The organism is Alistipes shahii WAL 8301 (assembly GCF_025145845.1).
GTDB lineage: Bacteria > Bacteroidota > Bacteroidia > Bacteroidales > Rikenellaceae > Alistipes > Alistipes shahii.
This window is the reverse complement of sequence record NZ_CP102253.1, coordinates 1,323,960-1,439,302: the sequence shown is the minus strand read 5'-3', so window position 1 is coordinate 1,439,302 and position 115,343 is coordinate 1,323,960. Positions and strand designations below refer to the sequence as shown.

Here is a 115,343-nt window from a genome sequence, read left to right as displayed (position 1 = left end):
CGATGACGAGTCCGGTATCCGCGGGGCTCGGATTGGGATCGGGGGTTGAGTCGTCGTTGCTGCAGGCGGCAAGGGCAACGGCGGCAGCGAGTGTCAGCAGGTAAAATGATTTCATAGGTATACTTAATTCTATATTGAGTTTGTATGTGCGGTTTTTGTCTTCGGTATGGGCGGCTCATTGCCATTGCCGGGCTCCAGACAGACCGGTTGGAAAGGGTTTCTGCTCCTGTGTGGTATATGGGGTGTTGGAAATTTTTGTCCGAGGCAGTGCGTCCGAAGGTGCATGGACAGACTAAAGGTAGGTGAAAAAATCGAGAAATCCGAGGCTCCGAACACCCCGATGTGCTGAATTTGTCAGAATCGCACATTTTTGTCGAATGGGCATTTTCTGCAATTGTCGAATGAGCATATTTTTGTCGTTTGGGCATATTTCAAAATGCGCCGCCGACCGCCTCCGGCGCGGGAAAACCCCTTGATCCCGACGCAAGGGAGCGGGCCCCGATCCTCGGTGCGGGCATCCCCGCCGCCGGGTGCCCGGCCAAACAAAACGGACGCCGCCTCCGCAACGGGAGACAGCGTCCGCTGGTATGCATAGAGACTCCTCGGGAGGGGCGCCGGCTCCGGATTCCGGACCCTCCGTCGTGGCGCCACCGGTCAGCAGACCGGCTCCTCGCCGGCGATTGCCACGAGCCGGATCTCGGGCCCGGCGGGTCGGAGCAGCCAGCGGCGGAAGGCCTCGCTTTCGAGGCTCCGCAGCCGGAAGGCCAGCGCCGCGATCATCTCCAGACTATACAACTCCACGCCGTGAACGATCCGCAGCGTGCGGCCCCTGCGCAGTGCCTCCGAGCGGTAGATCGCCCGGATATTGGCCCGCACGGCCGCCTCGAAGATCCCGAACAGCCGGGCTATTTCCAACTGCGTGAGCCACACCTCGCCCCCGGCCGTGCGGCGGACCGTGACCTGCTCCCCGTCGATCGTAATCGACCCCGTGAAAACGCTCTCCATCGCCGTCGGCATTACAGGTCGGCGGGCAGGGCGTTCATCTCGCGCAGAATGGTCTGGTCGAGCACCTTGGCGTAGTGACGCGTCATCTTCGTGTCGGAGTGGCCGAGCATCTTGGCGACGCTCTCGATCGAGACGCCGTTGGCCAGCGTGTAGGTGGCGAAGAAGTGCCTTGCGCAATGGGTCGTCAGCTGTTTGCGGATGCCGCAGATGTCGGCCAGCTCCTTCAGGTAGGCGTTCATCTTCTGGTTGCTCGACACGGGCAGCAGCACGTTGTGCGCCACGCACTCGGGATCCGTGCGGTAGCGCTGCAGAATCCGCGCGGGGATCTCCAGCAGCGGGATGTTGCACATGTTGCCGGTCTTCTGGCGCGGCTTGCGGATCCAGCGGTGGCCCTGCATGTCGGTGACGATGTGCTCGGGTGCGAGCTGCTTGATGTCCGAGAAGGCGAGCCCCGTGAAGCAGCAGAAGATGAAGAGGTCGCGCGTCTGGGCCAGCCGCGGGATGTCGATCTCCTTGTGCATCAGCCGCTCGATCTCCGCCTTTTCGGGCATCTCGCGCTTGACGGGCTGCAGCGAGAAGCGGATCTCGGCGAAGGGGTCGCGCTGCATCCACTCGCGGGCCAGCGCAATGCGGGTGATCTTCTTGAAGTTCTTGAGGTACTTCGTCGCCGTGTTGTGGCAGCAGCCGCGGTGGGTCTTCAGGTAGAACTCGAACTCCTCGACGAAACGGCGGTCGACCTCGTCCAGATAGAGGTCGTCGCGGTGGTAGGTGTGGCGCATGAACTCCTGCGTGAGCTTCATGCAGGTCTCGTAGCGCTCGGCGGTGGCAGCGGCCAGATCGATGCCCACCAGCTGGTGGCATTTGTCGTTGTGCTCGCGGAAGAGCTCGAAGAGCGTGTGGCGGTTCGAGGTCTTGCGGCCGAGGTAGAGGTCCAGCACCTGCTGGGCCGTGAAGGGCTGCTCGTCCATCTCCAGGTCGCGGTGGATGCGGATGATGCGGGCCCGTACGGTGTCGATGTAGAGGTTGATGGCCTTGCCGAGCGTGGTGCGGGGCGAGGCCTGGCCGCGGATGGCGTCCCACTGATCGGGGAGGATGCTCTTGCGGATGGTGGTGTCGGCGCGCTGGCCGTTGACCGTGATGCGGACGCACACGGGGACCTCCCCGTGCTTGTTGGGTCTCGTCCGACGCACGTAGAACGAGATCCGAAAAGTACTTTTTTGTCGATTCATATACTCCATGTGTTAACGGGTTGTAAATTTACGCCACCGTGTGCAATTTTGGAGTATGCAAAACGCAGCGAATCAGCGAATAAGAACCTTTCTGCGGTGGCAGAATCCGGGGCGGATGGTCATGCCACCGAATTGCCTGCCGAAGAGCTTCCGCAAGGGGGTGTATTTGTCCGACCCTGAAAAACAAAAATCCCTGTAAGTGAGCTACTTACAGGGATTATGGGTTTTTTGTCAAACCCCCTTTGCGGAGAGAGAGGGATTCGAACCCCCGGTACAGTTGCCCGTACACCGCATTTCGAGTGCGGCCCGATCGACCACTCCGGCACCTCTCCTTTTCGGTCGCGGGAGGAGGGCTTGCCCCGTTCTCCCGATCCAAAACCGTTGTTTTGGGACTGCAAATATAGGCATATTTTTTATTTTCGCACATTTTCGTGCGGAAAAAATCACATTTGGTTGAAAAAACGCCTCCGGAGGCCCTGTTTCTGCCGCTTTTCCGGAATTATTCGTATCTTTGACTTCGTCAGAAGATACGCCCGCGCGGCAAAATGCAGGCAAGTTTGCTTTTGCTTTCGCCGGTTCGTATCTTTGCAAACGGACGGACCCGCTTCGCGCATGCAGTATTTTCCGTGCGCGGCCGTTTATAAAGAAGAACGATACTAAAATCGGTACGGTTTTCGTTTGGTACCTGAAGAACTAACGCAAACATTACGTGCGCTATGAAAAAGTTGAAAATTTTATTCGGAACCGTCATCCTGTCCGCAGGCCTCGCAAGCTGCTCGTCGGCTTACTACGCCTCGGCGGGGTATGCTTCCGACGATCTCTACGCCGTGCATGACCGCGCGGAGATCTCCCGCAGGAAGCAGGCCGAGGCCGAGGCGCAGCGCGCTGCCGCCGAAGCCCGCAGGGCCGAATGGGAGGCGCGGATCGCCGAGGCGAAGGCCGCTGCCGCGGAGAATAGCTATTACGAATACCGCTCTGCGGACGCAAATCCTTACGAGAGCGTGTTGGCCGACGACTATGAAAGCGCTTACGCGCGTCGCCTGCGCGGATTCGAGTCGCCGACCTACAAGATGCCGTCGAGCTACATCAATGCCCGCTACGGTTCGGCCTTCAACTACGTGTCGGCCTACGACCCGGCGTTTTACAACATCGTGGTCATGGGCGACCAGGTGTGGGTGGAACCCAAGTACATCACCTCGATGTTCGGATCGTGGGGCACGGTGATCTACTCCGATCCGTGGTACTACGGGTGGAACAGGCCCTGGGGCCCGAGCTTCTCGTTCGGCAGCTGGGGCTGGAGCTTCGGGTGGAACTCGTGGCACAATCCCTGGTACGGACCCGGTTGGGGACCGTGGTACAGTTCGTGGTACGACCCCTGGTACGGACCGGGCTGGGGCTGGGGGCCCGGATGGCACGGGCATCATCATGTTCCCGGATGGGGGCCGGGCTGGCACGGACGGCCTTATCAGTCGAACATCGTGCGCCGGCCCAATCCCTACACGTCGCCTTCGGGAACCCGCTACGGCGTGGGATCGTATTCCGGTTCGAAATCGACCGGGTCGATGCGCGGCGGCAGCAGCGGCGGCCGGAACACCTTCGGCGTGCGCGACAACAGCGGCGGGCGGAACTCGTCCGGAGGACGCTATAATTCGGGCAGCTCGTCGCGCGGAGGCAGCCGGTACAACGATAACGGCTACCGCAACTCCGGCGGCAACACCTACGACCGGGGCAACAGCTATAACCGCGGCAGTTCGTCGTCCTACAACCGCGGCAGTTCGCCTTCGTCGGGCGGCAGTTACGGCGGAGGTTCGCGCGGCGGGTCGGGTACGACCTCTTCGGGAGGCAGCTACCGGAACTCCGGCGGACGTTAACGGTTGACTTTCTTAATGTGCAAACGACTATGAAACGACTGATAATCACGCTTGCGGCAGCCGCGACGGCGGCCGGGGCTTCGGCTCAGCAATGGGGCGGACTTCTGATGGACAAGGACCTGCTGATGCCGACCGATATGATCGAACTCTCGCAGACGCAGTTCAACTTCGGCACGGCGCGCGCCATGGCCATGGCGGGGGCTTTCACCTCGCTGGGCGCCGACCTCTCGTCGATGTCGATCAACCCGGCGGGTCTGGGCATGTACCGCCACGGCGACATTTCGATCACGCCGATGATGTCCTTCGCGCGCAGCAAGGGCAACGCCCCGGAGTACGGGTGCAATTCGCGCGACCGCTTTTCGATGGCCAACATCGGTGTCGTGATCAACGCTTACGAGGGTTCGCGCTCGCTCATCAGCCTCAATGTCGGCTTCGGCTACAACCGCATCGCCGATTTCAACTACGACTATGGGTTCGTGCGGCAGAACCAGGGCGGCACGATCGGCGACGCCTATGCGCGTCAGCTGAACTGGGATGGAGTCTCGAAAAACAAATTTTATACGAACGGCGGTTCGGGCGACTGGGTTTGGCCGAACGATCCCCAGTATTGGAATGCGATGCTGGCTTACCGCGGGTTTCTGATCGACCAGACCGATCCCGACGATCCCGGGACGTGGAAACCGACATGGGTCGGGAACAATGCGGGCGTCGACCACTACACGATGCTGCGGAGCAAAGGCTCGATCGGCGAGTATGTGCTGTCGGTGGGCGCCAATATCAACAATAAAATCTACATCGGTGCGTCGCTGGGCATCCAGAGCGTCTACCAGCGCAAGTACATCGACTATGTCGAGGAGTATTTCTACGATGCGCCGAGCCAGAACACGCCCGATTTCGGAAATTCCGGGCTGGACTATCAGCTGCTGCGCTGGAAACTCAACCAGAGCGTGATCGTGGACGGCACGGGCGTCAACTTCAAGGCGGGCATCGTCTATCGTCCGACGGCGAACTTGCGTCTCGGCGCGGCGATCCACACTCCGACCTACTATTCGCTCGACCGGAAATTCCAGAGCGCGGCGGCCGGACTGGCCTATGCCAACAACGATACCGATCCGAACGTGACGCCCGACAAGAATGGATACATTTCCACGGCGAACGATCCCAACATGACCTCGCCGCTGCTGGTCGACGACGGCCCCAACGGCTGGTCGTTCGTCTCGCCGACGCGGCTGATGTTCGGCGCGTCGTACACGTTCGGCGAGCGGGGCGTGATTTCGGTCGACTACGAGCGCGACTGGTACAACGGAATCCGCATCAAGGACAACCCCTCGGGGCTGGATTCGCAGTCGTGGTACAACGATTCGTTCCGCCAGAATTTCAAGGCTTCGAACATCGTGCGTGTGGGCGCCGAGTTCAAACCCCTGCCGGTGCTGTCGCTGCGTGCGGGCTTCGGTTACAGCGGTTCGATGGTCCGGGACGATGAGTTTCCGCCGGCATCGCCCGTCATCAAGCAGACGACCTATTACGGCGCAGGCGTGGGATTCGTCCTGTCCCGGGGCGTGCTGCTCGACCTGGCCTATCAGTACGTGTCGTCGAAACTGTCGGACTACTACCTGTTCTATGCCGAGGACAAGGTCGGGTACACCGAGAGCGCCCTCTATTCGACCGACATCAACCGTCACAACGTGGCGCTGACGCTCGGATTCCGCTTCTGATCTGTCGGCGATTTTCAGAAAAGCTCTCTGCAAAGGGAGCTTTTTTCAGATGGTATCCATAATTCTTGATTTTAATTCTTAATTTTTAATTAAAATCTTTAATTTTGCCGGATAAAACGCAAAATTAAAGATTTAGAGATATGGCAAAGGAACTGAAAGATCTCACGAAGTCCGACGAGAACTACTCGCAGTGGTATAACGACCTGGTCGTGAAGGCGGGACTTGCGGAGAACTCCGCCGTCCGCGGATGTATGGTCATCAAACCCTACGGCTACGCCATCTGGGAGAAGATGCAGGCTGCGCTGGACAAGATGTTCAAGGATACGGGACACCAGAACGCCTATTTCCCGCTCTTCATCCCCAAATCCTTCTTCTCGAAGGAGGCCCACCATGTCGAGGGATTTGCCAAGGAGTGCGCCGTGGTGACGCACTACCGTCTGAAGAACGATCCCGAGGGCAAGGGCGTCGTGGTCGATCCCGACGCCAAGCTCGAAGAGGAGCTGATCGTGCGCCCGACGTCGGAGACGATCATCTGGAACACCTATAAGAACTGGATTCAGTCCTACCGCGACCTGCCGATCCTCTGCAACCAGTGGGCCAACGTCGTGCGCTGGGAGATGCGCACGCGCCTGTTCCTGCGTACGGCCGAGTTCCTGTGGCAGGAGGGCCACACGGCGCACGCCACGCGCGAGGAGGCTGTCGAGGAGGCCGAAAAGATGATCCGCGTTTACCGGAAATTCGCCGAGGAGTGGATGTCGCTGCCCGTGGTCGTGGGCCACAAGTCGCCCAACGAGCGTTTCGCGGGCGCCGAGGACACGCTCACCATCGAGGCGCTGATGCAGGACGGCAAGGCGCTGCAAAGCGGTACGTCGCACTTCCTGGGCCAGAACTTCGCCAAGGCGTTCGACGTGCAGTACGTCAACAAGGAGGGCAAGCTCGAATACGTGTGGGCGACCTCGTGGGGCGTCTCGACCCGTCTGATGGGTGCGCTGATCATGGCCCATTCGGACAACAACGGTCTGGTCCTGCCTCCGAAACTCGCCCCGATCCAGGTGGTGATGGTGCCGATCTACAAGACCCCCGAGCAGCTCGCCGAGATCTGCGCACGCTTCGGGGCGATTGCCGCAGAGCTGCGCGACAAAGGCATCAGCGTGAAGATCGACGACCGGGACAACGTGCGTCCGGGATTCAAGTTCGCCGAGTACGAACTCAAGGGCGTGCCCGTGCGGCTGGCCATGGGCGGACGCGATCTGGAGAACGGCACGATCGAGCTGGTGCGCCGCGACACGCTTGAGAAGCAGACCATTTCGCAGGAGGGGCTTGTGGAACGTATCGAGGGGCTGATGGCCGAGATTCAGGAAAACATCTATAAAAAGGCGCTCGCCTACCGCGAGTCGATGATTACGAAGGTCGACACGTGGGAGGAGTTCAAGCGGGTGCTCGACGAGAAGGGGGGCTTCCTTTCGGCGCACTGGGACGGCACGGTGGAGACCGAGGTGGCGATCAAGGAGGCCACGAAGGCCACGATCCGCTGCATTCCGGTCGATGCAGTCGACGAAGAGGGTGTCTGCGTCTTCTCCGGCAGGCCGTCGCATCGTCGGGTGCTGTTCGCCCGCAGCTATTGATTTTCGATTTTATAGGGCATTTTTGCACTTGCTCTCGTGTGGCGCAAATGGGACGTACCGAAGTACTACCCATCTGCGCCGCACTTCGGTTAAGCGCAAACCTGCTCCTCTGAAATCAAAAATAGCTTGGAGCCGCATTTCGGTTAAATTCAGTTTCGTGATAATCGAAAAAAAAGCGTATTTTTGAATTTCAATCTTTTGAGCCTATGTCCAGCGAAGCGGAAATCCGGAAACGTAAAATCTACCGCGTGACCTTTGTGGGGTTCGTGGTCAACCTGGTGCTGTCTGTGCTGAAACTTGCCGCCGGAATCGTCGGGCGGAGCGGAGCGATGGTGGCCGATGCCGTCCATTCGTTCTCCGACCTGGCGACGGATGTGGTGGTGATCGCCTTCGCGCGGATTTCCGCCAAGCCCCGGGACGACGGCCACGATTACGGCCACGGGAAGTACGAAACCCTCGCCACGATCATCATAAGCCTCGCGCTGGGGATCGTGGGGGCCGGGATTCTCGCCGGCAGCATCCGCGACATCCGCATCGTGGTCGACGGCGGACTGCTGCCCCGGCCGGGGCTGGTGGCCCTCGTGGCGGCTGGGGTGTCGATCGTCGTCAAGGAGATTCTCTACCGCTACACCGTCCGTGAAGGCCGTGCGGTCGACAGCCCGAGCGTCGTGGCCAATGCCTGGCACCACCGCAGCGACGCCCTGTCGTCGCTGGGGACGCTCGTCGGCATCGCCTGCGCCTATTTTCTGGGCCAGAAGTGGCGTATCGCCGACCCCATCGCGGCGCTCGTCGTGGCGGTGTTCATCTTCAAGGTGGCCTTCGATCTGGTCCGCACGGGGCTGAACGAGCTGCTGGAGCGTTCGCTTCCGGCCGATGTGGAGGAGGAGATTCTGCGCATCGTGACGGCCGATCCCGAGGTGTGTCAGCCGCACAACCTGCGGACCCGCCGCATCGGGGCCGCGATTGCCGTCGAAGTGCACGTCCGCATGGACGGGGCGATGACCGTGGCGCGCTCCCACGCCCTGACGGTCGACATCGAACGCCGCCTGCGCGCCCGCTTCGGCGAGGGCACGATGATCGCCATTCATGTGGAGCCGCTGAAATAGCGGGGCGCGGCCGGGCGGAATCTCATCGGCCGCTTTTGCCGGTTCGCCGGAGGCGCGGGCCTTCATTTTGTCCGCATACGGGATGTTTCTGGCACGGATTTTGTTTGTTTTGGGCGGAAAAAATGTGCCGGAATATTGCCGGCGGAGTAGAAAAATTTGGTATTTTCGGAAAAAGTGCTTATCTTGTCAACGTAAAGCCTCCGAAAATTCCGATGTTTTCAAGGCCCGAACAAGGAATTGTAACGACATCAGACAACTAAAAAAGGATCGCCTATCGGGAAAGAAATCTACTCTTAGTAACTAATTAGGAGACAAGAGTATGAACGTGCAAGTATTAAGTGACCAGGTATTGCTTAATCACTACCTTTCAGGTGACCGTAGTGCCATATCCAAACTCATCGAACGCCATAGCCGCAGGGTGAAGGACTACATCCACATGATGGTCAAGGACTGTGATGTGGCCGATGACATTTTCCAGGAGACGTTTATCAAAGCCGTCCGTGTGATCGACGAAGGCCGTTATACCGATAACGGAAAGTTCCTTTCGTGGATTCTGCGCATCGCGCACAACCAGGTGATCGACCACTTCCGCGCACAGCGGCAGAACAAATCCGTGAGCGAGGCCGAAGCCGGCTACGACGTGCTCGGGACGCTGAAGTTGTCCGAGCGTACGGTTGAGGATTCGATGGTCTGCGAGCAGATCGAACGCGACGTGCGCGCGCTGGTCGAACTGCTGCCCTCCGAGCAGCGCGAGGTGGTGATCATGCGTTACTTCTCGGGCTTGAGCTTCAAGGAGATCGCCGAACAGACCGACGTGAGCATCAACACGGCGCTGGGGCGCATGCGCTATGCGCTGATCAACCTGCGGCGGATGATCAAAGAAAAAAATCTGATCTTGAGCTGACCCCGCACAATATTCCCGAATGGGTTGCGTTATATAAATGCAAGCAAGTTAAAACCAAAGCCTATGGAGGATATTGACAAAAACGAGGTTTCAGACAACGGCATCTCCGAGGACGAAGACTTGATGATGCGGGAAGTGATACAAGGTGACGCTGATTTATGTTATCTGCACCACTATCTCTCGGAAGTCTTCCGAAAAGGGGATAATTTTTAAGGGTTAATTTTTGATGGGGAAGGGCGCCGGGAGGCGCCCTTCATTTTAGGGCTTTCAGGCCCGCTTTTTGTTCCTCGTCTCTAAAATTGACCGACTATGAAATTGAGTAACGCAAGCTTGCGGGTCTGGGACTACGGCAAGTGTTTCCGTTTTTATGCCTGTGAAGCCCTTGCCGCAAAGGGTGTCGGGTTTGTCGATCGCCCGTCCGACATACCCGGTTGGGGAGTGCGGGCCGTTCGTTTGAGAGCCCCGGAAGAGAGTCAGATCGAACTTTTCACCTTTTTTGGAATAATCCCATGACACGGATACGGATCAAACGGGTTTACGAAGCGCCGGCGCCGGACGACGGCTGCCGCGTGCTGGTCGACAGGCTCTGGCCGCGGGGCGTACGCAGAGACGCCCTGCATTGCGACGTCTGGGCCAGGGACCTTGCGCCTTCGGCCGGACTGCGCAGCTGGTATCACGCCGACCCCGGGGACCGCTGGGAGGAGTTCCGCCGCCGGTACACCGACGAGCTGCGTGCGTCGCAGGCCGTGCGGGAGTTCGTCCGCGGAATCGAAGGTGTGGACACGGTGACGCTACTCTACGCCTCGAAAAATGCGGCGGAGAACCATGCGCTCATCCTGCAGGAGTATTTGCAGAGAGCTGCCGGAGGGGCTACAACCGCGTGATCTTCGCGATTTTCGCCTCGCCCTGCCCCGGCAGCGGCTGGAAGACGATGATTTCGGCCTCGTAGGTTTCGAGGCCGGGCGTCGTGGTTTTCGCCGTGCAGATGAAGCGGTAGTTGGTTCCCGCCACGACCTGCGTGGCGACGCTCTCCGGGGTGTAGCTTACGCCGGTCATGCCGGTCGTCGCCCGGCGGAACAGTTCGCGATCGGACGCTTCGAGAGGCCGCTGCCCGGTATAGCCGCCGCACAAAATCGTTTTTTCCTGTTGCTTTTCGGTCCGTTTTTCCGGACTTCCGCATGCGGTCAGCAGCATGGCCGCAAGTGCTGCAATCGTTAATTTCAACATCGTCAGGGCGTTTTAGGTGCGAAAATTACTGATTTTCCGCCGAAAAGCCAAATAAACCGCGTGCAGGTGCCCGGACGCCGCGGTTCCGGGCCTGGACGTTTCGGTGTTTTAAGGTTCGGCGTGCTATATATGATACGTGTGTTTTTGTGTTTTATGTCCAATTTTGCACCGTTAATTGTCTGAAATGGCGACGGGAACAGACTTTTGGGCCGGTTCGGACATGTGCAAACACGAATCAATTTGTGTGTCTATGAATATGAATAAGAAGATCCTTCCGGCGCTTCTTTTGGCCGTGTGCTGCTGGGCCGGAGCGTCGGCGCAGCAGGTGGCTGTGAAGACCAATCTGCTTTACTGGGCTGCCGCGACTCCGAATGTCGGGGCCGAGGTGGCCGTCGGGAAGCATTCCACGCTGGGATTCTCGGCCAACTACAACCCCTGGACCATCGGTTCGGACAATAAGATCCAGCATTGGTTCATCCGCCCCGAGTACCGTTACTGGGTGACCGAGAAGTATACGCGCCTCTTTTTCGGGGTGCACGCCATCGGCGGCAAGTTCGAGGTCGGCGGCTTCAAGCTTCCGTTCATCGGCGACAAGGTATTCAAGGGGTTGCAGACCAACTATTACAAAGGTTCGTTCGTCGGCGCAGGCATCAGCATCGGTTACCAGTTTTACGTCAGCCCCCACTGGAACCTCGAACTTTCGGCCGGCGCCGGACTGGCCCGCCTGAGCTACCATGCCGAGCCGGTCAGCGGCCCGAAGCGCAGTTCCTACGTCGACTCCAAGCGTTTCCTGCCGATCCCCACCGAGATCGGCGTAACGTTCGTCTACCTGTTCAACTCCAAGAAATAAACGATGCGTCCCATGAAAAAATACTGCTTCCTTTTCGTATTTCTCGTTGCGGCGCTTTCGCTCCGCGCCCAGATCGTGGGCGATGTCGCCGTGACGCGCAAGGTGCTGGCCGAACGCGGCGGCGAGCTGCACATGGTGCTGGAAATATCGGTGTCGCGCAAGGCCGTGACCCGCTCGCAGAGCTGGACGATCCTGCCCGAGCTGAGCACCCCCGACCGCAAGTCGGTGAAACTCTTTCCCCACATCCTCATCAACGGCCGCTATCAGCAGCACATGCAGGAGCGTCGCCGCCGTCTTTCCGGCGCCTACTGGGCCGAGCGGCAGCCCTATATGACGATCAATGCCGATAAAAAGACCGATCAGGTGTTCCGTTACGAGATGAAGGTGCCCTACGAGAGCTGGATGGCCGGCGCCACGCTGGTGCTGCGCCAGGTTCAGACCTCGCCCGGCGGCGTCAGGCGGGTCTTTACGGTCGATGTGAACGGTGCGGTGGACGTTTCCCGCAAGTAAATGCCTGCCCGGATGATGAAACAGCGCGAATGGATGGGGTATGCGGCGGCCGTTCTTGCCGCGGGCGCATTCCTGACCGGGTGCGGAAATATCCGCAAACTGGCCAAGAGCGATCCCGAAGTGGGGGTGCACCTCCCGGCCCGGTCGGCACAGAACCCCGTGGCGCAGGCCGCCGATACGGCCCGCACCCAGAAGATCATTACCTACCGCAAGCAGGACGGCACGGAGCTTTTCATTACGCCCGTGGACGTCGATTCGCTGTCGGGCGAGAAGATGATGTCGGTGGCCATCGACGAGGTGGTCATTTCGGCCTCGAACCGCCGCAACCTGGTGGAGCGCAACGGTAAGATCAACGTCGAGTTCGTCGTGTCGGTCCCGCAGGAATTGCAGGCCCGGAACTGGCAGCTGGTCGTCGATCCGCAGCTGCTCAAGGGGGCGGACACGCTGGCGTTCGATCCGCTGGTTTACAGCGGCGACCGCTTCAGGACGATGCAGCGGCGCGAATATGCGCGTTACGACGACTACCTCGGGCGGATCGTCGACAGCGCGGATTACTTCGAGCGGTTCGGCGATAAGAGAGCCTATTCCCGCTATATGGACCGCGTGGCGGAGCAGCGGACGAAGTATGCCGACGCCGAAGCCCGTCTGGAACGGATGACGCCCGAGGAGGCGATGTTCGACAGGCAGGTGGGATGGACGACGCGCGGGGAGCGCCGCCGGCAGTACGCCCGGCTGCGCCGCTACGTCACGGCGACCGACCGCAAGGTGCGGGAACGGACCTCCTACACGCCGGACGCCAGCGACAAGTTCGACCATCTGAACGACTATTTTGCGCCGCGTTACCGGCATGCCTATACGGGCGACGACGTGCTGCCCGGCGGCGGGATCTACACCCGCGTGCAGGGCGAATACCCGGTCGACGGGGGCCGTGAACGCGAGGCTTACATCCGTTCGCTGACGGAGAATCCGGGGCGTGTTTACGGCGAGGTCTATACGGCCGACGATGCCGGGATACGCGCGCTGGCGGGCCGGCGGCTCGCCTACACGGGGCTGCGCCGTCCGGAGGTCGAAGGGCTGCTGCGCGAAACCGGAGACAGCGCCGCCCGTGAGAATTACCGCATCCGCAAGGAGTATGCCGCCGACCGTCTGGCGGCGCTGAACGCCCTCGATACGGCGGAGGTGCGGCGCGGCATGCTGCGCGAAGGAGAGCTGCGGCGCAATTACGAGCGGGCCGTGAACAGTCCTGCGGCTTTCGCGCGCCTGGTGCGCCATCCCTATTATGCCGACGCACGGCTCGACACGGTGATCTGCCGGCCCGACGGGCGGATCGACTATTATTACACCGAGCAGGTGCAGGCCGACGAAAACACGTCGAAACTCTATCTCTGTCTGGCCGGGGAGGTCGAGGACCGGAGCGGCCGCACGTATAGGATCACCCGGTCGGACACGCTGACCTACAACGTGGCCTCGATGACCACGTTCCTCGACGAAACGACGCGCTACATGCAGCGCATCGTGCTGCGCGACGCCGAGGCCAACGCGCGCTTCTTCTTCACCTTCCCGTCGGGCAAATCGACCCTTGTGGACACGCTGACCGCAAATCGCCGTCAGATCGCCGCCGTGCGTTCGCTGACGCGCGGCCTGATGACCGATCCGGTCTACATCATCGACAGCATCACGCTCCGCGCCACGGCTTCGCCCGAGGGAACCTGGCAGGTCAACGAGCGGCTGGCCCGCGAACGCGCCGAGGCGCTGCGCCGGGTGCTCGTGTCGGAGTTCCGCACGCTGTACGACTCGCTTCGGGTGTCGGGCAGCTATACGCTCGACGAGAACGGACGGCAGGTGCTCGACAGGTCTGCCGGGGAGCAGCTTCCCGATCTGCCGAACCTGCTGCGCACGAAGTGGCTGGCCGAGGACTGGGACGAACTCTGCCGGCTGGTAGCTGCCGACACGCTGATCGCCGACAAGCAGGAGGTGTTGGCCATGATGAAGTGGGAGGGCAATCCCGACACCCGCGAATGGCGTATCCGGATGAAATATCCCAAGGCTTACGAGCGTATGCGCCGGGTGATCTACCCGCAGATGCGCGCCGTGGATTTCCGGTTCAACCTCCACCGCCGCGGCATGAAGCAGGATACGGTCTACACGACCGAGGTCGATGCCGAGTACATGCACGCCGTGGAGCTGCTCAAAAAGCGGCGGTATGAGGAGGCGCTCACGATCCTGCGTCCCTACGAGGACCGCAATACGGCGCTGGCCTACATGTCGCTGGGGTACGATGCCGCGGCGTACCGCATTCTGCGCGCCGAGCCGGACGCCGCTTCGACGCCCGACATCCAGTACATGCTGGCCATCCTTGCGTCGCGTCTGGGCGACGAGGAGCAGGCCGTGACCTATTTCCTGCGCTCGGTGGAACTGCGCGAGAGCCTGAAGTTCCGCGGCAATCTCGATCCCGAAATCTCCCGTCTGATCCGCAAATACGGGTTGTTCCGGGAGGATTTCGAATAGATGCCGCCGGAGAGATGAAAACCGGGACGCTCCCTCGTGGGAACGTCCCGGTTTTTTCGTCGCCGGACGTGTCAGCGGTCGCTGTGGAGGCAGTGGTGGGCGTTGCGGAGCTGGAGGGCCAGCGAGAAGGCTGTGATGCCGGCCAGGAGCAGCGTGATGCCGACCCAGACGATGACGGCCGTCGTGCCGATGACCAGCGGCTGGAACAGAATCCACAGCGAGCAGAGCAGCAGCAGCACGCCCGTGAAGATGGTCCAGCCCGAACCGGCGATCTCCAGGGCGCTCATGTCGCCGCCCAGTCCGATGGCGCTGAAACCGCGCATCATCAGCCAGAACCCGAGGAAGATGGGCAGCGTGGCGGCCGAAAGCCCGACGTTGAAGATCAGGATGATGCCGAGGATGATCTCGATGATCCCTCCGGCCATCATCCAGCCGCGGCCCGTGATGAAGTGTTTGTTGGCCGAGGAGAGCACGACCTCCAGGATGCCCGAAATCAGCATCAGCCATCCGAAGACGAGCGACATGCCCAGGTAGCTCTGGGCAGGGTAGACGAAAATCAGCACGCCGACCGCGAAGAGCGCGATGCCGATGATCAACAGCAGCCACCAGTAGCGGACGGCCTGTTTCGAATTTTCGATCAGTGAGGAAAAGTTGTTCATGGTATGAGGAATTTCTTCCTCTCGGAGCAATTTGCGTACCAGAGCCGTCGGGCCGCATACGCGGAAAAGGCCGGACAATCAGCCGGATGCCGGGCAGGGAAGCCGCGGGGCGCAGGGACGGGTTTCGGATTGACGCGGCGGGACCCTGATTAGCGGGGCAGGGTTCGGGTTGGCGGTCCGGGGCGGACTGGGTCGCCGGGATACGGTGGGGCGGGGAGAACCGTTTCGCCGATTTCGGGACGGAGATACCTGCTGTTTCGAAGCGCATCCGTCATCTTTTTCAAAGCGGAGAACTGGAGCGCGAGGCGACTGTTTCCGAAATGGTTCGTCCGCTCATCTGGAAAGAGATCATATTTATATTATATAGTATATTTTATTCCATCCTTGTTTTTGGTTTGGCGGAGCAGTTTCGAAGCGGTTGCCCTGTCCGATTTCGCCGTCGGTCTGAAGTGCGAATCTGTTCTTAAAATGCGCATTTTGCAAGACTTTTTTATGCATTTGGAGCGTAATTGCCGATGATTTTTTTACAAAAAATTAATTAGGATAAAATCTTTTTATTATTTTTGCGACAAAGAGATCCTCTTTCCTCGTCAAATCGCGAGGGGGGGGGGATTTTTCCTTGGCGCCGTTCTCGTGTCAAGTCGATAAAATCCCGAAAACTCGATAAGTAATTTTTCTGGAATCCGTCCAGGGTTTCATTTTGTAGATTGTATCGACTGTTTTAAGTATGGCATTTCATTATGCTTATCACATCCGAAAGCCAAACCGGGAAGCCGGTTCATTAAATCTCATCCTATGAAAAAGTTATACCTATCCTTTCTGGCCATGCTTTGCATGGCAGGAGCGTCCGTACTGAATTCATGTTCGGACGACGATTCCACTTCATCCGGCAACCCCGACATGCCAGAAAGCGGGAATGCCCTGATCTGCAACGGTGTCGTACGGGAAATCAAATCCGCCGTCTACTCGGTCGAGACACCCGGAAACGGCGAAAAGGCAGATGCTTCGGAAGCTGCCTCCGTCTATACGATCTATCTCTCGCCGACGGCAGGGCTTGTGGATGTGGACGGCATGCTGATCGCCGACGATGCCGTCAAAATTACCGTCAAACAACCTTCCGGAGCCGTCGATTTTGCGGTTGCCGGCAACGGAATCGCCTATGGGGAGATCGACGTAAACTCCTCGAACGTCGGAGAAGCTTCGAAAGCAGTTCTCTCGGTCGAATTCCTCTCGGCCCGCGTCGCTCGTATTTCCGCCGAAATCGAAACCGGCGGAAAAACGCTGACGGTCGCCTATTACGGACTGTGCAAGAATTCCGACGCTTCGGAGGAGGGAGATGACGCAGACAAGGTGTTGCTGGATAAAGTTCCGCTGTCGTGGTACCTCGGCCCGGTCAAGGGCGTGGAGTCGCACAACTATTATATGGCCTTCACGGATGCCGAGCATACCGTATCCAAAGGGCGGGTGACGCTCAAAGAGGCGGGTTACCTTTTCGTGGCCGACCTCTATGCGGTTCCGGGCGAAGATGCCTACACGCTTCCCGAGGGTGAATATATGGCCAGCCAGCTCAACGAGGATCACACGTTCACGTCCCAATATACCGGTGTTCAGTATATCGACGCCGAAGGCAATAAGACCCAGTTGTCGCTGGTTTCGGGAGAGCCGTTGAAAGTCTCCCGCGAGGGTGACGTCTGGAGCGTTTCGCTTCGTTTCGTCGATACGGACGGTTCCGAAAAGAGCATCGTCTACGAGGGACAGCTCCAGATCGTCGATCAGCCGGAGGACGGCGGCTTCTACCTGCCGCAGATCGGACGCGACGTGGAAGTGGTCGGATTCAGCGCCACCGCGACCTATTACGGCAACATGCTCGAAGCAGGTACCGGCATGATGCAGATCAACATTTACGACGAAACCTACGACACGGAGGAGGGGCAGGGCGGTCTCGCCGCTGCGCTCGTCGTATTCAACGACCTGTTCGGCAATCCGAAGGAAGCCGTGATCAAGCCCCACGAATATCTGGTCAACACCTCGTTCCAATGGGGGTCGTGGATGCCCGCCGTGGAAATTCCGATGGAGGGGCTGGTATTCCCGCTCGGCACTTATGTCCAGTTGGACGACGGAACCTCTTTCGGACAATTTTCCTACGGAAAGGAGGGCATCATCAAGATCGAGGCCGCCGGTACGGCCCAAGGCGAAGACGGCAAAATAGAACCGGTATACAAGATCGAGTTCAACCTCACCTCGAAGGACGGCTTTACCCTCAAGGGCTCGTACACCGGAGTCATTCCGATCACCGACGCATCCGACGACAAGTCCGATGACGACGGCACCTCGACGCTCGAGCGTGACTACGACATGGATCTGTCGAAGATCAAAAAGGCGCATTACTATACTTCGGATCAGGTCTATATCCAAGGCATCGGCTACAAACCGATCAGTTCCTACGGATGCGGTCTGCAATTCATCAATATCGGTATCGAATGGGTAGGAGACCATCTCGAAGACTTCGTGGATCGCGAGCCGGGCGGTGACATCGTCCGTGTGGAACTTACCACCGAGCCGGGCAAGGAGAACGAAATCACTCCGGGAACCTACGAGGTGACCGAACAGCGCTGGCCGGCATACATCAAACCCGGCGTCATGATGCGCGGCATTATGCTGGACGGCGGTCTGCATGGCAGCCGGTGGATGCACCAGACTTATTCGATGTGGGGAGATGACAACAAGATCTTCGAATACATGGACGGACACGCCCTGCTCTACGACGGTCAGGTTACGATCACCAAGGTCGAGGACGAAGGCAAGGAGAACTGGTACCGGTTCGAGGTCGACGGCATCTGCGTGCGCAAGCATCATGTGCGCGGAACGTGGGAAGGCCCTGTCGTAAGCCAAACGGGGCGTGCTGCGGCCGAAAAGGATCATCTCGAACCGCCCAGACTGCTTCGCCGCCTGCCGGCTCCGTCGGTTCCGATGAGCCGTCTGGCCGAAGAACTGCCGGGCATCATGTTCCGCAAGGCCGGAATGACCGAATGACAACAGAAAAACCGGATAGCGCGGGGTTTTCCCGAACCCCGCGCTATTAAAAACAATCGTTATGAAAAACTCGACCCATTACAGACTGCGCGCGCTGGCGTGCGCGTTGCTCGCATCGGCAGCCATGCTGGGTGCATGCGATGACGACGATCCCAACGACGACCCCGACCCCGGGAAGAAGCCTCCTGTAACTCTGACCGATCAAATCCAGTACGACGGAGGCGATCTCGTCGGCATCAAGTCGGCAATCTATGTCGCTGAAGAAGACGGCAGCCACACCTTTTATCTCTCGCCGACCGAGGGGCTGATCAATGCCGAGCAGATGAAACAGGCCGACGATTATCTGCGCGTGATGGTGGAGAGCCCCAAGGGCACCGTGAACACGGCCTCCGATCCGTTCGAAATCGAATACAAGGATATTTCGGTGAAAAAGACGACGATGAACGACGTCGCGAGCGTAGAACTCTCCGCCGATCTGGTGACGGAAACCCGGCTCAATCTCTATACCTACGTCGAATTGAAGAGCGGCAAGACGCTGATCGCCCGTTACCAGAATACCTGTACGGAAGAGCGTGACGTCGAACTGACGAACCAATACGAGATCGACAATCGGATCGCCGCCGTCGGAAGCGTCGTCGAGTGGCGCAATGTCCGCGAAGGCAACCGCCGCTTCTGCCTCTACGAGCAAGAGGGCCTGACCGCTCCCGAGGAGGGGGCTGCGGGCGTGGAGATTCTGCTCGCCAAGGAGCTGTTCGGAACGGCGGAAATAGACCTCGCGACGGCCGATCCCGCGAAGGTGCAGATTCGCTGCGGTGAATTCGCAACGGGCGCCGGGACGACCGGAACGCTGACGGCGAAGTACCTGAAGGATAAATTCGGCTCGATCGAGGGGCTCGTCGTCGCGCTCGACGCTTCGAAAGACGGGAAGCGCCTGCGTGCCGCCTACGAAGGCACGTTCGCCGGAGGCTATGCGGCCACCAATACGATCAAGGTGACGGAGCCGGCAGCCGGAGGCGAGGCTGCGGCCGCAGCCGAGGCCCCGATCGCCGCGCTCTTCTCGCAGGAGCCGCAGGTCGGCAGCTACGTATTCGCTTTGGGCGATGCCGAAACGGCTGCAGCCCCGGCCGATCTCGCCAAAGGTCATTGGGCTGCGTATGTGCGGGTGCTGAAGGCCAAGTTCGACGACGTGATCGACGTTGCGGCGCAGACCTCCGATTACTGGTTCCGGCTCTACGACCACAAGACCTATCAGACCTACTACGGCGAGGATGCCGGATTGACCGGTACGATCGAGACCCATCCCAATCCCGCCGGCGGCAAGGAGATCTATCTGCGGGTAAGCCTGACGCTGAAAAACGGCATCGGGGTCGAAGCCGAATACTACGGCGTGCCGACGGCTGCGACGGCCGACGCAATGGATGAAGAAACATTGAAGCCCGTCAAACCGTTCGAGCCCTATATCAAATTCCTGGACAAGGATAACAAGGACATGCTGTATTGGCCCGTTACGGCGATGGAGGTGCGGCACGACCCGGCTTATCGGGATAGTTATACCGGCGATCTGCTATCGGGATATTGCTTCTATTTCCGGAATGCTTTCACCGAGAGTATCGATGCGGATAATACTACTCCGATGTTTTTCCTGCCGGACAGCTACCTCGACCATGAAGGAGAGATCGACCTGCCTGCGGAAGGCACGAATTGCAAATGGAACCTCAGGTTCCAGTATATGTATCTGTCCTCATATAACGGGTACGGATATTCCGACAAGGATAAGTACTGCATGCGGTGTCCCGAGAAGGCGGCAGTAACCGTCAAGCAGGAGAATAAGGAGAGGATCTTCAAATTCTCGATGGTCGATTGGGGAGTATTCAGTACATGGAACCCTGATCCGACCGGAACCGGAAACACCTTGATCATCGAATTCCGGGGCAAGGCTACCAAGTATTCGGGCTCGAAGCCGAACGACCTTGCAGACGATTTCTACGAATAGGCTGCGATCCGGCCGGTTCGGTGACCGGACAGGCGGATGACAGCCTCCCCCCCCCTCCCTCCGGGCTTCCGGAAGGGGAGGGGATATGTTTCGGCTCCGGGCCGGAACACGAAGACGGCAAATTTTCTACAATCATTTTTTTACCAGCGTTAAAATGGCGCATTTATGACCAAAAAAATCTTTCTATCATTGATGGCTGTTCTCGGCCTGCTCCTGTCCGCCCATGCGCAGGAACGGGAAATTACGGGTTCGGTCAAAGATCATGCGGGGGCCGGCATCGTCGGCGCCACCATTCTGGTCGAAGGCACTACGAAGGGTACGACCTCCGGTGCGGACGGCAGTTTTTCGATCAAAGCCGCACCGGACAATGTGCTGGTCGTGTCGTTCATGGGTTATCAGTCCCACACGATCAAGGTGGGAACGCAAACCCGGATCGACGTCGTGCTGAAAGAGAACACACAGGCTATCGACGACGTGATCGTCGTGGCGTTCGGTACGGCAAAAAAGGAGGCTTTCACCGGTTCGGCGACCGTCATCAAATCGGACGACATCGCCAAGTCGCAGCAGTCGAACGTAGCGCAGGCTCTGGCCGGAAAGGTCGCGGGCGTGCAGCTGACCAACACCTCAGGACAGCCGGGAGAGAGTCCGACGATCCGCATCCGCGGTTTCAGTTCGCTCAACGCCGGCAACGATCCGCTCTGGATCGTGGACGGCATGCCTTACTCGGGAGACCTGAACAACCTCAACCCGAGTGACATCGAGTCGATGACCGTGCTGAAGGACGCCGCCTCGAACTCGCTGTACGGCGCCCGCGGCGCCAACGGCGTGGTGATGATCACCACCAAAAAGGCCAAGTCGCAGGAGGCTCACGTGACAATCGACGCCAAGTGGGGCGTCAATTCGCGCGCCGTCCAGGATTATGCGTACATCACCAACCCGGCACAATTCTACGAACTGCATTACAGTGCGCTGAAAAACTACTATGTCAATTCGGGAATGAGTATCGGCGAGGCCCATTTGCGCGCCAATACGAATTTGACGGCCAATGCGAATGACGGAGGTCTGGGCTATATGGTCTATACGGTTCCTTCCGGGCAGGAGTTCATCGGCATCAACGGTAAGGTCAATCCCGCTGCGACTCTCGGCCGCCGTCTCGTCTATGAGGGCAAGGAGTACTACATCCGTCCCGACGACTGGACCGATGCGGCTTTCCGCTCGTCCCTGCGTCAGGAGTACAACGCTTCGATCTCCGGGCAGACCGGAAACGCCTCGATCTACGGATCGTTCGGCTATCTGAACAACGAAGGTATCGCCTACAACTCGGACATGGATCGTTATACGGCCCGTCTGCGCGTGGACTATCAGGCCAAGAAGTGGCTCAAGTTCGGCGCCAATGCCAACTACACGCATTTCCGCTACAACCAGATCGACGACAGCGGCGCCGGTAACTCGTCGGGCAACGTTTTCGCTTATACGACGGCCGTCGGTCCGATCTATCCGCTCTACATCCGCGACGGCGAGGGTAATGTCATGTACAACGAGGACGGCATCAAGCTCTACGACTACGGCAACGGCGACAATGCCGGTATGGAGCGTTCGCTCTTCCCCAACAGCAACGCCCTCTCGGATTCGCGTCTCAACAAACAGGAAGCCGAAGGCAATGCTTTCAACGGTACGGGATATATCGACGTCACCTTCCTCAAGGATTTCAAGTTCACGTTCAACGCCGGCGTTTCGCTCGACGAAACCCGCTCCACCTCGGTTACGAATCCCTGGTTCGGACAGTTCGCCAGCGAAAAAGGCATGGTCTCGAAAGGGCATCAGCGGAATTTCGACCTCAACCTGCAGCAGATTCTCAACTACACCAAGCAGATCGGCCACCATAACCTCAATGTGATGCTGGGTCACGAGTCCTACCAGAACCGCATTTACTTGTTGTCGGCTTCCAAAAGCAACATGCTGACGCAGGACAACGACGAACTGGCCGGGGCGATCATCGACAAACAGGGAGCCGGCTCCTACCGGAGGGAGTACAACAACGAGGGCTATTTCGCCCGCGTCATGTACGATTACGCAGGCAAATATTTCGCCTCGGCCTCCTATCGCCGCGACGCTTCTTCGCGTTTCCACCCCGACCATCGCTGGGGTAACTTCTGGTCGCTGGGCGGCGCATGGATCATTTCGAAGGAAAATTTCATGGAGAGCACCTATGAATGGCTCGACAATCTCAAGCTGAAGGCCTCGATCGGCTCGCAGGGTAACGACAACATCGGTAACTTCCGCTACACGAACACCTACACGATCGAAAACGCCAACGGAAAGGTCTCGACCGTCTTCAACGCCAAAGGATCCGAGAACATCACCTGGGAGACCAACTCCAACTTCAACGCCGGTGTGGAGTTCAGCTTCCTGCGCGGTACGGTTTCCGGAGGCGTCGAATATTTCCTCCGCAAGACGACCGACATGCTGCTGTCGTTCCCGGTAGCTCCGTCGCTGGGCTATTCGTCCTACTACGCCAACGTGGGCGACATGCGCAACAGCGGCGTCGAAATCGAGCTGAACTTTACGCCGATCCGGCGGGAGCATATCCAGTGGGACATCAATCTCAACATGACGCACCTGCGCAATAAGATCACCATGCTGCCTTCTGAACGGCGGACCAAGCAGGTCGATGGCTACTCCGGTTACGTGAGCGGCTCCACTTTCTTCGGAGAAGGGCTGCCGATGTACACTTTCTACATGAGAAAATATGCCGGGGTTTCGGACGAGGGCCTTTCGATGTGGTACATGGACGAAACCGACGACAAGGGTAACCCGACGGGCAAGCGCGTTACAACGACTGAATATGCCAAGGCATCGGACTATCTCTGCGGCGACCCGATTCCCGATCTCTACGGCGGTTTCGGCACGAGCGTCAATTTCCGGGGCTTCGACCTGAGCGTGGCCTTCACCTACCAGATCGGCGGTCTGGCCTACGACTCGGGCTATGCGGCGGCCATGTACTCGCCGGCCAACAAGACGACGGGTATGAACTGGCACAAAGACATGCTCGACGCATGGTCGGCGGACAATACGTCGTCGAACATCCCGCGTTTGCAGTATGAAGATAAGGATCAAAACGGTATGTCTGATCGCTTCCTTATGGACGCCAGCTACCTGAACCTGCAGAACATCAACTTCGGCTACACGCTGCCGTCGAATTTCACCAAGAAGGTCGGAATCGAGAAGGTGCGCGTCTACCTTGCCTGCGAGAATGTCTGGTACTGGTCCAAACGTCAGGGATTCGATCCCCGCTACTCTTATTCGGGAGCGACGAGCCAGGCCACCTATTCGCCTGTAAGAACGATTTCGGGCGGCATCAACATCCAATTCTAATCGGCCTCAAACACTTTACGACAAACGACATGCATATGAAAAAAGCGACAAACATAACGCTCGCGACGCTGGCGGCAGCTTTGCTGGCAAGCAGCTGCATCAAAGAAGCCGACCCCTATGAAATAGCCACCGAGGATCAGGTGACCCTCGAAACGCTGATCGAAGGTATTCCGGCCTCGCTCGTACAGGCCGGTTCCGCAGGCTATGCAAAGGATGGCCAAGCTTGGGATTTTGCCCTGCCGGCCATCCATATCGCCACGGAATCCATGACGGGCGACGTCGCCATCGGCGGCAATATCGGTTACGACTGGTTCGCACAGTGGGGAACCAACGAAGCGCTCGGCGCCGACTATGCCGTGGGTGCACTCACGTGGGACAACTACTATGCGTGGATCATGGCGGCCAACAACGTCATCAAACAGATCGACGCCTCGGATTTCGCGACGCTCGACGCCACGCAGAAGTCCTATCTGGGCTTCGCCTACGCCTATCGGGCCATGTTCTACCTCGATCTGGTGCGTCTGTACGAGTTCAAGGAGAACAATTACACCGAAGCGCCCGGGGTTCTCGGGCTGGGCGTGCCCATCGTACTGCCCGAGACTACCGAGGCCGAGGCCAAGAACAACCCCCGTGCCAAGGTCGACGACATCTACGATCAAGTGATCTTCCCCGACCTGGACAAGGCCGAAGAACTGTTGAGCGGCTTTACGGCTCCCGACAAGTATACGATCAGTCCGGCGCTGGTCTACGGACTGAAAGCCCGGGCCTGGCTTGAGCGCGGTACGGCCAAGAACGACGCCGAAGCCTATGTTTCCGCTGCCGAGTACGCCCGCTTGGCCATTAACGCCAGCGGCTGTACACCCCTGACGCAGGAGCAGTGGGAAGACCCCTCGAACGGCTTCAACAGCGCCATGTCGAACAATGCCTGGATCTGGGGCCTTGCGCTTCCGAGCGAGAGCGTTGCCAACCTGTTCTGCTTCACGGCGCACATGAGCACGGAGAACGCGTGGAGCGCCTACGGAAACGACGCCTGCCGCTGCATCAACAGCAACCTCTACAACAGTATCGACCTGCGCGACTTCCGCCGCCATTCGTGGCTCGATCCCGACCGCAAAGACCCGGAGAAGGAGTCCTACGACTACAAAAGCTGCCGTAAAGAGGGCAAGGAATACTTCAATGAACTGCCCGATTACGCGAACATCAAGTTCCGTCCGGCGCAGGGCGCTTATGAGGATTTCAAGGTCGGCGGAGCCGCAGACCATCCCTACATGCGCGTCGAGGAGATGTACTTCATCGAGGCCGAGGCCAAGGCGCATGAAAATCTTGGCGAAGGAATTCGGCTGCTCAATGAGTTCATGAACAATTACCGCATTGTGGGCGGAGGTTACGACTGTACGAACATGTCGTCGTCGGTTGAAAATTTCACCAACGAGCTGATGCTTCAGAAGCGCATCGAGTTCTGGGGCGAAGGCATCGTCATGTTCGACATGAAGCGGCTCGACATGTCCACCCGACGGGGCTATGTGGGAACCAACTCTCCTGCCTCGTACCGGCTGAATACGGAAGGCCGTGCACCCTACTGGAACTTCGTGATCTCGCGCGGTGAGACGCAGAACAACCCCGTCATCGCCACGCAGAACAATCCCGATCCTTCGCAAACGGTCAAGCCGTGGAACGGGTGATGACCATCTGCGATCAAGCTGTCAAATCTAAAAGCAAATTACCGTGAAGACATTCAAGCATATATTACCGTTCCTGCTGGCACTTCTTGTCCTTGCCGGCTGCGAGGACGACGTGAACTATACGCAGGGAACCGCGGAGAATCCCGATTGCTACGGTGTCTACTTCCCGAAGAAGCAGGCTACCCGGACCGATCTGGAGTTCGAACCGGGAACCCAGACCGAAGCGACCTATACGGTCAAACGGCGCAACACCGTGGATCCGATCGTCGTTCCGGTCGTCGTGAAGTCCAACGTCGAGAATATTTTCGTCGTCGAGCCGATCGCATTCGATGCCGGAGAGGACGAGACGACCTTTACGATCAGTTTCCCCGGAGCCCAAATGGGCACGACCTACACCTGCGATATCAACATCGAAGATCCGCGCTACGCTTCGATCTACGGTGCCGATAAGGTGAACCTTTCGATATCGCTCGTGCTGGCCAAATGGGAATTGGTCACCGACGAAAAGACCGGTGAGACCAAAGGCCGCTACCGCGACGACATTCTGGGCAACTTCGCGTCGATAGACAACCCCAATGCTAATCCGAATCCCGAAATTGAACTTGAAATCTACGAGCGTTCGGACAAGAAGGGCTATTACCGCATGAAAGCCTACACTCCGGAGCTGATGAACATCTTCGCCGGAGGACAGGTAAACCACGAGAACCGCAACGTCTGGACCTATGTCGATGCCTCGGATCCGAACAAGGTCTATTATCCCTACCAATCGACCGGTCTGACCCTCTTTGCCGATATGGGCGAGTGGTACATCGCATCGCAAACACCGGAAAATTTCGCCATGGACGAATCGGCCGGACAATATGGCACGCTCAAGAACGGCGTGATTACCTTCCCGGCGCAGGGTATCGTGCTCGAACCGAGCGAAGGTGAATATGCCGGAAAATTCTTCTATGCCAACGCAAACGGCCTGCAGCGGATCATGCTTCCCGGAGCCAGGGTCTACGACTACTCGGTGGCCCTCACTAAAAGCGAACCCGCAGACGGTGTCGTCGAAATCGGCGCCACCCTCTCCGAGGACATCCGGGAGTTCCGCTATGCGATCTTCACGGGCAATTTGAGCGACGGCGAGGCGAGTCTCAAGGCACAGGAGATGGCCGATGGCAAGATCGCCGCGGAACTCATCAAGACGATCACCGCTTCGGGGACGATTTCCGTTCAGGATCTGGAAGGCGGCACCGGCAAGTACACGCTTGTAGGCTGCATCTACGGTTCGGACGAAGAGGCGAATCCGGAGGGCGGCGAAACGGCGTCGCAGAATCTGAAAATGCAGGGCTACGCCTCCATTTCGTTCGGATATATCGCCAAGGGAGACGAGGACAAGGTTTCCGTCATTCTCAACATCGGGCTCGAAGCCACGAACGAATTCGCGGGACAGGGCATTACGACGGATAACTCGGCGAAATTCTGGGCCTATGGCGAGGGGATTGAATCTATCAAACACGGAGTCTTCAAGACAAAAGACATCCAAGGATTGGACATGACGGCTTTCCTCAAAGAGGAGGGCAAGGATTTCACCAAAGAGCAGCTCGACGCCATCAACGGCGGACATTACAGCGTCATGCTCACGGGGCTGAACGGCGACACGGAGTACACGTTCGCCGGACTGGCTTACAACGGATATGCCAGCAAACTCTTCACGGCATCCATCAAGACCACCGGCAAATACAACCCGGGATTGGAGAGCGAGTTCCTCTACTCGGACTTCCTGCCGCAGAAAGAGCAGCCCTCGAAGGAGTACCTGATTTCGACCGAATGGAACTATTATGCCGTCAACGTCATGGATGAGAAGCCGATGCGCCGGAAGATCGGCACGGTGACCATCGAAGACGATCCGGCGGACGACAGTTCGGCCGATCTGCTGACCATCACGGGACTCCCCGGGGTCGAGTTCGACGAAGGCGGTCGGATTCCGGCGGTCTACGTTCCCTCCACTGCTCCGCTCGCAGGCATAACCGGCGCTATCTCCCCGCTTCTTTCGCAAACGCCGATCGGTGTCATCAACGGAGAGGACATCCTCGCCGGCTGCGTCTCGGAGGAGAACCCCGAAGCCCTCTATGCGGTCAATTATCCGTTCATCGGAGGCGCCGTGGCCGACGGTTACATCTATTTCGTGCCCACCCCGAACTATGTCGAGCAGGGGGCCACGTTCCGTTATCTGTATACGTTGAGTACGACGACCCCCTATTCGATCCTTACGGATATGTTGCTCGTCGATCCCGCCAAGGATATGGGCGGCATTCCCGAACTGGCCGCAGAGCGGATTGCAGAATTGCGCCGAATGGCCGCAGGACTCCGGCAGCCGCGGAATTACGTCGAACGGCTCGAATTCTCCGTTTCCGCAGAACGCGGTTCCGTCAAAACCGTACCGACCGACTATGCGAAAGGATTCCTGCCCGCATCGGCTCCTGAAGCGAAAGTCGTAAGGGCTACGGTCGGATTCAGCGACGCTGTGCAGCGTGCGAACGGTTCGGGATCGGAACTCCGCTTCCGGAAAACGGCCGCTGCCGAAATCACGCTCAAGTAATATCGGATCGGGAGAGGCCGGTCGTCCGGCAAGTGTCGGCCTCTCCCTTTTTTCCAAGCCAAAAACAACCTGCCGGACTCAAAAATCAGCATGATATATGCATAACAAAACGAAACTCCTGATTTTCGCCTCCCTGCTGCTGGCCGCCTGCTCGACGGATCCCATGCAGGAAATACCGAACCGCGGGGATTCCGCTCCCGAAATCGAGACTTCGGACAAAATCTGCAATACGTCGGACGACGCCGTGGCCGGTTCGCTCATCGTAAAATTTGGCGAAGAAGCCATTCCCAGTCTCGAACAGAATGCGTTGAATGCGGCCAAGACCCGTTCGGCGCTGACCCGTTCGGGCATCGAATCCGTCGATGACATCCTGAACGACCTGCACGTCACCTCGCTGGAGCGCGTCTTCCCCGAAGCCGGCGAACACGAGGCCCGCACCCGTGCGGCAGGGCTTCACAGATGGTATGTGCTCGGGTTCGCATCGGAAGAGGATCTCGACAAGGCGGCCGAGAGACTCGCAGATGTCGCCGAAATCTCGAAAGTACAGTTCCGCACCCGTCTCTACCGGGCTTCCGACTGCAAAACCTATCCGTTTCAAGCAACGGCGAACGGCCAGACCCGCGCTTTGGTTACAGCGGATTTCAACGACCCGAATCTTTTCTGGCAGTGGCATTACATCAACAATGCCGACCAGGCCGTTGCCACTACATCGGTGGCCGGAGCCGACATCAATGTGGCCGACGCATGGAAGCTCACGGCAGGTAATCCCGAAGTCATCGTCGCCATCGTGGACGAAGGGGTGAAATACACTCATCCGGATCTGGCGGCCAACATGTGGATCAATCCGAACCCTTCGCCCGAATACAAGAACCAGGACATTCACGGATGGAACTTCGCTGCCGACGGTCCCATTTCATGGGGTCAGAAGGGCGATTCGGGACACGGAACGCACGTTGCGGGCACGGTAGCCGCCGTCAATAACAACGGCATCGGCGTCTGCGGCGTGGCCGGAGGTACGGGCAAGGGAGACGGTGTGCGTCTCATGTCGTGTCAGATCTTCTCGGGAGACCTGACGGGTGACGCCCTCGTGTCGAGCCGTGCCGTAAAATACGCCGCGGATCACGGTGCCTCCATCCTCCAGTGCTCGTGGGGCATCAAGGCGGGAATATACACGTCGGACAACATGTTCATCAAACAATCGCCGATGGATTACGAGGCGCTTCAGTACTTCGCCGCCCAGAAGAACTGCGAGGCCCTCGACGGCGGACTGATCATTTTTTCCGCCGGCAACGAATCGACAGCCATGTCCGGCTATCCGGCAGGCTATCGTGATTATATCTCCGTCACCTCGTTCTCGCCCGACTACCTGCCGGCCAATTATACCAACTACGGTTCCGGCTGTAATATCGCGGCTCCCGGCGGCGAAACGAGCGGTTTGAGCGGTGGGGAGAAAGCCGGCGTCCTTTCGACGCTTTGCTCCGAAACGAGCAACGGAGCGGATTACGGCTACATGCAGGGAACCTCGATGGCCTGCCCGCACGTCTCGGGCGTAGCCGCACTCGGCCTCTCCTATGCCCTGGAGAAAGGGAAGAGATACTCGCTCGACGAATTCAAGACCATGCTGCTCACCTCGGTCAATGAAATCGACTCCCGGCTGGGCGAAGGCTCGAAGGCCACGATCGCCGACGTGTCGATTTACCGCGGCAAAATGGGCACCGGCATTACGGACGCTTATCAGTTGCTCATGCAGATCGAAGGGACGCCCTGTCTGCGGGTCGCATTGGGCGAGGTGCAGCTCATTCCGCTGACGCAGCATTTCGGACAGGGTGCCGAAGACCTTACCTACACCGATATCCAGATGTCGGCCAAGGACATGGAAAAGCTTGGTATTAAGGCGGCTCCCAAAATGTATAATGGAAAACTGATGATCAAATGCACGAAACCCGGATCGGCCAAAATCAAGGTTTCGGCGATAGCCGGCGGTACGAAACCCGGAACGGGCGTCGTGATGGGCGGCATGGTCATCACCAAGGAATTCGCCGTCATCGCCCGTTCGGCCGGCGCAGCAAACGGAGGTTGGTTATAAAAACAGTGCTTGCAATGAAAAAACATCTTTATCATCTGCTCGTTTTCTCCCTGCTCGGCATTTTCGCCGCAAGCTGTTCGGATGACGACGATGCCCCCAACATTCAGTCGGAAATCGTAGGCGAATGGCGCCTCACTTCCTGGTCGGAGAGTGCTCCCGAAGGATTCGAGGTATACGTCGAATTCACTTCGGCAGCGACGTTCGGACTTTATCAGAAGGTCGAAACGTCGAACTACACCAAATACACCGGGCGTTATTCGATCGACGGATCCCGGCTGACCGGAGTGTACGACGACGGCGAGAGCTGGGGCAACGGCTACGATTTCGAGTTGACGAATGGCGGGAACACCCTGACGATGACCACCCGAACCGAGCCGGCCGAAACCAGCGTATATTCCCGGACGATCATTCCGGATGACGTGCGCAATGCCCGAACGTCCCGTGCCGAATCTTCTCTGGAAATGAGGCGAATGCTATAATCTGTAATATTCGCGCCGCTCCGCCATTAAGTGTAAGGTAAGGACAAGAAGATGCGGTTGAAACGCTAATAACGGTCAGACCAGTAACGCTTCAATGTGTGGAAGGCATTTGTCAACCGACAAATAATTTCGAGTGAAAATCTCTTACTATAATGTGTTAAAACATTAAAATAGAAAGTTCAAAATTACGAGATTGCTCACTGGGATAGGATGGCTAAAGCCATCCTATCTTTTTTTAGAATATTTCTACGAGAACTGGTATTGACGACAAAATAATTCCAATCAGCAGTTGAACTGCTGTGATTTATAAGTTTAACTGAGGTCATTTAAGCCTCGGAATTAGTTGTAAATATTTGAAAATCAAGGGATGAAAATACTTGCAAAATCCTTGGAAATCAGTAACTTAAAGTAAAAAAATACCCCTATTTTTTGCTTGTTATGATTCCCAAGGACAAAGAGTATAGACTAATAAAAATCTATATGTATATCTGCGATATGTACGAACAAAGCCTCAAATACCATTGCCAAAGATACAGCAATAATTCGAAACCGTTGTTCTCCGACGAGGAAATCCTCACGATTTATTTCTTTGTCGGTCATGAGCAGAAGTACACCCTCATCAAGGATATTCACAACTTCGCTAAAGAGTACTTGCGCGACTGGTTCCCGAACCTGGTGTCCTATCAGACATTCAATTACCGTCTCAACAGGATGGCCGGTGCTGTTAGGGAACTGTCCTCGCAGTTATTAAGGATGTTCAGGCCTTCTGACTGTCAGGATGATACCGTGATTGTTGACTCGATGCCGATAATCACATGCTGCGGAAGAAACCGTACAGGCAAGGTCGCCAGAGATATCGCAGACAAAGGATACTGTTCCACCAAGAACCTGTACTATCATGGACTAAAGCTTCACATGGTAGGATATCGCAGGAAAGGGCATCTTCCTCATCCGTGCCAGATAGCGCTCTCTCCTGCCTCCGAGAATGACCTGAAGGTCTTCCAGAGCGAATGCATGCCGGATCTTTTCAACAAGAAGATCTTCGCTGACAAGATATACCGAAGCAATGACTACTGGGAGCAGGAAAGACGCGATAAGGCCAATGAGTTCTACGCTCCCGTCAAGTCAATCAAAGGGGCTCCTGAAGAAGAGAAGCAGAGAAACAAGGCCGCTGATGACATTTATTCTCAAGCCGTTTCATCTGTCAGGGAACCCATTGAAGCGCTATTCAGTTGGCTGAACGAAAAAACAAATATTCAAAGAGCTTCAAAGTGCCGCTCTACTTGCGGACTGCTAATTCATACGATGGGAAAGGTAGCCATCGCATTTTTATATCTTATTTTCAACTACTGATTCAAATAAATAATAAATATGGCGATTTCCGGCGAGAAATCCAAATGTGGAAAAATTTTGAAAGGCGAATAATTACAAGTTGTATGATTTGAATCGGATGATGCGATCCGGATAATATTTTTCGACCGATGCCCGATTTTCAGCGATGTGAAGGTGAATTTCAGATATTTGTTTATGTGGTTCGGGTTTCATATCTTTGTCTTACCTAACTTCAAATTATTTTTGTTATGAAACTGAAAATGTATTTTCTGATGCTCGCTTTAGGAGTATGCGGAGCGGCTATGCAAAGTTGTGATGACGATGATGACAACTTGAAAGTTCCCGAAAAATTGCAGTCTGCGTTTTCTCAAAAATATCCTGAAGCCAGTCCGAAATGGAAAACCCGGGGTAATTATTACATTGCGGATTTCCAGGACCAGAATTATGAATCCGAGGCCTGGTTTACTTTCGATGCCGTTTGGCTGATGACCGAAACGGACCTGCCTTATGCGGCTTTGCCCGAAGCCGTCAAAAACGCCTTCCAGAACAGCGAATATAGATCGTGGAGGCCGGATGATGTGGATATGATAGAACGTGAAAGCATGGAACCGGTCTATGTTTTGGAGGTGGAGCAGGGCTCGCGGGAAATGGATCTTTATTACAACGCGGAGGGAATTCTGATCAAGGCGGTGGAAGATTCGGAGGATGATTCCAGGATTACCTGCCGGTTGAACTTCCCGAAGGGGTGAAAAATTTTCTGCAGGAGAAATATGCGGCATCCGAAATCGTAGAAACGGACCGGGAACACGGACAGTTTGAGGTGGATATCATCCACGACGGAGTTGCCAAGAAGGTGCTTTTTGACAACAACGGAAATTGGCTTTCCACATCCTGGGAGATCAGTCCGGATACTCTTCCGGAAGCCGTTAAAACTGCGATCCAGCAGGCAATTAACGATAATTATGTCGGTTATGAAGCCGACGATGAGCCGGGAATGGTAGAAACACCAGATGGGAATTATTATCGAATCGAGCTGGAAGCGGAAGATGGCAGGGAGGTGATTCTCAAAATCCGGGAAGACGGCACTTTGCTGAAATAGATTCGTTTGCATAGGCATGCCGACAGGCAAATGAAAAATTCGCTTGGCAGCTGTTCGTATTATATCATCTGTTTTAATAGAACGATTTACCTATGAAAAAAATCGGTTTGCTGCTATTTTTTGCGGTATTCGCTTGCTCTTTGTCCGCACAAAACAGGCTTTCCGTCTTTATCGGAAATGCCAATCGGTATGCTTCGGTCGATTTGTCGGATTTCTGTCGGCGCCTCTGCGTGGAATACGATATTTCGGCAGAATCGCTCAATAATTATTACCGGCGTTGCGGCAGAGATTGGGGGCATGTGGGCCTTGCGCTGGAGATCGCCCGAACCTCGGGACGAAGCATGCGCGATATCTGTGATTATTACAGACGTTATAAGAGTGAGGGCTGGGGGCGGATTCTGATCGAACTGGGAATCGGTCCCGAGTCGTCGTATTGTGCTCCGTTCTATGATCGGGTGCATTGTCATAGCGATTACTGGCACGAGCATTACGACTCCTATTGCAAACGACATGGGAAGTATCATCCGCACAAGCACGGGTATAAGAAACACCCGAAATATGGGAAGCGGAAATACGGGAGATATCATGACGATGATTACGACGATGACGAGGATGATGACGATTGAGTGGCCGGTGATAATTCCATGTAAATCGTTATACGTATAATTGTTTTATGAAAAAGATTTTATTGGTTTTTGTTTGCAGTTTGTTCGCTTTCGAGACGGTTTTGGCTCAAGAGAAAAACGCCGTGGGATTACGGTTGGGAGATGGCGTGGAATTTCTTTATCAACGCGATCTTTCGTCTCGGAATTTTTTGCAATTCACGTTGGCGACTCCTCATTTTGAAGGACTGTCCGTTACGGGAATCTATAATTGGCGCTGCTGCCGGTGGAATTGGACACCCCGGACTTGCGATTGGTATCTGAATGCCGGTGTGGGTGGAGCCTTGGGGCTTTATGACTTTGACGATTCGGGTTTTTTACTCGGTCTGGCCGGCTCCTGCGCTTTCGGCTGTCATTTCAAAAATGCCCCGATCTCTTTGGAGGTGGATTACCGTCCTGTGATCGGAGCCGTGATCGGCGGTGGACATGACGGCTTCTTTGATCCCGGATTCTGGAATTTCGGATTGTCCGTCAAATTCCATTTTTGAAACTATGAATGATCGTTATATATTCTTAATAGCCGTTTAAGCAGGAACGGCTATCCGACGAATCTCTGAAAACAAATTCGCCACCGCCGGAACAATCTGGCGGTAGCGAATTTGTGAAAATGAATTTATTGAATGCGACTTTTGTCCGGTCATACATGGAATTTTACAACAGGTGTCCGGTAGCCGCCTGAGACTCCGGTTTCTGTTCCCGACAACATCGGCCGGTATCCTTTCGATAACTGCGTTGTCATAATGGATTCAAATGAATAGGTTCACGTTCGCTTTCCCGGCACGCTCCATGTAGGTGGCAACACCGCCTACGGTCACGTTGTCCAGCAATTCTTCGCGCTGGACGCCCATCACCTCCATCGACATCTGGCAGGCGATGAATTCCACGCCGTTGTCGATAGCCTGCCGGCGCAGCGTTTCGAGCGAGTCGATTCCTTTCCGCTTCATGATGCGGCGCATCATCCGGTTGCCGATCCCGAACATATTCATTTTCGAAAGGTGTAATTTGAGCGATGACGACGGCAGCATCATGTCGAACATGCGTCCGAAGATGTCCTTTTTCGTCTTCGGTTTGGCGATTTTCTTGATGTGTCCCGTCCTGAAAAAGGTTTACAGAAAAGAGTAAATCTTATGCAGCAAACAACGAATTCAGACTTATCACGTCATTATTTACCGCGTCAGTTGCGTCATCTGATTTTACAGGAGTATTTGAGCGGAGTCAAGACGGCTCGCCAACTCTCCGAAGAACATGGTATTCCCATGTCTACGATTCATAAGATGGGTCAGCGCTGGAAAGCGAAAAATAGTTGTAGCTTTGTGAGTACCCCTAATCCTTATCCGATCATGTCCCGCGTTACGAGTGAAGAAGCCAGTGAATTATTATCCGAGAACAAAGCCCTTCGGCGGCGCTTGGAAGAGGCTTTATTACGTCTGGAAGGCTATGAGATCATGGGAGATATCCTCCAAGAAGAATACGGTATCGACCTGCTAAAAAAATCCGCAGCCGGACAGTCCAGCGTCTCAAAGAAAGACACACAGCAATGAGCCTGTCGTTTCTGTGCGGGTTGTTCGGCTATACCCGTCAGGCCTATTATAAACATTTACGGCGTAATAGGGAAGGATCCTTGTCCGACACCCTTCTTTTGGAGCGGGTGGGTTACTACCGGAAACTGATGCCCAGGCTCGGCGGTCGTAAACTGTGGCATTTGCTGCAACAAGACGGATTTCCGGTCAGCCGGGATCGGTTATTTACGCTGCTTTCGGAAAACAATCTTCTGGTCAAACGTCGGAAGAAATACAGCGTTACGACCTGCTCGCGGCACTGGATGCGTAAATATCCGAATCTGATCCGGGGTTTCGACCTCGAGCGGCCGCATCGTTTATGGGTCGGAGATATTACGTACATTTCTTTGAAAGAAGGATTTGCATATCTGGCTTTGATAACGGATGCCTATTCCAAACGGATCGTAGGCTATGATCTGAATACGACATTGGAACGGGACGGAGCGCTCCGTGCACTGAGGATGGCCATAGACCAGACTCCGCAGCAAAAACGGCAAGGGTTAATCCATCATTCGGACAGAGGATGCCAATATTGTTCGAAAGAATATGTGAAATTGCTGACCGATAATGGGATTCGCATCAGCATGACTGAAAAGGGCGATCCGTATGAGAATGCCGTTGCCGAACGGGTGAACGGTATTCTGAAGAGCGAATGGATCGACGAGGAATGTTTTGAAAGTTTTCAGGCAGCAAAAGAACGCATCGACCAGATCGTTATCCTTTACAATTCACTCAGACCTCATGCCAGCTGCGATTGGCTTACGCCCTTGGAAGCGGAACTTAGAACCGGGAAACTCAAACATCATTGGGGCCGAAAGACGGTTGTTCGGAAGGCATATGTAAACTTATATCAGGACAATATTTTTTGAACCAAAATGTTTATCTTTAATTATCAATCACTGTAAACCTTTTTCAGGACGGGACAATCCCCAGAAGGTGAAGAATATCGTCACCGGCTGTCCGGTGGCTGCCGCGCCGTTGGCCAGTACGAAGGTCACCAGCGCTTTGTCCAAATCATCGCTGAACATAATCAGCGTCTTGCCCTTAGCGTCGTGCTCGAGTGGCATCGTGGATGCTCCGGATGAACCTTTTTCGATGATGACCGTATATTTCCCCTTCTCTTCCGAGTTGCTGATGAGCCGATTGCCTGTGGTGTCGCACCATGCTTGCGCATCTCGCGAGAATCCGGCATCGGTAGCGACTATTTCGATCCTTTCGCCTTCGGTGATTGAGTCGATCGCTTGCTTGATTTTCATAACCGGACCGGGGCATTGCAATCCGCATGCGTCTATTCTTAAGGTCTTCATGCGTTTGCTGCCGAGTCGGGTATCCGTATCCATTCGTCTGTCCATAGCGGTTGCGGCAGTCCGGGTTACGATCGGCTCGATCGCCGTCGAATAGGTCTTGTAACCACCCGACAGGTTCTTCACGTTGCGGAATCCGTGTCCTGACAGAATTTTTACCGCCAAGTATCCGCGTAGGCCGACGGCACAATAGACATAGATGGCTTTATTGTGTGGTAATTCGCCGAGCCGGCTGCGGAGTTCCTCGAGCGGAATGTTGACCGACCCGGGAATGGCCCCGAAGGCATGCTCTTCGCGGATGCGCACGTCGAGCAGCAGGATGTCGCTGAGATCGGCTCCTGCAATCTGCCGCCATGTCACTATGGGCATTGCTCCGCTGATAATATTGTTCGCCGTATAGCCCGCGATGGCGATCGGGTCCTTGGCCGAGGAGAAAGGTGGTGCGTAAGTGTGTTCGACTTTCATCAGGTCATATACCGTGCCGCCGTTTTTGATGATTAGTGCAATCTGGTCGATGCGCTTGTCCACTCCTTCGTAGCCAACGCATTGACCTCCGTAGAGTTTGCCGCTTGCTGGGTCGAACGTGAGCTTGATGGTCAGCGGAAGTGCATCGGGATAATATCCGGCGTGCGATGCCGAATGTGTCGTCGAACTGGCATACGGAATACCGGACTGTTTGAGCCGTTTCGCTGCGAGTCCTGTCGAAGCTACTGTCATGTCGAATACCTTGGCAATGGAAGTGCCTATGGCTCCTTCGTATTTTGTCGTATTGCCGAAGACCATATTGTCGGCGGCGATGCGTCCCTGGCGGTTGGCAGGGTTGGCCAAATAGTTCAGCCACGGTTTGCCTGTCAGTGGATGCGGAAATTCAATGGCATCGCCCACTGCGTAAACATCCGTTGCCGAAGTTTGCAGGTAATCGTCTACCCAGATGCCGCCCGTTTCGCCGATCTTCAGTCCGGCGGCCTTGGCCAATGTTGTTTCCGGATGAACCCCGATAGACAGAAGAACTATATCGGTTGTAATGCTTTCTCCGGTAGAGAAGAAAACCTCGATCTTTTCGCCTTGGCGCTCGAATCGTTCGACGCTGCGTTCGAGATAGAGTTTGATACCTTTTTGCGACAGGTGCTGGTGTACATGGGCCGCGATTGAAAAATCGACTGGAGCCATCACCTGATTGCCCATTTCCACGACAGATACTTCGGCTCCCGTGCGGTGCAGGTTCTCGGCCATCTCCAATCCGATGAATCCGGCTCCGACGATGACTGTACTCCCGATTCGGTGCGAAGATATATGCTCTTTGATCCGATCGGTATCTTCGATGTTGCGGAGCGTGAATATGCCTTCGATTTCTATGCCTTTCAAAGGCGGACGCACGGGGGAAGCGCCGGGTGAAAGCAGCATTTTGTCGTAGTTTTCCGTATAGGTGGATCCGTCTGCACGGCGTACTTCGACTCGCTTTTTCGTCGTGTCGATCCCGATTACTTCGTTCTCGACCCGCACGTCGATATTGAAACGTTTGGCAAACGAAGCCGGTGTCTGCATGAACAGTTTCTCCCGTTCGGCGATCGTTCCGCCGATGTAATATGGCAGCCCGCAGTTGGCGTACGAAATGTATTTACCCTTTTCGAGCAGGAAGATTTCGGCTTTCTCGTCTGTCCGGCGAATTCTTGCCGCCGCTGTCGCGCCTCCGGCGACTCCTCCGATAATGATGTGTTTCATGTGGTCTTATTTTTTAATTCATCGAATTCCGTTAAAAATCGGATCTGTATGATTCCGATCGCGACAAAGGTGTGTTTATTTTCCGATAAAACAAATTTCCACTGGAAAATAATTCGTCCTGTTGAGGTCGATTTATTCGGAGCTGTTCGTTTTGCAATCGGCGGGAAGAAAGAATTACTGAAATAAAAAAGATGCTCTCTTGGTTTTATCAAATTAAATTTGTTAAAATGAAGGCAAAAGTTTATTTTTGTAAAGTCGGAACAGGGAAACATGACCGGAATGAAGGAAAACCAGTCAACGAAGGGGACGCTCCGCCGCCGTCGAACCAATAAACAGGTGCAGGCCGATATTCTGTCGGCTGTCGGCCGGATTCTCCAAGAAAAGGATTTTACCCATATCACATTGATGGATATAGCCCGCGAAGCCAAAACGGATCCCAATGTCGTGCTGCGGCAGTTCGGATCTTTGGAACAGGTTTTCGACTGTTACATCCGCACGATTGATTATTGGATGCACGATTTGTTCGGCAACAAAGCCTTGAAACGCGGAGAGCGTTCCGCTTTGGAAAGGATGTTCGCACGAATGACCGATTTTCTTTACAACAGTCCGGAGATGCAGAGACTGCTGGTCTGGGAGATTACCGATGTAAACGATACGACATGCCGTGCCGCCGCAAATCGGGAAACGTACTATCGGGAAGCTTACGAAGCCTATGAACGGCAATTCGCGAGGGGGGGGGAGAAAACGCCGTTCCGGCAAATCGCATCGTTGCTGATCGCCGGTACTTATTATCTCGTCCTCCATCGGCATACTTCGACATTCGGAGATATGGATTACGATACGCCGGACGGTCCGGTCCGACTGAAAAAAGTATTGCATGAAATTCTGGATATGCTTTACGAACGGTTGGAACGGCCGCAAAGGGTAAGCGAGGCGATTCGCAGACTCAAGGAGCGGGGCGTGGACGAGCAGGTGATTCGTGAATGTTTAAAAGATCTTTAACTATTCTGTACGATGAAATGGTTTTTATGTGCACTCTGCTGTTTGACAGAGGGGTTGTCGGTTTTGCGAGCCCAGATCATGCCGGATTCCTCGGTGCAGATCTGCGCCTATTGGACTCCGGGAGACAAGTATGCCTATGAGGCTCGGGAGGAGAAGTTCAAGATAGATGATCAAGGCGATACGACGCTCGTATACCGACAAAGCGAACGGCGTGTATTCGAAATCCTTTCTCAGACCAAGGACCGTTACAAGATCCGTCTGACATACGGCGATTACATGACCACCGATAAGGAGGACCAGCTGGTGCACGATGCGATCGTGTCGGCCACGGGGCCTTGTGTCGTTGAGTTCGAGACGGATGAAACCGGTTCGTTGCTTGGTATCGCGAACCTCGAAACGCTGGTCGCACAGGCCGAGGCGTCTGTCGAACCCGCCGTGAGGGTTATGTGGGAGACGATACCTTCGGCGGAACGGAAGAATTTCCCGAAAAAGAATTTCCGCAAATATATGGCCCGTACCCTTTCCGATCCATCGGTCGTGATCAATGCCGTGAACGACGATTTGGGGCGCATGTTCTTTTTCCATGGGGCACGGCTCGATTCGACGCAGGTATACGAATTCGACGAGACGTTCGCTCCGCTGTTGGGTGGCCGGGATTCTGTGCGGGGAAAGACTTCGTTCTGGATTGACGGCAGACAGACAGATTCATACAGTGCCGTATGCAATACTTATACGGAAGCGGACGGCAGCAAAATGTTGTCCGCGACACTCGGACAGTTCGTGACGGCGTTCGGCGGAGAAAAGGCGATGACGCAGGCTATGAGAGACTCCATCGCCTCGGGAATGAGCGGCATCCGTTCACGGATGGAGCAGTTTTCTTCAGAAGAGATCCATTTGGATACAGGTTGGCCCCTGCATCTTTTTTTTGAGCGCACGATTTACATCGACAGAGATTTGGAACCGATGGCTGCGGCCATAGTGCGGCGTACGCTGGACATTATTGTCGAAGAAGAGCAAGAGGAAGAAAAACGGTAATTTGATTGTCATGAAACAGTTTCTGCTGTTGCCGATCCTGCTTGCTGCAGTAGCATCCGTACGGGGAGCATCGCTTGTCGAGGGCCGCATTTATCTGAAAAACGGCTCCGTCATCGAATGTGTCGGGGACGACCGGCTGCAGTTACCGAAAAGATTCGGGAAATTGACCATCCTCCGCGATGCTTTCCGGAAGACGAAAGCCAAAGAAATTTTCCAATCCGGAGAAATCGACTCCGTAGTCTGCTGGCATGCACAGTCTCCGGAACATATCCGCAAGTTCATTCCGGCGGAGAGTCCGGGGTGGATGTGGGTCTATCTCGAAACACCGCACATTTGCGTATGCATCTATTCGGAAAAAGGGTATGGCATCGATTCGAACGGAGGTATTCAGGTCTGGCAGAGGCAGGGAACTTTCAGCCAGTCGCGCACGGCCTACTACCTGAAAAAAACAGGCGAGAAGGAGTTCCTGACCGTTGGTGCCGCAAATCGGAATACAAAAGACGTCTTCCGGGAACGCATCGCCCGTTATGTCGGCGATGATCCCGAACTTGCCGAACGTATACGGTTGTCGAGCGCCATCCGCAGCAAAACCATACAGTTGCTGCGCGATTACGATCCGACGAAATATTGATTCAACTTATAAATTTAAACATTATGAAACGGTTTTTACTTTGTACTGCAACTGTGTTGGCCATGTTCGGCAGCATTTCCCAGGCTGACGCCAAAGATCCGGAAGATCAGGAATTCCGGCACGTAGTCGTAACTCTCAAGTCCGGGGAAAAAGTAGAAGGCTATCTCCATCGGGGATGGCATGCGGAGGGCGCTCTGCTGAAACAGGAGAACTATTCGTTCAAAATCACCAAGACGCCCGATGACAAAGAGCCCGTCAAATATACGGCCGATGACGTAGAGAGTGTCGAATATACAGAGACGACGGAGGAAAATCCGGACGGCATTCGCTGGGAGGCCCTCGATATTGCTGCTCCAGGACTCACGAATCGTTACCGCACTTATCACAGACTGGTTTGTGTGAACAAGGCCGGAGCGAATGCAACGACCTATTGGTGGAAGACGTGGACGACGGAACGAGTAGGTAACAGAGACCGCAGGGTGCTGACAACCATATACGGCATACGTTTCCACAATGATCCCGGCCGAATCGTCTATCCGTATATGTATGTCGGTACGATGTTGATGGACAAACTGCATCCCGGGCTGAAGGCATTTTATAAGAAATGGTTTAAAGGTGCCGAAGGCAAAATACGTAAAAAAGAGGCCGAAGAGAACGACGCATGGATACTCGATATGTACGATGCGTATCTGGCAAGCCGGCCCAATGAATGATGATCGATATTCAAATATGCTGAAAACATGAAAAAACTACTGGCGGTTTGGGCGCTTTTACTGGCAGCTGTTTCCGCGAATGCCGCAGATAAGAAATGTCCCGGAACCGTTCATTTTCTGGACGGCCGTACGCTGGAATGTACCAGCATTACGATTCCCGGATGGATCGATGCCGAAGTGTCTGTCCGGGTGCTTTCCGATGGAAAGAATCAAGCCAGGACGTTGGCGGCCGTGGAAATCGCTTATCTTGAACTTTGGCCGGAAAAGAATCCCGAAGCCAAAAACGAACTTTATTGCGTCCCGTTCATCAAGGAAAAAGGGAAAAAGAAGATTCCGGCAGCCCGATGGCTGGTACCGGAATCTTCGGGCAGGCATGTCGCCTTCTTTACCCGTTATCAGACTTACAAAATGTCTAATAAAGGGCTGGTCGGGATTGTAAACCCCAAATTGAATGTAACCGAACCGAGTGCCTATTTTTGGAAATCGGACGAAAAGAGCCCCGTATTCCTCGGCCAGTATCTTTTCTTTCAGAATTCGAACAAGAAAATGATTGCGCTGGTAGAACGCTATTTTGAGGATGATCCTGCCATGTTGGAGCAAATTCGTCAGCGACGTTGGCTCGGCAAAGGAGGCGGGGTTGCGGCGCTGTTTGCTTTCGTTGCGGAGCATTACGTCCCGCAACAGGAGCAGGAGTAGCGGTCGAATAGCATTGAATTGCCATGAATAAGTGCCCGATACTCCTCCTTTTCGTTTTCATGGTGACGGCATGCAGTCCGGAAGGAGAACATGCTCCGTTGCCATCGGAACCGGATGCCATAACCCTTGCGCCCGGTACGCCGTCCGTTAAGGAATTTCCGGCAATGGGCGGTTTGTGGGAGCTGCGATTCTCTGCGACGAAAGCATGGAGTGTTGTGCCGGCCGATCCGGTCCATGCGGAATGGTACCGGATCGAACCGGCGGAGGGAGACGACGGTAATGGGACGGTAAAGGTAACCGTATTGCCGAATATTACCACAGAAAAACGAAGCGCTGAAATAATCATCCGCTCGGGGCGGGCGGAACAGAGATTGTCTTTTGTGCAGCATGCTTCGGATATGGAGCCGTGCGGTGAAGAAGAGGTGCGCCGTTTCCTCGAAAAACTTTATCAGGATACCGGCGGTGACAATTGGCGCTTCCAGGAAAACTGGTGCACGGACAAACCTTTGTCCGAATGGGGATCTTCTGTCAAATACGAAGACGGGAAACTCTCGCTGATTCTCGGCGAAAACAACCTGCACGGAAAAATCGACTTGTCGGGGTGTACGGCGTTGGTGTCGCTTCGCTGCGCGAAAAATTCGCTGACGGAGATTGATGTTTCCGGTTGTCCGCTGTTGGAGGAACTGGACTGTACGAACTGCGGAATTTCCGGTCTGGACGTTTCCGGCTGTTATTCTCTCCGGCGGCTGCTCTGCGGTTACAATAGTCTCACGGAACTCGGTCTGTCGTCCTGTCCTTACCTGACGGAACTGAATGTTCCTTATAACGGGTTGGGGACATTGGACATTTCGTCATGTATGGCCTTGACGGACTTGAACTGCGCCGAAAACCGGTTGGAAAAGTTGGACATGGCAGGACGGGAAGGCCTTCGGATGCTTTTCTGTTATGGCAACCGACTGTCCGTACTGGATTTGTCAAAATGCTTCTCGCTGACGCTTGTGAACTGTGGGGCGAATGAACTGACCCGGCTCGATCTCTCCGGCTGCGAAAAACTCGGCCGGCTCTATTGTTACGACAATCGGCTCGAAACTTTGGACCTGTCTGATTTTGCGCCGCTACTCAGTGAGTTATATTGTTATGGAAATCGGCTGACCGAATTGGATCTGTCCGGAACCGATCGGCTTTCGCAACTCGAATGCTCCTACAACAATCTGCAACGCCTCGACTTGACAGGCTGTAAATCGTTGCGTATCGCGGGATGTGCGCGAAACGCATTGCGCTCGATAAGCCTTTTCGGTTGTGAAATGCTCGGACAATTGGATTGCTCGGGCAACTTGCTGGAGAATATCGATATTTCAGCTTGCCCGTATCTGACCGAATTGATCTGTACTGATAACCTGATTTTATCGGAGATACCGGAGTCGTTCGATCGACTGACTCTTTTCGAACATGATATTCGATACGAATACAGTGTGGAAAAAGATGCTGTCACGGGGCAAGAAAAAATCGTTTATATGGATCGGGGTAAGGGATGGTGGTACTCCGGAGAGCCGGATAAAGGATATCACGGCCGCTGATGTTTTTATTTGAAAAGGACGGGCGAATCGGTTGAGAGCTAAAGGTTATCGACTTTTCGGGTTTATTCGTATCTTTGCTTTCATGGACAGGGGCGAGATTATCATTTATCAGACAGCCGACGGTGAGACCCGTCTGGACGTCCGCATGGAGAACGACAGCGTGTGGCTGACGCAGGCGCAGATGGTAGAGTTGTTCAATTCGACCAAACAGAATGTGAGCCTTCATATAAATAATATCTTTAAAGAGGGCGAGCTCGAGCGAGAGGCAACTGTCAAGGAATACTTGATAGTTCGGCAAGAGGGCAATCGTTCTGTTAGGCGTAAGATTACAGTTTATAATCTGGACGTGATTATCTCTGTCGGATATCGTGTCAAGTCACAGCGCGGAACACAATTCCGTATCTGGGCGAACAAAATTTTGAAAGAGTACCTAATAAAAGGCTATGCCGTCAATACCCAAGCGAAAGCCGAGCAGTTGGAGGAGTTGAAAAAGACTGTTCGCCTGCTCTCCCATGTCTTGGCTGCGAAGGAGGTTACGAAATCCGAGGCGGTCGGGCTACTGCGCGTGATTACGGACTATACTTATGGCCTCGACACGCTCGATCGTTATGACTATCAGCAGTTGGAGGTTGCGGCAACCACGGCGGAAGAACCGTTTCATGCGACGTATGAAAATGCGATGGCGGCATTGCAGGTGTTGCGTGAGAAATTCGGAGGCAGCGAATTGTTCGCTCACGAAAAAGACGAATCGTTCAAAAGCACAATGGGGGCAATTTACCAAACCTTCGGCGGGCGTGATCTCTACCCGAGTGTCGAGGAAAAGGCAGCCAATCTGCTTTACTTGACGGTCAAGAACCACTCGTTCAGTGACGGCAACAAACGCATCGCAGCGTTTCTGTTCCTTTGGTTTTTGGAAAACAATCGGATTCTTTACCGTGCTGATGGTTCGCGCCTTTTGGATAACAATACGCTGGTCGCTCTGACGCTCATGATTGCTGAGAGTCGCACAGAAGAGAAAGATGTAATGACGAAGGTTGTGGTGAACTTGATTAATAAGAACAATTGACACGATAACGGCGTGTCGGATATCGGAAAAGCGATGAAACCTATGAAACCCAGTTATTTTATGAACCGAGTTTTATTGTTCGTATTGTTGCTTGTGGTAGGCAACGGTGCCTTGTCGCAAGAGCGGATAGATACACTCTACTATAGCCGTTCGGGGGTGACGGTGCGGAATCCGGTTTTTGCCGATTATTATCGGCTGGCGCTTTATCCTGCGGATTCGGCGGGGCTCAAAATGTTCAAGGATTTTTATATTTCGGGAGAATTGCGGAGAGAAGGGCATTTTCAGACAATCGATACGCTCGATGATTGCCGGACAGTGTTTGACGGAGACGTTGTTTCCTATTTCAAGAATGGTCACATGTCGGAAAAATCATATTATTCGGGAGGATTGTTGGAAGGCGAATATCGGCAATACGACGAGAATGGAACGTTGAAAACGCGTGCGTTGTATGCCGGCGGCGAATTGTCCGGAACGTACAAGACATACAACGAGGACGGCTCCTGCCGAATGGTGGAATATCGTGCAGGGCTGCCGGTTCATGATTATTATTTGCTGGCGGACGGCAGCGGGAACACGCTTAAATTCCGCATTGCGGACGACATGCCGGTATGGGAATCACCAGCCATAGCGGAGCGCTCGGCCGATTATCGGGACGGTGTGCCCTGGGAAGTCTATTTCAAAAACGGATTGACGATCGCGTTGACGGATGCCATCGTCCGGGATTACGGCAAGTGGCATCGGGTCGATGTGATTATCTCCAACAATTCGTTGACGCCGGTCGAATTCAATCCGGAGACCGATATGACGGCCTATTCCGTAGACGAACACGATGTCGCCACCGATCTGCAGGTCTGGTCTTGCGATAGCTATCTGAAGAAAGTGAACCGGTCGCAGACCTGGGCCGCTGTTTTGATGGGTGTCAGCGAAGGAATGGCTGCTGCCGGCGCAGGTTATTCGACCTCCACGACGACCGGTTACAGCAGCTACGGCGGTTATTCGTCTTATACGGCTACGACTTATAATCCCTCTGCGGCCTATCAGGCCAACATGGCCTCACAGCAGCGGCTCGCTGATTTCGGTCAGGCCTTGCAGGACGAACAACAGGTCAAAAAGCTGGGATATTTGAAGAAAAACACGATATATCCCGGAGAATCCGTATCCGGATTTGTTCATGTAGCATGGATTAAAGGGGAGCGTGTTGTGTTCATTATCCGGATTGAAGGTGCCGAATACATTTATGAGTGGGGATTTGACAAGAAAAATGCGTTTTTATTGAATAAGAACAACTAAGCTGTATCATTTTTTCTAAAATTTAGTTGAGGAAATAATATCCGCAAGGTCCTGCAAATCGCTATGTGAGCCTTGCGGATATTGTTTTTAAGGTTTATTCCTTTGCGGGAAAGCGAAAAAATGGGAAGATTTTGTACCTTTACCTAAAATATTCTATACAATGGCAGCGATGAATACAGCCGACATCGGCTTTGAAAAGGAAATATGGAAGGCGGCGGATAAGATGCGCGGAAATATTGATGCATCGGAATATAAATCCGTTGTATTGGGACTTATTTTCCTGAAATACATCTCGGACAAATTCGAAGCTAAATATCAACAGCTTGTTGCCGAAGGAGAGGGCTTTGAGGAAGACAAGGATGAGTATTTGAGTAATAAAAATGAGAAGGGTAGTTATGATCCGGTTTTCTATGTCCCTGCGGAAGCCCGTTGGGAAGCTATTGCCATCCATGCACACTCTCCTGAAATTGGAACGATCATCGACAATGCGATGCGGGCAATTGAGAAGGAGAATAAGCGTCTGAAAGATATTCTTCCGAAAAACTTTGCGCGTCCCGAGCTCGACAAACGCCGCTTGGGTGAAGTTGTCGATTTGTTTACAAATATTCGGATGCATGAGCACGGCGATTCGAAGGATATTTTGGGGCGTGCTTACGAATATTGTCTTTCGAAGTTTGCTGAGGCCGAAGGAAAATTGGCAGGTGAATTTTATACTCCGGCTTGTATCGTTAAGACATTGGTGAACGTATTACAACCTTATAAAGGCCGTGTTTACGATCCTTGCTGCGGTTCGGGTGGTATGTTTGTACAGTCTGCACAATTCATCGAGAACCACTCTGGAAATATCAATAATATATCGGTCTATGGTCAGGATTCCAATCCTACGACATGGAAAATGGCGCAGATGAACTTGGCGATTCGCGGTATCGAGGCCGATCTCGGACAATATAATGCGGATACCTTTTTCAATGATTGCCATCCAACTCTGAAGGCCGATTTCGTGATGGCCAATCCACCGTTCAATTTGAGCGATTGGGGGGCGGATAAGCTGGCGGATGATGTGCGTTGGAAATACGGTACGCCGCCCAACGGCAATGCCAACTTTGCGTGGATTCAGCATATCATCCACCACCTTGCCCCGACGGGACGTGCGGGCGTTGTGCTGGCCAACGGCTCGCTGTCGAGCCAGAGTGGCGGTGAGGGCGAGATTCGGCGTAAATTGGTAGAGGCTGATTTGGTGGATTGTGTTATCGCTATGCCGCCGCAGTTGTTCTATACTACACAAATTCCCGTGTCGATTTGGTTTTTCAATAAAAACAAGCAACAAAAGGGCAAAACGCTCTTTATCGATGCTCGCAACTTAGGTACAATGGTAACGCGCAAACTGCGCGAATTGACCGATAGTGACACGGTCGATCCGATAAAGCGCGGCGATATTCAGCGCATTGCCGACACCTATAATGCCTATGTTGCTGGAAAATTGGAGAATGAAAAAGGATTTTGTGTGGTTACCTCTGTCGCAGAAATTGCCAAGCAGGATTTTATTCTCACGCCCGGTCGCTATGTGGGCATTGCTGCGCAAGAGGAGGACACCGAACCGTTTGAGGAGAAAATGACACGCTTGACGGGCGAGCTTTCTGGACTATTTGAAAAGTCGCACGAGCTGGAGGCAGAGATCAAAAAACAGTTAGGTAGTATTGGGTATAAATTGTAGCAAATATGGGCTTAATTCTTAATGACTTAAAAAATGCATGTGAATTAGAACATGTATGTGACTATGTAAATAATCGCACAACGAGTAGTATGAATTATATCTCTACGGAAAATATGTTACCCAATAAAGGTGGTATAAGTGAATCTACAATAATACCGCCTGGAACCACAACTGAATATAAAATCGGAGATATTTTGATCTCTAATATTCGGCCATATTTCCAAAAAATATGGTGTGCTGATAGGTGCGGTGGGTGCTCTGCGGATGTCTTGTGTATTCGTGCAAAAGAAAATACAGATAGCAAATATTTATACTATCTGTTGAGCCAGCAAGCGTTTTTCGATTACGTAATGTCGGGAGCAAAAGGGTGTAAAATGCCTCGAGGGGACAAAAAACAGATTATGCAATGGCCTGTAAATATCCCCGCAATAGATGTGCAGAAAAAAGTTGTAGCTATATTATCTTCTCTCGATAATAAGATCAGACTCAATCGACGGATAAATGATAATTTAGCAAGCTAATCGAGGGAAACCTCCTCGACGGAGAGCTCGCCGGACATGAGTTTGGGTAGAAGGGTATCGCGGAGAGAAGCGAGTTTTTCATTTTCAGTTCTATTCTTCGCAATCAATTCATATAATGGTCTAACTATGCTTTCAAACTTTTTTATAATATCTTTATCTGGAATCTTTAATGAATAGTCCAAAGTAGCTGTTGGATGGAATCGTTGATGGCTACCAGTAGAACCATTGGTCAAAGAGAGTACATATTCATAAAATGCTTCTGAATTTACAATCGAATAGCAAAATCCTAACAATGAAGCATCTTTAGGTTTATATGGTATAAATTCAGTTGAGCATATAGCTTTTTCTGTCTGAATATTAGGGAACCAAATACGTTTAATTCTCGGATTTAATTTAGAGAACAAAAACATATTTTTTTGAATATAAAATTTTGAGCTTTTTATTGCGCAACCTTTTTCATAAGCTGCCCTTGTTCCATTATCAAAAGCAGGCAAACTATAATGTTCAAAGATTGTGTCAGGACTTTGTGCCGGGATTATAGAAGTTTTGCCAATCTCAAGGATTTCTTCCAATCTAATTTTTTTCCAATCATTATCTTGATTATCCACAAACCACGACTTAAACAGCGCTTTGGCTTGCTCCTCTAAATTATCATTTATGCGTCGATTGAGTTCTATTTTATCATCTAATGATGCAAGGATAGAGGCTATTCTTTTTTGCACATCAATATTAGGTATTCTAATCTCAACTTTTTTCATTGTAGAACCGGATACTTCCTTAAAAGTTGTCCCACTGCCCATTGCTTCAATATTACTCTTGTTGTATACCATCAGATAATACAAAAATATATTGTTAACTTTTTCGTTGGGGACTATGCTTTTAAATCCTTGGTTCGTTGTAATAGGATTCTTGGCTATTGCAACATATCCAATCGGTGCACGAGAGGTGAAAAGAATAGAACCTTGTGGGAGTAATTGCGCAGAACAGCTACTCAGTCCCTTTTCAGTGATATTTCGCTCTCCTTTTTCAATAAATCTACCGTTGAGAGTAGATAAATCTTTAGGGGTTATCCATGGAATTTGTCCACCATAATAATGGGGATTTGAGGTTGATGGAGTTGCTCCACCTATAATTGTCCCAATTTCTGAAAGTTTATATATTTTCCACTCGTTCATATCTAATTTATATATTTCCGATGTGAGATTTTGACATTGCTTTGATTAACCATTGCATAGTGCATTGTGGTGTCGATCTTGACGTGTCCCAATAGCTTCTGCACCTGTTCGATCGGCATTCCTTTATCAATGGCCATTGTAGCAAGTGTTCGGCGGAATTTATGCGGATGAACTTTGTGAATCGAAACTTTGCGGCCGAGCTGGCGGAGCCGTAACTCCACTCCGCTAATTTTAAGCCGATTATGCGGCTTAGCGATGGATACGAAGAGTGCCGGATTGTCATCTGTCCGGCTTTCGAGGTATTGTTTCAGATGAATTTTTGTGCGGGCGTTGAAATAGACTTCCCGTTCTTTGTTGCCTTTACCGAAAACGATGCACTCGCGTTCGTGAAAGTCTATATCCTCTCGATTAATTTTTACCAGTTCGCCGACGCGGATGCCGGTAGACGATAGCATATCTACGATTGCCAGATCTCGTATATGGGTGCAGTTGTCACGCAAAATTTCGAGATTTTCATCAGATAGCACCTCTTTAATTAAGGAGCCTGTTTTAACTTTATGGATGCGTCTCACCGGGCTTTTAAGGATATAATCTTCGTCTTCGAGCCATGCGAAAAAGCTTGAGAAAATTCTGCGGATATTGTCTATGGTAACTTTTGATGATTGGTTATTCGATTGGTATGATGCAAGATAACATCGTAGATCGGTCGTTGTTATATCGATGATATTCTTGTCGATCTGCCGTAACATATATTCGATAGTCGAAGCATAATATTTCAGTGTTTTCTCGGAGCATCCCTCGACGCGCTTGGCTGATATAAATAGCGTTTGCAGTTGAGAATTAGCCTTGATTCGTGCTTCGCTATCCGGAAGCTTTTCTGCGATGTCAATATTTTGCAATGTGCGATTCAGCACGTTGCATAAGATGCTCATTTGATCTGCCGTAATGACGGTACGCATCGCGGTTTTAATTTCGTCAATTAGTTTTTCTTTCATGGCTGCGTTTGTATTATTGAAATTGATAAAGTTACGCAGTCCATTGAAATACACACAAAGATAACCGATAAATGATAATTTAGCAAGCTAATCGAGGGAAACCTCCTCAACGGAGATCTCACCGGACATGAGTTTGGGTAGAAGGGTATCGCGGAGAGTGGATAATTTTATGTTTTCTTTTTTATTAGATTCAATTTGACTAAATAAAGGATCAGCAATAGAGTTAAATTGCTTCAATTTAGTGTCAGAGGGTATTGATATTGGAGTTTTTCTGAAAATCGGAACAGTCAATTGTTGCTGAGTCGTCCCCGTTCCTGTAATATTCTGAGTTAATGCCCACAAGTATAAATATTTTGCAGACAACTCTTTTTTATTAGGGATTATTGAAATTAGCCGGACAATAGGAACATATGGTTCTAATCTCAAACAGACATAACCTATAGTTCCTCTTGCAGAAATAGTTATACTTTCCTCGTGAATTTTTGCAACATTTGTATAACCATATAATCCTTCATTATCTATTCCATTAGAATATATAGGAACATGACACTCAATAGTCTTTTTATTAGTATATTTTGAAGGCCTATCACCTCCAGCAGTAATAAGTGTGATATCTCCTAATTCACAGTGAACCCATTCGTTTCGATCGAAATCCACAAACCACGACTTAAACAACGCTTTGGCCTGCTCCTCTAAATTATCATTTATCAAAGTTACTATTGTAATTTCTATTTTTGTTATATTTGTATTAAACTGGGATTTCTAATGGAATTAGATCTTAATATTGATTCAAACGGCAATGTAATCGTCAATACATTGTCGGAATATGTTGCATATATTTCTCAGTTGCAAGCTGCCAATGAAGGTAGCAATGAGCGATTCTTTTTCAGGGGCCAATCCAATAAAAATTGGGATGTGCGCCCATGTTTATTTAGAGAGAATAACCTGACGATTGAATCCGATATTATATCCGAAGCTTGTGCTCGTGCTCCTTTTGAATTTGGTGGCCGAAGCGCATTTGAACGACTGACAAAATTACAACATTATGGACTGCCAACCAGAATGTTGGATGTAACGCTAAACCCTTTAGTCGCGTTGTATTTTGCGTGTGCAAAATGTGAAGATAAAGAAAACTACGACAAGAATTATAAAGAATCTGATACTATTGATGTCGATTCCGATCATCCATTTGATAATGAATATGATGTCGATGGGGCTGTTTATTATAGACGGGCTTATGGACATAAGCATAATTCAGATGATATTGATCTGTTGGCTCGAATTGCGGAAATGGATTTCAACGGAGATATTGTATTGCATCAATTGGTCGAGAAATTAGGATTACGCAGTCAAATAAAACAAGCCGAGGATTTTGAGGAACTGGCAAAGGTGATGCAAAATGCCTACTTTGTTATATCGACATTCAACAATGAACGTTTGATTCGGCAGAGCGGAGCCTTTTTGCTTTCGGGTAGCATTAATATTCAACTCAATAAATCTGATTACGGCGTCAGTCGGATCGAAAAGAGCAGTTGTTCTTTAAATAGCCAGTTTGCGAGCGAAAGGATAATCATACCGGCCGGAAGTAAGGAAAGCCTTTTAGAAGAATTGAATTTCTACAATATAAACCAAGGGGCTTTATTTCCGGAGTTGGAGCATCAGATGGCATATATCAAATATAGTATGTGTAAATCTAATGTCAGAAGCGCTTCATCTTTTGAAAAGATAGATTTTGATGCAATAAAAGCTGAAGAATCTAAGGAAAGAGTTGAGATAGCTGAATCCGTAGTGAAAGAAGAGTTAGTTGATAAGGCTATTTATGATATCGTATCACAATATATTTCAGATGATGCTATAAAACAGAATGTTCTTCGAATTATTACACGGCAAACCGAATATATAGATTGGGCCAATAAGGAAGCGACCATTAGTGATTTGAGACGTAAAATCAAACGAAGCCTGTCTTTACAATCTATTAGTTCTGATGTCGCAACGCAATCTGCGCGTAATATGGTATCACAGCTTGTTAACTTGTATGTGAAAAAATAACAATTATATGCACTTCACCGAAGATGATTTTGAAAACGCCATTCTCGAGTTGTTTCGAGAGCAATTAGGTTACGATTATGTGTACGGCCCCAATGTGATACGCGACTATGCAGAACCGCTTTACGTGGAGGCGCTGGAGGCTGTGTTGCCGCAGATCAATCGTGGTCTGCCACAGGCCGCTATTGACGAAGCCATGGTGAAGATTCGAACTTATGAGGGTGGAACGTTGGTACAGAAGAATGAATTGTTCACGGATTACTTGCAAAATGGCGTAGCTGTCAATTATTTCGATGGCCGCGAGCAATGCTCTGCAAATGTCCGGCTTGTCGATTATGATTCACCATTACATAATCGGTTTACAATCGCTAATCAATGGACGGTCGATGGGCACTCGGTAAGGCGTGCGGATATGATCGTATTTGTCAATGGATTGCCGCTGGTGGTGGTCGAGCTCAAATCGCCCTCGCGTGAGAATACGGACGTGTCGGAAGCTTATGCACAATTGCGTAACTATATGCAGGAGATTCCGTCACTCTTTATCTATAACGCTTTTTGTGTGATGAGCGATCAGGGGATGACTAAGGCGGGGACGATCACGGCGGGTGAAGACCGTTTTATGCAGTGGAAGACGGTGGATGGGAGTTATGAGGATACCCATAGCGCGAATTTCGATGTGCTTTTCGCGGGAATGTTCGAAAAAACGCGGTTTGTTGAATTGTTGCGGAATTTTATTTGCTACTCGAAAGACGGTAAACAGCGCGTTAAGATATTAAGTGCCTATCATCAGTTTTATGCCGTACGCAAGGCTGTGCTTTCGACGGTCAAAGCAGCTGAGACGGATGGTCGGGGTGGCGTGTTTTGGCATACGCAGGGCAGCGGAAAGTCATTGTCGATGGTCTTTTTCGCCAAGCAGTTGCAGCAGGCGATGTCGTCGCCGACGATTGTCGTGCTGACAGACCGTAACGATTTGGACGGCCAGTTGTACCGGCAGTTCGCTTGTTGCAGGGATTTTTTGCGTCAGACACCCGTGCAAGCCGAAAGTCGGGCTCATCTTCGGGAATTATTGGCGGGACGCGAAGCGAACGGTATCTTTTTCTCGACGATGCAGAAATTCGAGGAGAGCGAAGAACCGCTTTCGATACGACGAAACATAGTCGTTATGGCCGACGAGGCGCATCGCAGTCAATATGGATTGGAGGAGAGGGTCCGAATGGTTACGGATGCTGACGGGGTGATGCAGGCCAAAGTTGTAATCGGCGCGGCGCGTCTGGTGCGTAATGCGTTGCCGAATGCTACCTATATCGGGTTTACCGGAACGCCTATTGCGCAAAAAGATCGGTCGACACGCGAAGTATTCGGCGATTACATCGACGTGTACGATATGACGCAGTCGGTGGATGACGGTGCGACACGGCCGGTATTTTACGAGAGCCGTGTAATCAATCTGAAACTCGACGAGCAGACCTTGCGACGTATTGATGCGGAGTATGATGCGATGGCCGAGGAAGCGGAAGAGTATGTCATTGAGAAAAGCAAGCGTGAATTGGGGCGGCTCGATTCGATCTTTGGAGCTGACGCGACGGTGGCATCATTGTGCGAGGACATCGTAAAACACTATGAGGAATTCCGGCAATACGAGCAGACGGGTAAGGCGATGATAGTAGCCTATTCGCGGCCGATAGCGATCAAGATTTACCGTCGGATTCTCGAAATGCGCCCGGTATGGGGTGACAAGCTGGCTGTTGTGATGACTTCCGGTAATAAAGATCCGGAAGACTGGCGGGCGATTATCGGAAATGATTCCCACAAGAAAGAGTTGGAGAAGAGGTTCAAAGACAACGACAGCTCGTTGAAAATCGTCATCGTAGTTGATATGTGGCTTACGGGTTTCGACGTACCTTCGCTTTCGACGATGTATGTTTATAAACCGATGTCCGGACACAATCTAATGCAGGCTATTGCTCGTGTGAATCGTGTGTTCGGGGATAAACAAGGCGGTTTGGTTGTGGATTATGTGGGTATCGCTTCGGCGTTGAAGACGGCGATGAACGATTATACATACCGTGACCGCAAAAATTATGGTGATACGGATGTGGCTAAAACCGCCTATCCGGAGTTTCAAAAGAAACTGGACGTTTGCCGTGATCTGATGTATGGATTCAATTATGGCGCTTTCTTCGGTAAGTCTGATTTGGAGCGGGCGAAAGCCATCAGCGGAGGTGTCGATTTCATGCAGTCCCCTGAGCGGATGGAAACGAAAAAACTCTATATCAAAGAGGCGCTGCTGCTGCGGCAGGCATTGTCGCTTTGTCAGAGTTTGCTGAATTACGAGCAGCGTATCGAAGCTGCCTATTTTGAGGCGGTGCGCACATTACTGACGCGCGTGGAGGGCAAGGGTAAGATTTCGTTCCGTGAGATCAACGGGCGTATTAATGAATTGCTCAAGCAGAGTATCAAGAGCGAAGGGGTAATTAATCTTTTCTCCGATATTAAGGAGGAGTTCTCTTTGTTCGATCCGAAATTCCTTGAAGAGGTTGCCCGGATGAAGGAACGGAATTTCGCCGTAGAATTATTGCGTAGGTTGATTGCAGAACAGGTACAACTATATCAGCGAACGAATACGGTACGAGCCGAGAAGTTTTCGGAAATTCTGTCCGATGCCATGAGTCGCTATTTGAAAGGGATGCTGACGAACGAAGAGGTTATCGAAGAATTACTGAAAATAGCCCGTGAGATCGTTTTCGGCGAAAAGGCCGGCGAGTCGCTTAATCTGAACAGCGAAGAACTTGCCTTTTATGATGCGTTGACCAAGCCTGAGGCTGTAAAAGATTTCTATTCCAACGATCAGTTGATCGCTATTACACGTGAGCTGACGGATGCACTCCGGCGTAACAAAACGATCGACTGGAATATGAAGGAGAGTGCTCGTGCCGGAATGCGGCGTATTGTCAAACGGTTGTTGAAAAAGTATGATTATCCGCCTGCAGGGCAGGAAGATGCTTTGAATACGATTATGGAGCAGTGTAAGAAGTGGAACGAAAATAATTGAATGGGATAGCTATGGGTAAGTTGGAAGAGTCGTATAGAAGAGTTGCATAATGATCTTGCAAGATAAGTAATACGCGCCTGTTAACTCTGATTAGATAACAGGCGCGTATGATTATTTTGTAATGTCTAATTCCTTTTGGAACTGCTTTGCTTTTTGCCGGATATCTTCTGCTTCCTGCTTTCGGATAACGCTACGTTGTTGATTCTCGATTGCTTCCCGGACGGCTGTTTCGTAACGCTCAACTTGTTGCCGGAGCGAGCGACGGTCTGCGCGGCGTTCGGAATCGTAGAAGAGGGCGTTCAGGTTGCGCAATTTTTGCTCGTCGATGTCGCCCATCATTTGAACGTAACGGTATTTCAATTCCGTATCACGCAGGTTGGCAATACGGTCGTATAATTTAGTAATATGGATGCCGCCGCAGAGAATCACGATGAAAGAGATCGCCATATAGAGTAGTGCCCACGAGGTGTTGAAGTCGATGACGTGGATATGCCGTTGGGCTGCGGGTTGCGCAGGATGAGCGACGGCCGCAATAATTTTCTCGGTATGGTTTTCAGTCTCTTTTCCGATAGTTGTAATGCGGTCTGCAAGTTCCATGCGTACCCGTTCGACATTCGTGCGGGTGAATTGGGCCGTTTCGAGCAGTCGGGCGATTTTATCATCCGTTGTTACTGGAGCTGGGGCGGATATGTTGCGGTCGTCTATTCTGCGGCTGAGGGAGGTGAGTTGTTTTCTCAGTTCTTCGAAAAGTTCGATAATCGTGTTCGTGTCCATAAATAATAGGTATTGTCGATTAAAGTCGGTGTTGTTTTCTCTTTTTGCGCAGTCGTTCCTGAAGGCGCCGTTCTTCGTCCGCATCGTAGACCGGTTGCAGAAGATCTTCGAGCAGGTGACTGAACGATGCGACCGGATTGCTTACAGAACCACGTTCGTTTGCGGAGAGTGCTTGTCGGCGGTTCAGGCTCAGCGCATGGTCGATTTTGGAGAAACTGAACTGCCGGTCGATTTTCGAACCGTTGAACGGGTAGCCGTTCCTGGCGAAGACGACGCCTTGTACGTCGGATGTGCCGCCGCGCATCCGGAACTCGGTAGCGATCCCTTCGTGCCGCAGCGCTGCCGTCAACTCCGGCCAGTCGCGGCAGCGGGGTACGGCGTCGCGCAGCGCGTGGAAAATTTCATATTTCGTTTTGTCCGGTTCGCGCAGGCGGTGCTCCTTGACATTCTCTTTGCCCGATGCGAAGTAGAGCCCATGCCGGACGGTCAGCTCCTTGCAGAGTCGCTCCGAACGGTAGCGGTCGTTGCGGTCGGAGACGGTACGGCCGTCGTTGTCCACCCGGTTGAAAAGGATATGCAGATGGGGATGTTCCCGGTCGCGGTGGCGGGCGATGATGAACTGCGTGTTTCGGATGCCCATGCCGGAGAGATACTCCGCGGCGATTCCGACCATCCGCCTGTTGTCGAGCCGTGCGGCGTCCTGTGCCGAAAAGGCGAGGACGATGTGGCCGACGGGCTTCGAAAGATGCGGATTCAGTGCCGCCTGCATTCGGAAGCTGCGGACGATGGAATCCCGGTCTTTCATCCGGACGCCCAGTCCGGCGAGCAATTCGGCGTCTTTTCCTTTGTCAAGGACGTAATCGACGGCTCCGCCGAACGAACCGCCTTTCGATATTTTGGCAATCATGGTTATTCGTTAATTTGATCTATTAGCGTATCTATCTTTTCGATCAGAGCTGTGCACTCCGCCGCTGCCTGAACATATCCGGCGGAGTTGGCTTTTCGGGCGAGCTGATTGAGGTTGTTGGCCATACCGGCGAGCTGCCGCAGCAGGGTCATCTGTTCTGCCGTGAGGCGCTGGCGGACGACGCTCCTTGAGAGCGCCGTCCGGGCGTATTCGGCCCAGGTGAGACCTGCCGCCCGCGCCTTGCCGCGCAGGGCGTAGTAGTCTGCTGCGGCCATCTTCACGGTCAGCCGCTCCTTGAGCTTTTCGCTTGCGGATTTGGGCGGACGTCCGCCTTTGGGATTCTTTTTCATTATATCCATTTGAGACCAGCGGGATGAATCTGCAAGGGTTTCGGGGCACCCGAAACATAAACTTGCTCTCTTAAAACCCGGAATGTTACTCCGCGGCGGCCGATGTCAGTTTTTGTCCGAACATCTCCATTTCGCGGCCGATGACTGTCTCGGAGAACTTGGCGTAGTGGCGCGTCGTGTTGGTGTTCGAGTGGCCGAGAATCTTGGCTAGAACGTCAATCGGCATGCCGTATTCGACGGCCATGCAGGCGAAGGTGTGGCGGGCAACGTGGGTGGTCAGCACTTTGTTGATGCCGCACACGGCTGCTATCTCTTTCAGGTACGCGTTCATCTTTTGGTTACTCGGCGTAGGGAGCACCCGTGAGCGTGCGACGCATACTTCGTCGTGCTCGTAGCGGCGCAGGATTTCGAGTGTGGCCGGGAGTAGCGGGATACGGCTCATCACGGAGGTCTTCTCGCGGGGCTTGTGAATCCACCAGCGGCCTTCGTCGTCCTGCGAGAGGTGCTCGCGCCGCAGGTGGTCGGCATCGGCGAAGGCCAGCCCCGTCAGACAGCAGAAGACGAAGACGTCGCGGATGCGGGCCAGCCGGTGGTCGAGCGCCTTGCGGCTCAGTAGTTCCAGTTCATGCGCCGTGAGGTGCTCCTTGGCCTGCACCTCGTCTTCTTTGAGTTTATAGTAGCGAAACGGATTTTTCGTGATCCACTCGTTGCGCAGGCAGTAGAGGACAAAGTTGCGCAGACAGTTCATCACGGCGACCGCTCCGTTGTGGCGGCAGCGGTGGGCGGTTTGCAGGAAGAGGTTGAAGCCGTCCAGAAACTCGTAGTTCATCCGTTCAACGGGAATATCCTCGGCTTTGCCGCGTTGGGCGAGATACTGTTTGAGGTAGCGCAGCAGCCGCTCGTACTTGTCTGCCGTGCGCTGCGTGATGCGCACGCCCACTTCGGTCGTTCTTTTCGCATTAGGAAAAGGATGGTAAAAGTTTCTTGTCTCATAACTCGTGACATTTTAAGGATTGACAAAACGTCTGCAAGGAAACTTTATTGCGGTGTAAAACGCAGCAAAACAATGTATTGCGGGCTAAAAAGGTGGCAATCCTGTTTTCGGAAGCCCAAATCGTCTCTGCCCACTTTTTTGCCACCCAACAGTTTTCTCCGGCTTGCTTTCCGCTTCCGGTTCGGGGAATCGGTCGAGACCTTTGCAAAATGGTGATAACCAGCCCCCCCCCTACCGGACGGGCGACAAAAAAAGGAGCCTCGGAAAAGGCTCCTTTGTGCGGATAAAGGGACTCGAACCCCCACGCCGTAAGGCATCAGATCCTAAGTCTGACGTGGCTACCAATTACACCATATCCGCATCGGTAGGACAAAGGTAGATAAAAATTCACAAAACACAACCGGCACGGGCCATTATCCGGCTTTTTTGGTTACTTTTGTAAGTAATTTTTTAGACATGCCGCAACATATTACCCTTGTACTCACGCCGAAGCAGGCTGCCGATGCGACGTTTTACACCTCGCAGGCGGCGCGGCGCATGGGTGTCTCGGAGGCCGATATTGCTCTGGCGCGGGTCGTGAAACGGTCGATCGACGCCCGGCAGCGGCAGGTGAAGGTGAACCTGACGCTCGAAGTGTACGTCGACCGCGAGCCGCAGCCCGGGCCGGTGCATTTCGACTATCCGTCGGTCGACGGACGCACGGAGGTCGTGGTCGTGGGATCGGGACCTGCGGGGCTGTTCGCGGCGCTGCGGCTGATCGAACTGGGCCTGCGGCCCGTGATTCTGGAGCGCGGGCGCGACGTTTCGGCCCGCAAGCGCGACATCGCGCAGATCAACCGCAACGGCGCTGTGGACCCCGACTCGAACTACGCCTTCGGTGAAGGCGGAGCCGGGACCTTTTCCGACGGCAAGCTCTTCACCCGCAGCAAAAAACGCGGCGACTACAACAAGGCGTTGCAGACGCTGGTGTTTCACGGTGCGACGCCCGAAATTCTCTTCGAGGCCCATCCTCACATCGGAACCGACAAGCTGCCGGGCATCATGCAGCGTATCCGGCAGACGATTGTCGGAGCGGGCGGCGTGTTCCGTTTCGGGAGCCGCGTTACCGATTTGAAAATCGAAGGCGACCGGATAAAAGGCGTATGGTGCGGCGACGAACTGATCGAAGGAGCCGCCGTCGTGCTGGCTACGGGCCATTCGGCGCGCGATATTTACGAACTGCTCCACCGCCGCGGCGTGCGCGTCGAGGCCAAGCCCTTTGCCATGGGGGTGCGCATCGAGCATCCGCAGGCGCTGATCGACTCGATCCAATACCATTGCGAGACGCGCGGCGAGTACCTCCCGGCGGCCTCCTATTCGCTCGTGAGCCAGGAAAACGGCCGCGGGGTCTACTCGTTCTGCATGTGCCCGGGCGGGTTCATCGTACCGGCCATGACCGATGCCGCGGAGTCGGTGGTCAACGGCATGTCGCCCAGCGGCCGTACGTCGCCCTATGCCAATTCGGGGCTGGTCACGGAGGTCCGGCTTGCGGATTTCGAACATCTGCGTGCCGAATGGGGCGAGCTGGCGGGGCTGAAATTCCAGCAGCGGTTCGAAGAGTCGGCGCGGCAGCGGGGCGGGGAGCATCAGATCGCTCCGGCACAGCGGGTCGCCGATTTCGTGGCGGGACGCGCAAGCGGGTCGCTGCCCCGAACGTCGTACATTCCCGGTATCACGCCGTCGCGTCTGGACGAGTGGATGCCCGGCTTCATCGCGCAGGGACTGCGTCAGGGCATCGCGACCTTCGGCCGCCGGATGCGCGGGTACCTGACCAACGAAGCGGTGGTCGTGGGCGTGGAGTCGCGCACCTCGACGCCCGTGCGCGTGCCGCGCGACCCCGGGACGCTGATGCATCCCGAAACGAAGGGTTTGTTTCCCGCAGGAGAGGGGGCCGGTTACGCCGGCGGCATCATTTCTGCGGCGCTCGACGGCGAACGAATCGCCGAGGCGGTAAAAAATTATATTCGATAGCCGATGGAACCGAAAGTCAGCATTATCATTCCGGTCTACAATGTCGAGCCGTTTCTGGCCCGATGCCTGGACAGCGTGGTGGGACAGACCCTGCGCGGGATCGAGATCATCTGCGTCGACGACGGAAGTCCCGACCGGTCGATCGACATCCTGAACCGCTATGCGGCGCAGGACGACCGCATCCGGGTCATTTCGCAGGAGAACCGCGGCCTGGGCGGCGCCCGCAACCGGGGATTCGACGCCGCGACGGGCGAATTCATCCTTTTCGTGGATTCCGACGACTGGATCGACCCGGCTTACTGCGAGCGGCTGTACGAGGCCGCCCGGGAGGCGGAGGCCGACATTGCCTGCGCCTCGATGCTGAAGATCAGACCCTCCTATTCGAAATGGACGATTCATTATACGGAGCGGCAGGTGGCTGCCGAAGCGCAGGAGAAATTTCGCCTCTGCCGCTGCCCGCCCGATTTTTATGTGATGAACAAGCTCCTGCGGCGCGAGATGCTGTTGCGGCTGGGACTGCGCTTTCGCGAACGGGTCTGTTACGAGGATGTGGAATATACGATGCGCCTGCTGGGCGAAGGGGGTGTTCTGGTGACGGTTCCCGATGTCGTTTACCGCTATGTGGTCAACGGGGCGTCGATTACCAAGAGCCGCCAGACGCCGAAAAAGCAGCAGGACAAATATCTGGCCCACAAAGCCTTCGTGGCCTACGTCGACGCCCGCGGAATACGTCTCGACGCGAGGTTCCGGCGCATTACCCGCCGTTCGTTCGGCCGCTGGGGACTTACATGGCTGAAAATCAAGGAGTGCGGCGACCGGGAGACCTACCGGTTGTTCGACCTGATTCCGGTGTGGCGGAAACGTGTAACCGATAAACAAGCATGTGATGGACATTGATCTGGTATACCTTTGGGTCGATGGGAACGACCCTGTGTGGCTGACGAAGAAAAATGAATTTCTGCCGGCCGACAGGCAGGTGGACCCCCAGGTGGCGGGGGAGTGCCGCTACGTCGAGAACGACGAACTGCGTTATTCCCTGCGTTCGGTGGAGAAATTCGCGCCGTGGATACGCCGCGTCTATATTGTGACCGACGACCAGACGCCTGCGTGGCTCGATACGTCGAATCCGCGCATAAGGGTGGTTTCCCACCGGGAGATCATGCCTGCGGAGATTCTTCCCGTCTTCAATTCGTGCACCATCGAGCTGTTTCTGCCCCGGATTCCCGGTCTGGCCGAGCATTTCCTCTATGCCAACGACGACATGTTTTTCAGCCGTCCCGTCGATCCCGGGTTTTTCTTCGACTGGCAGGGCCGCCCCATCGTGCGGCTTAAGGTCCAGTCGCTGAAGAAGCACGACGACGACATCTATTGCCATACGATCCTCCGCATGCAGGATCTCGTGCGGGCGCGTTACGGCAGGTGCTCGTCGCTGGCTCCCCACCACAATGTCGACGCTTACCGCCGCAGCGATTTTCTCGAATGCTGCGAGACCTTCCGGGCCGAACTGGAGCATACGAAGCACGCCCGGTTCCGTTCGCGCGACGACTGGCAGCGTGCCCTGGTGCTCTACGATGCGTTGGCGCGCGGACGCGCCTCGCTGCGCAAGGTGACCCGCTTCAACAAACTGCGCAACCCCTTGCGGCTGCTTCGTGCGGCTTTCGGCGCGGGTTGCGGCAGCGATTCGCGTTGCATCCCGGCTTATCTGCCTAATCTTGAGTCTATTATGGAGAAATATGATCCGTCGTTGTTCTGCCTGAACGACGACGTGCGTATGACCGACGAAGACCGTATCCGGGTCCGGAGGTTTCTCGACACCCGTTTCCCCGAAAAGTCATCGTTCGAAAAGTAGCGCGCGGCGAATTCGCTGCGACCGGGTCAGCCGCCGATGACGATGGCCGACCCTCTGCCGATCTCGTAGGATATTTTCGGGGTAAGATGCCGGTCGAGCCCCTTCTCGCAGCGGGTCCGGTGGCAGCGGATGCTGTCTTTGTAACGCTGCTCGTTGCTGTTGCAGCCCGAACGTTCCGCCTGGTTGTGATGGAGGTGGAAAGCAACGCCCCGGAATTTCATGCATCGCTGATGTATCTCGCTGTTGTTGAGCCGTATGCATAATTCGGCGTCCTCGAATCCCCAGCCCTTGAAATCTTCGTCGTAGCCGTTTACGCGAATCAGGTCGTTGCGCCAGAATGCCATATTGCACCCACGGGGAGCGCGGGTCGGGCCGAACGTATGGTAGAGTATCGACATGATCGGGATTCGTACGACATTGTTGCTGCTGCGGATGCCTTTCATCAGCGGGGACAGCGATGTGATCTCCCCGCTGAGCACCTTGCGGGTCAGCAGTTCGGTGATGATGCCCCGGGAGCCGGTGACGAAGCATCCTTCCCGGGCGAAAAGCATGTGGTCCTGAATGAAATTCCGTTGCAGGATCAGGTCGCCGTCGATCTGGATAATGTATTTTCCTTTGCTGGCGGCAATGGCTTTGTTGCGGATGGCCGCCAGGCGGAAACCGTTATCCTCGTGCCAGATATGGCGCACGGGAACCGGCGAGATGTTCTCGAAGTGCTTTACGACATCGCGGGTGCTCATGCCCGATCCGTCGTCCGCAATCAGGATTTCGGAGGGCATGACGGTCTGTTGCATCACGCTGTCGAGGCAAAGGTAAAGCGCCCGAGGCCAGTTGTAAGTGGAAATGATCAACGATACTGTCATCGTACTGTAAAACTATTGGTTAGGTTAGGAGTTCGAGGATGGGCAATAGCGAGTGTGCAAAATCTCTGCCGGGGTGTTGCGCGGGGAGATTCTGGCCGAAAAGAAAATGACGTTGCTGAAATCATTTTGCAAAAGTAGCAATTTATCCGTTATGATCGTCATATCGCTCTTTTTATATATATAAATGCGCTTTTCGGCCGATACTGCATACCGGGTGGAAAAAAGTTTTTTAAGGTTTGGGTTGCGAGGGTGTTATATGGTTGATTTACATGGGCGTATGAATTCTTGCCGGCTGGTGATATTAAAAAAACTCAAAAAATTTGAAAATTATTTTAATAAAAGCTTGCGCGGATGGTTTTTTCGCCTTATCTTTGCAGCGAAGTTTTAAGGTTCATTTAGGTTAGTAGTTTTAGGTTGGTGAGGAAACTGGGAAAGACGGACTGCGGTCCGGTTCCAGGTTTCCTTTTTTTGCGTCTTTTCGGAAGGCGCTTTTTTTATGCCCGCTTCCGGGCGCCTCTCTTTTCGCGCGTCCGGAATTTTCCGGACCTCCGTTTCGGTCTTCCCGGGTTTTGCCCGTTTTTTCGTTCAACCCGATTGGCCGGTTCCATTTTCCGGAAAATTCCGTCGATTGGGGTTTTCAGGCCGTGGCGCCGCGTTGAATGCGTTTAGGATTAAACACTTGCGAGAGTAGCTACTTAATCGGGTAAGTAGCTTTATCGGGAGATCAATGTTACCAAATTGTTAAATATATTTAATATATTCGTAAAATATTTGCGTAATTGAAAAATCCCCCTTATCTTTGCAGTGAAGTTTTAAGGTTCATTTAGGTTAGTAGTTTTAGGTTGGTTGAGGAAATCGGCAGGTTGTAACGGGTTGTCCGTTGCTAAGACCAGAGGGGCGGTACTCGCTCCGCGGTCGAATACCTCCGATTGAACCTCATTTTCGGAGGGGGTGGTTCCCCGCCGAAAAAGAAGGTCCTAGTCGTGAGACTCGGACCTTTTTTCTTTTCCTTGCAGGGCCTGACCGTCAGAGTCCGGCCAGCTGTTCGCGGCTCACGCTCACCTCGACGCTCCCGAGCGCGTAACATCCGATGTCGTAGGGATTGTAGTAGAACGTGATGCCTTCGGGCGTGACGAGGAAATTCTCCGTTACACCGATGTATTCCGGGAAAAAACCCTTCGTTTCCAGCTCTTCGTCGCTCCGGACCCCGTATTGTTCGTATATATCTTCGCGGATCAGCCGGTTGAGCCGCTCCAGCTGCGTTTCGGTGAACAGGTCGGCCGTCGTGATTTCGTAACCGCCCGCCAGCGAATAGTTGTAACATTCCGTGCCGTAGATGCCGTGCGCTCCGCCCGTGTAACTTGCCCGCGTGATCACGTAGCAAAGGAGCGTGTCGACGACCGATCCTTCGGATTCGACGGAGATTTCGCCTTCCCATGCCGGACGGACGGTGCTTTCCGGTGTATTCCCGGGAGGCGTCATGTCGCTGGTAACCTGACGGATCGCGGCCGAAGCCGCCTCTTCGGGCGTCCCTTCGAAATTCTCCAGGTCGAAAAAACGGTCGATGTTCATTCGTTCGATCGCTGCGAGGGCGGGGGAGTCCTGGGCGTTGGCGATCGAAGCGAAGCGATATTCGAAATCGCAGGAGAAGCCGTTCCCGCTGATCAGCGAGTCGGTGCTTACGACGGTGAACTGCGGCCGGACAGGGCGTTTCGTGCAGGACCCGGCCGTCAGAGCGGCGGCGGCCAGGAGGGCGAGGGTGGGGAATTTCATGGCGATACGTTTTTATGTCTATCTGTAAAGATAGCTCAAAAAGCATTTGCGACGCCCAAAAACGAAAAAAATCACAGATTTTGCCGGAAAATTTTGGAGTTTCGAAAGAAGGCGTTATCTTTGCACCACAAAACTAAACCGGTGGATTCATCTAAGGGTTAGGATACATGCCTCTCACGCATGACATAGGGGTTCGAATCCCCTATCCACTACCAAACTGACGGCTGCACGCAAGTGCGGCCGTTTTTTTGTTTCGGATCACCGGGGGCTCCCCGGCTGTTTTAACCCCTGTCGCCTTTTCCTCCGGTCTGTTCCCCTCTGCGCGCCGATTCTGTTCGTTATTGAAAAAGGCCTGTTGGTGATGATTGTCCCGGGGTTCGTTGAATTAATTTGCCGCCGTCGCGCCAGTCCTCTATTTTTGCTTCAAAATTGCAAATAGAGTTTTTATTTTAATAGTATGATTATGAAAAAATTAGTGTCTATGACCATGGCTATGGCCATGATGGCTGCCCTCTTCGTGGCGTGCGGGGATGACGGAACGGACGATGAGACGCCCCCCCCCGCTGTTCCGACTATCGCATTGGACGGCGGTGACATCGACCAGCCGCAGGAGATCACGAATCCGATGTCGGTCAAGATCGGCGTGACGGCTCCCGGAGCGATTGCGGGCTTCACGGTTACGATCGACTCGCCGGCTCTGACGGCCGAAATGCTCGCAACGGTAGGTTTGGCTACCGAGCTGAACCTCGTGAATCCCGGCAGCATGGCCGAGGCGCTCGGTGCGCTCGGGTTCCCTTCGGGGGAGGCGGTTTCGGGCAAAACGGCCCTGACGTTCGATATTTCGAAGCTTGTTCCGATGATCGCGCAGATTTACAATGAAACCTCGGATCACAAATTCATTCTGAAAGTGACCGATGCGAAGGGTAAGAGCACGACCAAAACCCTGACCTGCCACCTGACGGGCAAGGTGGCTCTGGCCTATAACAACGATGCCGATCTGTGGGCCAATACCGCGACCGTTACGGCTGCGAATGTTCCCGATGGCGGCAGCGTGCAGTATCGCGTAAAGGGCGCCGCCGACTGGACCGACGCCGTGCTCGTCGAAGGTTCGAAATACCGCCTCGCTCCGGTTTACGAAACGTCGAAAAATGCGGCGGGACTCGATGTTCATACGATTAAGGCCGGTACGGGCGTTTTTGCCGCCACGACCTACGAAGTTCGTATCGCAAAAGACGGGCAGGCCGTCGACAGCAAGGAGTTCGCCACGGCGGTCGGGGATAAGATTCCCAACGGCGACATGTCGGGCTGGTCGAAGCGTATCTGGATTGATGGAAGCAACAACGAATTCCCGATCACGTATCCCAATCCCGAAGGCATGAAGGTCTGGGACAGCGGCAATAATGCATTCCTCGAGCAGAATAACGGAGAAGAGACGCTCTTTACGCCGCTCTGCCGTCAGGATGAGACGGAGCCGGGGACGGCCCGTTTGCAGGCCCGTATGGTCCTTGGCTTTGTTTTCGCTCCGGGAAATATGTTCACCGGCGATTTCGATTATTCGGGCTTCTCCGGGACGGTCAATTTCGGTAAGCCTTACGCCTGGACGGCCCGTCCGCGTGCTCTGAAAGTGCGTTACAAGGCGCAGATCGGCAAGATCGACAAGGTGGGTTCGTACGACCCCGACGGAGCGTCCTATCAGGATAAGCAGGATTGTGCGCGTATTTTCGTGGCCGTCGTTAACTGGAAGGCACAGCACGGCGTGACCTCGGGTATGACGGCGCCCACGGGTATGTGGGACCCTGCTACGGCGAAAAGCCTCGACGAAGGGGCGATTCTCGGCTATGGCGATCTGGTCATTACGCAGACTGCAACCGGCTGGATCGAGGCGACGCTCCCGTTCAACTGGTATGCAAAAGATGCTGCCAATCCCGCTTCGGCTCCGTTCTCGCTGGTGATTTCGTGCGCTACGAGCATGCGCGGCGACTACCTGACGGGTTGTTCGACCAATACGATGCAAGTCGACGATTTCGAGTGGGCCTATTGATTGGAAACCATGTGCCCGGACCGAAGCCCGCAGGGAGCGGGACGGTGAGTAGGTAGGGTATTCGGACCGGGTTCTTCCTTTCTTTGTCCTGCTCCCGAAAAAATGCGACGGCCGCCTTATCGAAAGGCGGCCGTCGCGGCGTTGGTTAGTTAAGGTATTAAAGGTTGGTGGGGTTTTATTTCTCGAATTTCGCCTTGAATTTGTCCAGCTGGCGTTTTAGGGCGTCGATGGCTTCGTCGACCGACTCCTCGAAGGCTTTCGACTGGTGGCAGGCCACCAGGTCTTCGCCGGGCATGTGCAGCGTGATGGTTGCGAATTTATTTCCTTTTTCGTGGTCCTTATCGAGTTTGAGAATGACCTCGGCTCCGGTCGAGCGCTCCGCAAAGCGGTCCAACTTCGCCATTTTGGCATTCACGAATTCGACGAGCCGTTTGTCGGCGTCGAATTTCACGGATTGAATCTGTACGTTCATAGCCTTACAGTTTATAAAAGTTAATCATTTGCCTCCCTTTTCGCGGGGATGGGCCTTCGCGTAAATCTCCCGGAGCCTGGCGATGCTGTTGTGCGTGTAGACCTGTGTGGCCTGCAACGAGGCGTGCCCGAGGAGTTCCTGTATTTCACGCATATCGGCGCCGCTGTTCAGAAGGTGGGTGGCGAATGTGTGCCGCAGCACATGGGGGCTTTTCTTGCCCTGTACGCCCGCCCTGTCCAGTTCTTCCTGCACCGTTCGGTACACCGCCGTCCGGGATATGCGTTTTCCTTTGTGTGTTAAAAATAGTGCTTTTTCCGATGAAATGCAAATATTTTGCCTCTCAATTAACCCGATGTAATGTAAAATCTTTTCGCGCACGAATTCGAGCATCGGGACTATCCGCTCCTTGTCTCCCTTGCCCCGGATGCGCAGCGACGAGAAGTCCGCGGAGAAATCGTCGCGGTCGATGCCGACCAGTTCCGCCAGGCGCAGGCCGCAGGTGTAGAGGAGAAGTATGATCAGCGAATTGCGCTCGCGGACGAAGTCCTCGCTGTCGCATTCGCATTCGCTGACGATGCCGTTCATGCGGCTTTCGGGGACGAAGGCCGGCAGCCGCTGCGAAGTCCGCAGCGAGGGGATCGGATGCACGACGTCGCGGCCGACGGCTCCCGTGCGGAGCAGCCAGCGGAACAGCGCACGCAGCGACGAAATCTCGCGGTTCATCGAGGCGGCGCTCACGCGGCCCGTTTCGGTGCGGTAGAGAATCCATTCGCGGATGTCGTCCGTGGTGATCCGCTGCGGTTCGAACCGTGCGTCGTCGACCCCCAGCCACGCGAGGAACTGCTCCACGTCGTGGCGGTAGTTGCGGACCGTGAGCGGCGAGTAGCGGCGTTCGGCTTCGAGGTATCGGACGAAATCGGCGATCATACGTGAGCAAAGGTACATAAAAGCCGGATACGGTGCAAAACCGGATCGTATTCGGCGCAGCAAGGACGAGCGCGCACTGAAAAGTGTCGTCACGGCTCCAAAGATAGGGAAAAACCTTTACCTTTGTCCCAAAATGAAAGCGATATGAAACAGAGCTGGAAACCGGGGACGGTGCTTTATCCGCTGCCGGCGGTGCTGGTGAGCTGCGGCGCGGCGCCCGAGGAGTATAACATGCTGACCGTGGCGTGGACCGGAACGGTCTGCTCCGACCCGCCGATGTGCTTTATCTCGGTGCGTCCCGAACGCCATTCCCACGCGATTATCAGCCGTACGGGCGAGTTCGTCATCAACCTCACGACGCGCCGTCTGGCGCGCGCCGCGGACTGGTGCGGGGTGCGCTCGGGCCGGGACTTCGACAAATTCCGCGAGATGGGCCTGACGGCCGTGCCGTCGGAAAAGGTCGCCGCACCCCTGATTGCCGAATCACCCGTCAACATCGAATGCCGTGTCCGGCAGGTGCTGCCGCTCGGGACGCACGACATGTTCCTGGCCGAGGTGGTCGGCGTTCAGGCCGACGAGGCCTACATAGATCCGGCGACGGGGCGGTTCTGCCTCGAACGGGCCGATCCGATCGTCTACTCCCACGGCGAGTATTTCGCGCTGGGCGAGGCGTTGGGTCATTTCGGCTGGTCGGTGCGCAAAAAGAAAAAGGCGCCGAAGAGACGCTGATATTTCCGATTCGCTCTGTTTCGGGGTCGTAACGACGCTTTTTCCGGCCGGAAAGTTCTGCGGAACCATTTGCAATCCCGTGTTGCACCCGTTCTATTTTTTCCTATCTTTGTTCCATGAAAACAAGCCCGATAAGATATGCGCTGTTCGCCGCTTCGGCGATCCTGCTGCTGGCGGGATGCGTCAAGATGCCGAAACCGGGGACGCAGAATCCCGAGGAGCCGGACAATCCCGATTCCCCCCCCCGACGGAATACCTCTATCCCTTCGGCGATGAACCCGGGCAGATAACGGCCGAGATCGCGCTGTCGTTCGGGCCGGGGACCGATCTTTCGGCGGCGCATATCGAAATTCCTCCCCTGAAATACAACAAGTCGCTGCTGCTGCTCCTGACGCAGGACGACTGCAAGCAGGCGGCTTTCTCGACCACGTGGGCCGCGATCAACGGACGTCCCCTTTCGGATACTTATTTCTACAATGCGCCGCATCTGCGCGGCGGGGATATGCCGCCCGATACCTACTCTTTCGGCAAGGCGCTGGGCTCGACCGACGGGACGGGACGCGAAGTGCGCTTCTCCTTTACCACCGCCATTTCCCCCGAGTGGGGCTATATGGATGACAAGGCTGTGGTGCGGCCGGGCTTTACGGAGAATTATTACCGCTTTTTCATGCGGGCGGGGTTGATGTGGGACGATGTGATCGAGATGCTCAACTACGGGGTCGGAATCGCCTTCCACGATGTGAACACGCTGTCGGTCGATGTGCCCGACTCGATCCGTGCGCACTTCGTCTCCTCGCAGCGGATCATCCTCGACCGCCTCGCGGGACGCGGCTGCAAGATGCTGATCGAACCCAACGGCAACAAGGCTTATGTCGCGGCGGCGGAGGGCTACGATCCGATCCAGACGATTTTCCTGCAGTCGGGCGGTGAGAAGCTCCGGCCTTTTGCCGTGAACGGCGATCTGCTGCGAACGCGCATCGAACGGGGGCTGTGGCTGCCAGCGGCGATTCCGGCGGTGATCGAGGCGCAGATGGCCCGACCCGTGGAGGAGCGCGAAGCGGTGAATATCGGCGTGCACGGCACCGACCGTTCCTGGTCCGAGATGCTGCTGTGGCTCAACAACACCTACGGCCGGGATGGCGAAGATTGCCTGTGGATGCCTGCGGCCGAGGAGTATTTCGAATACAACTATCTGCGACACCATGCCGTCGTAAACGCGCGGGCGACGGAAAACACGCTCACGCTGACGGTCGAGATGCCCGGCGGACTCTATTTCTATTATCCTTCGCTGACGATCAATCTTCTGGGCGTCGATCCCGGAGCCTGCACGGCGGTCGGCGGCGGTGAGACGGTCACGGGGCTTTCGTGGGGCCGGGGCCGGACGGCGGATGACGGGGCGGAGGCGTTGATGGTCAATTTCGATTGCCGGCATGCCCTGGTCGTGCACGCCGAACATTTCGTGGCGGTTTACGAGGCCGACCCTTCGGCGGCGAACCGGGCCGACGCCCGCTATTTCGTGGCCATGCTCAAGGACTCCGACTGCAAGGCGAGACTTCTCAAACGGATAAAATAGACGCGGAAAAATAACGAAAAGGAGGCGAACGGAAAACGATTCGCCTCCTTTTTTCGTCATTAATGCGGCGGTTTCGCGAATAATCGCTATCTTGCGTAGCGTAAAATCCGGCCTCCCGCCTGCGTGGGGACCGAAGCCTTTGCCGACGAGGCGATCAACCGGAAATGGGATGAAGAAACTGCTTTTCGTGTTTGCGGGACTGGCCTTCGCACTGACGGCCGCCGCACAGGAATTCCGAATTACGCACGGGCCTTACCTGTGCGACATGTCGCAGGACGGAGTGACGGTGGTCTGGACCACCAACAGGCCCGCGCTTTCGTGGGTCGAGGCGTCGCCCGCCGACAGCCTTGCGCCCGCACCGCCGCCGCGCCATTACCAGACCGTCGCCGGCCGCAAGCTGGCCGGCAGGACGCTGCACGCCGTTCGTGTCCGGGGGCTGCAACCCGGGACCGACTACCGTTACCGGATCTTTTCGCAGGAGGTTCAGTCGTGGCCCGACGTCAACAACGTCACCTATGGAAAGACTGTCGGCGCCGATGCGTCGCGGCGCCGGGCCTACGGGTTCCGCACCTTTCCGGCTGCGGGTTCCGGATGCTCGTTCCTCGTGCTGAACGACATCCACGGCAAGGCCGACGTCCTGACCCGGCTCTGCAAACGCGTGGACTTTTCCGAACTGGGATTCGTGGCTTTCAACGGCGACATGTCGAGCAGCGTCGAGAGCGGGGAGCAGCTTTTCAAGGACTACCTCGACGCTTCGGCCGCGCTTTTCGCTGCCGGGACGCCGATTCTCTTCACCCGCGGCAACCACGAGACGCGCGGCGTCTTCGCCGACAGCCTCGGGGATTATTTTCCCGGGCGGGACGGGCGGTTCTACGGCATTTATCGCTACGGCGACGTCTGTATCCTGCTGCTCGACTGCGGCGAGGACAAGCCCGACGACCATGCGGAGTACAACGGGCTGGCCGATTACGACGCCTACCGCGCCGAGGAGTGCGCGTGGCTGAAAAAGGCCGTGCGCTCGGAGGAGTTCCTCACGGCTTCGGCGCGCATCGTCCTGCTCCATATCCCGCCTGCGGCCGGGGCCTGGCACGGGAGCGTTCACCTGAACGAACTCTTCGTGCCGGTGCTCAACGAGGCCGGGATCGACCTGATGCTCTGCGGCCACGACCACCGTTATTCGTTCCATCCCGCCGGGGAACGGGACGCGAAGTTCCCGATCGTGGTCAACGACAACCGAAGCTGCGTGCGCTGCGATGTCGCCGACAGCCTGATCCGCGTACGGATCGCCGGTCCCCGCGACAAGACGGTCCATACGCACGAATTTCCGCTGAAACCACAATTTCAACCATAACCTGAATCAATATGAAGAGACTCTTTTTTTCGCTGTGCGCCGTCGGTCTGTCGTGCGCGGCCTTCGGGGCGGGACCCGAGGTCAACATCGTTCCCAAACCCCTCTCGGTGACACCCGGCGCGGGGACGTTCACCGTAACCGCGTCGACCGTGATCGGCGTCGACAAGAATGCCGAACTGCGCCGCTCGGCCCGGATTTTCGCCGGGGAGGTCGCGCCTGTCGTCGGAGGGGTGATGAAAACCGCCGCCGAGGGCGACGTCCGTCTGGCGGTGGACGGCTCGCTGGAGGCCGAGGCCTATACGCTCGCCGTGACTCCTTCGGGCGTCGAGGTGCGCGGCGGAACGCCGCAGGGCGTCTTCCACGGCCTGCAAAGCCTGCGCCAGCTGGTCATCGACGGCGAAGGCGTCGTGCCCGCCGTGACGGTCAGCGACAAACCCTATTTCGCCCACCGCGGGGGCATGCTCGATCCCTGCCGTCATTTCTGGACGGTGGACGAGGTCAAGGAGTATATCGACATCCTCGCCATGCACAAGCTCAACAAGTTCCACTGGCACCTGACCGACGATCAGGGCTGGCGTATCGAGATCAAAAAATACCCCGAGCTGACGCGCGTGGGATCGGTGCGCGGGGAGACGCTCATCGGCCACCATCACACCTCGAGCGAGTATGACAAGACGCCTCACGGCGGCTATTACACGCAGAAGCAGATCCGCGAGATCGTGAAATACGCCGCCGACCGCTATATCACGGTGATTCCCGAAATCGAACTTCCGGGGCATGCCGTCGCGGCGCTCACCTCCTATCCGTGGCTGGGCTGCAAGGGCGAGGGCTACGAGGTGCGCCGGCGCTGGGGCATCAGCAAAGAGGTCTTCTGCCCGGGCAAGGAGACGACGTTCGAGTTCCTGCAGAACGTCTTCGCCGAGGTGCTCGAACTCTTTCCCTCGGAGTTCATCCACATCGGTGGCGACGAGTGTCCGAAGGACAGCTGGAAACAGTGCCCGCTGTGTCAGGAGCGCATCCGGACCGAGGGGCTGAAGGACGAGTTCGAGCTTCAGAGCTACACGGTGCGCCGCATGGAGAAGTGGCTCCGCGAGCACGGCCGGAAGATCATCGGCTGGGACGAGATTCTCGAAGGCGGCGTTTCGCCCACGGCGACCGTCATGTCGTGGCGCGGCTCGAAGGGCGGCATTGCGGCGGCCAAGGCCGGCAACCACGTCATCATGGCGCCCAATGTCCATTGCTACCTGGACTACTACCAGACCAAGACCCCGACGAAGGAGCCGATGGCCATCGGCGGCTATGTCCCGATGCGCAAGGTCTACGAACTGGACCCCTACGACCAGCTTACGCCCGGGGAGCGTGCCTACATCCTCGGCGTGCAGGGCAACCTGTGGACCGAGTATATCGCCACGTTCCCGCACCTGAAGCACATGCTGCTGCCGCGTCTGGCCGCCATCGCCGAGGTGGGCTGGTCCTACGACCGCAAGGATTTCGACGACTTCAAACACCGCATGAACTCCCTGCGCAAGTGCTACGATGCCGCAGGGCTGAACTACGCCACCTATTTCTTCGAAGGCAAGGACGAATAGCCGTCCGGTCCGTAAAAACATCCCCGTAATGCGCATGAAGTTTCCGGGGATTTACAAAGCAATGCTGTAACTGAATAAGTTACGGCATTGCTTTTTTATGAGGTAATGATTTAGAAACGCAAGTCTCGAATAAACTTACATCGAGGTTCATCCTGTCAAACAACTCTATACAAATATACGAAATATCTGATAAAAAAAGCAAATATGATTTTTATTACTCCATTTGCCGATTTATGGCGGACATCAGCGTCACCGTCGATCATTTTTTCCTTTGAGCGGACTGGAACGGTCTGGAGCGGACATAGGAATCGTTTTCTGAAGGCTTGGATTATCTTGCACATCCTTAACGCAGAAATCACCTAAACCCTCAGCATTATGGATTGCGTCCTTATGGAAACGAGCGCCTATAAAGAGTTGCAGGCGCACCTTCAACGTCTTCTGGAGCGAGTGTCTGCGCTCCATTCCCTCTCCGCCCAACCGACAACTGTCCGGTGGCTTACGGCCGAGGAGGTCTGCAAGGCCTTGAGCATCACCAAGCGGGCCTTGCAATACTACCGCTCCGCCGGCATTATCCCTTATACAGCATTAGGGAATAAAGTACTGTTCCGGGACGACGACATCCGGCATCTCCTGGAAAAGAATCTGATAAAAAGCCTGTAGCATGCCCGAAGAGATCATCACCCGCGACAGCGCCGCATTCAAGGAACTGTACCGCGACATCGTCAAAGCCATCCGGGCTGTCGATATTCTGATCGACACGCACCGCCCGACCATCGGAAATGAACTGTACCTGACCAGTGAGGAGATTTGCAGCATCTTCAGCATCTCGAAACGCTCCTTGCAGAATTACCGGGACAACCGCCAAATCCCTTATACTACTCTTGGTGGAAAGATTCTTTATCCACAGTCCTCGCTTTATAAACTGCTGGAACAGCATTATATGAAAGCGCAGCGCTGATGTAGCCTGTATAAGGGGAAGATCAAATCACTCTTCCCCTCCTTTTTTGGACGTATAACTGATATAGTTGCTCGGATGGATCACGCATATCTGCCCATCCGGTGTCCCGAAATCAATGAGGATCGGATATTTGTAAAGCGGAAGATAGTATTTCTTTCCGAAGGACTTGCGGATTGCCTCCGCAGCCAGCAGGATTCCCGATTCGGCCGTTATGGGACGATCGTATCCGGGATATAGTCGCATGATCTCCATGCGGCATTTATTGATGTCGTCGAGCGTAAAGACCTCTCCGCGGATGATGCGCAGCAGACGCAAGGTAAGTTCGTATTCGCGGGACAGATTTCGACGTTGGTCGTCGTTTGTAGCTTCCTCCAACTCTTTCTTCAACCGTTCGGCTTTTTCTTCGAATGTGGCCATATTTATAGTTCTTTTTGTGTAATGATTCTGTTGTCGGCAAGGGGCAGTAAAATTCCGAGGCCTTTGCCGTCATTCATCCTGCGGCAGAAAATCCCGGACGTATTTCCTGGCCGTGTAAATGTCGCGTTCGATGGTAAGTCCGAACGGCAGACGAAGAGATGCCAGCTCGGAGAGCATTAGGTAGCCCCACTCCCATTCGTAGATATGGCAATAACCGAACAGGCGCCAGTCGTCGCCTTCACGTTCGGCTTCGGTAATGAGCCATGTCCCCGTACCGCAGGGGTTGAAATATTTGACGAGGACTTCGGCATCCATTCCTTTTCCATCCTGTGAGTGGAAAGGGTGTTTCTCGAATTTCGAGATAATTTCTTTCGTGAGCAGTTTCATAAGAAATAATATTTTGACTGTCCGGAACGCCCGGACAGCAAGAGACGAATAGCCGCTGCATGCGACAAAGACAAGGCGAAGACCTTGGCGTGTCGTCCGCAGCGGCTATCTTGCTGGACGGGTCGGCGTAAGAAAAAATCATTTACAATCCTTGTTCACAGCAGGATAAATGGTTATCTTTGTTATGGACTACTCTAAATGACAAGCAGATGATGAATCGGATCATATTAATCGGTAACGGCTTCGATCTGGCGCACGGACTGCCGACGAGTTATGCGGATTTTATTCGTGGATACAATATCACTTTGAAATTAGGATTGCTGGAGGGTGAATATGAGCGATATGATGGTCTATGTTCTGTCAATATTTCTGATCCGGAGGATAGGAAAACCCTGGAACAGTTTCGCTGGATGTTGCAAGATAATACGTTTCGGTTTATACGAAATTTGGGAGAAATAACACCAGCAGAACAATATGATCATTTCGTCAGTGATCATTTAATTTATGAAAGTAAGTTCTTCGAAACAATAAATAAAGCCGTCGAATCAAAAAAATGGGTAGATATCGAGGGAGAATACTATTCACTGCTCAAAAAAGTTTTCAAGGACAAGTCTTGTAAGTATGGAGATCCCATTCAACTCAATGAAGAACTGGAATTGATAAAGGGGGCTTTGACGGGCTATCTAAAATCTGTTCAAAAGCATTATATCAAATCAGAGTTAAGGAATCCGGATATTGAACAAATTATTCATGAGCCATTTAACTTTCGTGATGTCGCCGTGAGTGCTCAAAAGCAATTTCTGGAATATATCGTGAACAAGTGGGCCGAGAAAAACAGGATTGAATCGACAGGCGAAGAAACCAAGGCGGATGAGAGTTTCGCTGCAATAGCATCAAACCTCGTAACAAACTGGGAAAATGAAGGGCTGAAGTCCAAATTCATTGAAGAAATTAAAAACGGCAATGGTGCAGTTTGCGACGAATTTGCATATCCGGAGAGAACCCTATTATTGAACTTCAACTATACGAAGACTGCCGACTTATATCTTCCAGCAAATTCAGACATTCCCGTAAATCATATTCACGGAGAATTGGATAATGAGCAGAATCCTGTTATTTTCGGTTATGGGGACGAACTGGACGAGGATTATAAGACTATTTCGAATCTGAATGATAATAGCTACCTAACCAATATCAAATCTATCCGTTATCTGGAAACGGACAATTACCGTCAATTACTTCAGTTTATTGACACCGGTCCCTATCAGATCTATATCATGGGGCATTCGTGCGGCAATTCGGACCGCACATTGCTCAATACTTTATTCGAGCATAAAAATTGTGTATCGATAAAACCTTATTATTACGAATGGACTGACGAAGAAGGAGGTCATAGCGATAATTATATCGAGATCATCCAGAATATTTCGCGTAATTTCAACTCCATGCAGTTGATGCGCGACCGTATCGTAAATAAATTGTATTGTCGGCCTTTGCCGCAAAAACCTAAAGTGGCAGCGATTGAATGATCGCTGCCACTTGTGTCTATTCCTCCGGTTCCCAGTCCGGAATCTGTATTGTGTCCTGTATTTGGGGACAGTGAATGATTTCCACTTCTTCGTATTCATAAACATTGCAACTGCCGAAAAGAGAAGCTGCCAGTGTACCCCAAATTGCAACAAGCAGACAGAACAGAATTGCATGCTTGATTTTTTGTTGCTTCATAATAATTTGTCATTTTAAGAGTTCAGCAATTTCCGGATCGAGATTACCCCGATACTCCATGCGCTCGTCCAATCGACAGGCTTCGAGGAAATGGCGGCGGCCCTCCTCCTTGCGCCCCAGCCGCGAGCAGGCGATAGCCCGCAGGTACTCCGTCGCGGCATCTTCGGGCATCGCGGCCAGCAACTCCATCGCCCGCTCGTTGTGATCCAGCGACAGATGGGCCACGACCGTGTTGCGGTCGTTGTAGTCGTTCAGAATATAGAGTGCTTTGGCGTATTTGCGTTTCTGCAACAGCTCCACGCCGCGGGCATAGGTCGTGTCCAACTCCGTGGTGTGAATCGTATCCTTTACCATCCCCTTGCGGCGCAGATTGTAACGGAAATTCACGGCCCGCAGCTGCGGGTAGATCACCGAACGGATATAGGCATACTCTTTCGGGAACCGCAGCCGGATGGCCTGCTCCCGCCGGTCGGGATTCTTTTCTGATGCAATTAGCGCAAGAATCGCCTCGCGGTTTTCAATGCTTTTGTCCGTGCGAATGCGCTGCGTCAGCTCCGGCCAGTTCTCGGCCACCCACCGCACGATAAGCATCGTGTCGATGCTTCTGCCGTATCGGCGGACAAGATAGCGTTTCAATGCCTGTGCCCGTCCTTGCGAAAGACGGTCGTTGAAAGCGTAAGCTCCTTCCGGAGACGATGCCGCCGTCAGCGTGATGGTATCGACCCAGAACTCCTGCTGTTCGACGATCTGCCGTATCAGGCCGGTGATCTTGTCCAGCTGTTGCCGGTTGTCGCCCAGCGTATCGACCACGCGGGTATCGCCCACGAAAAACTGAATGTAATTGCGATCTTCGACGGTCACGAACTTGTCGATGACCTTGATGCGATACCTCGGCACGGTATCTACGAAGGAGAGCATCGAAGATACGACGTAGCTCAACGTATCGGACGGCGGCAGCCGGTAGGCGCTGTCGTCCACGGCCAACACCTGTCCTTGAAGCGTTACCAGCATCTTTTTCGAGGTCTCGTCGGTTTTCACTGCTTGGGAATAGTAATACGTGACGGTGCTTCGTCCTTCGACCAGTGAATCGAGCCGGACGTCTTCGGGATAGGGAAACTTCACGAAACGGTTGAAGGCCGCCTCGCGCCCCACGGTATCGGGGCGGAAGCGTTCGACATAGGTTTCGTACTGCCAGTAGTCGCGCTCTTGCAGCAGCGAGAAGCGTCCGCCGCGGATCACCAGATCTTCGAGCGCCACGGATTCGTCGGGCTTGTGCAATATCGGCGTGATTACGACGCTGCGGCTTCTGCCCAACAACTGTTTCGGCAGCGTCACGATGAAATCCAGCACGACACGACCGTTGCGCTCGGGAATAGACCGCATCTTCGCCACGACCGTCACCTGCTCGATCTGAAGCGCCATGACACGCTCGCCGTCGGCAAGCGTATCGACCGGAGCAAGAAAGAACGTGTTGCTGTCACGCTGCAACTTCACGACCTGCGGGCGGTAGTCCTGCTGCCGCTCCTGCCGCTCGGCGCGGGTAAGCTGCGAGAGCGAGGCTGTCATCTGCTGCCGCTGAAGCCGTCCGGCCACCGAACAGCCGAACATCATCCATAAAACCCCGACGGTGATTCCTACAGTTATGATTTTACGTGTGTTCATCGTTAAAAGATGTAGGAAAACGATACCTCTAACTTTGTCGGCGCGAGCGTCCAGCGGCGGTAATGGTAGATATACTCGTCGTCCCAGTCCCCGACCGTGGGGTCGCGGCGCGTGTCCTTCGTGCGGTAAAGCCCTACGCCGGCTTCGACGGCGACGTTCCAGCGTTTCGAGAGCATCCACGCATACCCGTAGCTGACACCCAGACCGCAGGCATGACCTTTATAGCGTTTCGTTCGGCTTCCGAGGTCGTAACCGACATAGGTAAGGTGCTGTCCGAGAAAGTGTCCCACGAAGGATTCGTAGAACCAGTAGCGGCCGCCGAGCTGCATGGCATGGAAGTTCATCGAGAGGGATGCGGTTTGCACCGGGTTCCAGTAGCCGGACAGCTCCAGCGACCAGTTGTCCGTCAAGGCCGCTTCGGCCCCGGCGTTCAGCGTCGCGCCGCATGCGGCAAGGGCGTTGGCCCTTACGGCGAAGATCTGCGCCGCAGCCCGGCGGGGCACGCCCCACAAGGCCGCCAACAGCAAGACCGCCGTAATGAATATTCGTTTCGTTTTCATTTGTTCTGTCTGTTTGAAGATTATTGTACGGCGTATTCGACCATTCCGTTCTCGGATGCCGTGCGGGAGAAAGTCGCTTCGTAATCGGTCACGGAGTAGTCCGTGTAGCCAGTTCCGAGATCGAGCGTCGCCGAGGCGCGTCCCCTCATCCGATCCGCCTCGATCTTTACGTTCATCGTACAGGTCAGCGTCTTGGTCGCCCCGCCCCGCAGCACTACCGTCACTGTGGGGTTTAGGGTAATCGTCAGATCGTTCATAACCGGATAGGTCCCTTCCGCAACGACCTCGATACCGCCCGATATTTTACTGAAGGAGCACGTAAAGCAGGAAACGGTTTTGATTCCCGTGACAAAGGAGTCGAAGAAGGCGCTGTTGCCCTTTTCATCCGTCACGGTGATGCGGTAGGGATTCTCCCCGACGGCCTCGGGACGAATACGCAGCGGGTAGGTGCCGTTCCCCGCCACCGTATAGCCCGTGACGGGCCCGATGTCATCCGTCAGGTTCCGGAACAGGGTCGGCGTACCTTCGACCTGCACGGTATAAGTCCCGTCGTAGTCGTCCTGCTCGATGGTGAAGTCCACGCGGGCGCGGTCGAGCGCCGCCAGTTCGAACTTGTCCTGCGTGAAGGATACCCGCAGCGGCTCGCGGACATAGCTCGTCTGCAGCACCCGCTCGGCATGCAACCCTTTTTCGTCGGTCAGGACGAGGCGCAGCCGCACGTCGCCTTCCCGCTGCTGCGTGTAAGTGATATCAGCGGTTCTCTCCCCGTCGCCGGAGAGAAATGGATAAGGCACTCCGAAGAGGATCGGCTCGCCGTCCAGGGTAACATCGCCGTCGCCCTCTTCCCGCTCGCAGGTCAGGAAGCAGGTGCTCCGGTCGTTGTTCGTGCTGACGACCCGGAGCTGCGCCGTGGCGATCCCTCCGGGCGCATGACGTTCGGCGAAAGGCGTCACGGATACCTCGGTGGTCGAAACCCGCCAGTCCACGGTATTGCGTCCCAAAATCCGCGCCTCGATGCGGTAGACCCGGTTGCGGGCGATGTTGAAGTCCGAGGTGTTGTTCTCCCCCAGGTAGATGCGGTAGACGACGTGCAGGCCGTCCGCCTCGCCCTCGATCAGGATATAAGCGGCATATTCCGGGGCGTTGGCCTCGTTCTTCTGCTCCTGTCCCGGAATCGAAACGTTCTCGCCCTGCAGGTTCTCCGGAAGGTAGTAAACGGCGGAATAGCCGTCGTCGTCCGCCGGGAAGGCTTCCGTCGCGGCGCACTCCCCGTCTGCGGTGATGCGGCCCTCGCCGAAGAGCGCCGCGAAGCGCGGGACGTTGCACAGACGTACGGAACGCACGGAAAGCGAACGGCTGAAATCGGCAGCCACCGTGTAGCTGAAATCGACCTTCGCCACGGCCCGCACGAGTTCAATAGCGATCTGCGTCGTGCCGCGCACGGTAAACGTCCGCATGGCGGACATGGGAAGCGTTCCGGAGTCTGATCCGTCAGGGTTCCATGCGCTGCGCAGCGCCCGCACCTCGGCTTCGGGCAGCGGCCCGGTGTCCGTGCCGAGGTTGGCGACGGCATAGAGGGTGTATCGGCCGTCGGGAAGCTCCAGCGCGACGGTGCGCTGCGAGGCGGCGTACACGTGCCGTGCCGGAGCATCGTTTGCCGGGAACAGATAAAGGTTGATATCCTCGACGCGGCTCTCGTCCGCAACAGCCCGCGTGCCGGGCAGAGCGTCGCAGGAGAACGTGAAGGTCACATGCCGGGGGCCGTGTACGGCCGGAGTGCATACGGGCATCTCGTCCGAGCAGGAGCCGGCGAAAAGCAGCGTTCCCAAAAGGATATGAATGAGGGTTTTCATGGTTTTATCTGAAATAAGCGTAAATAACGGCGGGATCGTCGTCCGGGGAGAAACGGTACTGTTCCTCGTAGCTCAGAACCCCGGTATGGTCGGCATTCCGGCACCAGCCTTCGAACAACCGGTCCGCATCGGGTGTGGCGACGAGCGTACAGCCTTCGTCAGGACAATATATGAGCGAGTACCACGAAGCGAGCGTCATGTCTTCGACCACACGCAGCGCATCGGGCGAGGCGACGGTGCCTTTCCCGTTGCTGCCGTCGAACCATTTGGTGTAGACCCGAAGCAGGTGGGCGTAACAGTACGGGAAACTGAACGAGGCGACCTCCCCGTAACGGTCGAGGATCTGAACCCGGAACATAAAGCGGCACTCCTCGCGCGTGAAGGACGGCGGCCAGTAACGGATATCGTAGTCGTTCTCCGGGCCCCGGATCTCCATCGTCCTTGCAACGGCGCCCCATTGGCCCTCGAACCCGAAATACCGCACATCTCCGGTCTTCAGCTCCACGAAGGCTTCGACCCCGGTCTCTTCGTAGGCCCCGCCGAGCCGCAGCGTCAGGCGCATCGGCTGCCGCTCCAGCAGGAAACCGTTCGACAGCGCAGCCTCCGGCGTGCACAGCACCTCTACGGTATAGGCCCGGATACGGGTGTCGACCTCGGCGTCGCCACGGATCATAATATCGAGCCTATAGTGCGTATTGGCCCGTATGTCGAAGTTCGAGGTGTTGTTGCCGCCCGGATAGATATAGTAGTCCAGCACCTTGGAGCCCCGCAGAGCGCGGATGCGCAGGAACGTCGCATCCGCCGGGGCGTTCGCGGGGCCCTTGTCCCGCTGGTCGGCGATCGAGGGAACCTCGCCCTGCAGGTTCGGAAGCATGTAGAACGTCCCCGTCAGGGTCTGCGACGACGAGCCGACGATTTCTCCCGCCGTATATTCCGCAGCCCGCAGCCCGGGGTCGAAGACCGGCATCCGGGCCGGGAGGTTCACGGGTTGGACGCTGTGCAGGCGGATGTCGCCGGCATCCGGTGCGACAGAGATGTTATAGGTGACTTTCGCCACGACGCGCTGCACCTCGACGGTCGGAAGCGTCACCGTTTCATCCGACGAGGGAATCGACACCTCGCCTTCATAAGCCATCGGCAGCGTATCGTAGTCGTCGGCGTGCGTAACGGCGAGATTCTCCCATGCCGGGCTATCGCCCGTGTCGCGGCCCATATTGGCCGCAATGCGCAGCAGGTAGTCGCCCGGCAGACACTCGAAGCGCAGCGTCGGGGAACTCTGGTAACGGTGCAGGACGACATTACGGTCGGCGTCGAGAAGGTAGAGGTTCAGGTCGCGGATCGCCTCTTCGTCCGCAGCGTGGGTCACGGCCGTCATCGGGTCGGGACATACGGACATGCGGACTGAAACGCCGCGGGGTTGCGGGCATGCCGATCTGTCCTCGGCGATGCAGCTCCACAGAAACGGGAGCACTGCGAATATCCACAGGTATCTTTTCATGGCAGTGGGAATTTTACGAGGTTTCAACTACTCCCGGACGCAACGCACGGGATTGGCGGCATAGCGGTAAAAATCCGTCGTATTGACGAACGGCGGGTAGTTGCTCGTGTCGAATACGATCGAGGTGCAGGCCACGTCGTGGAACACGCCGGTCGAGCCTCCCCAATGCAGATAATACGGGGCATTGGTGTAGAGCCTTCCGAGCGACCCGTTGCGGTCGTAACGCCCCTCATAGAATGTTCCGCCCAAAGGTATCTTCGCCGTTTGCGTGCCGTTGCAGCGGATCGTAACGTAATAAGGTGCCGATACGCTTATCCGCTCTATTCCCGCGAAATCCTCGGCACCGGGCACTTTCCAGCCCAGAGGGCACGGATCGTAAATGGATTTATGGCTGGTGCGGCTGATATTGTTTTTCCCGGTCGTGACGTTGCCCCAGAGGTTCGGGTGGTGGTCGCAGAGCCAGTCCAGCGAAGAAGCCCACTCTTCCCAGTCCTCGAAGGATACGCCGTCCATATAGGTCGTAGGATGCGCTGTGGCCCATTCGAGGGTCATCACGTCGTAGGGCGACTCGGTTCCGGAAGTCCGCGGATCGCTCTCGGCATATTCGAATCCCGCGGCATAGACGGTCGGAGCCTGTATATAAGCGTCCGTCGCCGTGGCCGGATACGGGAACGGGTCTTTGCGACCCCACTGGTAGTAAAGGCCGCGCGAGGCGGGCAGTGTATAATCCGTTTCCAGCGCTCCGAGGTTACGATCCATAAAGACAGCTCCCGAAGCATAGGTCTGTGCCGTGGCCGCCGGATCGTAGTCCACGGCCCAGATATGCCACGACCAGAGGCATTCCCCACGGCTGTCGAAAAGCCCGACCACGGCGTTGCCGTGCGTCGTACCGGTTGTAAAGGTGATTCGTCCGTCCTGATATCGCACATCCTTAACGATCGCCTCGCTCAGCGTTCCCGTCTCCCACAGTATGCGGGCAGAGACGCCCGACAGACGCTTGGGAGTGACGTTGAGCGTCGTGCGGCCGTTACCCATCGTCGCGGCGTCGAACGAATAGGAGGTATTCAATTCCGGCGCGATATAGCAGTTGGCCGTACCCTCGTCGTCGAGCGGCCGGGTGTTGGCCGTGAATTTCGGAAAGATCGACGCATCGTTCGATGCGGGGGTGTAGAGATAGGTCGTCGATGACGACAGCCGCTGCGTATAGCCGTCCGTGGTGTACCATCCCTCGAAGCGGTAGCCCGCGGCAGGAAGCGCCACCAGCGTACAACCCATCTCGTGACACATGACGACGTGATTGCGCGTTCCGGAGATTTCAGCGTCATAGAGCGCTTGGGAGACGTTCACCCAACCTTTGCCGTTGTCGGCAGTCTCGACGACGACCTGAAGGCGGTTTGCAAAGCGGCGGCGGAAGTCGAACGACTGCGCAAGGCCCGCATCGTCTTCGACCGTTACGGTATAGACTACTTGGGAGTTCGCCGTAGTATAGACCGGAAGGTCGTAGTAAAGGAAATATTCATTCAGCCCCGGTTGGTTCGCAAGCTCCAGATCGCGGCCCGTGCCGATGGAAGCATCGTCCACGAGCAGGCGATCCCTGTCGCCCTGCGAGGCCGTGATGTGTCCCCGCAGCGTCAGGGGCGCCGGATCGCCCTCCACCTCGACGAACAGTTCGCCCATCACGTCGTATGTGCAGTAGCCGCCGATCGCATTTTCCGCGTAAGAGTCATAGACGTTGAGCGTATAGCTGCTGACACGGGTGTCGACCTCGCTGTCGCCAAGGATCGAAATCGCGAGCCGGTAATGTACGTTGGCCCGGACATTGAAATCCGTGGTGTTGTTATCGCCCAGGTAAATGTAATAGGCCAATACCTTAGCTCCCCGTACAGCCCGGATCAGAAGATACGACGCATTCGCGGGGGCATTGTCCGGATTCTTATCGCGCTGGTCGGTAATGGACGGAACCGTGCCCTGCATATTCGGAAGCAGATAGCAGTTCCCCGAAATATGCTGTCCCGAAATCCCGCTTTCCGGGCAGTCCGTGTAGTCGTCGGGGGCGTCCGACGGCCGGGCCGCCACGTCGAAGACCGACACCGCACGCGGCACGGAACAAAGCTGCACGGAGCGAAGCTCGATGTCTGCGGGTTTGACGGCGATATCGTAGGATACCTTCGTCACGACACGCTGCACCTCCACGACCGGAAGTGTCAGAATACCGCCGGACGAGGACGTGATCGTAACGTCGCCCTCATAGGACATCGGCAGCGTATCGTACTCGTCGGCGTGCGTAACGGTGAAGTCTTCCGATGCGGGATTCTCACCAAGGTCACGGCCCATATTGGCGGCGATACGCATCCGGTAGTTGCCGGGCAAGGACGTGAAGCGCAGCGTCGAAGAGCTCTGGTAGCGGTGCAGGACGATCTCGCCGTCATCGTCATAGAGATAGAGGTTCAGGTCGCGGATCGCCTCTTCGTCCGTAGTGCGGGTTACGGCCGTCATCGGGTCGGGACATACTGTCAGCCGAACCGAAACGCCGCGGGGATGAGGGCATGCCGACCTGTCTTCGGCGATGCAGCCCATAAGGGTCGCGGCAAGACTTATCGACAGGATATATAATAATCTTTTCATAGCTTTGAAAGAAAAAGGGCTCCGCCCGAAACACAGGACGGAACCCGGTACGACATGCGGACTATGCTCCCAGTTCGACGGACTGCGTGACGGGTGTCTCCCAGTCGGCGACGGTCACCGTCACGGCGCAATCCTGACCTACGAGACCTGTGATATTGGCCGCGATACGGTAGTAGCCGTTGCGCAGGATCTCGCCCGCGGCCTTGCCCGTCAGCTCCACCGAGTAGGTCACCTCCGAGCGGTCGTCCGTGGTCGAGCCGTTGCCGTCCAGATCGTATGTAGCGTTGATTTCCAGCAGCACACGGTTTCCTGCCGTTAAAGAGCCGTTCTCGAAGCAGTAGAACAGGGCGTTGTATTTACCCGATGCCGCGGCGAGGGTTTGGGTATGCGTGTAGCTCATGGCCCCGGGCGTCGGCGTGCCGGCTACGACCGAAGACTGAGAGGCTGCCTTGGAGAGTTTTACGGAGTTGATCGTGAGCTCTCCGGCGTACTTGTCGGCGAACGACGGGTCTATGGTCGTCTGGAGGGCCACTTTGGCTACGGTACGTTTGAGCGTGATGCCTACCGACGTCGTGGAATTCACGGCGCCGATGGTTTTCGATGTCGAGCCCGACATCACGAAGCCGCCCGAACGTTTGGCCGCGGAGGACACTTCGGCGAAGGTGCCGTTATAGTCGGCAGCCGACTTTTCCACGAGGGCCGTAAGGGCTGCGCGGGTCTTGGCCGACGAGGCGTCGTAGTTCGCTACGGCGTAGAATGAGCACTCGGTGCCGGCCGCAGATTTGGGAAGCGCGAAGGTCGCCGATTTGGAAGCGAGCTCCGACGAAGTGAAGTCACGGCGGATGATAAGTGCTCCGCTATTGTCGAAGGCGAAGACCGAGAGCGACGAGAGCGAGGATTCCCACGCCTCGGCCTTGGCCGAAGTGTCGAAGAATGCGCGGGTGTCGGCCTCGTCCGCTCCGGTGAGCGTGATGGCGATCCGTGCAGTGTCGGATGTTTCAGGCATCGCGGGGTCGAGCGTGTCGTCGGTTTTGTCGCACGAGGCGAACAGGGCGGCGGCTATGGCGGCCGCAGCAAAAAGAATCTTTTTCATCGTGTAATAAGAAATTAAGTGAATGAACTATTTACGCTTGTTGCGTTTTGGATATCGGGGTTGTTCGGAGTATGGGACAGGCGGCTTTTCCTTGCGCGCCGGGCTGCGGTAGCCGGGAACGCCGTTCTCGTCGATCCATGTGCGGATGCCAGTGCGGAGTTCTTCCTTGAGCTGCCGGAATTCCGGACGTTCCGAAAAGTCGTCTTTCAGATCGTAGGCCCGAAAGATTGGAGCGCAGATACGCACCAGTCGCAGGGCGATCTCCTGTCGTTGGTTTTCCGGAATGATCGGGAAGTCCGTGGCGAGGATCAGGTGGACGGTGTCGTATTTCGAAAAGAGCAGACCCCGGAACAGGACTTTGTCGGCGGCACGGACGGCCGAAGCGGCAGGCACTCCCAGTTCAACGCTTTGTGCGTAGCTTTCGAAGGCCAGACGGCTGCGCCGTTCGATCATCACATGGTGGAACTGACGCGGAGGATGGCGTATTTCGAGGAAATGCCGCAGGCGCTCCCGGAACCATTTTTCATCGGGGGTTTCCATCGCAGGAGCGGATTAGCGTTTGCGACCGCGGCCCTGACCCTGATCCGGAGCCTGCTCCTGCGCTTTCTCGGCCTTCTGCTCCTGCTTTTCCTGTTGCTCCTGACGGCGCTGCTGCGAGAAATCGTAGACCACGCCGTTCGAGCGGGGGTCGATACGCAGGATACAATTCAGCGCCTTGCCGTTCTTGCCCAGAATGGGATGTTCCTTCTCTTTCGAACAATCCAGACCTTCGGGGCTCAGCAGGGCCGTGCGCTGACGGTCGTCGAGCTGTTTGTCGAGTTGCGGAGAGATATAGGGGCGGCTGAACTGGTAGTCGGTCATCTTGTATTCGTTCGAGAGGACATCGAAGCCCACTTTGCCTGAATAGGTGATGTCGCTGCCGCGCATGGAGCAGCCTTCGACGAAGACGCGGCCGCCCAGAGCCAGTTCGTTCTGCTGCGTATCATCCAGACGCACGCCGTTGAAATAACGCAGATCGGGAACTTCGTTTTTCGGAATGGTGACAAGGCGGTTCGTCGCGGGATTCAGCGTGGCGAAGCACCACTCCTTCTCTCCCGTGTGCGGATTGGGAAGTTCGTACAGCCGGTCGGGGGTCTTTCCGGCCAACAGCTGCTCCTTCTCACTCGTGGAGAACATCATCCGGTACTCTTCGCGCTCGAACTCCGGACGCGGAAGGGCACTCGTCAGACCGACCTGCACATCACCGTTCATGTCCTTATAGGGATGCAGGGCGAACTGACCTGCGACGGGAATATTGCCGATCTTGAGGGTCACGTCATGCAGGTCCGTCGTCGGAAGGCCGTGCTTCATCGCCTCCAGTTCTTTGGGAGTAACGATGATACCCATCTCTTTCAGCTCCTGCAACTTCAGATCCGGAGTGTCGAACTTGACCTTTTCGAGTTGGTACGAGGTGACGCGATGATCGTAAAGGGCTTTGAGGCCCTCAGGGTCTTTGGGATTGTCGGCAAGGCGCAGCAGCGATTGTGTGACTTCGCTGGCCTTGTCGGCGGCGACTTTCAGAAAATGAAACGGCTTGGCGTTCTCCTGCGACATGAAGCCCTTGATGAAGGCCGCGACTGCGGAGCTGTTGCGAAGTTCGTAGAACGCCGGTTTGTTGGCCGTGAGCGGTTGCGTCGTCGTAACCTTGTATTGGTTACCGCTTTGTTTGAGGTCGGAGACGGCCTCCACGGCGCCGTTCTGCTCGTTGTAGAGCAGGAGCGTTTCCTTGTACTTCGGATCGGCCTGTTCGGGGGCCTGAATCGGTTTTTGATTCTGATTTTCTTCGGGCATAACACAAAATGTTTTAAGTGAAACAAAAGGTTCATGCCGCGAATATAGAAGCATGTTTTCCGAAACGATGCCCATGTCCGCTCCAGTCCGCTCCAGTCCGCACCGAGGCAAAAATTACGTTTGTCCCGTCCTGAAAAAGGTTTACAGAAAAGAGTAAATCTTATGCAGCAAACAACGAATTCAGACTTATCACGTCATTATTTACCGCGTCAGTTGCGTCATCTGATTTTACAGGAGTATTTGAGCGGAGTCAAGACGGCTCGCCAACTCTCCGAAGAACATGGTATTCCCATGTCTACGATTCATAAGATGGGTCAGCGCTGGAAAGCGAAAAATAGTTGTAGCTTTGTGAGTACCCCTAATCCTTATCCGATCATGTCCCGCGTTACGAGTGAAGAAGCCAGTGAATTATTATCCGAGAACAAAGCCCTTCGGCGGCGCTTGGAAGAGGCTTTATTACGTCTGGAAGGCTATGAGATCATGGGAGATATCCTCCAAGAAGAATACGGTATCGACCTGCTAAAAAAATCCGCAGCCGGACAGTCCAGCGTCTCAAAGAAAGACACACAGCAATGAGCCTGTCGTTTCTGTGCGGGTTGTTCGGCTATACCCGTCAGGCCTATTATAAACATTTACGGCGTAATAGGGAAGGATCCTTGTCCGACACCCTTCTTTTGGAGCGGGTGGGTTACTACCGGAAACTGATGCCCAGGCTCGGCGGTCGTAAACTGTGGCATTTGCTGCAACAAGACGGATTTCCGGTCAGCCGGGATCGGTTATTTACGCTGCTTTCGGAAAACAATCTTCTGGTCAAACGTCGGAAGAAATACAGCGTTACGACCTGCTCGCGGCACTGGATGCGTAAATATCCGAATCTGATCCGGGGTTTCGACCTCGAGCGGCCGCATCGTTTATGGGTCGGAGATATTACGTACATTTCTTTGAAAGAAGGATTTGCATATCTGGCTTTGATAACGGATGCCTATTCCAAACGGATCGTAGGCTATGATCTGAATACGACATTGGAACGGGACGGAGCGCTCCGTGCACTGAGGATGGCCATAGACCAGACTCCGCAGCAAAAACGGCAAGGGTTAATCCATCATTCGGACAGAGGATGCCAATATTGTTCGAAAGAATATGTGAAATTGCTGACCGATAATGGGATTCGCATCAGCATGACTGAAAAGGGCGATCCGTATGAGAATGCCGTTGCCGAACGGGTGAACGGTATTCTGAAGAGCGAATGGATCGACGAGGAATGTTTTGAAAGTTTTCAGGCAGCAAAAGAACGCATCGACCAGATCGTTATCCTTTACAATTCACTCAGACCTCATGCCAGCTGCGATTGGCTTACGCCCTTGGAAGCGGAACTTAGAACCGGGAAACTCAAACATCATTGGGGCCGAAAGACGGTTGTTCGGAAGGCATATGTAAACTTATATCAGGACAATATTTTTTGAACCAAAATGTTTATCTTTAATTATCAATCACTGTAAACCTTTTTCAGGACGGGACAGTTTTTTCTTGGGTAAAAGTTTCGCGAGATCCGGATCGGCTTCGATACGTGCGATCTCCCGGCGGACAAGCTCCGCAACGTCGGCTTTGACACGGTAATAATTCTCTTTGACGATCTCCTCCATGTGATCCTTGCCGTCCTCACCGACAAAAGAGGATATTTCGGGAATGGGGACATAGGCTGCTGTTTCCGCCTTGACCTTATCGTTGTCGATGACGATCTCGGCATGGAAGATCTTCTGCTCGATACGCTCGTCGAAGTTGTCGGCGACCGAGCCGACGAACATGCCCTGCGTGAGGTTGGAGATTTTCGAGGCAGGGATCAGTGTTTCCAACTGCGTATTGGTCGAGGTGGTGACGTTCTCGTTCGATACCGAGTGCGACTCGCGCAGTTGCACGATCTTGCCGAAACGCTCCGACAAGGTGCGGGCCGTGTCGCCCACGACCTGTCCCGAGAAGATATTGCCCACAGTATTAGTGATGACCTTGGCCTCTTTCTCCCCGTAGTCGCGCTCCAACTGCGAAAAGTCCTGAAATCCCAGACAGACGGAGACCTTGTTCGAGCGGGCCGTGGCTATGAGGTTATCCAGCCCCCGGATATAAATCGTCGGTAGTTCGTCGATGATAAGCGACGATTTCAATTTCCCCTTTTTATTGATAAGCCGGATAAGGCGCGAATTATAGAGTCCCAGCGCCGCGCCGTAGATGCTCTGCCGGTCGGGGTTGTTGCCCATGCAGAGGATTTTCGGCTCCTCAGGGTTATTGATGTCGAGTGTAAAGTCATTGCCCGTAAGCACCCAATAGAGCTGCGGAGAGATCATACGCGAGAGCGGGATTTTCACCGATGCCACCTGTCCCTGCAACTGATCCTGCGCATTGCTTTTCCACGCATCCATAAAGGGTGAGAGGTAGTTTTCCAGTTCGGGATAAGATGAAAGAATCGGGAAAATCTTTTCGAGAGGTTGGCACAGAAACTCGATGGCGTGCGGGAAGGTACAATAATGTCCGTTGTCATAGATTTTCAGGTACCAGATGATCGCCGCCAGCAGAATGACGGCCGAATCGGTGAAGAAGTCACCCTGCTTGTCCACCCACGTCTTATTGAGGTTCAAAAGCGTGACGTAGGCGCTTTCGTAGGCATCCGAGATATCGTCCATGAAGCGGGCGTCGATGGGATTGCAGCGGTTCGAGCGGCGGGGATCGTCGAAGTTGATGATGCAGAATCTCGGTTTGACGGTGTATTTGTCCAGATGCCGGAGCAAGTGGTTATAGGCGATGCGCGTCAAATCGTCGAACTTATAATCATAGATGAGCATCGAGAATCCCTTCTCGATATGCTGTTTGATATAGTTATTTAAGACCGCGTAGCTCTTACCCGAACCGGGAGTTCCGAGGATTAGCGTCGCACGGAACGGGTTGATGACATTGATCCATCCCTCGCGCCATGCTCCTTTATAGCGGTAACGGGTGGAAAGATTCACTGAATATTCGTTGTTGAGATAACGTTCTTCCTGAAGGAAATTTTCATTGCGGTCATTGAACGGGTCGTCGGCAAGGGGCTGTTTCAGAAGACGCCGCAGCCACACGCCGGCGGCCAGCAGGCTGAGGTAGCCCGCACCAAGGGTCAGCGTGTAGCTCCAGCCCTGGAAGCCGATCCCAGCGGGCAGCGACAGCAGAAAGCCGTTCAGAAAGAACAGCGGGAAGCCGAGGCAGGCGGCAGCGACGATATGCCGCCTGTCGACCCTGCCGTTGCGGACGCTCTTCGTGCCGTAGCAGCCAAGCGCGAGGAACAGAAAGGCGCAGAGTTTCGTAATGACGGGAGAGGAGAAAAGAAGAGTTGTCCGCTGGATATCGAGCAGGAGACGGTCGGCATAACCGTAGGTCAGGCCGCATGACGAGAGCCATTCGTAGCAATACCAATACACGTGCAGCACCAAAAAAAACACGCCCAGCCCGCGGGCGAACTGCACGATATTTTCAAGGGCTTTCAAATCATCTTCCTGTTGCATGGCAGAGAATATTAAAAGTCCCGAAGATACATCTCCGGCAGAAAAACAGGTACCCATGTCCGCTCCAGTCCGTCACTGTCCGCACCGCATAAAGAACGCTCCGAGAGATGAATCCCCGGAGCGTGATGCTGAATAAAAACAGACTGCCTATCGCTGGCTGTAGGCAATCAGATTGTTGCGCAGGATGTCGAGAAAATGCGTCAGACGCAACTTTCGGTTGATGAGCGTATGGCGGCACTGCTCCGGGTTGTTGATACGGACGTTGAAAGTTCCGGAAAGCACATCGACAAGTGTCGCCAGATCGATCCGTGTGCCGTCGATGCGGCGTATGGCTCCGGAGAGTTGCAGGGCCGTAGCAAGCTCCATGATATCCGTAGGTGTGAATTGCTCGGAGAGGAACAGCGGCGACTTGGGGACTTCGACCGACACCGGGGCGGCGATGGACGGATAACGAACCCGGGTAAAGACTAAACGGATCTCGAAATTCGTCAATAGAAGCGCCGATTTGAGCAACAACACTTGCGGAGATTCCTTTTCGACAATTCGCTCCTGCAACCGCATCAGGCAGGATTGGAGGCGGGCAAGTTCGTGCAGCAGGTCGAGGGACGATTTACAGGATTGAACAGTAAGACCGTGCAGCAGGTCGATGTAATCTTCATAGGCAGCGTCGAGAGTCTTCTGCTCAGGGGACAGTAATCGTCGGTTGAGAGATGTTTCGAGCAGGACGATAAATTGGCTTTTGTCCAAGTTTTCCATAATTCGACTTACACAGAATTGGTTGGTTTGCTTTGCAAAAATAGGAATTTTCAGGATACCCAATTACATGTCCGGATATCCGCCCGGATATAAAAAATCGAAAAAAATCATTCATCTTCCTTATTCAAGGAATAAAGCAGTGCATCGGTAAATTTTGTGCGATCTTTCTTGCGTTCCAGAACACGGCGTTTGACATCAGTCGGATCGCCGAGTTTAACATGCAATGTATTCTCGAAGACCCGAACAACCAAATTGAATGGAGCTGTCGAACCATCTGCCAGCACGAAAGGAGGTGGAGTCATCCGATCGAGTCCGCAAAGGATTTCCGAAACGCTGATCGCAGGATAGTGTTTGGACCAATGGAGCGGTGAAGTAAATGCAGGTTCAGATATGAAAGATCGCGGGTGTTCAATACGATGATATAACAACTCTTTTTCCAAGCAGATAAATTCGAGAGTCATGTCGACAACCCGGTGTATATATGGCGGAAGCGAAACGGACGGTTCATGAATTCGAGAAAGCAGAAATCGAAACTGGATTTGCGTATAATTTAACGTATGTAATGCCGACAGACAATCTGTGTCATCGCAAAGTGCTGTAATGAGGCGGGCAAATTTCAAAAAGTAAGTTTGCAGCCTTTTTTCAGAAACAACTTTTCGATTCAATGATTTTAAGATGGCTCTGAACAAAGATGTATGCAACAATTTGTCCATCTATATTTGTCGTTTATTACAATGAATTAAATTGCATATATTGTATCTGTAGGATAATTTTCTTATCTTTGCCAAACGGCGAATAGCTGTCGAATCCTGTCATCGACACCTGAAAATGCTACAAAGACAAGATGGACGGGATGATAGGGGAAATCGTGCAAAAAACAGCACGGGCTTCTCCTATCTGTTCATCGGGTTGTAGCATTCCTCAGGTGTCAATAGGTTAAGTCCGTGCTTTTATTTTATGCTATTTCATTTATGGTTTAACCGAGAAGTTTGATTTTGCCACAATAAATTTATAATTTATGCGTTTCATAAAGAAAATACCGGTTACGATTCATTAAAAGTGAATTTTTCAATACAAAAAGACTTACAGATGCTCACATTCTGAATCGGTCAACATTTACATCCGGATATTTTCTTATTGCCGTTCGAATATTCTTCGAACGGCTTTTTTATCCGAAAGTTAAAAACACCCGCACACCTCAAAAGATGTGCGGGTCAAAATCGGGGCGCTTACAGATGCTCAACCGATTCTAAACAGGTCAACAAAATACATCTCAGAGGAGTTATTCGGCCGTAGCCTCGTCGTAGGTGATGGTATAACCGCTGCTGACGAACGTCCAGTCCTGCGGGCGGTTACCATTCTCGCAAGTAACGGTTTCCTCCCAAGCTCCATCGGCAATGGAATTGAACAGCGACAGCGGATCGGAATCGGTTCTCGTACGCAGGTTGAAGTGCATGATTCCACCGTAACCGGCCTCGGTCAAATCATAGGCTCTATCCCCATAATAAGATACATTGCTACCGATGGAACCCAGATTGATCGACAACGGTGCATAGCGCTCCTTGGTTACGCCGGAAGTGCTGATATACGTGTTGTAACCGAAGTTGGAATAGACATGGTCGAGCTTGGCTCCGGCTGTCGCGTTGATCTGATTGTAGCCGATATTGTACTGGAAGAGGGTAATCAACTTGCCGGCGGGCAGCTTGGCGCGCAGTTTGGTGATCAGGTTGCCATACGAACCGGAAACGGAGGTCACCGTGCCGCCGTACTCGTTGTCGAATCCGATACCGTCGAGTCCGTACTTATTTACGGCATAGGCGAGAATCGTTGCAAGCTGATCGGCCTGCGTGTCATTGAGACTCGTGAAGTCGATATTCTGCCAGTTAGGCAGGATGGTGAGCACGACTTTGATGCCCTTAGCCTGCAGACCGGCTACATAGGTGGCAGCACCGCCGTTTTCGAGCAGGTTGGTCATCTTGTCGTTCAGATAGAGGGTCGGACGCACTACTCCGTTGACCGTCTCCTTGTTGAGATTGGCGGCGAAGAACTCCACGATATCGGCATAGGCCGAACCGTCGGAGAGCAGGTAGTCGCCGGCATTAAGCGGGTTCACGTCGTTGGTCTCGACATAAATGGTGACCTTCGGAGTTTTGTCCCCGTAAGCACGTGTTTTGACGACAGGTTCCTGGGCCTTGTCCATCGTCGGTTCTTCTGCCTGCTGGCAGGAGATCATCATCGCTGCACTGGCTGCCAGTGTTGCGAATAATTTGAAGTTTTGTTTCATTTTGATTTGAATTTTAATTGTTTTTGCTCCGGTTAAAGAGCTGTGAGAGGATAAAATGGAAGAACATAGGTGTATTTTGTCGACCGTTTTTATCAATTCCAATCTTTCAGCCATTTGCCGTAATTCTGAATACCCTCGGATAATGTCCAGAGTCTGTTCATATCCAACAGATAGGTGTATCCTTTTTTGCTTCCGAGCAAATAGCTGTTTTCTGGATCCATAAAAGTGCAACACGCTGCAAACGTATTGTCCCAAAAAGCTTCGTAACTGTCCTGGAGATTGCTGTGCAAATCGTCGAAGACGATGATGTTGTTAGGCTTATAATTAGGAGTCCAATCTAAAAGGAATCTAGGCTCCCGCATCATGGCCTCTTCTTCCGTTTGGGCAGCAGGATAGATGGGAAAGTTGATGCAGCCGTACCGATCCTTGGGCAGATTGGCAATCGGCTTTTGCGTATAGGTGGATACATACTCCAGTTCGGGATGCCACGGGTCGAGCAGCTGCGGGGCCTCGCTGTTGCTGTTGTAACCCGACCATGCGTAGTCAATGTAATCGCCGACGGCGATTCCGCCCGTCGCTTCCGTATCCCAGAAAGTAGCGGTCGGCTCCTCGTAAACCGTGACCGTCAGTAATTTTTCCGTGCCAAGTGCCTCGCGCAATGCCTTGATGAGCTTCGGATAGGAGGTCGTGTTCACGGCCGGCATACCCTCCTTGCCGTAGCCGGAATTTCGATCCCAGAGGTTTACACCGTCGAGTTCGTATTGTTCGATAACGGTCTTGACCTGCGCTGCGAAGTCTTCGATTTGAGCATCGGTGAGGTTGCAGAACCCGAGCCCCTTGCCTCCGCCTTCGATACTGATACATACCTTGCGTCCGTGTTCCTGCAACGGACGGATATATTTCGTCGATTGGCTGAGCACATAAGTCATGTCGGTTCCGAGATCAAGCAGGGCGCGGCCGGCTGCAGCATCGTAGCCGACCTGGACAGTGCGCAGGTTGACGATGTTGCCTACGGTACCGTACCACGCCACGGTCGTGCCGCGTGCCACTTTCTTCCGCATGATGTAGTCCTGCGCCAACAGCGGCTGAAAATCGTTCGTATTGACATAGAACACGAAGAACAGGTCGTGGCCGTCGTGCAGGGTGTATTCGTCGGTGTAGGGTTGGCGAACCGAAACGTTGTAGTAAAGCGTCTTGTCCGCGTCCGGTGCGTCCTGTGCAGCGACCGTAAGCGGTAGTACATATTCCCCGGCGGCAAGTCCGCTTGCCGAGAACTTGATACGTTTCAATTCCGAACGCTGCGTTGCGGCCGAGAGGTCGAGCGTCTTGCCGTCGGGGAACTCGTAATTCGCCTCCGGCAGCAGCGTTCGTTCGATTTCATCTCCGGCATCGTAGTCATTGAGCAAAGATGCATCGCACCATGCGTCGAGCGAATATCCCGCTGCCGCCGGCTGTGTCTGCCTCAAGTAGAAGTTCTTCGTCATAACCCCTCCTTCGGTCAGCAGCACATCGACCCTATTTTCCACGGAATTGCTGCTGCACAACATCACATGAACCTCTTCGATGGAACCTTTGTCGGGCAACTTCCCGCTTTCCTGCATCACGGGATCGGCCTCGCAGGCCGTAAGGCCCGCGAGTGCCGCCGTGCAGAGAAGCGTTACCACCCCTGTTTGCAAATCAAAAATCGTCTTCATAGTTACTCGTTGTTTTCGTTAAGTTTCGGAATCTCGATGCCCTGCGGCCAGATGATGTCGTATTTGGCGACGCCGTCGTTGCCGTACATCGAATAGTCCTTTACGGTATTGCCAGACCCCTCGTTGAATTTCCAGTATCCGAGTAGCGTCGAATCGTTCTCCGGGTTTTCGATTTCATACATATTTTCCCAAATCTGTTCCAGCGTGCGGGCCACAGACCATACACGCGCCTCGGCGATCTTGCCGTTCAGAGGCCGATAGTCGTCGTAGGAGCGGCCGATGAAGAACTGATAGGCCTCGCTCAGGCCATCGTACCCCAGTTCTTCGTACTGGGCCTTGTCGCCCTCGGGAGCGGTGTTCCACAGGTCGTAGAGCGCCCGCATGGCCAAGTTGATGCAGTTCTTATCGTTCTGCGTCGTGATGCCCACGCCCGTGACTTCGCTCTGAATCTGCCCGTCGACGTAGATGCGGGCCGTGCGGGTATTCTGGTCGTAGGTGCAGGCCACATGGTACCAGCGCCCCGTTTCGAGATGCTTCATCGCGTCGCGTCCGGGAATCTTGCCGAAGCCCGAGCCACTGCCCGAACCGTCGAACTGCAACTGTTCGCGCTCGAAATTCGTGTCGCCGATACGCAGCAGCAGGTACTGCTCGACGCCCATGACGGACGAGATGTTGACGGGATTGCCTTCAGTATTGGTTTTCACGAATTCGTCGATGTAAATCAGGGCCTCGTAGGTCACAGCCCGCAGGCCGTTCCAATCCTTGCTGCTTTCGGAATACTTATCGAGGGTCGGGAACTCGATCCAGTTGTCCGTAAGTTGTGCCGCGACGGTGATGGCCGAGGAGCGTTTGACGACGTAGTAAGCCACGTCGGAGCCGTGCAACACATCGATCGATGCGCTACCGATGCGTACTGGAACCAGATAGGTTTCGTCGATTGGCAAAGCTCCGGTCTGCTCATCTCCTTCTCCGGTGAGTTCACGGAGGCGCAGCGTGACAGCATCGGAGGTCGTCTTCCCTGCCGGAATGGTCACAGTTTCGGACAGCAAAGAATAATATTTTGAATCGAGCATCGTCCACTCCGTACCGTAACGGGCATTGTACGTCCCGACGAGCGACGGGTCGACCGTGAGCGTCACCGCCACATCCTGTCCTGCCGGATATGTCAGTACCGCCTGCAACGCGCAATCGTAGGTAGCCCGGGTGTTGCTGAAGGTCGTGAGCTGTGCGTCGCTCGTCGAAGCGACGTCGAGGTATACGACATTGTCGAACTTGTGATTGTCATCGCCGTAGTTCTCGCAGGCCGTGAAAGCCACAAGCGAAACGAGAACCGCCATTAGTATCTTTTTCATGTTCATGACTGTCTTTATTTAGAGGGGTTCAACGTTTGTATCGCCTGCCGGATGGTTTGGTAGTTCATCTCGGAATGGTAGTAATCTTCGGCAATATTGTAAGCCGCAAGCCCCGCATAAGGCCCGAGTTCGACGACGCGGCGCGACATTTCGTCGACGGCGGCGTGCTCGGTGCGGTCTTCATCGAACAGCGCCGCATTGATTTCGGCGGTCAGCAGCAGCCGATTGGCCTCGATGCCGGCATAGTTAACAGCGTGCAGGGCATGGAGTCTCACATCCAAAACATTTTCGAGTTTCTCCGTATCGAGGATGACGTAATCCATCTTTGCACGGTCGGTGGCAGCGAGCGACAGGGGATTACCCTCGAAAACGAGGAGCTGACCGTCAGTTCTGGCCGTGGCAAGCCTATCAATAATGCGAGCCGTGGCATCCGCAGCCAACGGGTCGGTCGTGAACGAGTAGCCGTCCATGCCATTGGCAGCGACGGCAACGACGACCTTATCCAAGTAGGCGTCGAGCGCCGCCGCATCGGCGAATTCCTCCGCACGAGCGGCATAGTCGATCTGATAGAGCACCTTCGTGCCTTTCTCGTGCATGACGGACATGTCCTCGGCGTCGAATTTCGAGAAGTTGTCGGCGTTGGTCAGCGTCACGATGTCCAGCGAATCCGGAAGGCAGCGCATGAAGTCCTGCTCTCCGGTCGCTTTCTCGGGAGAATTGTGCATGCGGGCATAGACGATGAAATGCTCCGACTGCTTGTAGGCCCTCAATGTCGCGGTGTACTCGGCCCATAGGGCAGGATCTTGCTCCCAAGGCTTTTTGACCGTACTGTCGAGTGCCTCCGTTTCCGTCCAGTCGCTGCACGAGACGAGCGACAGCATCGAAAACAGCGCCAGCAGCGTGAATATAAAGTTCTGTTTCATAGCTGTTAGTTGTTATAAGATTTGCAATCCCACCATACACGGGTTCCCATGACGTCGCCCGTGCGGTTGCCGTTCTGCTGCTCGCCATCGAGCGTCTGGATGGCCAACTGAAGGTTGGCGTTGTTCTGCTGGTACTCCTCGACGGGGTAAGGCAGGCGTCGTGCACCCTGCGCTACGTCCACCGTGCCGCCCGACTTGTCGGTGGGCACGGGCAGCAGTTTCGGATAGCCCGTGCGGCGGTGCTCCGACCACGCCTCGACGCCCAGCGGGAAGATGGCGATCCATTTCTGCACGATGATGCGTTCAAGGTTGCGTTCGAAGTTCTCGGCTCCGTCGACCCACGGAATCCCGATGTCGCTCTGGGCCATCGCGCTGTAGTTGCCGACAGGATCGGTGTAGGGCGCGGGCTTGACGTCAGTCTGGGCCAGATAGGCGTCGGCGCCGCTGGCACCGCGCTCCTCGAACGAAAGCCTTACGGCTGCTTCGTAGAGTGACCGTGCCGTTTCTTCCGAGCCCCAGCGCAATTCATATTCCGCACGCAGGAACGTTGCCTCGGCGGCATTGAACCATAGGTAGGGCGTATCGCTCGCAACGATCATATTCGAATACTTCGACACGGCCTGCGACTTGCTCGTCACATCGATGCCGATACGGATACCCACATAGTCGCCGACATCGTTCGCAAGGAACATCTTCTCCATACGCGGGTCTTTGTAGCCGTTCATGTAGCAGAGGATGTCGGCTCCGACACGGTGGTCGCCCCAGTCGTTGTAGATGAGCGTCGTGCGGTTCTCCGCGGCGTGCATCGCCGCATTGTCGGCATTAGCCTCGATAACACCCCCGGCAATAGCCTCGGCGGCCTTCGCACGGGCGACGTCGGACTTCACATACGACAAACGCATGGCCATGCGCAACTTGAGCGAATTGGCATATTTGAGCCACTGCGCGATATTGCCGTAGTAGACGCCGTCGTAGCGGCTCCACGCTTCGGCCGGGAGCGTCGTGTTGCGGCCCAGTATCTCGATAGCCTCGTCCAGCTCCTCGAACATCTTCGTATAGACCGCCTCCTGCGAATCGTACTCCACATAGACAGACTCGTTGCTCTCCAGCTTCGAATAGGGAATCGGACCGTAGATTGTATCTGTAGGATAATTTTCTTATCTTTGCCAAACGGCGAATAGCTGTCGAATCCTGTCATCGACACCTGAAAATGCTACAAAGACAAGATGGACGGGATGATAGGGGAAATCGTGCAAAAAACAGCACGGGCTTCTCCTATCTGTTCATCGGGTTGTAGCATTCCTCAGGTGTCAATAGGTTAAGTCCGTGCTTTTATTTTATGCTATTTCATTTATGGTTTAACCGAGAAGTTTGATTTTGCCACAATAAATTTATAATTTATGCGTTTCATAAAGAAAATACCGGTTACGATTCATTAAAAGTGAATTTTTCAATACAAAAAGACTTACAGATGCTCACATTCTGAATCGGTCAACATTTACATCCGGATATTTTCTTATTGCCGTTCGAATATTCTTCGAACGGCTTTTTTATCCGAAAGTTAAAAACACCCGCACACCTCAAAAGATGTGCGGGTCAAAATCGGGGCGCTTACAGATGCTCAACCGATTCTAAACAGGTCAACAAAATACATCTCAGAGGAGTTATTCGGCCGTAGCCTCGTCGTAGGTGATGGTATAACCGCTGCTGACGAACGTCCAGTCCTGCGGGCGGTTACCATTCTCGCAAGTAACGGTTTCCTCCCAAGCTCCATCGGCAATGGAATTGAACAGCGACAGCGGATCGGAATCGGTTCTCGTACGCAGGTTGAAGTGCATGATTCCACCGTAACCGGCCTCGGTCAAATCATAGGCTCTATCCCCATAATAAGATACATTGCTACCGATGGAACCCAGATTGATCGACAACGGTGCATAGCGCTCCTTGGTTACGCCGGAAGTGCTGATATACGTGTTGTAACCGAAGTTGGAATAGACATGGTCGAGCTTGGCTCCGGCTGTCGCGTTGATCTGATTGTAGCCGATATTGTACTGGAAGAGGGTAATCAACTTGCCGGCGGGCAGCTTGGCGCGCAGTTTGGTGATCAGGTTGCCATACGAACCGGAAACGGAGGTCACCGTGCCGCCGTACTCGTTGTCGAATCCGATACCGTCGAGTCCGTACTTATTTACGGCATAGGCGAGAATCGTTGCAAGCTGATCGGCCTGCGTGTCATTGAGACTCGTGAAGTCGATATTCTGCCAGTTAGGCAGGATGGTGAGCACGACTTTGATGCCCTTAGCCTGCAGACCGGCTACATAGGTGGCAGCACCGCCGTTTTCGAGCAGGTTGGTCATCTTGTCGTTCAGATAGAGGGTCGGACGCACTACTCCGTTGACCGTCTCCTTGTTGAGATTGGCGGCGAAGAACTCCACGATATCGGCATAGGCCGAACCGTCGGAGAGCAGGTAGTCGCCGGCATTAAGCGGGTTCACGTCGTTGGTCTCGACATAAATGGTGACCTTCGGAGTTTTGTCCCCGTAAGCACGTGTTTTGACGACAGGTTCCTGGGCCTTGTCCATCGTCGGTTCTTCTGCCTGCTGGCAGGAGATCATCATCGCTGCACTGGCTGCCAGTGTTGCGAATAATTTGAAGTTTTGTTTCATTTTGATTTGAATTTTAATTGTTTTTGCTCCGGTTAAAGAGCTGTGAGAGGATAAAATGGAAGAACATAGGTGTATTTTGTCGACCGTTTTTATCAATTCCAATCTTTCAGCCATTTGCCGTAATTCTGAATACCCTCGGATAATGTCCAGAGTCTGTTCATATCCAACAGATAGGTGTATCCTTTTTTGCTTCCGAGCAAATAGCTGTTTTCTGGATCCATAAAAGTGCAACACGCTGCAAACGTATTGTCCCAAAAAGCTTCGTAACTGTCCTGGAGATTGCTGTGCAAATCGTCGAAGACGATGATGTTGTTAGGCTTATAATTAGGAGTCCAATCTAAAAGGAATCTAGGCTCCCGCATCATGGCCTCTTCTTCCGTTTGGGCAGCAGGATAGATGGGAAAGTTGATGCAGCCGTACCGATCCTTGGGCAGATTGGCAATCGGCTTTTGCGTATAGGTGGATACATACTCCAGTTCGGGATGCCACGGGTCGAGCAGCTGCGGGGCCTCGCTGTTGCTGTTGTAACCCGACCATGCGTAGTCAATGTAATCGCCGACGGCGATTCCGCCCGTCGCTTCCGTATCCCAGAAAGTAGCGGTCGGCTCCTCGTAAACCGTGACCGTCAGTAATTTTTCCGTGCCAAGTGCCTCGCGCAATGCCTTGATGAGCTTCGGATAGGAGGTCGTGTTCACGGCCGGCATACCCTCCTTGCCGTAGCCGGAATTTCGATCCCAGAGGTTTACACCGTCGAGTTCGTATTGTTCGATAACGGTCTTGACCTGCGCTGCGAAGTCTTCGATTTGAGCATCGGTGAGGTTGCAGAACCCGAGCCCCTTGCCTCCGCCTTCGATACTGATACATACCTTGCGTCCGTGTTCCTGCAACGGACGGATATATTTCGTCGATTGGCTGAGCACATAAGTCATGTCGGTTCCGAGATCAAGCAGGGCGCGGCCGGCTGCAGCATCGTAGCCGACCTGGACAGTGCGCAGGTTGACGATGTTGCCTACGGTACCGTACCACGCCACGGTCGTGCCGCGTGCCACTTTCTTCCGCATGATGTAGTCCTGCGCCAACAGCGGCTGAAAATCGTTCGTATTGACATAGAACACGAAGAACAGGTCGTGGCCGTCGTGCAGGGTGTATTCGTCGGTGTAGGGTTGGCGAACCGAAACGTTGTAGTAAAGCGTCTTGTCCGCGTCCGGTGCGTCCTGTGCAGCGACCGTAAGCGGTAGTACATATTCCCCGGCGGCAAGTCCGCTTGCCGAGAACTTGATACGTTTCAATTCCGAACGCTGCGTTGCGGCCGAGAGGTCGAGCGTCTTGCCGTCGGGGAACTCGTAATTCGCCTCCGGCAGCAGCGTTCGTTCGATTTCATCTCCGGCATCGTAGTCATTGAGCAAAGATGCATCGCACCATGCGTCGAGCGAATATCCCGCTGCCGCCGGCTGTGTCTGCCTCAAGTAGAAGTTCTTCGTCATAACCCCTCCTTCGGTCAGCAGCACATCGACCCTATTTTCCACGGAATTGCTGCTGCACAACATCACATGAACCTCTTCGATGGAACCTTTGTCGGGCAACTTCCCGCTTTCCTGCATCACGGGATCGGCCTCGCAGGCCGTAAGGCCCGCGAGTGCCGCCGTGCAGAGAAGCGTTACCACCCCTGTTTGCAAATCAAAAATCGTCTTCATAGTTACTCGTTGTTTTCGTTAAGTTTCGGAATCTCGATGCCCTGCGGCCAGATGATGTCGTATTTGGCGACGCCGTCGTTGCCGTACATCGAATAGTCCTTTACGGTATTGCCAGACCCCTCGTTGAATTTCCAGTATCCGAGTAGCGTCGAATCGTTCTCCGGGTTTTCGATTTCATACATATTTTCCCAAATCTGTTCCAGCGTGCGGGCCACAGACCATACACGCGCCTCGGCGATCTTGCCGTTCAGAGGCCGATAGTCGTCGTAGGAGCGGCCGATGAAGAACTGATAGGCCTCGCTCAGGCCATCGTACCCCAGTTCTTCGTACTGGGCCTTGTCGCCCTCGGGAGCGGTGTTCCACAGGTCGTAGAGCGCCCGCATGGCCAAGTTGATGCAGTTCTTATCGTTCTGCGTCGTGATGCCCACGCCCGTGACTTCGCTCTGAATCTGCCCGTCGACGTAGATGCGGGCCGTGCGGGTATTCTGGTCGTAGGTGCAGGCCACATGGTACCAGCGCCCCGTTTCGAGATGCTTCATCGCGTCGCGTCCGGGAATCTTGCCGAAGCCCGAGCCACTGCCCGAACCGTCGAACTGCAACTGTTCGCGCTCGAAATTCGTGTCGCCGATACGCAGCAGCAGGTACTGCTCGACGCCCATGACGGACGAGATGTTGACGGGATTGCCTTCAGTATTGGTTTTCACGAATTCGTCGATGTAAATCAGGGCCTCGTAGGTCACAGCCCGCAGGCCGTTCCAATCCTTGCTGCTTTCGGAATACTTATCGAGGGTCGGGAACTCGATCCAGTTGTCCGTAAGTTGTGCCGCGACGGTGATGGCCGAGGAGCGTTTGACGACGTAGTAAGCCACGTCGGAGCCGTGCAACACATCGATCGATGCGCTACCGATGCGTACTGGAACCAGATAGGTTTCGTCGATTGGCAAAGCTCCGGTCTGCTCATCTCCTTCTCCGGTGAGTTCACGGAGGCGCAGCGTGACAGCATCGGAGGTCGTCTTCCCTGCCGGAATGGTCACAGTTTCGGACAGCAAAGAATAATATTTTGAATCGAGCATCGTCCACTCCGTACCGTAACGGGCATTGTACGTCCCGACGAGCGACGGGTCGACCGTGAGCGTCACCGCCACATCCTGTCCTGCCGGATATGTCAGTACCGCCTGCAACGCGCAATCGTAGGTAGCCCGGGTGTTGCTGAAGGTCGTGAGCTGTGCGTCGCTCGTCGAAGCGACGTCGAGGTATACGACATTGTCGAACTTGTGATTGTCATCGCCGTAGTTCTCGCAGGCCGTGAAAGCCACAAGCGAAACGAGAACCGCCATTAGTATCTTTTTCATGTTCATGACTGTCTTTATTTAGAGGGGTTCAACGTTTGTATCGCCTGCCGGATGGTTTGGTAGTTCATCTCGGAATGGTAGTAATCTTCGGCAATATTGTAAGCCGCAAGCCCCGCATAAGGCCCGAGTTCGACGACGCGGCGCGACATTTCGTCGACGGCGGCGTGCTCGGTGCGGTCTTCATCGAACAGCGCCGCATTGATTTCGGCGGTCAGCAGCAGCCGATTGGCCTCGATGCCGGCATAGTTAACAGCGTGCAGGGCATGGAGTCTCACATCCAAAACATTTTCGAGTTTCTCCGTATCGAGGATGACGTAATCCATCTTTGCACGGTCGGTGGCAGCGAGCGACAGGGGATTACCCTCGAAAACGAGGAGCTGACCGTCAGTTCTGGCCGTGGCAAGCCTATCAATAATGCGAGCCGTGGCATCCGCAGCCAACGGGTCGGTCGTGAACGAGTAGCCGTCCATGCCATTGGCAGCGACGGCAACGACGACCTTATCCAAGTAGGCGTCGAGCGCCGCCGCATCGGCGAATTCCTCCGCACGAGCGGCATAGTCGATCTGATAGAGCACCTTCGTGCCTTTCTCGTGCATGACGGACATGTCCTCGGCGTCGAATTTCGAGAAGTTGTCGGCGTTGGTCAGCGTCACGATGTCCAGCGAATCCGGAAGGCAGCGCATGAAGTCCTGCTCTCCGGTCGCTTTCTCGGGAGAATTGTGCATGCGGGCATAGACGATGAAATGCTCCGACTGCTTGTAGGCCCTCAATGTCGCGGTGTACTCGGCCCATAGGGCAGGATCTTGCTCCCAAGGCTTTTTGACCGTACTGTCGAGTGCCTCCGTTTCCGTCCAGTCGCTGCACGAGACGAGCGACAGCATCGAAAACAGCGCCAGCAGCGTGAATATAAAGTTCTGTTTCATAGCTGTTAGTTGTTATAAGATTTGCAATCCCACCATACACGGGTTCCCATGACGTCGCCCGTGCGGTTGCCGTTCTGCTGCTCGCCATCGAGCGTCTGGATGGCCAACTGAAGGTTGGCGTTGTTCTGCTGGTACTCCTCGACGGGGTAAGGCAGGCGTCGTGCACCCTGCGCTACGTCCACCGTGCCGCCCGACTTGTCGGTGGGCACGGGCAGCAGTTTCGGATAGCCCGTGCGGCGGTGCTCCGACCACGCCTCGACGCCCAGCGGGAAGATGGCGATCCATTTCTGCACGATGATGCGTTCAAGGTTGCGTTCGAAGTTCTCGGCTCCGTCGACCCACGGAATCCCGATGTCGCTCTGGGCCATCGCGCTGTAGTTGCCGACAGGATCGGTGTAGGGCGCGGGCTTGACGTCAGTCTGGGCCAGATAGGCGTCGGCGCCGCTGGCACCGCGCTCCTCGAACGAAAGCCTTACGGCTGCTTCGTAGAGTGACCGTGCCGTTTCTTCCGAGCCCCAGCGCAATTCATATTCCGCACGCAGGAACGTTGCCTCGGCGGCATTGAACCATAGGTAGGGCGTATCGCTCGCAACGATCATATTCGAATACTTCGACACGGCCTGCGACTTGCTCGTCACATCGATGCCGATACGGATACCCACATAGTCGCCGACATCGTTCGCAAGGAACATCTTCTCCATACGCGGGTCTTTGTAGCCGTTCATGTAGCAGAGGATGTCGGCTCCGACACGGTGGTCGCCCCAGTCGTTGTAGATGAGCGTCGTGCGGTTCTCCGCGGCGTGCATCGCCGCATTGTCGGCATTAGCCTCGATAACACCCCCGGCAATAGCCTCGGCGGCCTTCGCACGGGCGACGTCGGACTTCACATACGACAAACGCATGGCCATGCGCAACTTGAGCGAATTGGCATATTTGAGCCACTGCGCGATATTGCCGTAGTAGACGCCGTCGTAGCGGCTCCACGCTTCGGCCGGGAGCGTCGTGTTGCGGCCCAGTATCTCGATAGCCTCGTCCAGCTCCTCGAACATCTTCGTATAGACCGCCTCCTGCGAATCGTACTCCACATAGACAGACTCGTTGCTCTCCAGCTTCGAATAGGGAATCGGACCGTAGGAGTCCGTCACACGGTGCATGATGGCCACTCGCAACAGGCGGGCGAAAGCGATGGCCACTTCGTCTTCCGTGCCGTTGACGATGCCCTTATAGGGGGTATAGGTCTCGGTGATGACGTTGGCGAAAGGCCATTTGCGCCAGTCGGCCGAGGGATTATAGGTCTCGAACTTGGTCTGCCATGTATCGACCGTAGCACCGATGTAACCGCCGAACGGCCCGCCCGAAAGCGATTCGTTGAACTGGTACATGTGCTCCTGCACGGGAATCACAAGACTCTGCAGCGACTTGAATTTCGTGCCGGTCTTGTAATTGAGGGCATCCATCTGTTCTTCCGTAACCTGATTGGGATTGCGGTTGATGTCCTCGAAATCACCGGTGCAGGCAGCCAATCCGAGCAGCGCGACCGACAGCAACACCGACTGCCAGCTCATATTGATCTTTCTCATAGTTTCTGCGCTTTAGAATTGGAATTTGACATTGAAACCGAGACTGCGCATCGAAGGCATCATGAAATAGTCGATGCCCTGATAGTTCAGTCCCGTCGAGGCGACGGCTTCGGGGTCGAACGGCGCCTTGCAGTAGATCATCCACAGGTTACGCCCTACGAACGAGACGGTCATGCGCATCTTGTCGCGGAACCATTTTGTCGGCAGGGTGTAACCCAGCGAAAGCTCTTGCAAACGGACGTTCGTCGCCGAATAGAGATAATATTGCGGCAGACCGGACTGCGAGCCGATGGCTTGGTACCACTTCTGCGCATCAACCATCTCACGGCCGTTAATCAGCACGCCGCCGGCATCACGTGCAGCGGCCGAAGCCTCCGAAACGCCGTACAGATCCAAATTGGCCTGCGTCGCGGAGTAGCAGACACCGCCCAGACGGGCTGTGAACAGCACGCCGAGATTGATGCCCTTCCAACTGAAATCGTTACGCCATGCGAGATTGGCATCCGGGAACACCGAACCTAAATAGATATCCTCACCCTCATCGGTAACCTGTAAGTTACCGGCATTGTCCACTTCGACATAGCCGTTTTCATTATACCGCAGATTGGACGTCGTATAAAGGTCTCCCAACGTACCGCCTTCTTTAAGAATATATTTCGCCTTGCCTAATCCCTTGATGTCGAGCTTGGTGAGATTCAGAGATTCGCCCGTCACGGGGTTTACGGCATTAGCCGCAAGTTCGCGGATTTCGTTCTTGTTCCACGAATAAGTGAAGTTCGTCGTCCAGCGAAAGTCACGCCATTGGTTATCGTACCCGAGCGAGAGTTCGACACCCGTATTGCGGACATGGCCGGTTTGCAGGTAGATGGTCGTATAGGACGACGAGGGCGGCAGCGACGGGTCGAAGGTCTGATTTTTCGTATCGGCCCGGTACCACGAAGCCGAAAGATTGATGTGTTGCCACAGACGGGCATCCAGACCCACCTCGTAGGTGATGGTGCGCTCGGGTTTCAGGTCGCCGATGGGATAGTGCGTCTTGTCTTTCCACACCTTGTTCGTGGCGTCGTATTCGTAGGTCGGAACCGTCAGGTGACGCGGGAACGGCATACCTACCGAGGCGATCGAACCGCGGATCTTCAGATAGCTGATCGCATCCGGCATGTTGAATGTCGCCGTCGGAACCCACGAAAGGCCCACCGACGGGTAGAAGAACGACGACTCGGGCGAATTGGCCAGTTGCGAAGCCCAGTCGTTACGCCCCGTCACCGTGAGGTAAAGCATCTGTTTCCAACCTACTTCGACCGAGGCGAAAATCGACTGCGTCTGGTCGTGCCAGCCGACCTTTTCGGCACGTTTTTTCGTGTCATCCAGATCGAAAACATTGAATATGTTGGGAAGTCCGTTCTCCTGAATCGGCCCACGGTATGACAACTCATCGGTCTTGATATTGTTGATCGAGGCGCCGATATTCGCGTTCAGAGACCAATCCTCGCCGAAAGTCTTGTTAATGTTTACCATCAGATCGGCGTAGGTCTGCGTGTCGTAAGCACGGGCTTCGGTATAGTGGCCGTTTTTGCCGCCTTCCGTAATCGTGGTGTTCGACGAGGCATAGAGTTTTTGCGTGTAGAGCGAATTCGAATTATCAATGCGGACACGTCCGGCAACATTAAGCCACGGAAGAATGTCGTAGCTGGCCGAGAACGACAGCATATAACGCTTCTTGTCCGTATTGCGCAGGTTGCGGTAGTTGATCCAGTAGGGATTCTGCATGCGCAAATCACCGCCTTCCATATCCGCACTCCAGAATTGCTCCATGAGTTTCGTCCCTTCGTTGTAACGCTCGAAGCGACGGTAAAGGTCGAAATTCTCACCCCGCGGGAACAGGTAGGCCGGAACCAGCGGGTTCGAATAGACTCCCTGATTGGTCATGTTCTGGTCTTTCTGATAGATGTAGCTGGCGCTCGCATCGAGCTTGAGCCGGTCTTTCAGAAAGTACGAAGTGTTGCGGAACGTGAAATTGTAACGGTCGTACTCGTTGTTGGGGATGATTCCGTCCGAGTTGACCGAAGCTGCCGAAAAATAGGTCTGGTTCTTATCCGTACCGCCCGAAACCGTAACGGCGTTGGTATAGACATGCCCCGTCTCGAAATAGTCGTTCGGCGTATAACCGTAGCGGGCCGCCGGGAGCAGCTTCTCGCCCCAGCTGTAAATCCCCGAGCCGCTGCGGGTGCCGTTCAGGCCCGTGCCGTAGCGATTCTGGAACTCGGGCAGCACGAAAGGATTCAGGAATTCCGTATTGCTCGAAAGCGTAACCTTCAGCGCTCCAGCCTGCCCCTTCTTCGTCGTAATCATCACGGCTCCGTTCGCGGCTTCCGAACCGTAGAGAGCCGCAGCTGCGGCGCCCGTCAGCACCGACATCGACTCAATATCCTCGGGGTTGAGGTCTGCGATGGATTCCGTAGCACCGCGCGAATCGAACTCCGTACCGCCACCACCACCGAAGTTGTACATCGGAATGCCGTCGATAACGTAAAGGGCGTTCGAAGACTGCGAAATGGACTTGTTGCCGCGCAGTACGACCTTCGAGGCACCGCCGACACCTGACGATGAGGCGTTGATCGTGACACCGGCCACTTTACCCGTCAACGAGTTGATGAAGTTGGCATCCTTGACGGTTGTGATGTCTTCGGCCTTGATCTGCTGAACATTGTAGGCTACGGCCTTTTCCGAACGCTTAATACCAAGAGCAGTGACCACGACTTGTTCGATCTCGGCGGACGACTCCTGAAGCGTAAGGTCGAAAGCAGTACGGTTACCCACATCGACCACCAGAGTCTCATAGCCCAAATAGCTGACTTCCAATTGCCGGGAGGCAGCGGGGGGGGGTATCTGAAGCGAGAAAGAGCCATCGGAACCGCTGCTGATGCCGATTGAGGTGCCCCGGATAACAATGGTCGCTCCGACGATCGGGGAGCCATTGATATCGCGGATAGTTCCGGAAATGTCAACAGGGAGCTTTGCCTGTTTTTTTGAGAGAATGATGTTGGAACTACTGATCTGATAGGTGATGTCCGTCCCTTTGACCATTTGGTCGAGGGCTGCTTGCAAGGATTGGTTCGTCACATTTACCGTAACGAGCCTGTTAACATCTACATCATCATTGATTCCGAAAAGAAATTTTGTCTGTCTTTCAATCTCATTCATTACCTGCTTCATACGCACGTTTTCCATCTTGATGGAAACCTTCTGCGTCTGTGCCTGCACCCCAGTAACAGGGATACAGACGAGCGTAAGAACTAAAAGAAAAGACAGGCAGATTTGCTGAATAATCTTTTTATTCATACATTTGTCAAGTTTGGTTCAATGGTTGGGAATTGGTTAATATTCCTGATTGAACTATACGCCGGTGAGTGTTCGCCCACTCATCGGTTTTTCATATCAGGAAGCAAATGTTCAGAGTTGATAGTTCGTGGTTTACATCATAGGCATCTAAAGAATTTGAGATAAGTTAATAATTGGATGGACTATTTAATGATGATTACATCGGTAACAGCATCGTGTTCAAAGGTGAAATCCGAGGCGAGTTGTAGCATATGCAAAGCGTGGTCTATACCGTCCGAAACACGGATTTTCAAACTTTTGTATTTTACGACGGGCATGGTTTCGCGCCGAATCTCTATCTTCACGTTATAACTACGCTCCAACTTGCTCATCAGCTGCTCAAACGGCATTCCGTACACTGAAATAATACCATCCATCCACAGATAATCGTCTTTATCTTCAAGTTCTTGGATTTGAAACCCTCCATCTCGAAGATTGACGATATCGTTGGGCTGCAGAATGACGGATTCTCCGTTTTTTTTATTCGTCACGGCAACCCGGCCGCTAAACAGAGCTGTTGAAAAACGATTCTCCGCTTGGTTGGCGATTACATCGAAATGCGTACCCAATACTTCTACATCACAGGCAAAAGTTTCCACGATGAACGGGCATTCAGAGTTATGGGCGACATTGAATATGGCCTCTCCACTCAACTGGACACGCCGCTCCCCTTTTGGGAAAATCGCAGGATAAACGATGCGGCTCTGCGCATTAAGTTCCACGATGGAGCCATCCCCCAACGTTAGGCGAATATGCTGCCCTGCCGGAACCTCGACAGTCGTTTGCTGTTGTAACCACCGGTTCATGCGTTGACTCAAAAGCACATGGTCGACAGCAATTCCGAGCAGTAAAATGGCGGCAGCAACTCCGGCATAACGCAGCACTTTCGGCCATCCGAAACGTAGGAAAGAGCGTGAATTATTTATACCCGCCTCCGGATTAGGTGCACACATTATGCCCAATACATACAAATTATATGCTTTATCGAGAACTTTCTGATTCTTTTCCGGATCTTCGTTCAGCCAAGCCGAAATCATATCGGTTTCTTCCAAAGTCGTTTGCTCTGCGAAGAAACGGAATAACATTGCATCTGTAACCTTTTTTTCCATTCTGTCATAATATCGCATCTATTTATATAGTTCCACAACTCAATAAGATTCCCTCCTCTAAAATGCGTTTTTTTGCAAATAATTTTTTTTATTAAATTAACCTGTTGCAGGTCAATTATATGGGTAAATATTTTTTTTGCATTATAATCTTTTTAATTTTTTCTTATCTTTGTTCTTGGAATGAAACCGGATACTATCATACTGACCCAGCAGTCGTTCGACAAGTTATTTCGCCTATACCAGCGAAAACTATATGCTGTGGCATATAGCCTTGTACATGATGCAAATACGGCAGAAGATATTGTCCATGACAGTTTCATGACAATTTGGGAGAACCGGGAAACTGTACAGTTTACGAGCATAGAGGCCTATCTTTTCGGTGTCGTAAAAAAACGCTGTCTGAAATATCGTCGGGATAGATATACGGGGAAAGCCGTGTATGAGAAAATCCTGATGAAGGAGCGCGGAGTGATGGATTTTTATACCCGCACGATCGAAAGTTGCAATCCGAACGAATTATTCCAGCGGGAAATCATCGAGATATGCCGCAAACAACTGGAACAAATGCCGGAATTGACCAAACAGGTATTCATAGCTCATAAACTGGAGGGAAAAAGTTACAAAGAGATTGCTGACATGCTATGCATCAACCTCAAAAAAGTAGATAGGGAATTACAACAGGCGGCAATGAAATTACGCTTGTCTTTGAAGGATTATTTGCTCTTATTGCTATTGATAGTATATTCTGAAATATAATCGGCTGATCTGTTCTTGGGTCAAATTTTTCTCGTTTCTAATTTTAAGAAAAAATCAAAAAAAGAGCTTTAGGAGAGGGAATCTTATTGAGTTGTGGAACTATATATTAGATGGCATTGTTTTGTCGGATCTAATATATAGTATACAAAATGAATCAACTTACTCAAAACTCCCGACAATCGCTTTCTCCTCTCCGTTGGGTTCCGAGTTTGTACTTTGCGATGGGCCTTCCGTTTGTGGTTCTGAACATGGTCTCTGCGGTTCTGTTCAAGGATCTGGGGATCTCGGACGCACAAATCGCGTTCTGGACATCGCTTATCATGTGGCCGTGGACGATCAAATTCCTGTGGAGCCCCTTCTTGGAAATTTTCCGTACCAAAAAATTCTTCGTCGTCACGACGCAGCTCCTAAGCGGCATATTGTTCGGCCTTGCTGCTCTGTCGCTTCACCTACCGTCGTTCTTCGCCGTTACGATCGCCGTCTTTGCCGTCGTTGCGTTCAGCGGCGCCACGCACGACATCGCGGCCGACGGCGTCTACATGTCGGAACTCACGACGCAGGATCAGGCGAAGTATATCGGCTGGCAGGGTGCGTTCTACAACCTTGCGAAACTGGTCGCCACGGGCGGCCTGGTGTGGTTCGCAGGTTTTCTCTACGAAGGCTTCAGCGCCGTGGGTGCAGCAACATTCGACGCCTACGTACGTTCGTGGACGGTGGTGCTTGCCATTCTTTGCGGCCTGCTCGTCCTGCTGGGCGTCTACCATGTCCGGGCGCTTCCCGCCGGGGGCGGCGCTGCCGAACGGCATTCGCTGCGGGATGGCCTTTCGGGCCTGAAAGAGGTCGTCGGGGCCTTCTTCCAGAAAAAGCATATCTGGTACTACCTCGGATTCATCATCCTCTATCGTCTGGGCGAGGGCTTCGTGATGAAGATCGTGCCGTTGTTCCTCAAAGCCGATACGGCTTCGGGCGGTCTGGGCCTCACGAACCAGCAGATCGGCCTTTACTACGGGACATTCGGTGCCGGGGCTTTTCTTTTGGGTTCGCTGCTGGCGGGCTACTATATCGCACACCGGGGCCTGCGACGCACTCTTTTCATATTATGCTGTATCTTTAATATCCCGTTCGCGGTCTATGCGCTGCTGGCATGGCTGCAGCCTCAGTCGATGTGGATCGTGGGCGGGGGCATCGTGCTGGAATACTTCGGCTACGGGTTCGGATTCGTGGGCCTTACGCTGTTTATGATGCAGCAGGTTGCCCCGGGGCGTCACCAGATGGCGCACTACGCCTTCGCTTCGGGTATCATGAACCTTTCGGTGATGCTCACGGGCGCCGTTTCGGGTTACCTGAGCGATGCCTTGGGTTACGGCATGTTCTTCCTCGCAGTTATGTTGGCCACGGTTCCGGCATTTCTGGTGACGTGGTTCGTACCCTTTACCTATGACGACAAACCAAATGACAAATAATTATGAATAACCTGAAAATCGTAGGCCCGGCCATGCCGGATATGCCGTGGGAGGATCGTCCCGCAGGCTCCAAAGAAGTGATGTGGCGCTATTCGGCCAATCCGATCATCCCGCGCGACGCGCTTTCGACGTCGAACAGCATTTTCAACTCGGCGGTCATTCCCTTCAAGAAAGGCAAGTATAACTATGCGGGCGTTTTCCGCTGCGACGACACCAACCGCCGCATGCGCATCCACGCCGCTTTCTCGGTGGACGGCATCAAGTGGGATATCTGCGAGGAGGATTTCAAACTCGTGGGCGCCGATCCCGAAATCGCCGAGTGGGTTTACGGCTACGACCCGCGTGTTGCGAAGATCGACGACAAATATTACGTCACGTGGTGCAACGGCTACCACGGCCCGACGATCGGCATCGCATGGACGGACGATTTTGAGACGTTCCACCAGCTGGAAAACGCCTTCATCCCCTTCAACCGCAACGGGGTTCTGTTCCCCCGCAAGATCAACGGCCGTTTCGCCATGCTGTCGCGTCCGAGCGACAACGGGCATACGGCTTTCGGGGACATCTTCTATTCGGAGAGTCCCGACATGGAGTTCTGGGGCCGCCACCGGCATGTGATGTCTCCGGCGGCTTTCGAGGTGTCGGCATGGCAGTGCATGAAGATCGGTGCGGGTCCCGTGCCCATCGAGACGAGCGAGGGCTGGCTGCTGCTCTACCACGGCGTGCTTCGCTCGTGCAACGGTTATGTCTATGCGTTCGGTTCGGCGCTGCTCGACCTCGACCAGCCGTGGAAGACGATCGCCCGCAGCGGCCCGTACCTGATATCGCCGCGCGAGATTTACGAACTGACGGGCGACGTTCCGAACGTGACGTTCCCGTGCGCTGCGCTGCACGACCCCGCGACGGGACGCGTGGCCGTCTATTACGGATGCGCCGACACCGTCACGGGCCTTGCGTTCGGCTATATCCCTGAAATTATCGACTTCACGAAGAAAAACAACATCCTATGAGAAGCCTTGCGCTGCTTGCGGTTCTGACGCTGTGTCTGGGAGCACGGGCACAAGAGCCTGCGGAGTGTGTGGATCCGTTCATCGGGACTACGAACTTCGGGACCGCGAACCCCGGTGCGGTCACGCCGCACGGGATGATGTCGGTGGTTCCGTTCAACGTCATGGGGTCGGAGGAGAACGTCTACGACAAGGACGCCCGCTGGTGGTCCACGCCCTACGAATACCACAACAAATTCTTCACGGGCTTCGCGCACGGCGCCTTGAGCGGCGTGGGGTGCCCCGAGCTGGGCGCGCTGCTGACGATGGCCACGACGGGCCCTCTGATGGTGGATTACCGGGAGTACGGCACGTCGTACCGGGACGAAAAGGCCTCCCCGGGCTATTACTCGGTCTTTCTGGACAAGTACGGCGTCCTTGCCGAAGCCACGGCC

94 protein-coding genes, 3 tRNA genes and 4 pseudogenes (2 of these 101 cut by a window edge) are annotated in these 115,343 nt (G+C 54.3%); 55 read left to right on the top strand and 46 right to left on the bottom strand.

Annotation, left to right across the window (positions count from 1 at the left end):
• The 4 genes from NQ492_RS06200 to NQ492_RS06185 all read right to left on the bottom strand — a co-directional run.
• Nucleotides 1–115, bottom strand: the beginning of a protein-coding gene (locus NQ492_RS06200; RefSeq protein WP_259873954.1) for a leucine-rich repeat domain-containing protein. Its footprint begins 1,130 nt before the window's first position; the window shows 115 of its 1,245 coding nt (coding positions 1–115); its start codon is at nucleotides 113–115; its stop codon lies beyond the left edge, outside the window.
• 539 nt (nucleotides 116–654) lie between these two features.
• The gene (locus NQ492_RS06195; RefSeq protein ID WP_050794816.1) at nucleotides 655–1,005 is read right to left on the bottom strand and encodes a hypothetical protein; all 351 of its coding nucleotides are present in this window, start codon (nucleotides 1,003–1,005) and stop codon (nucleotides 655–657) included.
• Nucleotides 1,006–1,016: 11 nt separating this feature from the next.
• Nucleotides 1,017–2,234 carry a site-specific integrase gene (locus tag NQ492_RS06190; protein WP_044054777.1) on the bottom strand — a complete coding sequence of 406 codons (1,218 nt, stop codon included), beginning with the start codon at nucleotides 2,232–2,234 and terminating at the stop codon, nucleotides 1,017–1,019.
• A gap of 245 nt (nucleotides 2,235–2,479) precedes the next feature.
• Nucleotides 2,480–2,566 (bottom strand) — tRNA-Ser (locus NQ492_RS06185).
• A 384-nt stretch (nucleotides 2,567–2,950) separates the two neighbouring features.
• On the opposite strand from NQ492_RS06185, the gene NQ492_RS06180 reads away from it, so the two are divergent.
• The 8 genes from NQ492_RS06180 to NQ492_RS06145 all read left to right on the top strand — a co-directional run bounded on the left by NQ492_RS06180 (nucleotide 2,951) and on the right by NQ492_RS06145 (nucleotide 10,339).
• Entirely contained in the window at nucleotides 2,951–4,105 is a 1,155-nt protein-coding gene (locus NQ492_RS06180) for a hypothetical protein (RefSeq protein WP_015547123.1), read from the top strand.
• Nucleotides 4,106–4,134: 29 nt separating this feature from the next.
• Nucleotides 4,135–5,820, top strand: coding sequence for an OmpP1/FadL family transporter (locus tag NQ492_RS06175; RefSeq protein ID WP_015547124.1), 1,686 nt, complete (start codon nucleotides 4,135–4,137; stop codon nucleotides 5,818–5,820).
• 140 nt (nucleotides 5,821–5,960) lie between these two features.
• On the top strand, nucleotides 5,961–7,445 hold the full coding sequence (gene proS, locus NQ492_RS06170) for a proline--tRNA ligase (RefSeq protein WP_015547125.1): 1,485 nt from the start codon (nucleotides 5,961–5,963) through the stop codon (nucleotides 7,443–7,445).
• Between the two features lie 206 nt (nucleotides 7,446–7,651).
• Nucleotides 7,652–8,551, top strand: coding sequence for a cation diffusion facilitator family transporter (locus NQ492_RS06165; RefSeq protein ID WP_015547126.1), 900 nt, complete (start codon nucleotides 7,652–7,654; stop codon nucleotides 8,549–8,551).
• Between the two features lie 319 nt (nucleotides 8,552–8,870).
• Nucleotides 8,871–9,455, top strand: a complete 585-nt coding sequence (locus NQ492_RS06160; protein ID WP_044054352.1) for an RNA polymerase sigma factor — start codon at nucleotides 8,871–8,873, stop codon at nucleotides 9,453–9,455.
• A 63-nt stretch (nucleotides 9,456–9,518) separates the two neighbouring features.
• Nucleotides 9,519–9,668, top strand: coding sequence for a hypothetical protein (locus tag NQ492_RS06155; protein ID WP_015547127.1), 150 nt, complete (start codon nucleotides 9,519–9,521; stop codon nucleotides 9,666–9,668).
• 96 nt (nucleotides 9,669–9,764) lie between these two features.
• A complete protein-coding gene (locus NQ492_RS06150) occupies nucleotides 9,765–9,968 on the top strand; it encodes a VOC family protein (protein WP_015547128.1) in 204 nt (67 codons plus the stop codon).
• Nucleotides 9,965–10,339: a DUF488 domain-containing protein gene (locus tag NQ492_RS06145; RefSeq protein ID WP_015547129.1), complete on the top strand. Its 375-nt coding sequence runs from the start codon at nucleotides 9,965–9,967 to the stop codon at nucleotides 10,337–10,339. The genes NQ492_RS06150 and NQ492_RS06145 overlap by 4 nt, the downstream gene beginning before the upstream one ends.
• Here the strand turns inward: NQ492_RS06145 and NQ492_RS06140 are convergent.
• Entirely contained in the window at nucleotides 10,326–10,682 is a 357-nt protein-coding gene (locus NQ492_RS06140; RefSeq protein ID WP_022061555.1) for a cystatin family protein, read from the bottom strand. The two genes, NQ492_RS06145 and NQ492_RS06140, sit on opposite strands and share 14 nt — an antisense overlap.
• A gap of 256 nt (nucleotides 10,683–10,938) precedes the next feature.
• On the opposite strand from NQ492_RS06140, the gene NQ492_RS06135 reads away from it, so the two are divergent.
• The 3 genes from NQ492_RS06135 to NQ492_RS06125 are packed head-to-tail and all read left to right on the top strand — an operon-like array spanning nucleotide 10,939 to nucleotide 14,550.
• Nucleotides 10,939–11,532 (top strand): DUF3575 domain-containing protein, encoded by a 594-nt coding sequence (locus NQ492_RS06135; RefSeq protein WP_044054779.1) that lies wholly within the window; start codon nucleotides 10,939–10,941, stop codon nucleotides 11,530–11,532.
• 12 nt (nucleotides 11,533–11,544) lie between these two features.
• Nucleotides 11,545–12,042: a DUF3868 domain-containing protein gene (locus NQ492_RS06130; RefSeq protein WP_044054354.1), complete on the top strand. Its 498-nt coding sequence runs from the start codon at nucleotides 11,545–11,547 to the stop codon at nucleotides 12,040–12,042.
• 12 nt (nucleotides 12,043–12,054) lie between these two features.
• Nucleotides 12,055–14,550: a PDDEXK family nuclease gene (locus NQ492_RS06125; protein ID WP_050794772.1), complete on the top strand. Its 2,496-nt coding sequence runs from the start codon at nucleotides 12,055–12,057 to the stop codon at nucleotides 14,548–14,550.
• Nucleotides 14,551–14,621: 71 nt separating this feature from the next.
• Here NQ492_RS06125 and NQ492_RS06120 read toward each other — a convergent pair whose 3' ends face one another.
• The gene (locus NQ492_RS06120) at nucleotides 14,622–15,209 is read right to left on the bottom strand and encodes an HdeD family acid-resistance protein (RefSeq protein WP_015547134.1); all 588 of its coding nucleotides are present in this window, start codon (nucleotides 15,207–15,209) and stop codon (nucleotides 14,622–14,624) included.
• A gap of 795 nt (nucleotides 15,210–16,004) precedes the next feature.
• Here NQ492_RS06120 and NQ492_RS06115 point away from each other — a divergent pair.
• From NQ492_RS06115 to NQ492_RS06065, 11 genes and pseudogenes are all read left to right on the top strand, one after another.
• A complete protein-coding gene (locus NQ492_RS06115) occupies nucleotides 16,005–18,242 on the top strand; it encodes a hypothetical protein (RefSeq protein WP_044054356.1) in 2,238 nt (745 codons plus the stop codon).
• A gap of 61 nt (nucleotides 18,243–18,303) precedes the next feature.
• The gene (locus NQ492_RS06110) at nucleotides 18,304–20,235 is read left to right on the top strand and encodes a hypothetical protein (RefSeq protein ID WP_015547136.1); all 1,932 of its coding nucleotides are present in this window, start codon (nucleotides 18,304–18,306) and stop codon (nucleotides 20,233–20,235) included.
• Between the two features lie 192 nt (nucleotides 20,236–20,427).
• The gene (locus NQ492_RS06105; protein ID WP_015547137.1) at nucleotides 20,428–23,610 is read left to right on the top strand and encodes a SusC/RagA family TonB-linked outer membrane protein; all 3,183 of its coding nucleotides are present in this window, start codon (nucleotides 20,428–20,430) and stop codon (nucleotides 23,608–23,610) included.
• A gap of 35 nt (nucleotides 23,611–23,645) precedes the next feature.
• A complete protein-coding gene (locus NQ492_RS06100; protein ID WP_015547138.1) occupies nucleotides 23,646–25,292 on the top strand; it encodes a RagB/SusD family nutrient uptake outer membrane protein in 1,647 nt (548 codons plus the stop codon).
• 43 nt (nucleotides 25,293–25,335) lie between these two features.
• Nucleotides 25,336–27,876: a hypothetical protein gene (locus NQ492_RS06095; protein WP_044054358.1), complete on the top strand. Its 2,541-nt coding sequence runs from the start codon at nucleotides 25,336–25,338 to the stop codon at nucleotides 27,874–27,876.
• A 97-nt stretch (nucleotides 27,877–27,973) separates the two neighbouring features.
• The gene (locus tag NQ492_RS06090) at nucleotides 27,974–29,962 is read left to right on the top strand and encodes a S8 family peptidase (protein ID WP_015547139.1); all 1,989 of its coding nucleotides are present in this window, start codon (nucleotides 27,974–27,976) and stop codon (nucleotides 29,960–29,962) included.
• A 14-nt stretch (nucleotides 29,963–29,976) separates the two neighbouring features.
• Nucleotides 29,977–30,441: a lipocalin-like domain-containing protein gene (locus tag NQ492_RS06085; protein WP_015547140.1), complete on the top strand. Its 465-nt coding sequence runs from the start codon at nucleotides 29,977–29,979 to the stop codon at nucleotides 30,439–30,441.
• Between the two features lie 438 nt (nucleotides 30,442–30,879).
• A complete protein-coding gene (locus tag NQ492_RS06080) occupies nucleotides 30,880–31,794 on the top strand; it encodes a transposase (protein WP_259872901.1) in 915 nt (304 codons plus the stop codon).
• Nucleotides 31,795–32,021: 227 nt separating this feature from the next.
• Nucleotides 32,022–32,872 (top strand): annotated as a pseudogene (locus NQ492_RS06075) (PepSY-like domain-containing protein).
• A 92-nt stretch (nucleotides 32,873–32,964) separates the two neighbouring features.
• Nucleotides 32,965–33,498, top strand: a complete 534-nt coding sequence (locus NQ492_RS06070) for a hypothetical protein (protein ID WP_015547142.1) — start codon at nucleotides 32,965–32,967, stop codon at nucleotides 33,496–33,498.
• 47 nt (nucleotides 33,499–33,545) lie between these two features.
• The gene (locus NQ492_RS06065) at nucleotides 33,546–34,022 is read left to right on the top strand and encodes a hypothetical protein (protein WP_015547143.1); all 477 of its coding nucleotides are present in this window, start codon (nucleotides 33,546–33,548) and stop codon (nucleotides 34,020–34,022) included.
• Nucleotides 34,023–34,280: 258 nt separating this feature from the next.
• On the opposite strand, the pseudogene NQ492_RS06060 reads toward NQ492_RS06065, so the two are convergent.
• Nucleotides 34,281–34,619 (bottom strand): annotated as a pseudogene (locus NQ492_RS06060) (DsrE/DsrF/DrsH-like family protein); the annotation flags it as partial.
• A gap of 42 nt (nucleotides 34,620–34,661) precedes the next feature.
• On the opposite strand from NQ492_RS06060, the gene NQ492_RS06055 reads away from it, so the two are divergent.
• Both NQ492_RS06055 and NQ492_RS06050 read left to right on the top strand, forming a co-directional pair.
• Entirely contained in the window at nucleotides 34,662–35,075 is a 414-nt protein-coding gene (locus NQ492_RS06055; RefSeq protein ID WP_014775546.1) for a hypothetical protein, read from the top strand.
• Entirely contained in the window at nucleotides 35,072–35,962 is an 891-nt protein-coding gene (locus NQ492_RS06050) for an IS3 family transposase (RefSeq protein ID WP_014774758.1), read from the top strand. The genes NQ492_RS06055 and NQ492_RS06050 overlap by 4 nt, the downstream gene beginning before the upstream one ends.
• 27 nt (nucleotides 35,963–35,989) lie before the next feature.
• Here the strand turns inward: NQ492_RS06050 and NQ492_RS06045 are convergent, their stop codons facing one another.
• Nucleotides 35,990–38,119: an FAD-dependent oxidoreductase gene (locus tag NQ492_RS06045; protein WP_118406940.1), complete on the bottom strand. Its 2,130-nt coding sequence runs from the start codon at nucleotides 38,117–38,119 to the stop codon at nucleotides 35,990–35,992.
• Nucleotides 38,120–38,167: 48 nt separating this feature from the next.
• Here NQ492_RS06045 and NQ492_RS06040 point away from each other — a divergent pair, with 48 nt between their 5' ends.
• The 11 genes from NQ492_RS06040 to NQ492_RS05990 all read left to right on the top strand — a co-directional run bounded on the left by NQ492_RS06040 (nucleotide 38,168) and on the right by NQ492_RS05990 (nucleotide 48,364).
• A complete protein-coding gene (locus NQ492_RS06040; RefSeq protein WP_157359477.1) occupies nucleotides 38,168–38,305 on the top strand; it encodes a hypothetical protein in 138 nt (45 codons plus the stop codon).
• Between the two features lie 93 nt (nucleotides 38,306–38,398).
• Complete coding sequence (locus NQ492_RS06035; RefSeq protein WP_044054361.1) at nucleotides 38,399–39,121, top strand: TetR/AcrR family transcriptional regulator; 723 nt, start codon at nucleotides 38,399–38,401, stop codon at nucleotides 39,119–39,121.
• A gap of 12 nt (nucleotides 39,122–39,133) precedes the next feature.
• The gene (locus tag NQ492_RS06030; RefSeq protein ID WP_022061592.1) at nucleotides 39,134–40,156 is read left to right on the top strand and encodes a hypothetical protein; all 1,023 of its coding nucleotides are present in this window, start codon (nucleotides 39,134–39,136) and stop codon (nucleotides 40,154–40,156) included.
• Nucleotides 40,122–40,787 carry a hypothetical protein gene (locus tag NQ492_RS06025; RefSeq protein ID WP_229028886.1) on the top strand — a complete coding sequence of 222 codons (666 nt, stop codon included), beginning with the start codon at nucleotides 40,122–40,124 and terminating at the stop codon, nucleotides 40,785–40,787. The genes NQ492_RS06030 and NQ492_RS06025 overlap by 35 nt, the downstream gene beginning before the upstream one ends.
• Before the next feature lie 23 nt (nucleotides 40,788–40,810).
• The gene (locus NQ492_RS06020) at nucleotides 40,811–41,500 is read left to right on the top strand and encodes a hypothetical protein (protein ID WP_022061590.1); all 690 of its coding nucleotides are present in this window, start codon (nucleotides 40,811–40,813) and stop codon (nucleotides 41,498–41,500) included.
• Between the two features lie 27 nt (nucleotides 41,501–41,527).
• Complete coding sequence (locus NQ492_RS06015; RefSeq protein ID WP_015547147.1) at nucleotides 41,528–42,196, top strand: hypothetical protein; 669 nt, start codon at nucleotides 41,528–41,530, stop codon at nucleotides 42,194–42,196.
• A 23-nt stretch (nucleotides 42,197–42,219) separates the two neighbouring features.
• Nucleotides 42,220–43,773, top strand: a complete 1,554-nt coding sequence (locus NQ492_RS06010; protein WP_015547148.1) for a BACON domain-containing protein — start codon at nucleotides 42,220–42,222, stop codon at nucleotides 43,771–43,773.
• An 82-nt stretch (nucleotides 43,774–43,855) separates the two neighbouring features.
• A complete protein-coding gene (gene rhuM / locus NQ492_RS06005; protein ID WP_015547149.1) occupies nucleotides 43,856–44,839 on the top strand; it encodes a RhuM family protein in 984 nt (327 codons plus the stop codon).
• A 42-nt stretch (nucleotides 44,840–44,881) separates the two neighbouring features.
• On the top strand, nucleotides 44,882–46,129 hold the full coding sequence (locus NQ492_RS06000) for a toxin-antitoxin system YwqK family antitoxin (RefSeq protein WP_259873942.1): 1,248 nt from the start codon (nucleotides 44,882–44,884) through the stop codon (nucleotides 46,127–46,129).
• Nucleotides 46,130–46,289: 160 nt separating this feature from the next.
• Complete coding sequence (locus NQ492_RS05995) at nucleotides 46,290–47,843, top strand: class I SAM-dependent DNA methyltransferase (RefSeq protein WP_015547151.1); 1,554 nt, start codon at nucleotides 46,290–46,292, stop codon at nucleotides 47,841–47,843.
• Nucleotides 47,844–47,848: 5 nt separating this feature from the next.
• Nucleotides 47,849–48,364, top strand: coding sequence for a restriction endonuclease subunit S (locus NQ492_RS05990; RefSeq protein WP_083923866.1), 516 nt, complete (start codon nucleotides 47,849–47,851; stop codon nucleotides 48,362–48,364).
• Here NQ492_RS05990 and NQ492_RS05985 read toward each other — a convergent pair.
• The 3 genes from NQ492_RS05985 to NQ492_RS05975 form a co-directional block, all read right to left on the bottom strand.
• Nucleotides 48,361–49,539: a restriction endonuclease subunit S gene (locus NQ492_RS05985; RefSeq protein WP_259873940.1), complete on the bottom strand. Its 1,179-nt coding sequence runs from the start codon at nucleotides 49,537–49,539 to the stop codon at nucleotides 48,361–48,363. The two genes, NQ492_RS05990 and NQ492_RS05985, sit on opposite strands and share 4 nt — an antisense overlap.
• Before the next feature lie 2 nt (nucleotides 49,540–49,541).
• Nucleotides 49,542–50,534, bottom strand: coding sequence for a site-specific tyrosine recombinase/integron integrase (xerA, locus tag NQ492_RS05980; protein WP_044054364.1), 993 nt, complete (start codon nucleotides 50,532–50,534; stop codon nucleotides 49,542–49,544).
• 87 nt (nucleotides 50,535–50,621) lie between these two features.
• Nucleotides 50,622–51,245 carry a restriction endonuclease subunit S gene (locus tag NQ492_RS05975; RefSeq protein WP_259873938.1) on the bottom strand — a complete coding sequence of 208 codons (624 nt, stop codon included), beginning with the start codon at nucleotides 51,243–51,245 and terminating at the stop codon, nucleotides 50,622–50,624.
• A gap of 54 nt (nucleotides 51,246–51,299) precedes the next feature.
• Between NQ492_RS05975 and NQ492_RS05970 the strand changes: the two genes are divergently transcribed.
• Together NQ492_RS05970 and NQ492_RS05965 are read left to right on the top strand one after the other, a co-directional pair.
• The gene (locus NQ492_RS05970) at nucleotides 51,300–52,583 is read left to right on the top strand and encodes an FRG domain-containing protein (RefSeq protein WP_044054366.1); all 1,284 of its coding nucleotides are present in this window, start codon (nucleotides 51,300–51,302) and stop codon (nucleotides 52,581–52,583) included.
• Nucleotides 52,584–52,590: 7 nt separating this feature from the next.
• The gene (locus tag NQ492_RS05965; RefSeq protein WP_015547154.1) at nucleotides 52,591–55,632 is read left to right on the top strand and encodes a type I restriction endonuclease subunit R; all 3,042 of its coding nucleotides are present in this window, start codon (nucleotides 52,591–52,593) and stop codon (nucleotides 55,630–55,632) included.
• 111 nt (nucleotides 55,633–55,743) lie between these two features.
• Here NQ492_RS05965 and NQ492_RS05960 read toward each other — a convergent pair whose 3' ends face one another.
• From NQ492_RS05960 to NQ492_RS05940, 5 genes and pseudogenes are all read right to left on the bottom strand, one after another.
• Nucleotides 55,744–56,406 carry a hypothetical protein gene (locus NQ492_RS05960; RefSeq protein ID WP_015547155.1) on the bottom strand — a complete coding sequence of 221 codons (663 nt, stop codon included), beginning with the start codon at nucleotides 56,404–56,406 and terminating at the stop codon, nucleotides 55,744–55,746.
• A gap of 19 nt (nucleotides 56,407–56,425) precedes the next feature.
• Nucleotides 56,426–57,313, bottom strand: coding sequence for a relaxase/mobilization nuclease domain-containing protein (locus NQ492_RS05955; protein WP_015547156.1), 888 nt, complete (start codon nucleotides 57,311–57,313; stop codon nucleotides 56,426–56,428).
• Between the two features lie 2 nt (nucleotides 57,314–57,315).
• On the bottom strand, nucleotides 57,316–57,663 hold the full coding sequence (locus tag NQ492_RS05950) for a MobC family plasmid mobilization relaxosome protein (RefSeq protein ID WP_015547157.1): 348 nt from the start codon (nucleotides 57,661–57,663) through the stop codon (nucleotides 57,316–57,318).
• Nucleotides 57,664–57,748: 85 nt separating this feature from the next.
• Nucleotides 57,749–58,618: pseudogene (locus tag NQ492_RS05945) on the bottom strand (site-specific integrase); the annotation flags it as partial.
• Nucleotides 58,619–58,935: 317 nt separating this feature from the next.
• A tRNA-Leu gene (locus NQ492_RS05940) sits at nucleotides 58,936–59,017 on the bottom strand.
• A gap of 96 nt (nucleotides 59,018–59,113) precedes the next feature.
• On the opposite strand from NQ492_RS05940, the gene NQ492_RS05935 reads away from it, so the two are divergent.
• Genes NQ492_RS05935 through NQ492_RS05925 form a run of 3 tightly spaced genes read left to right on the top strand, consistent with a single transcriptional unit; the run spans nucleotide 59,114 to nucleotide 62,516 of the window.
• Nucleotides 59,114–60,667, top strand: a complete 1,554-nt coding sequence (locus NQ492_RS05935) for an NAD(P)/FAD-dependent oxidoreductase (RefSeq protein ID WP_015547158.1) — start codon at nucleotides 59,114–59,116, stop codon at nucleotides 60,665–60,667.
• Between the two features lie 3 nt (nucleotides 60,668–60,670).
• Nucleotides 60,671–61,564 (top strand): glycosyltransferase family 2 protein, encoded by an 894-nt coding sequence (locus tag NQ492_RS05930; RefSeq protein WP_015547159.1) that lies wholly within the window; start codon nucleotides 60,671–60,673, stop codon nucleotides 61,562–61,564.
• Complete coding sequence (locus NQ492_RS05925; protein WP_015547160.1) at nucleotides 61,554–62,516, top strand: stealth family protein; 963 nt, start codon at nucleotides 61,554–61,556, stop codon at nucleotides 62,514–62,516. The genes NQ492_RS05930 and NQ492_RS05925 overlap by 11 nt, the downstream gene beginning before the upstream one ends.
• A gap of 26 nt (nucleotides 62,517–62,542) precedes the next feature.
• Here NQ492_RS05925 and NQ492_RS05920 read toward each other — a convergent pair whose 3' ends face one another.
• Complete coding sequence (locus NQ492_RS05920; RefSeq protein ID WP_044054369.1) at nucleotides 62,543–63,379, bottom strand: glycosyltransferase family 2 protein; 837 nt, start codon at nucleotides 63,377–63,379, stop codon at nucleotides 62,543–62,545.
• Between the two features lie 1,026 nt (nucleotides 63,380–64,405).
• On the bottom strand, nucleotides 64,406–65,152 hold the full coding sequence (locus NQ492_RS05915) for an RsiV family protein (RefSeq protein ID WP_015547162.1): 747 nt from the start codon (nucleotides 65,150–65,152) through the stop codon (nucleotides 64,406–64,408).
• A gap of 140 nt (nucleotides 65,153–65,292) precedes the next feature.
• Between NQ492_RS05915 and NQ492_RS05910 the strand changes: the two genes are divergently transcribed.
• A tRNA-Glu gene (locus tag NQ492_RS05910) sits at nucleotides 65,293–65,367 on the top strand.
• Nucleotides 65,368–65,633: 266 nt separating this feature from the next.
• Nucleotides 65,634–67,193: a PCMD domain-containing protein gene (locus NQ492_RS05905; protein ID WP_259873934.1), complete on the top strand. Its 1,560-nt coding sequence runs from the start codon at nucleotides 65,634–65,636 to the stop codon at nucleotides 67,191–67,193.
• A 175-nt stretch (nucleotides 67,194–67,368) separates the two neighbouring features.
• Here NQ492_RS05905 and hpf read toward each other — a convergent pair whose 3' ends face one another.
• Entirely contained in the window at nucleotides 67,369–67,665 is a 297-nt protein-coding gene (gene hpf, locus NQ492_RS05900; protein ID WP_015547163.1) for a ribosome hibernation-promoting factor, HPF/YfiA family, read from the bottom strand.
• 24 nt (nucleotides 67,666–67,689) lie between these two features.
• Nucleotides 67,690–68,592: a tyrosine-type recombinase/integrase gene (locus NQ492_RS05895; RefSeq protein ID WP_015547164.1), complete on the bottom strand. Its 903-nt coding sequence runs from the start codon at nucleotides 68,590–68,592 to the stop codon at nucleotides 67,690–67,692.
• 144 nt (nucleotides 68,593–68,736) lie between these two features.
• Here NQ492_RS05895 and NQ492_RS05890 point away from each other — a divergent pair, with 144 nt between their 5' ends.
• From NQ492_RS05890 to NQ492_RS05865, 6 genes are all read left to right on the top strand, one after another.
• Nucleotides 68,737–69,321 (top strand): flavin reductase family protein, encoded by a 585-nt coding sequence (locus NQ492_RS05890; RefSeq protein WP_015547165.1) that lies wholly within the window; start codon nucleotides 68,737–68,739, stop codon nucleotides 69,319–69,321.
• A 178-nt stretch (nucleotides 69,322–69,499) separates the two neighbouring features.
• Nucleotides 69,500–70,894 carry a polysaccharide deacetylase family protein gene (locus NQ492_RS05885; RefSeq protein WP_015547166.1) on the top strand — a complete coding sequence of 465 codons (1,395 nt, stop codon included), beginning with the start codon at nucleotides 69,500–69,502 and terminating at the stop codon, nucleotides 70,892–70,894.
• Between the two features lie 169 nt (nucleotides 70,895–71,063).
• Entirely contained in the window at nucleotides 71,064–72,245 is a 1,182-nt protein-coding gene (locus tag NQ492_RS05880) for a purple acid phosphatase family protein (protein ID WP_015547167.1), read from the top strand.
• 11 nt (nucleotides 72,246–72,256) lie between these two features.
• Nucleotides 72,257–73,834 (top strand): beta-N-acetylhexosaminidase, encoded by a 1,578-nt coding sequence (locus NQ492_RS05875; RefSeq protein ID WP_015547168.1) that lies wholly within the window; start codon nucleotides 72,257–72,259, stop codon nucleotides 73,832–73,834.
• A 375-nt stretch (nucleotides 73,835–74,209) separates the two neighbouring features.
• Nucleotides 74,210–74,494 carry a helix-turn-helix domain-containing protein gene (locus NQ492_RS05870; RefSeq protein WP_018696786.1) on the top strand — a complete coding sequence of 95 codons (285 nt, stop codon included), beginning with the start codon at nucleotides 74,210–74,212 and terminating at the stop codon, nucleotides 74,492–74,494.
• A 1-nt stretch (nucleotide 74,495) separates the two neighbouring features.
• Complete coding sequence (locus tag NQ492_RS05865) at nucleotides 74,496–74,792, top strand: helix-turn-helix domain-containing protein (protein ID WP_009598269.1); 297 nt, start codon at nucleotides 74,496–74,498, stop codon at nucleotides 74,790–74,792.
• 27 nt (nucleotides 74,793–74,819) lie between these two features.
• Here NQ492_RS05865 and NQ492_RS05860 read toward each other — a convergent pair whose 3' ends face one another.
• Both NQ492_RS05860 and NQ492_RS05855 read right to left on the bottom strand, forming a co-directional pair.
• Nucleotides 74,820–75,209 carry a hypothetical protein gene (locus tag NQ492_RS05860; RefSeq protein ID WP_015546615.1) on the bottom strand — a complete coding sequence of 130 codons (390 nt, stop codon included), beginning with the start codon at nucleotides 75,207–75,209 and terminating at the stop codon, nucleotides 74,820–74,822.
• A 69-nt stretch (nucleotides 75,210–75,278) separates the two neighbouring features.
• Complete coding sequence (locus tag NQ492_RS05855) at nucleotides 75,279–75,596, bottom strand: DUF2958 domain-containing protein (protein ID WP_009598209.1); 318 nt, start codon at nucleotides 75,594–75,596, stop codon at nucleotides 75,279–75,281.
• 209 nt (nucleotides 75,597–75,805) lie between these two features.
• On the opposite strand from NQ492_RS05855, the gene NQ492_RS05850 reads away from it, so the two are divergent.
• Nucleotides 75,806–77,125: an AbiH family protein gene (locus tag NQ492_RS05850; protein ID WP_130065999.1), complete on the top strand. Its 1,320-nt coding sequence runs from the start codon at nucleotides 75,806–75,808 to the stop codon at nucleotides 77,123–77,125.
• 16 nt (nucleotides 77,126–77,141) lie between these two features.
• On the opposite strand, the gene NQ492_RS05845 is transcribed toward NQ492_RS05850, so the two are convergent.
• The 9 genes from NQ492_RS05845 to NQ492_RS05805 all read right to left on the bottom strand — a co-directional run bounded on the left by NQ492_RS05845 (nucleotide 77,142) and on the right by NQ492_RS05805 (nucleotide 88,442).
• Nucleotides 77,142–77,321 carry a hypothetical protein gene (locus tag NQ492_RS05845; RefSeq protein ID WP_009598202.1) on the bottom strand — a complete coding sequence of 60 codons (180 nt, stop codon included), beginning with the start codon at nucleotides 77,319–77,321 and terminating at the stop codon, nucleotides 77,142–77,144.
• Nucleotides 77,322–77,330: 9 nt separating this feature from the next.
• On the bottom strand, nucleotides 77,331–78,983 hold the full coding sequence (locus NQ492_RS05840; RefSeq protein WP_130062506.1) for an OmpA family protein: 1,653 nt from the start codon (nucleotides 78,981–78,983) through the stop codon (nucleotides 77,331–77,333).
• Nucleotides 78,984–78,985: 2 nt separating this feature from the next.
• Nucleotides 78,986–79,543, bottom strand: a complete 558-nt coding sequence (locus NQ492_RS05835; RefSeq protein WP_259873927.1) for a DUF3575 domain-containing protein — start codon at nucleotides 79,541–79,543, stop codon at nucleotides 78,986–78,988.
• Nucleotides 79,544–79,563: 20 nt separating this feature from the next.
• The gene (locus NQ492_RS05830) at nucleotides 79,564–81,396 is read right to left on the bottom strand and encodes a DUF4906 domain-containing protein (protein ID WP_015547169.1); all 1,833 of its coding nucleotides are present in this window, start codon (nucleotides 81,394–81,396) and stop codon (nucleotides 79,564–79,566) included.
• Nucleotides 81,397–81,400: 4 nt separating this feature from the next.
• Entirely contained in the window at nucleotides 81,401–82,894 is a 1,494-nt protein-coding gene (locus NQ492_RS05825; protein WP_044054374.1) for a DUF4906 domain-containing protein, read from the bottom strand.
• A gap of 27 nt (nucleotides 82,895–82,921) precedes the next feature.
• Nucleotides 82,922–85,519, bottom strand: coding sequence for a DUF4906 domain-containing protein (locus NQ492_RS05820; RefSeq protein WP_044054375.1), 2,598 nt, complete (start codon nucleotides 85,517–85,519; stop codon nucleotides 82,922–82,924).
• 61 nt (nucleotides 85,520–85,580) lie between these two features.
• Entirely contained in the window at nucleotides 85,581–86,612 is a 1,032-nt protein-coding gene (locus NQ492_RS05815) for a FimB/Mfa2 family fimbrial subunit (RefSeq protein ID WP_015547172.1), read from the bottom strand.
• 27 nt (nucleotides 86,613–86,639) lie between these two features.
• Nucleotides 86,640–87,152 (bottom strand): DUF1896 family protein, encoded by a 513-nt coding sequence (locus tag NQ492_RS05810; RefSeq protein WP_015547173.1) that lies wholly within the window; start codon nucleotides 87,150–87,152, stop codon nucleotides 86,640–86,642.
• Nucleotides 87,153–87,164: 12 nt separating this feature from the next.
• Nucleotides 87,165–88,442: a DUF3945 domain-containing protein gene (locus tag NQ492_RS05805; protein WP_015547174.1), complete on the bottom strand. Its 1,278-nt coding sequence runs from the start codon at nucleotides 88,440–88,442 to the stop codon at nucleotides 87,165–87,167.
• Between the two features lie 162 nt (nucleotides 88,443–88,604).
• Here NQ492_RS05805 and NQ492_RS05800 point away from each other — a divergent pair, with 162 nt between their 5' ends.
• On the top strand, nucleotides 88,605–89,018 hold the full coding sequence (locus tag NQ492_RS05800; protein ID WP_014775546.1) for a hypothetical protein: 414 nt from the start codon (nucleotides 88,605–88,607) through the stop codon (nucleotides 89,016–89,018).
• Nucleotides 89,015–89,905: an IS3 family transposase gene (locus tag NQ492_RS05795; protein WP_014774758.1), complete on the top strand. Its 891-nt coding sequence runs from the start codon at nucleotides 89,015–89,017 to the stop codon at nucleotides 89,903–89,905. Before NQ492_RS05800 ends, NQ492_RS05795 begins: the two co-directional genes overlap by 4 nt.
• Before the next feature lie 27 nt (nucleotides 89,906–89,932).
• Here NQ492_RS05795 and mobC read toward each other — a convergent pair whose 3' ends face one another.
• From mobC to NQ492_RS05720, 15 genes are all read right to left on the bottom strand, one after another.
• Nucleotides 89,933–91,969: a conjugal transfer protein MobC gene (gene mobC, locus NQ492_RS05790; RefSeq protein WP_130066022.1), complete on the bottom strand. Its 2,037-nt coding sequence runs from the start codon at nucleotides 91,967–91,969 to the stop codon at nucleotides 89,933–89,935.
• A gap of 147 nt (nucleotides 91,970–92,116) precedes the next feature.
• Nucleotides 92,117–92,725 (bottom strand): RteC domain-containing protein, encoded by a 609-nt coding sequence (locus tag NQ492_RS05785; protein ID WP_015547175.1) that lies wholly within the window; start codon nucleotides 92,723–92,725, stop codon nucleotides 92,117–92,119.
• 107 nt (nucleotides 92,726–92,832) lie between these two features.
• Complete coding sequence (locus NQ492_RS05780; protein WP_009597318.1) at nucleotides 92,833–93,438, bottom strand: hypothetical protein; 606 nt, start codon at nucleotides 93,436–93,438, stop codon at nucleotides 92,833–92,835.
• A gap of 569 nt (nucleotides 93,439–94,007) precedes the next feature.
• On the bottom strand, nucleotides 94,008–95,009 hold the full coding sequence (locus NQ492_RS05775; RefSeq protein WP_009597312.1) for a glycoside hydrolase family 18 protein: 1,002 nt from the start codon (nucleotides 95,007–95,009) through the stop codon (nucleotides 94,008–94,010).
• A 92-nt stretch (nucleotides 95,010–95,101) separates the two neighbouring features.
• Nucleotides 95,102–96,703, bottom strand: a complete 1,602-nt coding sequence (locus NQ492_RS05770; RefSeq protein WP_009597309.1) for a BT_3987 domain-containing protein — start codon at nucleotides 96,701–96,703, stop codon at nucleotides 95,102–95,104.
• A 2-nt stretch (nucleotides 96,704–96,705) separates the two neighbouring features.
• On the bottom strand, nucleotides 96,706–98,061 hold the full coding sequence (locus NQ492_RS05765; protein ID WP_009597311.1) for a DUF1735 and LamG domain-containing protein: 1,356 nt from the start codon (nucleotides 98,059–98,061) through the stop codon (nucleotides 96,706–96,708).
• A gap of 8 nt (nucleotides 98,062–98,069) precedes the next feature.
• Nucleotides 98,070–98,978 carry a glycoside hydrolase family 18 gene (locus NQ492_RS05760; RefSeq protein ID WP_009597308.1) on the bottom strand — a complete coding sequence of 303 codons (909 nt, stop codon included), beginning with the start codon at nucleotides 98,976–98,978 and terminating at the stop codon, nucleotides 98,070–98,072.
• Nucleotides 98,979–98,983: 5 nt separating this feature from the next.
• Entirely contained in the window at nucleotides 98,984–100,102 is a 1,119-nt protein-coding gene (locus tag NQ492_RS05755; RefSeq protein ID WP_259874125.1) for a SusD/RagB family nutrient-binding outer membrane lipoprotein, read from the bottom strand.
• Nucleotides 100,103–100,642: 540 nt separating this feature from the next.
• The gene (locus tag NQ492_RS05750; RefSeq protein WP_009597312.1) at nucleotides 100,643–101,644 is read right to left on the bottom strand and encodes a glycoside hydrolase family 18 protein; all 1,002 of its coding nucleotides are present in this window, start codon (nucleotides 101,642–101,644) and stop codon (nucleotides 100,643–100,645) included.
• A gap of 92 nt (nucleotides 101,645–101,736) precedes the next feature.
• On the bottom strand, nucleotides 101,737–103,338 hold the full coding sequence (locus NQ492_RS05745; protein WP_009597309.1) for a BT_3987 domain-containing protein: 1,602 nt from the start codon (nucleotides 103,336–103,338) through the stop codon (nucleotides 101,737–101,739).
• A gap of 2 nt (nucleotides 103,339–103,340) precedes the next feature.
• Nucleotides 103,341–104,696 (bottom strand): DUF1735 and LamG domain-containing protein, encoded by a 1,356-nt coding sequence (locus NQ492_RS05740; RefSeq protein WP_009597311.1) that lies wholly within the window; start codon nucleotides 104,694–104,696, stop codon nucleotides 103,341–103,343.
• 8 nt (nucleotides 104,697–104,704) lie between these two features.
• On the bottom strand, nucleotides 104,705–105,613 hold the full coding sequence (locus NQ492_RS05735; protein WP_009597308.1) for a glycoside hydrolase family 18: 909 nt from the start codon (nucleotides 105,611–105,613) through the stop codon (nucleotides 104,705–104,707).
• Between the two features lie 5 nt (nucleotides 105,614–105,618).
• Nucleotides 105,619–107,193, bottom strand: coding sequence for a SusD/RagB family nutrient-binding outer membrane lipoprotein (locus NQ492_RS05730; RefSeq protein WP_087401857.1), 1,575 nt, complete (start codon nucleotides 107,191–107,193; stop codon nucleotides 105,619–105,621).
• 12 nt (nucleotides 107,194–107,205) lie between these two features.
• On the bottom strand, nucleotides 107,206–110,535 hold the full coding sequence (locus tag NQ492_RS05725; protein WP_217729879.1) for a TonB-dependent receptor: 3,330 nt from the start codon (nucleotides 110,533–110,535) through the stop codon (nucleotides 107,206–107,208).
• A 182-nt stretch (nucleotides 110,536–110,717) separates the two neighbouring features.
• A complete protein-coding gene (locus tag NQ492_RS05720; RefSeq protein WP_009597307.1) occupies nucleotides 110,718–111,683 on the bottom strand; it encodes a FecR family protein in 966 nt (321 codons plus the stop codon).
• 180 nt (nucleotides 111,684–111,863) lie between these two features.
• Here NQ492_RS05720 and NQ492_RS05715 point away from each other — a divergent pair, with 180 nt between their 5' ends.
• The 4 genes and pseudogenes from NQ492_RS05715 to NQ492_RS05700 all read left to right on the top strand — a co-directional run.
• A complete protein-coding gene (locus NQ492_RS05715; protein WP_009597316.1) occupies nucleotides 111,864–112,439 on the top strand; it encodes an RNA polymerase sigma-70 factor in 576 nt (191 codons plus the stop codon).
• A 221-nt stretch (nucleotides 112,440–112,660) separates the two neighbouring features.
• Nucleotides 112,661–113,902 (top strand): MFS transporter, encoded by a 1,242-nt coding sequence (locus NQ492_RS05710; protein ID WP_015547178.1) that lies wholly within the window; start codon nucleotides 112,661–112,663, stop codon nucleotides 113,900–113,902.
• Between the two features lie 2 nt (nucleotides 113,903–113,904).
• Nucleotides 113,905–114,912: a glycoside hydrolase family 130 protein gene (locus tag NQ492_RS05705; protein ID WP_015547179.1), complete on the top strand. Its 1,008-nt coding sequence runs from the start codon at nucleotides 113,905–113,907 to the stop codon at nucleotides 114,910–114,912.
• Nucleotides 114,909–115,343: pseudogene (locus tag NQ492_RS05700) on the top strand (GH92 family glycosyl hydrolase) (its annotated part continues 1,281 nt past the right edge of the window); the annotation flags it as partial. The gene NQ492_RS05705 and the pseudogene NQ492_RS05700, both read left to right, overlap by 4 nt.

Bases quoted from the DNA above. Each gene is read 5' to 3' on its own strand.
- NQ492_RS06195 (WP_050794816.1), bottom strand. From the start codon at position 1,005: ATGGAGAGCGTTTTCACGGGGTCGATTACGATCGACGGGGAGCAGGTC.
- NQ492_RS06190 (WP_044054777.1), bottom strand. From the start codon at position 2,234: ATGAATCGACAAAAAAGTACTTTTCGGATCTCGTTCTACGTGCGTCGG.
- NQ492_RS06180 (WP_015547123.1), top strand. From the start codon at position 2,951: ATGAAAAAGTTGAAAATTTTATTCGGAACCGTCATCCTGTCCGCAGGC.
- NQ492_RS06175 (WP_015547124.1), top strand. From the start codon at position 4,135: ATGAAACGACTGATAATCACGCTTGCGGCAGCCGCGACGGCGGCCGGG.
- proS (WP_015547125.1), top strand. From the start codon at position 5,961: ATGGCAAAGGAACTGAAAGATCTCACGAAGTCCGACGAGAACTACTCG.
- NQ492_RS06165 (WP_015547126.1), top strand. From the start codon at position 7,652: ATGTCCAGCGAAGCGGAAATCCGGAAACGTAAAATCTACCGCGTGACC.
- NQ492_RS06160 (WP_044054352.1), top strand. From the start codon at position 8,871: ATGAACGTGCAAGTATTAAGTGACCAGGTATTGCTTAATCACTACCTT.
- NQ492_RS06155 (WP_015547127.1), top strand. From the start codon at position 9,519: ATGGAGGATATTGACAAAAACGAGGTTTCAGACAACGGCATCTCCGAG.
- NQ492_RS06150 (WP_015547128.1), top strand. From the start codon at position 9,765: ATGAAATTGAGTAACGCAAGCTTGCGGGTCTGGGACTACGGCAAGTGT.
- NQ492_RS06145 (WP_015547129.1), top strand. From the start codon at position 9,965: ATGACACGGATACGGATCAAACGGGTTTACGAAGCGCCGGCGCCGGAC.
- NQ492_RS06140 (WP_022061555.1), bottom strand. From the start codon at position 10,682: ATGTTGAAATTAACGATTGCAGCACTTGCGGCCATGCTGCTGACCGCA.
- NQ492_RS06135 (WP_044054779.1), top strand. From the start codon at position 10,939: ATGAATAAGAAGATCCTTCCGGCGCTTCTTTTGGCCGTGTGCTGCTGG.
- NQ492_RS06130 (WP_044054354.1), top strand. From the start codon at position 11,545: ATGAAAAAATACTGCTTCCTTTTCGTATTTCTCGTTGCGGCGCTTTCG.
- NQ492_RS06125 (WP_050794772.1), top strand. From the start codon at position 12,055: ATGATGAAACAGCGCGAATGGATGGGGTATGCGGCGGCCGTTCTTGCC.
- NQ492_RS06120 (WP_015547134.1), bottom strand. From the start codon at position 15,209: ATGAACAACTTTTCCTCACTGATCGAAAATTCGAAACAGGCCGTCCGC.
- NQ492_RS06115 (WP_044054356.1), top strand. From the start codon at position 16,005: ATGAAAAAGTTATACCTATCCTTTCTGGCCATGCTTTGCATGGCAGGA.
- NQ492_RS06110 (WP_015547136.1), top strand. From the start codon at position 18,304: ATGAAAAACTCGACCCATTACAGACTGCGCGCGCTGGCGTGCGCGTTG.
- NQ492_RS06105 (WP_015547137.1), top strand. From the start codon at position 20,428: ATGGCTGTTCTCGGCCTGCTCCTGTCCGCCCATGCGCAGGAACGGGAA.
- NQ492_RS06100 (WP_015547138.1), top strand. From the start codon at position 23,646: ATGAAAAAAGCGACAAACATAACGCTCGCGACGCTGGCGGCAGCTTTG.
- NQ492_RS06090 (WP_015547139.1), top strand. From the start codon at position 27,974: ATGCATAACAAAACGAAACTCCTGATTTTCGCCTCCCTGCTGCTGGCC.
- NQ492_RS06085 (WP_015547140.1), top strand. From the start codon at position 29,977: ATGAAAAAACATCTTTATCATCTGCTCGTTTTCTCCCTGCTCGGCATT.
- NQ492_RS06080 (WP_259872901.1), top strand. From the start codon at position 30,880: ATGATTCCCAAGGACAAAGAGTATAGACTAATAAAAATCTATATGTAT.
- NQ492_RS06070 (WP_015547142.1), top strand. From the start codon at position 32,965: ATGAAAAAAATCGGTTTGCTGCTATTTTTTGCGGTATTCGCTTGCTCT.
- NQ492_RS06065 (WP_015547143.1), top strand. From the start codon at position 33,546: ATGAAAAAGATTTTATTGGTTTTTGTTTGCAGTTTGTTCGCTTTCGAG.
- NQ492_RS06055 (WP_014775546.1), top strand. From the start codon at position 34,662: ATGCAGCAAACAACGAATTCAGACTTATCACGTCATTATTTACCGCGT.
- NQ492_RS06050 (WP_014774758.1), top strand. From the start codon at position 35,072: ATGAGCCTGTCGTTTCTGTGCGGGTTGTTCGGCTATACCCGTCAGGCC.
- NQ492_RS06045 (WP_118406940.1), bottom strand. From the start codon at position 38,119: ATGAAACACATCATTATCGGAGGAGTCGCCGGAGGCGCGACAGCGGCG.
- NQ492_RS06040 (WP_157359477.1), top strand. From the start codon at position 38,168: ATGATTCCGATCGCGACAAAGGTGTGTTTATTTTCCGATAAAACAAAT.
- NQ492_RS06035 (WP_044054361.1), top strand. From the start codon at position 38,399: ATGAAGGAAAACCAGTCAACGAAGGGGACGCTCCGCCGCCGTCGAACC.
- NQ492_RS06030 (WP_022061592.1), top strand. From the start codon at position 39,134: ATGAAATGGTTTTTATGTGCACTCTGCTGTTTGACAGAGGGGTTGTCG.
- NQ492_RS06020 (WP_022061590.1), top strand. From the start codon at position 40,811: ATGAAACGGTTTTTACTTTGTACTGCAACTGTGTTGGCCATGTTCGGC.
- NQ492_RS06015 (WP_015547147.1), top strand. From the start codon at position 41,528: ATGAAAAAACTACTGGCGGTTTGGGCGCTTTTACTGGCAGCTGTTTCC.
- NQ492_RS06010 (WP_015547148.1), top strand. From the start codon at position 42,220: ATGAATAAGTGCCCGATACTCCTCCTTTTCGTTTTCATGGTGACGGCA.
- rhuM (WP_015547149.1), top strand. From the start codon at position 43,856: ATGGACAGGGGCGAGATTATCATTTATCAGACAGCCGACGGTGAGACC.
- NQ492_RS06000 (WP_259873942.1), top strand. From the start codon at position 44,882: ATGAAACCCAGTTATTTTATGAACCGAGTTTTATTGTTCGTATTGTTG.
- NQ492_RS05995 (WP_015547151.1), top strand. From the start codon at position 46,290: ATGGCAGCGATGAATACAGCCGACATCGGCTTTGAAAAGGAAATATGG.
- NQ492_RS05990 (WP_083923866.1), top strand. From the start codon at position 47,849: ATGGGCTTAATTCTTAATGACTTAAAAAATGCATGTGAATTAGAACAT.
- NQ492_RS05985 (WP_259873940.1), bottom strand. From the start codon at position 49,539: ATGAACGAGTGGAAAATATATAAACTTTCAGAAATTGGGACAATTATA.
- xerA (WP_044054364.1), bottom strand. From the start codon at position 50,534: ATGAAAGAAAAACTAATTGACGAAATTAAAACCGCGATGCGTACCGTC.
- NQ492_RS05970 (WP_044054366.1), top strand. From the start codon at position 51,300: ATGGAATTAGATCTTAATATTGATTCAAACGGCAATGTAATCGTCAAT.
- NQ492_RS05965 (WP_015547154.1), top strand. From the start codon at position 52,591: ATGCACTTCACCGAAGATGATTTTGAAAACGCCATTCTCGAGTTGTTT.
- NQ492_RS05960 (WP_015547155.1), bottom strand. From the start codon at position 56,406: ATGGACACGAACACGATTATCGAACTTTTCGAAGAACTGAGAAAACAA.
- NQ492_RS05955 (WP_015547156.1), bottom strand. From the start codon at position 57,313: ATGATTGCCAAAATATCGAAAGGCGGTTCGTTCGGCGGAGCCGTCGAT.
- NQ492_RS05950 (WP_015547157.1), bottom strand. From the start codon at position 57,663: ATGAAAAAGAATCCCAAAGGCGGACGTCCGCCCAAATCCGCAAGCGAA.
- NQ492_RS05935 (WP_015547158.1), top strand. From the start codon at position 59,114: ATGCCGCAACATATTACCCTTGTACTCACGCCGAAGCAGGCTGCCGAT.
- NQ492_RS05930 (WP_015547159.1), top strand. From the start codon at position 60,671: ATGGAACCGAAAGTCAGCATTATCATTCCGGTCTACAATGTCGAGCCG.
- NQ492_RS05925 (WP_015547160.1), top strand. From the start codon at position 61,554: ATGGACATTGATCTGGTATACCTTTGGGTCGATGGGAACGACCCTGTG.
- NQ492_RS05920 (WP_044054369.1), bottom strand. From the start codon at position 63,379: ATGACAGTATCGTTGATCATTTCCACTTACAACTGGCCTCGGGCGCTT.
- NQ492_RS05915 (WP_015547162.1), bottom strand. From the start codon at position 65,152: ATGAAATTCCCCACCCTCGCCCTCCTGGCCGCCGCCGCTCTGACGGCC.
- NQ492_RS05905 (WP_259873934.1), top strand. From the start codon at position 65,634: ATGACCATGGCTATGGCCATGATGGCTGCCCTCTTCGTGGCGTGCGGG.
- hpf (WP_015547163.1), bottom strand. From the start codon at position 67,665: ATGAACGTACAGATTCAATCCGTGAAATTCGACGCCGACAAACGGCTC.
- NQ492_RS05895 (WP_015547164.1), bottom strand. From the start codon at position 68,592: ATGATCGCCGATTTCGTCCGATACCTCGAAGCCGAACGCCGCTACTCG.
- NQ492_RS05890 (WP_015547165.1), top strand. From the start codon at position 68,737: ATGAAACAGAGCTGGAAACCGGGGACGGTGCTTTATCCGCTGCCGGCG.
- NQ492_RS05885 (WP_015547166.1), top strand. From the start codon at position 69,500: ATGCGTCAAGATGCCGAAACCGGGGACGCAGAATCCCGAGGAGCCGGA.
- NQ492_RS05880 (WP_015547167.1), top strand. From the start codon at position 71,064: ATGAAGAAACTGCTTTTCGTGTTTGCGGGACTGGCCTTCGCACTGACG.
- NQ492_RS05875 (WP_015547168.1), top strand. From the start codon at position 72,257: ATGAAGAGACTCTTTTTTTCGCTGTGCGCCGTCGGTCTGTCGTGCGCG.
- NQ492_RS05870 (WP_018696786.1), top strand. From the start codon at position 74,210: ATGGATTGCGTCCTTATGGAAACGAGCGCCTATAAAGAGTTGCAGGCG.
- NQ492_RS05865 (WP_009598269.1), top strand. From the start codon at position 74,496: ATGCCCGAAGAGATCATCACCCGCGACAGCGCCGCATTCAAGGAACTG.
- NQ492_RS05860 (WP_015546615.1), bottom strand. From the start codon at position 75,209: ATGGCCACATTCGAAGAAAAAGCCGAACGGTTGAAGAAAGAGTTGGAG.
- NQ492_RS05855 (WP_009598209.1), bottom strand. From the start codon at position 75,596: ATGAAACTGCTCACGAAAGAAATTATCTCGAAATTCGAGAAACACCCT.
- NQ492_RS05850 (WP_130065999.1), top strand. From the start codon at position 75,806: ATGATGAATCGGATCATATTAATCGGTAACGGCTTCGATCTGGCGCAC.
- NQ492_RS05845 (WP_009598202.1), bottom strand. From the start codon at position 77,321: ATGAAGCAACAAAAAATCAAGCATGCAATTCTGTTCTGTCTGCTTGTT.
- NQ492_RS05840 (WP_130062506.1), bottom strand. From the start codon at position 78,983: ATGAACACACGTAAAATCATAACTGTAGGAATCACCGTCGGGGTTTTA.
- NQ492_RS05835 (WP_259873927.1), bottom strand. From the start codon at position 79,543: ATGAAAACGAAACGAATATTCATTACGGCGGTCTTGCTGTTGGCGGCC.
- NQ492_RS05830 (WP_015547169.1), bottom strand. From the start codon at position 81,396: ATGAAAACCCTCATTCATATCCTTTTGGGAACGCTGCTTTTCGCCGGC.
- NQ492_RS05825 (WP_044054374.1), bottom strand. From the start codon at position 82,894: ATGAAAAGATACCTGTGGATATTCGCAGTGCTCCCGTTTCTGTGGAGC.
- NQ492_RS05820 (WP_044054375.1), bottom strand. From the start codon at position 85,519: ATGAAAAGATTATTATATATCCTGTCGATAAGTCTTGCCGCGACCCTT.
- NQ492_RS05815 (WP_015547172.1), bottom strand. From the start codon at position 86,612: ATGAAAAAGATTCTTTTTGCTGCGGCCGCCATAGCCGCCGCCCTGTTC.
- NQ492_RS05810 (WP_015547173.1), bottom strand. From the start codon at position 87,152: ATGGAAACCCCCGATGAAAAATGGTTCCGGGAGCGCCTGCGGCATTTC.
- NQ492_RS05805 (WP_015547174.1), bottom strand. From the start codon at position 88,442: ATGCCCGAAGAAAATCAGAATCAAAAACCGATTCAGGCCCCCGAACAG.
- NQ492_RS05800 (WP_014775546.1), top strand. From the start codon at position 88,605: ATGCAGCAAACAACGAATTCAGACTTATCACGTCATTATTTACCGCGT.
- NQ492_RS05795 (WP_014774758.1), top strand. From the start codon at position 89,015: ATGAGCCTGTCGTTTCTGTGCGGGTTGTTCGGCTATACCCGTCAGGCC.
- mobC (WP_130066022.1), bottom strand. From the start codon at position 91,969: ATGCAACAGGAAGATGATTTGAAAGCCCTTGAAAATATCGTGCAGTTC.
- NQ492_RS05785 (WP_015547175.1), bottom strand. From the start codon at position 92,725: ATGGAAAACTTGGACAAAAGCCAATTTATCGTCCTGCTCGAAACATCT.
- NQ492_RS05780 (WP_009597318.1), bottom strand. From the start codon at position 93,438: ATGGACAAATTGTTGCATACATCTTTGTTCAGAGCCATCTTAAAATCA.
- NQ492_RS05775 (WP_009597312.1), bottom strand. From the start codon at position 95,009: ATGAAACAAAACTTCAAATTATTCGCAACACTGGCAGCCAGTGCAGCG.
- NQ492_RS05770 (WP_009597309.1), bottom strand. From the start codon at position 96,703: ATGAAGACGATTTTTGATTTGCAAACAGGGGTGGTAACGCTTCTCTGC.
- NQ492_RS05765 (WP_009597311.1), bottom strand. From the start codon at position 98,061: ATGAACATGAAAAAGATACTAATGGCGGTTCTCGTTTCGCTTGTGGCT.
- NQ492_RS05760 (WP_009597308.1), bottom strand. From the start codon at position 98,978: ATGAAACAGAACTTTATATTCACGCTGCTGGCGCTGTTTTCGATGCTG.
- NQ492_RS05750 (WP_009597312.1), bottom strand. From the start codon at position 101,644: ATGAAACAAAACTTCAAATTATTCGCAACACTGGCAGCCAGTGCAGCG.
- NQ492_RS05745 (WP_009597309.1), bottom strand. From the start codon at position 103,338: ATGAAGACGATTTTTGATTTGCAAACAGGGGTGGTAACGCTTCTCTGC.
- NQ492_RS05740 (WP_009597311.1), bottom strand. From the start codon at position 104,696: ATGAACATGAAAAAGATACTAATGGCGGTTCTCGTTTCGCTTGTGGCT.
- NQ492_RS05735 (WP_009597308.1), bottom strand. From the start codon at position 105,613: ATGAAACAGAACTTTATATTCACGCTGCTGGCGCTGTTTTCGATGCTG.
- NQ492_RS05730 (WP_087401857.1), bottom strand. From the start codon at position 107,193: ATGAGAAAGATCAATATGAGCTGGCAGTCGGTGTTGCTGTCGGTCGCG.
- NQ492_RS05725 (WP_217729879.1), bottom strand. From the start codon at position 110,535: ATGAATAAAAAGATTATTCAGCAAATCTGCCTGTCTTTTCTTTTAGTT.
- NQ492_RS05720 (WP_009597307.1), bottom strand. From the start codon at position 111,683: ATGGAAAAAAAGGTTACAGATGCAATGTTATTCCGTTTCTTCGCAGAG.
- NQ492_RS05715 (WP_009597316.1), top strand. From the start codon at position 111,864: ATGAAACCGGATACTATCATACTGACCCAGCAGTCGTTCGACAAGTTA.
- NQ492_RS05710 (WP_015547178.1), top strand. From the start codon at position 112,661: ATGGGCCTTCCGTTTGTGGTTCTGAACATGGTCTCTGCGGTTCTGTTC.
- NQ492_RS05705 (WP_015547179.1), top strand. From the start codon at position 113,905: ATGAATAACCTGAAAATCGTAGGCCCGGCCATGCCGGATATGCCGTGG.